At 34.7% G+C, this 115,343-nt stretch carries 97 protein-coding genes, 1 other RNA gene and 1 pseudogene (2 of these 99 only partly in view); 47 read left to right on the forward strand and 52 right to left on the reverse strand.

The features are described 5' to 3' along the window. Positions 1-810: the 5' portion of a carbohydrate-binding family 9-like protein gene (locus tag ACO05S_RS00920; RefSeq protein WP_421919667.1), read on the reverse strand. 222 nt of this gene lie to the left of the window's left edge; the window shows 810 of its 1,032 coding nt (coding positions 1-810); the start codon lies at positions 808-810; the stop codon falls past the left edge of the window. Between the two features lie 386 nt (positions 811-1,196). Between ACO05S_RS00920 and ACO05S_RS00925 the strand changes: the two genes are divergently transcribed. Further along, positions 1,197-2,840, forward strand: a complete 1,644-nt coding sequence (locus ACO05S_RS00925; protein ID WP_421919668.1) for an ATP-binding protein — start codon at positions 1,197-1,199, stop codon at positions 2,838-2,840. Between the two features lie 44 nt (positions 2,841-2,884). On the opposite strand, the gene hisIE is transcribed toward ACO05S_RS00925, so the two are convergent. From hisIE to hisG, 8 genes are all read right to left on the reverse strand, one after another. Next, positions 2,885-3,505 carry a bifunctional phosphoribosyl-AMP cyclohydrolase/phosphoribosyl-ATP diphosphatase HisIE gene (gene hisIE, locus ACO05S_RS00930; RefSeq protein WP_421919669.1) on the reverse strand — a complete coding sequence of 207 codons (621 nt, stop codon included), beginning with the start codon at positions 3,503-3,505 and terminating at the stop codon, positions 2,885-2,887. Positions 3,506-3,570: 65 nt separating this feature from the next. Next, entirely contained in the window at positions 3,571-4,326 is a 756-nt protein-coding gene (gene hisF / locus ACO05S_RS00935) for an imidazole glycerol phosphate synthase subunit HisF (protein ID WP_421919670.1), read from the reverse strand. 3 nt (positions 4,327-4,329) lie between these two features. Further along, a complete protein-coding gene (hisA, locus tag ACO05S_RS00940; protein WP_421919671.1) occupies positions 4,330-5,061 on the reverse strand; it encodes a 1-(5-phosphoribosyl)-5-[(5-phosphoribosylamino)methylideneamino]imidazole-4-carboxamide isomerase in 732 nt (243 codons plus the stop codon). Between the two features lie 6 nt (positions 5,062-5,067). Then, positions 5,068-5,658 carry an imidazole glycerol phosphate synthase subunit HisH gene (hisH, locus tag ACO05S_RS00945; protein WP_421919672.1) on the reverse strand — a complete coding sequence of 197 codons (591 nt, stop codon included), beginning with the start codon at positions 5,656-5,658 and terminating at the stop codon, positions 5,068-5,070. A gap of 3 nt (positions 5,659-5,661) precedes the next feature. Further along, positions 5,662-6,807, reverse strand: a complete 1,146-nt coding sequence (gene hisB, locus ACO05S_RS00950) for a bifunctional histidinol-phosphatase/imidazoleglycerol-phosphate dehydratase HisB (RefSeq protein WP_421919673.1) — start codon at positions 6,805-6,807, stop codon at positions 5,662-5,664. Between the two features lie 3 nt (positions 6,808-6,810). After that, positions 6,811-7,863 carry a histidinol-phosphate transaminase gene (hisC, locus tag ACO05S_RS00955; protein WP_421919674.1) on the reverse strand — a complete coding sequence of 351 codons (1,053 nt, stop codon included), beginning with the start codon at positions 7,861-7,863 and terminating at the stop codon, positions 6,811-6,813. Next, the gene (hisD, locus tag ACO05S_RS00960) at positions 7,860-9,158 is read right to left on the reverse strand and encodes a histidinol dehydrogenase (protein ID WP_421919675.1); all 1,299 of its coding nucleotides are present in this window, start codon (positions 9,156-9,158) and stop codon (positions 7,860-7,862) included. Before hisD ends, hisC begins: the two co-directional genes overlap by 4 nt. 40 nt (positions 9,159-9,198) lie before the next feature. Next, positions 9,199-10,059 carry an ATP phosphoribosyltransferase gene (gene hisG, locus ACO05S_RS00965; RefSeq protein WP_421919676.1) on the reverse strand — a complete coding sequence of 287 codons (861 nt, stop codon included), beginning with the start codon at positions 10,057-10,059 and terminating at the stop codon, positions 9,199-9,201. Positions 10,060-10,956: 897 nt separating this feature from the next. Here hisG and ACO05S_RS00970 point away from each other — a divergent pair. The 4 genes from ACO05S_RS00970 (at position 10,957) to ACO05S_RS00985 (ending at position 16,472) form a co-directional block, all read left to right on the forward strand. Beyond that, positions 10,957-11,304 (forward strand): P-II family nitrogen regulator, encoded by a 348-nt coding sequence (locus tag ACO05S_RS00970; protein ID WP_421919677.1) that lies wholly within the window; start codon positions 10,957-10,959, stop codon positions 11,302-11,304. A 38-nt stretch (positions 11,305-11,342) separates the two neighbouring features. Then, a complete protein-coding gene (locus ACO05S_RS00975; protein WP_421919678.1) occupies positions 11,343-12,584 on the forward strand; it encodes an ammonium transporter in 1,242 nt (413 codons plus the stop codon). Between the two features lie 197 nt (positions 12,585-12,781). Next, a complete protein-coding gene (locus ACO05S_RS00980; protein WP_421919679.1) occupies positions 12,782-13,363 on the forward strand; it encodes a DUF3332 domain-containing protein in 582 nt (193 codons plus the stop codon). 103 nt (positions 13,364-13,466) lie between these two features. Further along, on the forward strand, positions 13,467-16,472 hold the full coding sequence (locus ACO05S_RS00985; RefSeq protein ID WP_421919680.1) for an ABC transporter substrate-binding protein: 3,006 nt from the start codon (positions 13,467-13,469) through the stop codon (positions 16,470-16,472). On the opposite strand, the gene ACO05S_RS00990 is transcribed toward ACO05S_RS00985, so the two are convergent. From ACO05S_RS00990 to ACO05S_RS01005, 4 genes are all read right to left on the reverse strand, one after another. Continuing rightward, positions 16,448-17,914, reverse strand: a complete 1,467-nt coding sequence (locus ACO05S_RS00990) for a glycosyltransferase family 2 protein (protein ID WP_421919681.1) — start codon at positions 17,912-17,914, stop codon at positions 16,448-16,450. The genes ACO05S_RS00985 and ACO05S_RS00990 overlap by 25 nt on opposite strands. Next, entirely contained in the window at positions 17,911-19,104 is a 1,194-nt protein-coding gene (locus ACO05S_RS00995; RefSeq protein WP_421919682.1) for a HEAT repeat domain-containing protein, read from the reverse strand. The genes ACO05S_RS00990 and ACO05S_RS00995 overlap by 4 nt, the downstream gene beginning before the upstream one ends. Positions 19,105-19,383: 279 nt before the next feature. Beyond that, on the reverse strand, positions 19,384-20,682 hold the full coding sequence (locus tag ACO05S_RS01000) for a YaiO family outer membrane beta-barrel protein (protein ID WP_421919683.1): 1,299 nt from the start codon (positions 20,680-20,682) through the stop codon (positions 19,384-19,386). 33 nt (positions 20,683-20,715) lie between these two features. Then, complete coding sequence (locus ACO05S_RS01005) at positions 20,716-21,888, reverse strand: hypothetical protein (RefSeq protein ID WP_421919684.1); 1,173 nt, start codon at positions 21,886-21,888, stop codon at positions 20,716-20,718. A 201-nt stretch (positions 21,889-22,089) separates the two neighbouring features. Between ACO05S_RS01005 and ACO05S_RS01010 the strand changes: the two genes are divergently transcribed. From ACO05S_RS01010 to ACO05S_RS01040, 7 genes and pseudogenes are all read left to right on the forward strand, one after another. Further along, positions 22,090-22,539 (forward strand): DsrE family protein, encoded by a 450-nt coding sequence (locus tag ACO05S_RS01010; protein ID WP_421919685.1) that lies wholly within the window; start codon positions 22,090-22,092, stop codon positions 22,537-22,539. Between the two features lie 11 nt (positions 22,540-22,550). Further along, positions 22,551-23,213 carry a DUF2461 domain-containing protein gene (locus ACO05S_RS01015; protein WP_421919686.1) on the forward strand — a complete coding sequence of 221 codons (663 nt, stop codon included), beginning with the start codon at positions 22,551-22,553 and terminating at the stop codon, positions 23,211-23,213. A gap of 92 nt (positions 23,214-23,305) precedes the next feature. Continuing rightward, complete coding sequence (locus tag ACO05S_RS01020) at positions 23,306-23,908, forward strand: HD domain-containing protein (protein ID WP_421919687.1); 603 nt, start codon at positions 23,306-23,308, stop codon at positions 23,906-23,908. Between the two features lie 140 nt (positions 23,909-24,048). After that, complete coding sequence (locus ACO05S_RS01025) at positions 24,049-24,306, forward strand: hypothetical protein (protein WP_421919688.1); 258 nt, start codon at positions 24,049-24,051, stop codon at positions 24,304-24,306. A gap of 15 nt (positions 24,307-24,321) precedes the next feature. Continuing rightward, positions 24,322-24,852, forward strand: coding sequence for a DUF3857 domain-containing protein (locus ACO05S_RS01030; RefSeq protein ID WP_421921267.1), 531 nt, complete (start codon positions 24,322-24,324; stop codon positions 24,850-24,852). Between the two features lie 83 nt (positions 24,853-24,935). After that, the gene (locus tag ACO05S_RS01035; RefSeq protein ID WP_421919689.1) at positions 24,936-26,060 is read left to right on the forward strand and encodes a transglutaminase domain-containing protein; all 1,125 of its coding nucleotides are present in this window, start codon (positions 24,936-24,938) and stop codon (positions 26,058-26,060) included. 136 nt (positions 26,061-26,196) lie between these two features. Further along, positions 26,197-26,508: pseudogene (locus ACO05S_RS01040) on the forward strand (four helix bundle protein); the annotation flags it as partial. Between the two features lie 60 nt (positions 26,509-26,568). Here ACO05S_RS01040 and ACO05S_RS01045 read toward each other — a convergent pair. After that, entirely contained in the window at positions 26,569-27,738 is a 1,170-nt protein-coding gene (locus ACO05S_RS01045; RefSeq protein ID WP_421919690.1) for a hybrid sensor histidine kinase/response regulator, read from the reverse strand. A gap of 560 nt (positions 27,739-28,298) precedes the next feature. After that, positions 28,299-29,717 (reverse strand): capsule assembly Wzi family protein, encoded by a 1,419-nt coding sequence (locus ACO05S_RS01050; RefSeq protein WP_421919691.1) that lies wholly within the window; start codon positions 29,715-29,717, stop codon positions 28,299-28,301. Between the two features lie 820 nt (positions 29,718-30,537). Here ACO05S_RS01050 and ACO05S_RS01055 point away from each other — a divergent pair. The 3 genes from ACO05S_RS01055 to ACO05S_RS01065 all read left to right on the forward strand — a co-directional run bounded on the left by ACO05S_RS01055 (position 30,538) and on the right by ACO05S_RS01065 (position 32,705). After that, on the forward strand, positions 30,538-30,798 hold the full coding sequence (locus tag ACO05S_RS01055) for a hypothetical protein (protein WP_421919692.1): 261 nt from the start codon (positions 30,538-30,540) through the stop codon (positions 30,796-30,798). A gap of 231 nt (positions 30,799-31,029) precedes the next feature. After that, a complete protein-coding gene (locus ACO05S_RS01060) occupies positions 31,030-31,941 on the forward strand; it encodes a carboxypeptidase-like regulatory domain-containing protein (RefSeq protein WP_421919693.1) in 912 nt (303 codons plus the stop codon). Between the two features lie 626 nt (positions 31,942-32,567). Next, on the forward strand, positions 32,568-32,705 hold the full coding sequence (locus ACO05S_RS01065) for a hypothetical protein (RefSeq protein WP_421919694.1): 138 nt from the start codon (positions 32,568-32,570) through the stop codon (positions 32,703-32,705). Between the two features lie 216 nt (positions 32,706-32,921). Here ACO05S_RS01065 and ACO05S_RS01070 read toward each other — a convergent pair whose 3' ends face one another. From ACO05S_RS01070 to ACO05S_RS01155, 18 genes are all read right to left on the reverse strand, one after another. Then, positions 32,922-34,088, reverse strand: coding sequence for a mannose-1-phosphate guanylyltransferase (locus ACO05S_RS01070; protein WP_421919695.1), 1,167 nt, complete (start codon positions 34,086-34,088; stop codon positions 32,922-32,924). Continuing rightward, a complete protein-coding gene (locus tag ACO05S_RS01075; protein ID WP_421919696.1) occupies positions 34,088-34,573 on the reverse strand; it encodes a D-glycero-alpha-D-manno-heptose-1,7-bisphosphate 7-phosphatase in 486 nt (161 codons plus the stop codon). Before ACO05S_RS01075 ends, ACO05S_RS01070 begins: the two co-directional genes overlap by 1 nt. Next, on the reverse strand, positions 34,570-35,268 hold the full coding sequence (locus tag ACO05S_RS01080) for a nucleotidyltransferase family protein (RefSeq protein WP_421919697.1): 699 nt from the start codon (positions 35,266-35,268) through the stop codon (positions 34,570-34,572). Before ACO05S_RS01080 ends, ACO05S_RS01075 begins: the two co-directional genes overlap by 4 nt. Positions 35,269-35,270: 2 nt before the next feature. Further along, entirely contained in the window at positions 35,271-35,858 is a 588-nt protein-coding gene (locus tag ACO05S_RS01085; RefSeq protein ID WP_421919698.1) for a D-sedoheptulose-7-phosphate isomerase, read from the reverse strand. A gap of 5 nt (positions 35,859-35,863) precedes the next feature. Beyond that, entirely contained in the window at positions 35,864-36,952 is a 1,089-nt protein-coding gene (locus ACO05S_RS01090; protein ID WP_421919699.1) for a hypothetical protein, read from the reverse strand. Further along, a complete protein-coding gene (locus ACO05S_RS01095) occupies positions 36,952-38,133 on the reverse strand; it encodes a glycosyltransferase (RefSeq protein ID WP_421919700.1) in 1,182 nt (393 codons plus the stop codon). Before ACO05S_RS01095 ends, ACO05S_RS01090 begins: the two co-directional genes overlap by 1 nt. Next, on the reverse strand, positions 38,117-39,244 hold the full coding sequence (locus ACO05S_RS01100; protein WP_421919701.1) for a glycosyltransferase: 1,128 nt from the start codon (positions 39,242-39,244) through the stop codon (positions 38,117-38,119). The genes ACO05S_RS01095 and ACO05S_RS01100 overlap by 17 nt, the downstream gene beginning before the upstream one ends. After that, positions 39,192-40,664: a hypothetical protein gene (locus ACO05S_RS01105; protein WP_421919702.1), complete on the reverse strand. Its 1,473-nt coding sequence runs from the start codon at positions 40,662-40,664 to the stop codon at positions 39,192-39,194. Before ACO05S_RS01105 ends, ACO05S_RS01100 begins: the two co-directional genes overlap by 53 nt. Continuing rightward, complete coding sequence (locus tag ACO05S_RS01110) at positions 40,651-41,478, reverse strand: glycosyltransferase (protein ID WP_421919703.1); 828 nt, start codon at positions 41,476-41,478, stop codon at positions 40,651-40,653. The genes ACO05S_RS01105 and ACO05S_RS01110 overlap by 14 nt, the downstream gene beginning before the upstream one ends. An 8-nt stretch (positions 41,479-41,486) precedes the next feature. After that, on the reverse strand, positions 41,487-42,494 hold the full coding sequence (locus ACO05S_RS01115; protein ID WP_421919704.1) for a polysaccharide pyruvyl transferase family protein: 1,008 nt from the start codon (positions 42,492-42,494) through the stop codon (positions 41,487-41,489). Positions 42,495-42,498: 4 nt separating this feature from the next. Beyond that, positions 42,499-43,713 (reverse strand): oligosaccharide flippase family protein, encoded by a 1,215-nt coding sequence (locus ACO05S_RS01120; RefSeq protein ID WP_421919705.1) that lies wholly within the window; start codon positions 43,711-43,713, stop codon positions 42,499-42,501. Continuing rightward, positions 43,706-44,491 (reverse strand): hypothetical protein, encoded by a 786-nt coding sequence (locus ACO05S_RS01125; protein ID WP_421919706.1) that lies wholly within the window; start codon positions 44,489-44,491, stop codon positions 43,706-43,708. The genes ACO05S_RS01120 and ACO05S_RS01125 overlap by 8 nt, the downstream gene beginning before the upstream one ends. Positions 44,492-44,493: 2 nt before the next feature. Beyond that, positions 44,494-45,735: a non-hydrolyzing UDP-N-acetylglucosamine 2-epimerase gene (gene wecB / locus ACO05S_RS01130; RefSeq protein ID WP_421919707.1), complete on the reverse strand. Its 1,242-nt coding sequence runs from the start codon at positions 45,733-45,735 to the stop codon at positions 44,494-44,496. Then, on the reverse strand, positions 45,732-46,670 hold the full coding sequence (locus tag ACO05S_RS01135; RefSeq protein ID WP_421919708.1) for a UDP-glucuronic acid decarboxylase family protein: 939 nt from the start codon (positions 46,668-46,670) through the stop codon (positions 45,732-45,734). The genes wecB and ACO05S_RS01135 overlap by 4 nt, the downstream gene beginning before the upstream one ends. A 3-nt stretch (positions 46,671-46,673) precedes the next feature. After that, positions 46,674-48,143, reverse strand: a complete 1,470-nt coding sequence (locus tag ACO05S_RS01140) for a UDP-glucose 6-dehydrogenase (RefSeq protein ID WP_421919709.1) — start codon at positions 48,141-48,143, stop codon at positions 46,674-46,676. A gap of 94 nt (positions 48,144-48,237) precedes the next feature. Then, entirely contained in the window at positions 48,238-49,368 is a 1,131-nt protein-coding gene (locus ACO05S_RS01145; RefSeq protein WP_421919710.1) for a Wzz/FepE/Etk N-terminal domain-containing protein, read from the reverse strand. An 88-nt stretch (positions 49,369-49,456) separates the two neighbouring features. After that, positions 49,457-49,843 carry a GxxExxY protein gene (locus tag ACO05S_RS01150; protein WP_421919711.1) on the reverse strand — a complete coding sequence of 129 codons (387 nt, stop codon included), beginning with the start codon at positions 49,841-49,843 and terminating at the stop codon, positions 49,457-49,459. A gap of 90 nt (positions 49,844-49,933) precedes the next feature. Then, positions 49,934-52,363: an SLBB domain-containing protein gene (locus tag ACO05S_RS01155; RefSeq protein ID WP_421919712.1), complete on the reverse strand. Its 2,430-nt coding sequence runs from the start codon at positions 52,361-52,363 to the stop codon at positions 49,934-49,936. An 879-nt stretch (positions 52,364-53,242) separates the two neighbouring features. On the opposite strand from ACO05S_RS01155, the gene ACO05S_RS01160 reads away from it, so the two are divergent. Then, positions 53,243-54,331 (forward strand): MraY family glycosyltransferase, encoded by a 1,089-nt coding sequence (locus tag ACO05S_RS01160; RefSeq protein WP_421919713.1) that lies wholly within the window; start codon positions 53,243-53,245, stop codon positions 54,329-54,331. A gap of 196 nt (positions 54,332-54,527) precedes the next feature. Continuing rightward, positions 54,528-54,884, forward strand: an RNA gene (gene rnpB, locus ACO05S_RS01165) — RNase P RNA component class A. Between the two features lie 432 nt (positions 54,885-55,316). Here rnpB and ACO05S_RS01170 read toward each other — a convergent pair. From ACO05S_RS01170 to ACO05S_RS01185, 4 genes are all read right to left on the reverse strand, one after another. Continuing rightward, complete coding sequence (locus ACO05S_RS01170; protein WP_421919714.1) at positions 55,317-55,562, reverse strand: four helix bundle protein; 246 nt, start codon at positions 55,560-55,562, stop codon at positions 55,317-55,319. 48 nt (positions 55,563-55,610) lie between these two features. Continuing rightward, positions 55,611-56,735: a hypothetical protein gene (locus tag ACO05S_RS01175; protein WP_421919715.1), complete on the reverse strand. Its 1,125-nt coding sequence runs from the start codon at positions 56,733-56,735 to the stop codon at positions 55,611-55,613. A gap of 299 nt (positions 56,736-57,034) precedes the next feature. Then, a complete protein-coding gene (locus tag ACO05S_RS01180; RefSeq protein ID WP_421919716.1) occupies positions 57,035-58,918 on the reverse strand; it encodes an OmpA family protein in 1,884 nt (627 codons plus the stop codon). A gap of 149 nt (positions 58,919-59,067) precedes the next feature. Beyond that, complete coding sequence (locus ACO05S_RS01185; RefSeq protein ID WP_421919717.1) at positions 59,068-60,327, reverse strand: S-adenosylmethionine:tRNA ribosyltransferase-isomerase; 1,260 nt, start codon at positions 60,325-60,327, stop codon at positions 59,068-59,070. Between the two features lie 95 nt (positions 60,328-60,422). Between ACO05S_RS01185 and ACO05S_RS01190 the strand changes: the two genes are divergently transcribed. Next, positions 60,423-61,451 (forward strand): DUF2027 domain-containing protein, encoded by a 1,029-nt coding sequence (locus ACO05S_RS01190; protein ID WP_421919718.1) that lies wholly within the window; start codon positions 60,423-60,425, stop codon positions 61,449-61,451. Positions 61,452-61,752: 301 nt separating this feature from the next. On the opposite strand, the gene ACO05S_RS01195 is transcribed toward ACO05S_RS01190, so the two are convergent. From ACO05S_RS01195 to ACO05S_RS01205, 3 genes are all read right to left on the reverse strand, one after another. Then, on the reverse strand, positions 61,753-62,403 hold the full coding sequence (locus ACO05S_RS01195; protein WP_421919719.1) for a LysE family translocator: 651 nt from the start codon (positions 62,401-62,403) through the stop codon (positions 61,753-61,755). A gap of 52 nt (positions 62,404-62,455) precedes the next feature. Next, positions 62,456-64,261, reverse strand: coding sequence for a lysophospholipid acyltransferase family protein (locus ACO05S_RS01200; RefSeq protein WP_421919720.1), 1,806 nt, complete (start codon positions 64,259-64,261; stop codon positions 62,456-62,458). 202 nt (positions 64,262-64,463) lie between these two features. After that, on the reverse strand, positions 64,464-65,303 hold the full coding sequence (locus ACO05S_RS01205) for a histidinol-phosphatase (RefSeq protein ID WP_421919721.1): 840 nt from the start codon (positions 65,301-65,303) through the stop codon (positions 64,464-64,466). 184 nt (positions 65,304-65,487) lie between these two features. Between ACO05S_RS01205 and ACO05S_RS01210 the strand changes: the two genes are divergently transcribed. Together ACO05S_RS01210 and ACO05S_RS01215 are read left to right on the forward strand one after the other, a co-directional pair. Next, positions 65,488-67,323 carry a YgiQ family radical SAM protein gene (locus ACO05S_RS01210; protein WP_421919722.1) on the forward strand — a complete coding sequence of 612 codons (1,836 nt, stop codon included), beginning with the start codon at positions 65,488-65,490 and terminating at the stop codon, positions 67,321-67,323. Between the two features lie 100 nt (positions 67,324-67,423). Next, on the forward strand, positions 67,424-68,167 hold the full coding sequence (locus tag ACO05S_RS01215; RefSeq protein WP_421919723.1) for a tetratricopeptide repeat protein: 744 nt from the start codon (positions 67,424-67,426) through the stop codon (positions 68,165-68,167). A gap of 1 nt (position 68,168) precedes the next feature. Here the strand turns inward: ACO05S_RS01215 and ACO05S_RS01220 are convergent, their stop codons facing one another. Continuing rightward, positions 68,169-69,116 (reverse strand): TIGR01212 family radical SAM protein, encoded by a 948-nt coding sequence (locus tag ACO05S_RS01220; protein ID WP_421919724.1) that lies wholly within the window; start codon positions 69,114-69,116, stop codon positions 68,169-68,171. A gap of 219 nt (positions 69,117-69,335) precedes the next feature. On the opposite strand from ACO05S_RS01220, the gene ACO05S_RS01225 reads away from it, so the two are divergent. The 6 genes from ACO05S_RS01225 (at position 69,336) to ACO05S_RS01250 (ending at position 76,124) form a co-directional block, all read left to right on the forward strand. Further along, positions 69,336-70,892 carry a DUF4301 family protein gene (locus tag ACO05S_RS01225; protein WP_421919725.1) on the forward strand — a complete coding sequence of 519 codons (1,557 nt, stop codon included), beginning with the start codon at positions 69,336-69,338 and terminating at the stop codon, positions 70,890-70,892. 174 nt (positions 70,893-71,066) lie between these two features. After that, complete coding sequence (locus tag ACO05S_RS01230) at positions 71,067-72,470, forward strand: tetratricopeptide repeat protein (protein WP_421919726.1); 1,404 nt, start codon at positions 71,067-71,069, stop codon at positions 72,468-72,470. Positions 72,471-72,503: 33 nt separating this feature from the next. Next, positions 72,504-73,436 (forward strand): DUF368 domain-containing protein, encoded by a 933-nt coding sequence (locus tag ACO05S_RS01235; protein WP_421919727.1) that lies wholly within the window; start codon positions 72,504-72,506, stop codon positions 73,434-73,436. A 167-nt stretch (positions 73,437-73,603) separates the two neighbouring features. Continuing rightward, positions 73,604-74,347, forward strand: coding sequence for a shikimate dehydrogenase family protein (locus tag ACO05S_RS01240; protein WP_421919728.1), 744 nt, complete (start codon positions 73,604-73,606; stop codon positions 74,345-74,347). 175 nt (positions 74,348-74,522) lie between these two features. Further along, entirely contained in the window at positions 74,523-75,128 is a 606-nt protein-coding gene (locus ACO05S_RS01245; protein WP_421919729.1) for a hypothetical protein, read from the forward strand. 45 nt (positions 75,129-75,173) lie between these two features. Beyond that, a complete protein-coding gene (locus ACO05S_RS01250) occupies positions 75,174-76,124 on the forward strand; it encodes a TRM11 family SAM-dependent methyltransferase (protein ID WP_421919730.1) in 951 nt (316 codons plus the stop codon). A gap of 424 nt (positions 76,125-76,548) precedes the next feature. Here ACO05S_RS01250 and truA read toward each other — a convergent pair whose 3' ends face one another. The 6 genes from truA to ACO05S_RS01280 form a co-directional block, all read right to left on the reverse strand. Next, positions 76,549-77,304 (reverse strand): tRNA pseudouridine(38-40) synthase TruA, encoded by a 756-nt coding sequence (gene truA / locus ACO05S_RS01255; RefSeq protein WP_421919731.1) that lies wholly within the window; start codon positions 77,302-77,304, stop codon positions 76,549-76,551. A gap of 556 nt (positions 77,305-77,860) precedes the next feature. Then, positions 77,861-79,843 carry a DUF3857 domain-containing protein gene (locus tag ACO05S_RS01260; RefSeq protein WP_421919732.1) on the reverse strand — a complete coding sequence of 661 codons (1,983 nt, stop codon included), beginning with the start codon at positions 79,841-79,843 and terminating at the stop codon, positions 77,861-77,863. Next, a complete protein-coding gene (locus ACO05S_RS01265) occupies positions 79,840-81,693 on the reverse strand; it encodes a DUF3857 domain-containing protein (protein ID WP_421919733.1) in 1,854 nt (617 codons plus the stop codon). Before ACO05S_RS01265 ends, ACO05S_RS01260 begins: the two co-directional genes overlap by 4 nt. A gap of 158 nt (positions 81,694-81,851) precedes the next feature. After that, positions 81,852-82,310, reverse strand: coding sequence for a ferritin-like domain-containing protein (locus ACO05S_RS01270; RefSeq protein WP_421919734.1), 459 nt, complete (start codon positions 82,308-82,310; stop codon positions 81,852-81,854). A gap of 12 nt (positions 82,311-82,322) precedes the next feature. Further along, on the reverse strand, positions 82,323-83,825 hold the full coding sequence (gene gltA, locus ACO05S_RS01275) for an NADPH-dependent glutamate synthase (protein WP_421919735.1): 1,503 nt from the start codon (positions 83,823-83,825) through the stop codon (positions 82,323-82,325). Between the two features lie 33 nt (positions 83,826-83,858). Further along, a complete protein-coding gene (locus tag ACO05S_RS01280; protein ID WP_421919736.1) occupies positions 83,859-84,677 on the reverse strand; it encodes a sulfide/dihydroorotate dehydrogenase-like FAD/NAD-binding protein in 819 nt (272 codons plus the stop codon). Between the two features lie 414 nt (positions 84,678-85,091). On the opposite strand from ACO05S_RS01280, the gene ACO05S_RS01285 reads away from it, so the two are divergent. Then, complete coding sequence (locus ACO05S_RS01285; RefSeq protein ID WP_421919737.1) at positions 85,092-85,295, forward strand: PLDc N-terminal domain-containing protein; 204 nt, start codon at positions 85,092-85,094, stop codon at positions 85,293-85,295. A gap of 79 nt (positions 85,296-85,374) precedes the next feature. Next, a complete protein-coding gene (locus tag ACO05S_RS01290) occupies positions 85,375-85,710 on the forward strand; it encodes a translation initiation factor (protein WP_421919738.1) in 336 nt (111 codons plus the stop codon). Positions 85,711-85,822: 112 nt separating this feature from the next. Here the strand turns inward: ACO05S_RS01290 and ACO05S_RS01295 are convergent, their stop codons facing one another. Both ACO05S_RS01295 and ACO05S_RS01300 read right to left on the reverse strand, forming a co-directional pair. Continuing rightward, the gene (locus tag ACO05S_RS01295; RefSeq protein ID WP_421919739.1) at positions 85,823-86,770 is read right to left on the reverse strand and encodes a phosphoribosylaminoimidazolesuccinocarboxamide synthase; all 948 of its coding nucleotides are present in this window, start codon (positions 86,768-86,770) and stop codon (positions 85,823-85,825) included. Between the two features lie 571 nt (positions 86,771-87,341). Beyond that, a complete protein-coding gene (locus ACO05S_RS01300) occupies positions 87,342-88,328 on the reverse strand; it encodes a PhoH family protein (RefSeq protein WP_421919740.1) in 987 nt (328 codons plus the stop codon). A gap of 184 nt (positions 88,329-88,512) precedes the next feature. On the opposite strand from ACO05S_RS01300, the gene ACO05S_RS01305 reads away from it, so the two are divergent. The 7 genes from ACO05S_RS01305 (at position 88,513) to ACO05S_RS01335 (ending at position 96,465) form a co-directional block, all read left to right on the forward strand. Then, positions 88,513-88,827, forward strand: a complete 315-nt coding sequence (locus ACO05S_RS01305; RefSeq protein WP_421919741.1) for a putative quinol monooxygenase — start codon at positions 88,513-88,515, stop codon at positions 88,825-88,827. Positions 88,828-89,000: 173 nt separating this feature from the next. Then, a complete protein-coding gene (locus ACO05S_RS01310) occupies positions 89,001-89,723 on the forward strand; it encodes a phosphatase PAP2 family protein (protein WP_421919742.1) in 723 nt (240 codons plus the stop codon). Beyond that, entirely contained in the window at positions 89,720-91,321 is a 1,602-nt protein-coding gene (locus ACO05S_RS01315) for an ArnT family glycosyltransferase (protein ID WP_421919743.1), read from the forward strand. Before ACO05S_RS01310 ends, ACO05S_RS01315 begins: the two co-directional genes overlap by 4 nt. Further along, positions 91,318-92,283 carry a glycosyltransferase family 2 protein gene (locus ACO05S_RS01320; RefSeq protein ID WP_421919744.1) on the forward strand — a complete coding sequence of 322 codons (966 nt, stop codon included), beginning with the start codon at positions 91,318-91,320 and terminating at the stop codon, positions 92,281-92,283. The genes ACO05S_RS01315 and ACO05S_RS01320 overlap by 4 nt, the downstream gene beginning before the upstream one ends. Positions 92,284-92,343: 60 nt before the next feature. Further along, positions 92,344-93,141 carry a lysylphosphatidylglycerol synthase transmembrane domain-containing protein gene (locus ACO05S_RS01325; RefSeq protein ID WP_421919745.1) on the forward strand — a complete coding sequence of 266 codons (798 nt, stop codon included), beginning with the start codon at positions 92,344-92,346 and terminating at the stop codon, positions 93,139-93,141. Next, complete coding sequence (locus tag ACO05S_RS01330) at positions 93,138-94,835, forward strand: ArnT family glycosyltransferase (protein ID WP_421919746.1); 1,698 nt, start codon at positions 93,138-93,140, stop codon at positions 94,833-94,835. The genes ACO05S_RS01325 and ACO05S_RS01330 overlap by 4 nt, the downstream gene beginning before the upstream one ends. A gap of 10 nt (positions 94,836-94,845) precedes the next feature. Beyond that, positions 94,846-96,465, forward strand: a complete 1,620-nt coding sequence (locus ACO05S_RS01335) for an ArnT family glycosyltransferase (protein WP_421919747.1) — start codon at positions 94,846-94,848, stop codon at positions 96,463-96,465. Between the two features lie 325 nt (positions 96,466-96,790). Here ACO05S_RS01335 and ACO05S_RS01340 read toward each other — a convergent pair whose 3' ends face one another. After that, positions 96,791-98,179 (reverse strand): fibronectin type III domain-containing protein, encoded by a 1,389-nt coding sequence (locus ACO05S_RS01340; protein ID WP_421919748.1) that lies wholly within the window; start codon positions 98,177-98,179, stop codon positions 96,791-96,793. 291 nt (positions 98,180-98,470) lie between these two features. On the opposite strand from ACO05S_RS01340, the gene ACO05S_RS01345 reads away from it, so the two are divergent. The 8 genes from ACO05S_RS01345 (at position 98,471) to ACO05S_RS01380 (ending at position 107,134) form a co-directional block, all read left to right on the forward strand. Beyond that, complete coding sequence (locus ACO05S_RS01345; protein WP_421919749.1) at positions 98,471-100,033, forward strand: ATP-binding protein; 1,563 nt, start codon at positions 98,471-98,473, stop codon at positions 100,031-100,033. A gap of 569 nt (positions 100,034-100,602) precedes the next feature. Then, positions 100,603-101,340 carry a DUF6261 family protein gene (locus ACO05S_RS01350; RefSeq protein WP_421919750.1) on the forward strand — a complete coding sequence of 246 codons (738 nt, stop codon included), beginning with the start codon at positions 100,603-100,605 and terminating at the stop codon, positions 101,338-101,340. Between the two features lie 347 nt (positions 101,341-101,687). Then, complete coding sequence (locus ACO05S_RS01355) at positions 101,688-102,596, forward strand: hypothetical protein (RefSeq protein ID WP_421919751.1); 909 nt, start codon at positions 101,688-101,690, stop codon at positions 102,594-102,596. A gap of 268 nt (positions 102,597-102,864) precedes the next feature. Then, the gene (locus tag ACO05S_RS01360) at positions 102,865-103,395 is read left to right on the forward strand and encodes a hypothetical protein (RefSeq protein WP_421919752.1); all 531 of its coding nucleotides are present in this window, start codon (positions 102,865-102,867) and stop codon (positions 103,393-103,395) included. A 220-nt stretch (positions 103,396-103,615) separates the two neighbouring features. After that, positions 103,616-104,071, forward strand: a complete 456-nt coding sequence (locus ACO05S_RS01365) for a hypothetical protein (RefSeq protein WP_421919753.1) — start codon at positions 103,616-103,618, stop codon at positions 104,069-104,071. Positions 104,072-104,307: 236 nt separating this feature from the next. After that, positions 104,308-105,084: a nucleoside triphosphate pyrophosphohydrolase gene (gene mazG / locus ACO05S_RS01370; protein WP_421919754.1), complete on the forward strand. Its 777-nt coding sequence runs from the start codon at positions 104,308-104,310 to the stop codon at positions 105,082-105,084. A gap of 87 nt (positions 105,085-105,171) precedes the next feature. Then, the gene (locus ACO05S_RS01375) at positions 105,172-106,473 is read left to right on the forward strand and encodes a glycosyltransferase family 4 protein (RefSeq protein WP_421919755.1); all 1,302 of its coding nucleotides are present in this window, start codon (positions 105,172-105,174) and stop codon (positions 106,471-106,473) included. Positions 106,474-106,561: 88 nt separating this feature from the next. After that, positions 106,562-107,134 carry a hypothetical protein gene (locus ACO05S_RS01380; protein WP_421919756.1) on the forward strand — a complete coding sequence of 191 codons (573 nt, stop codon included), beginning with the start codon at positions 106,562-106,564 and terminating at the stop codon, positions 107,132-107,134. Positions 107,135-107,407: 273 nt separating this feature from the next. On the opposite strand, the gene ACO05S_RS01385 is transcribed toward ACO05S_RS01380, so the two are convergent. Beyond that, entirely contained in the window at positions 107,408-109,048 is a 1,641-nt protein-coding gene (locus ACO05S_RS01385) for an AMP-binding protein (RefSeq protein WP_421919757.1), read from the reverse strand. A 350-nt stretch (positions 109,049-109,398) separates the two neighbouring features. Between ACO05S_RS01385 and ACO05S_RS01390 the strand changes: the two genes are divergently transcribed. Continuing rightward, entirely contained in the window at positions 109,399-111,012 is a 1,614-nt protein-coding gene (locus tag ACO05S_RS01390; RefSeq protein ID WP_421919758.1) for an amidase, read from the forward strand. A gap of 6 nt (positions 111,013-111,018) precedes the next feature. On the opposite strand, the gene ACO05S_RS01395 is transcribed toward ACO05S_RS01390, so the two are convergent. Further along, a complete protein-coding gene (locus tag ACO05S_RS01395) occupies positions 111,019-112,986 on the reverse strand; it encodes a tetratricopeptide repeat-containing sensor histidine kinase (protein WP_421919759.1) in 1,968 nt (655 codons plus the stop codon). Between the two features lie 289 nt (positions 112,987-113,275). Between ACO05S_RS01395 and ACO05S_RS01400 the strand changes: the two genes are divergently transcribed. The 3 genes from ACO05S_RS01400 to ACO05S_RS01410 all read left to right on the forward strand — a co-directional run. Beyond that, a complete protein-coding gene (locus ACO05S_RS01400) occupies positions 113,276-113,578 on the forward strand; it encodes a cupin domain-containing protein (protein WP_421919760.1) in 303 nt (100 codons plus the stop codon). Between the two features lie 656 nt (positions 113,579-114,234). After that, positions 114,235-114,609 (forward strand): response regulator, encoded by a 375-nt coding sequence (locus ACO05S_RS01405; protein ID WP_421919761.1) that lies wholly within the window; start codon positions 114,235-114,237, stop codon positions 114,607-114,609. A gap of 98 nt (positions 114,610-114,707) precedes the next feature. Beyond that, positions 114,708-115,343, forward strand: partial view of an alpha/beta fold hydrolase gene (locus ACO05S_RS01410; protein ID WP_421919762.1) — the 5' portion only. It continues 234 nt past the right edge of the window; the window shows 636 of its 870 coding nt (coding positions 1-636); it begins with the start codon at positions 114,708-114,710; the stop codon falls past the right edge of the window.

Below are 115,343 nucleotides of genomic sequence, written 5' to 3' on the forward strand. Positions count from 1 at the left end.
CATTTCACTTTCTCCTAAGGTACGATCGGAAAATTCGACATAACCCCAAGTTTCGGGCTGATGCATTGCAATTGCTCCCTGTGGCGACCACACCCAGTTGTGCTCTGGATAAGCTTCACCCGTTTGGGGATTTATTTTTTTTCTGTATTTGCCATCAACAATTTCAACATCCCAGTTTACTCGTGAGAAATTAACTCTCCATTGTTCTCCCGATTTCGGTTTTCTACCTTCCGGTGCACATTCCTTTAAAATATTCCAAGGAAAAGCTACTTCTAAGGTCCACTTTTTATCTTTATCGCTCGGATCGTTGAGGGTTCCATATATCTCCACAGCAGATTTTAATCCTTGAATGTCCCACGCACTTATTGCCGGAGCACCATCGCGATATGGCTTGGCAAGCATCAAATCCCAAACTGTATTTATTGCATTTATCTGAAACTCGTAATACAAATGATTATCACCCTGCGGATCGATAAAAACCTCAAAGTCGTTATCGTAGTACACAATTGTATCTCGTTGTTTTAATTTTGCCCAGATGTGCGGCTCCTTTAGCTCGGCTGCAATGTAAAAATACTCTTTGTCCCAAAGCATTTTAACTCTGGTTTTGTGTTTGGGTTTTGAGCCAGCTCTTCCTTCAATATCAACAAAATAATTTGTCCATCGGACATCTTTCCATTCATTATCTGTAAGTACTCCATCAACTTGTATGGGAGCCTTCCTTTTAAAGCACATATATGATTCGGGATACTCTTGCGCCAATAAGGGTTTATACATAAAAAGAATAAGCACCAGAGGAAATAAATATTTCATATCAATAGTTTTTAGGATTAGAAATCCTAAGCTAAATATTTTTTTCATCAAGCTCAAAAAAAACTGGTATTAGTCCCTTATAAGCTTTTGTTCTTTTTGAGTTGATTCATGCATAAAAAATATCGCCACAGCAAAGACTATGATTCTATTTCTTGCCTTGAATAGATTCAAAAAACAATTTAAGGATCATCTTAATTACAGTAAATTGGGTGAAAAAGAAAACCAGTACTTTTTGTGAAGAACTTAGGTAGAATATTGGAGGCTAGTTGTTTTTCGTGTTTAAACAAAAAAAAAGCTGAGTAGAATTAAAACAATTAATTTCATGCATACTTCACAAGTTTTTTGTCGAAATTCCTTAATTTGAGCAACAAACTTAGATAAGTAACATGAGGCCAAAAATAAAATATCTTACTCTTATTCTTCTGGCAAGCTTTGTAGTTTTATCCTGCTCCAGAAAAAAATATGATATTTTAACAAATAAAGAAAGACAATGGCTGAATGAAAATCCTAATCTATCGATTGCTGTTGCATCTATCTTCCCTCCCTTTCAATACATCGACGAAACGGGGAAATCTGTAGGGATATCTGTTGACATTCTTGAATTGTTGGAAGAAAAGTTGGATTATCGATTCGAAAAAGAGGTTTTCTCTAATTGGAAGGACATTCTGCAAGCTGGCGTAAACAAGCAAGTTGATGTAATTCTGGAAATTCAGGATACACCAGAAAGGCGCAAGCACTTTTTCTTTACTCAGCCTTTTATTTCAATTCCTCACGTTATTTTCACCCGGAAGGATTCACCCGAAAGAATCAAAATTGAAGATCTTGAAAATCGCAAAGTTGGTGTGGTTGATCATTATGCGATTCATGAATATTTAGAAAGCATGTATCCCGAAATCAATTTAATTCCTTTAAAAAACGACCTGGAATGTTTTCTTCAACTTTCGAATAAAAAAGTAGAAGCAGCTATCGTTCAGCAGGGGTACGGGGCTTACATTATTCACAACAAGATGTTTCAGAATATAAAAATATCAGGCAATTCGGGCTACGATAACAAATTGGGTTTTGCCGTTAGAAATGATAAACCAATACTAACAAGAATTATTTCGAAAGGTTTAAAACAGATAACGCCTAAGGAAAAAGATGAGATCTACAATTATTATATTCATGTAGCATCGCGACCTTTTTGGCAAAGCACCGTATTCTGGCTAACTCTTTCGATTATTATTTTTGTATTGGGTTTAATCATTCTTTTTATGTGGGCATGGAATAAAACCCTTCGGTTGAGGGTTGCACAAAAAACCCGGGAATTATACGATGCAAAGAAAAAGGCTGAGGAAAGCAACAGATTAAAAAGCTCTTTTTTGGCGAATATGTCTCACGAGATAAGAACACCCCTGAATGCGATTCAAGGCTTTAGCCAATTGCTCATTGCCAAAGATTTAAAACCAGGTAAAACAGAATTATTCGCCAACATTATTAAAGCCAATTGCAATGACCTAAGCAATTTGATTGACGAAATTCTGGACTTATCGAAAATAGAATCAGGACAGATTCATCTGATCAATCAAAAATTTGATATCATTCATCTGATAGAGCAAATTCTAGAAACTCAAAGTCATAATATTCCTAAACAAAAAGATTTAAAAATACGATTTGTAAACCAACTAAATTCAAAAGTATATGTAATTGTATCAGATCCGTTCAGGATAAAACAGGTCTTTAACAACCTGATAGAAAATGCCATTAAATTTACCAACAATGGCAGCATTACAATCTATGCCAATTACAATAGCAAAAGCGAATTGATTTTTTGTGTAGAGGATACCGGGATCGGCATTGAGGAAAGCTCTCTGAAATATATTTTCGATCGATTTAGAAAAGTTGAGATTGACAAGAAGGTTTTGTATCGTGGTTCGGGCTTGGGACTAAATATCTGTAAAAAAATTCTTGAGATTATGGGTGGTGAGATATGGGTAGAATCAAAATATGGAGAAGGATCATCATTCTATTTCACCCTCCCCATTTCTTAAAATTAGTAAAAGCAAGTACTATTTTTACTCTGACCCATAAGAGTTTATTTAGAATGCCTTGATTTGAGTAAAGCCACAACCTGCTCAAGACTGTATCCTTTTGCCGACAGAAGCACCAAATAGTGGAACATTAAATCTGCTGCTTCGCCTATGAACAGATCTTGATTATCGTCTTTTGCTTCGATAACCAACTCTACCGCTTCCTCGCCCACTTTCTGAGCAATTTTGTTGATTCCTTTTTGAAACAGGCTTGCGGTATATGATTTCTCGGATTGGTTCTTTTTACGCTCACTAATTACTTGTTGCAATTGCAATAAAAAATCAATAGAACTTTCCTGATTTGTTTCGTCCCAACAAGTATCTGAACCCGTATGGCAAACAGGACCAACAGGGTCTACTTTTATCAGCAAGGTATCATTATCACAATCCAGGCTTAGGTCTTTTAATAAAAGAAAATTGCCACTCTCCTCTCCTTTTGTCCATAATCGTTGTTTGCTTCTGCTATAAAAACATACATTACCCGTTTCTATTGTTTTTTCGTACGATTCTTTATTCATATAACCCAACATGAGTACTTTTTGGGTTTTTACATCCTGAATAATAGCAGGAATCAAACCATTGCCTTTGTTAAAATTAATTTGGTTTGTTAGCTCTTTAAAATTCATTGCTTATCAGTTTTTTTAGTTCAGATATGAGATGTAATCATCCACATATCATTAATCCTATATTTTTAAATTCTTACGGGGATATTTTTAGTCTTTAGATATTTTTTCAAGTCTGGTATTTCGATTTCTTTAAAATGAAATACACTTGCTGCTAACGCCGCATCCGCTTTTCCATCTATAAATGTATCTGCGAAGTGTTCCATATTTCCAGCTCCACCCGATGCTATTACCGGAATATTTACCATTTCAGAAACCTTAGCTAGCGTATCGTTCGCAAAACCATTTTTTGTACCATCATGATTCATTGATGTGAAAAGAATTTCACCTGCGCCAAGTTTCTCGGCTTCAATTATCCATTCAAAAAGATCAATTCCAGTTGATAAACGTCCACCATTCAAGTACACTTCCCAATTGCCATCAATACATTTTGCATCAACAGCTAAAACAACACACTGACTTCCAAATCTTTTTGCAAGATGAGATATCAATTGTGGATTTCGGACAGCAGCCGAATTAATGGATACTTTATCAGCTCCTGCGTTTAATAAAACTCCTACATCTTCTGGTGTGGAGATTCCACCACCAACTGTAAAAGGAATATTTAACTCTTTCGCAACTTTCTGAACAAGATCAACCAAGGTTTTTCTTTTTTCGTGGGTTGCAGTAATGTCCAAAAAAACCAATTCGTCAGCACCTTGTTCTGCGTAATAAGCAGCCAATTCAACTGCATCACCTGCATCTCTCAAGTCTACAAAATTGACTCCTTTTACCGTTCTGCCATCCTTAACATCCAGGCATGGTATTATTCTTTTCGATAGCATAAATTACAATATAAATTCATTTACCAATTCATTTAGATCTATTCGCTCCTCATAAATTGCCTTACCAATTATAACACCCCAACATCCAATTTCATTCAGAATACGAACATCTTCAATTTTACTTACTCCTCCACTGGCAATCAGTTCCAATTCTGGGAATTCTCTCATAATTCCTTGATATAATTCTACAGCTGGACCTTGCAACATTCCATCCTTCGAAATATCAGTACAAATAACACTTTTTACACCTTTGTTCTGATATTTTTCCAGAAACTTAAACAAGTGATAATCTGAATCTTTTTGCCATCCTGATATGGAAACCATTTTGTTTCTCACGTCAGCTCCCAAAATAATTTTATCTGCTCCATACTTATCCAGCCAGTTGTTCATTAAATCAGGGTTCGAGACCGCAATGCTTCCTCCGGTAACTTGGTTTGCTCCAGAATTAAAAGCAAGTTCAATATCCTCATTTGATTTTACTCCTCCTCCAAAATCAATTTTTAGTTTGGTCCCTTTAGCTACTCTTTTTAACACATTTGCATTGCAGATATGTCCAGATTTAGCGCCTTCAAGATCCACTAAATGCAATCTAGTTATTCCAAGTTTTTCAAATTTTAGCGCCATTTCCAGAGGATCTTCACAATACACTTTTTCAGTACTGTAATCACCTTTGGTTAAACGAACACATTTACCATTAATGGTGTCTATAGCTGGTATTATTTTAATTTTCGACATTTCTTTTTATAAATTGATAAAGTTCTCCAGAATTTTAACCCCTAACTCACCAGATTTCTCAGGATGAAACTGACAAGCATAAAAGTTGTCTTTTTGCAGTGCAGCACTAAAGGGTAAAATATAATCACAAGCAGCAATGGTTTCATCTATTACAGGAACATAAAAGGAATGAACAAAATAGGCAAAGTTACCCGTTTCAATGCCATTTAATAAACCTCCTTTTAAATTCTCAAGCTGATTCCATCCCATGTGCGGTACTTTTTGATCATTCGTAAAACGCTTTACCGATACCGGAAAAATACCTAGTGCATTGGTGTTTCCTTCTTCCGTATTTTCACACATCAATTGCATTCCAAGGCAAATTCCTAAAACGGGCTGTTTTAACTCAGGAATAAGATCAATTAAATCATTATCTTTCAAAGAGTTCATTGCCCAAGACGCTTCTCCAACACCGGGAAAAATCACCTTATCAGCCTTACGAATCACCTCTTTGTCGTTAGAAACAACTGGCTCGATTCCCAAACGCTCAAATGCATATTTTACCGACTGAATATTTCCAGCATCATAATCAATAATCACAATATTTTGATTTTTCATTCTTTATAATTTTCCTTTGGTTGATGGCAATTGTAAACAGTTTACATCTCTCTTAATAGCCATTCGAATTGCTCGTGCCATTGCTTTGAAGATTCCCTCTATTTTATGATGCTCATTCTGTCCTTCGGCCTTGATATTTAGGTTGCATGCTGCTCCGTCAGAGAATGATTTAAAGAAGTGAAAAAACATCTCGGTAGGCATACCACCAATCATTTCACGTTTAAATTCAGCATCCCATACCAACCAATTTCGCCCTCCAAAATCAAGCGATATCTGAGCCAAACAATCATCCATTGGCAAAGAAAAGCCATATCTATCCAAGCCTAATTTAGAACCTAAAGCTTTATTGAATGCTTCACCTAAAGCAATCGCAGTATCTTCAATGGTATGATGCTCATCAACTTCCAAATCTCCCTTCACCTTTACCTGCAAATCTACTCCAGCATGCTTCGCAATTTGATCCAACATGTGATCAAAAAATCCAATTCCGGTATCGAAATCACCTTTTCCGCTTCCATCTAAATCAAGATTAATTTCTATTTTAGTTTCTTTGGTATTTCGGATAATGTTTACTGTTCGTTGTTCCAATCTTAAATACTCATAAATATTGAACCAATCACTTGTTTCAAGAGAGATAAATCTTTGTAGATCCTTTTTCGATTCACTCAACTCATCATCTCCAATATTCCCACTTGTCGTGATAAAAATCGCCTTCGATCCCAAATTTTTCGCCAATTCAACATCGGTCCACCTGTCGCCAATTACATAGGAATTTTCCAAATCGTATTCATCAGAAAAATATCTTGTAAGTAATGCTGTTCCTGGCTTTCGTGTTGGAGCATTTTCTTCAGGAAATGTTTTATCAATACATACATCGGCAAATTCAATTCCTTCTGCGGAAAAAGTGTTAATCATTTTCTTCTGAGCTGGCCAAAAAGTTTCTTCAGGAAATGAATTAGTACCCAATCCATCTTGATTAGTCACCATTACCAGTTCATAATCCAATTGATCAACGATTCTTGTTAAGCCACGAAAAACCCCGGGATAAAACTCTAATTTCTCCAAACTATCAACCTGATAATCAACAGGCGGCTCCAATATCAAGGTGCCATCACGATCAATAAAAAGTACCTTTTTTTTTGAATTCATAGCTTAAAATTTAGAGTTATATTCCAATAATGCTTTTGTTAAAAGTTCATTTTCCTGTTTGGTACCAACACTTATCCTCACACAATTATCCAAACCTTCAATTTTAGATCGATCTCTGATAATTATTCCTTTGTTTAATAAAAATTGATAGGCTTGTTTTGCATTCTTAAACTGAACCAGAATGAAATTTGAATCCGTCTGATAAATTCGATCCACTACAAAAAGACCACTTAGAAACTCACATAACTGATCTCTTTCTCGCAAGATTTCATTCACCTGATTCAAATATTTTGCTTCTTCCTCCAACAATTCCAAAGCCTTTTCTTGAGTTAAACAGTTTACATTGTACGGAGGTTTTATTCGGTTTAACACCTCAACAATTTCTTTAGATGCAAATCCGATTCCCAAACGTATTCCAGCCATTCCCCATGCTTTAGAAAGTGTCTGCAGAATAACCAAATTTGGATATGTATCTAATTTATCAAGCAAAGATTTTCCAGGCGCAAAATCAATATAAGCCTCATCAACAATGACTATGCCGGGGAATGATTGTAACAACTCAACAATCCTATCTTCATCATATAAATTTGCCGTTGGATTATTCGGTGAACACAAAAATAACATTTTCGAATTTTCATCGATTAGTTTTTCTACCAAACTTACATTTGGCTGAAAGCTCTCTTCCAAAGGAGCTTCTTTTATAGCAATTGCATTTACACCTGCAGCAACCTCATACATTCCATAAGTTGGAGTACAAATTACTACATTATCCTCTCCTGGTTCGCAAAATGCCCGAAACAAAAGATCGATAATTTCATCACTACCATTCCCCAAAATCATTCTTGTGGGCGCTATTCCCTTAATCTGCGTTATTCTTTTTTTTAATCGATTTTGTAAAGGATCAGGATAACGATTCACTCCATTATCAAATGGATTTTCGTTGGCATCAAGAAAAACCGATGCACTGCCCGAAAATTCATCTCGGGCAGAAGAGTATGGTACTAATTTTTTTACATTCTCACGAATTAAAGTATCTAGTGTAAATATTGAATTCATACCTTACACCCCTTTCTAATTTTTTTTAATCTGATGCTCACTGCATTTTTATGAGCATCCAACTGTTCTGCCTGTGCCATCAATTCTATCACTGGACCTAATTCCAACAAGCCTTTTTCACTAATTCTCTGAAACGTTATCTTTTTCATAAACGACTCCAGACTAACACCCGAATAAGATTTTGCATAACCATTTGTTGGCAATGTATGATTCGTTCCAGAAGCATAATCACCCGCACTTTCAGGAGTATAGTTACCTATAAATACCGAACCTGCATTTACAATATTTGTCAAACACTTTTCCTCTTCTTTTACATATATGATAAGGTGTTCAGGACCATATTCATTACTAAGCTCCAAAGCTTCTTCAAGAGAAGAGACAAGAATAATTTTTGAGTTTTTTAGCGCTGAATCTGCTATATCCTTACGGGATAACAATTGCAATTGTTTATCAACTGCTATTTGGACATCTTGTACAATAGTCTCGTCCCATGTCACAAATATTACCTGACTATCAGCGCCATGCTCAGCCTGCGACAATAAATCAGAGGCAATAAAATCTGGATCTGCGCTAGCATCAGCCAAAACCAATACTTCCGAAGGTCCAGCAGGCATATCAATTGCAACTCCAAGCTTACTTATTCTTTGTTTAGCGGCAGTCACGAATTGATTTCCTGGTCCAAAAATTTTATAAACATTAGGTATACTTTCGGTTCCAAAAGCCATTCCGCCAATCGCCTGAATTCCACCAACTCTAAATATTTTATCAATTCCAACCAATTTACAAGCGTAAAGAATGGCAGGATCTATTTTTCCATTATTGCCTGGAGGAGTACACAAAACTATCTCTTTGCAATTAGCAATTTTTGCCGGAATTGCCAGCATCAGAACTGTAGAAAACAGAGGTGCGCTCCCTCCCGGAATATAAAGTCCTACTCTTTCTATTGCAGTAGACTTTCTCCAACACTCTACACCTTTAGTGGTTTCAATTATTTCAGTTTCCTGATATTGAGCTGCATGAAATTTTTCAATGTTTTTAGCAGCAACTGCCAAAGCATTTTTTAAACTGTCGTTCAGTAATTCTTCAGCCTCATCAATCTCCTGCCGAGAAACAAGCAAATCATCTACTTTAATTTTATCATACATCCATGTGTATTTTTTCAAAGCCTTGTCTCCATCGAGTTTAATTTCTTCAAACACCTGATTCACGATACCCTCTAACTCGTCAACATCAAATACAGGACGAGAAAGAATATTCTTCCAATCTTGTTTTTCGGGGTATTTTATTACTTGCATGATTCTGTATTATACGATTAAAAGTATGCTTCCAATATAATTAGAGTACCATTTTCTGAATTGGAATAATCAAAATACCTTCTGCTCCATTTAGTTTCAGTTGATCAATTACTCCCCAAAAATCATTTTCATTGATAACCGAGTGTAATGAACTCCACCCTTTCTTAGCCAATGGCATAATGGTAGGACTTTTCATTCCCGGTAAGACTTCAATAATGTCATTGATGTTCTCGTTTGGGGCATTTAGCAAGATGTATTTGTTGTTTTTAGCTGCCAAAACTGATTTTAGTCGAAACATTAATCGATCTAAAATTGCTTGTTTAATGCCTGATATATTCTTATTCGCTACTAGGCAAGCCTCAGACTTAAGAATCTGCTCTACTTCCTGAAGTCCATTTTTAAACAAGGTGCTTCCAGAGCTCACAAGGTCGCAAATACCATCAGCTAAACCAATATTAGGAGCAATTTCAACCGAACCTGAGATAACGTGTATGTCGCAACTCAAATTATTCTCATCCAAGAATTGCTGAAGTGAATTTGGATAAGAGGTTGCTATTTTTTTTCCATTGAAATACTCTAATCCGCTATATTCAGCATCCTTTGGCAAAGCCATTGACAAACGACACTTTGAAAAACCCAGCTTCTGTAATATCTCGAGCTCTTTTTGTTTTTCAATAACTACATTCTCACCTACTATGGCAATATCTGCAACCCCATCTTCCACATACTGAGGAATATCTGAATTTCTAAGATACAAAACTTCTAACGGAAAGTTAAAAGCACTCGCTTTTAATTGGTCTTTTCCATTATCAATTGAAATACCACACTCTTTTAGAATTTTAAGAGAATCTTCTTTAAGTCGTCCTGATTTTTGAACTGCAATTTTTAATTTTTCACCCATGGTTTTAATTTTTTAGACCACCTAATCCAGGAAGGGTAAAAAAAAGCCCACCTGAATCAGGCGGGCATATTTTAATGTTAGTTAATTATCTCTTTTCGGAATAGTGCATAACATCGTCAGCTCACCTGTTGGTAAGTAAAATGATGATGATGATGTAATGCAATAAAATTCATTTTTTTCTTGTTTTGACGCAGCAAAGATTAATATTATTTTTTGTCCAAGCAAATCTTTTTTCTCAATCTACAAAATTTAATAATTTGGAAACATAGCGTTCAATTAATGTGCCTGATTTAATAATTCACCTTCTATTTTTATTCCTCCTCTTTTTTTCATGTCAGAAATTACAAAAGAAATGATTTTTTATCTCCCCCCCTTTCGAAAACGTTTCAATTAGAAAAAAACATTACTTTTCTCAAATATACCCCCTTTTTTATTGCCTGTGTAAATATTTTTAATACTTTTGAGAAAGAAACCCACACTTAAAATGGGGCATATGTTTTCTAAACGTGTTTTTTTTGACAGCTACCCCCTTCAAAAACGCACTCACTCTAATTAAAAACCATTTTTTATTAAAGCAATATTAAGAACCAAAATTAAACCAAATGACAGTCAATTTTTTTACTCAACTCATAAAGCCATCAAGCTTATTATTTCTGCAAAAGAACAATTTATTTCTTCAATTTTTCGACAATAGTTGAATTTATGCTTGGTCAAAACTAAACCTGGGGCTCCTTAATCCGGGGAGTCCCGGTTTAAAAGACAAAAGAAATAACCAGATAATCACAACATATTATTCTATGAAACGAGCATGATTAAAATAATTATTTAACCTAACACGGTAGTGATTATTTTGATCTTGTGGCTTCCATCTGACAAATGGAAAAAAATTATAAACAGATGAAAAAGATCGAAGCAATTATTCGCAAAACAAAATTTGAAGACGTTAAGAAAGGGCTGCACGAAATAGGCATTGACTATCTTACATTTTGGGATGTAAGAGGTGTAGGAAAATCGGTAGAAGAAAGAGTATATCGTGGCGTAAAATATGATACCAGTAGTATCGAAAGAACTCTTATCTCTTTTATTGTAAGAGATAAATTTGTAGACAGCTGTATTGTAAGCATTCGTGAAAACGCATTTACAGGAGAAATAGGTGATGGAAGAATCTTCATCTACGAAGTTTTAGATGCATACAGAATTAGAACCGGTGATTCCGGAGATCGCTCATTATACGACGCAGAGTAGATCTAATAATAATTATTCGCGACTTAAAATTTATTACCATGGAAGAAACACTAAATTTAAATTCAATACAGACAGCAGTTACATCCACCAGTCACTCTTTAGATGTGATATGGGTTTTAATATCAGCAGCATTGGTAATGTTTATGCAGCCAGGTTTTGCAATGGCTGAAGCTGGTTTTACCAGAGCTAAAAATACGGCCAATATTTTAATGAAGAACTTGTTAGATTTTGGGGTAGGATCAATTTCCTTCTTTCTTATTGGTTATGCCTTGATGTTTGGCTCCGATATAGGCGGTTTTATTGGTAAATTGCCTTTTATTGAAGAAACAGCCGTTAAAATAGATTACTCCTTCTTGATGTTTCAAACCGTTTTTGCTGCTACAGCCGCTACAATAGTTTCCGGAGCGGTGGCCGAAAGAACAGAATTCAAAACCTATTTATTCTTTAGTATTATTACAACAGCTATTATTTATCCAATTTCAGGTCATTGGGTTTGGGGTGGAGGCTGGCTGAGCGATTTAGGTTTCCATGATTTTGCCGGATCAACCGTTGTACACTCCGTTGGTGCCTGGATGGGATTAGTTGGCGCAGCTTTAATTGGACCACGTATAGGAAAATACAACGAGAAGGCAAATGCAATACCAGGACATAACTTAACCTTTGCTGCTCTTGGAGTATTTATCCTGTGGTTCGGCTGGTTTGGATTTAATGCTGGTTCTCAGCTTGCTGCAGCAGGCACAGAAAACACCATTGCTATTTCACACATATTTTTAACCACAAACCTGTCAGCAGCTGGTGGAACTCTTGCTGCTTTAGCAACAAGTTGGTTCAGATACAAGCGTCCCACACTTTCTTTAAGTTTGAATGGAGCACTAGCAGGTCTTGTAGCCATTACCGCTGGCTGCAATATTGTTAGCCCACAGGCTGCCATTATTATTGGTATTCTTGCTGGCATTAGCTTGGTTTATTCTGTTGAGTTTATTGATAAAAAATTAAGAATTGATGATCCCGTTGGTGCGATTACTGTTCATGGCGTAAACGGAGCATTAGGAACTATTTTGGTAGGAGTTTTCGCTACAGAAGGTGGCTTATTATACGGCGGAGGATTTAAACTATTAGGAATTCAGGTATTAGGAGTAGTCGCAGTTGCTGCATGGGCTCTGAGCACCGCTTTTATTCTATTCAAATTATTAGATAAAACCATTGGATTAAGAGTTCCGGCAATTGTTGAAGAAGAAGGTTTGGATATATACGAACACGGAGAAAAAGCATACCACTAATCACTAACTAAACACTCGTTTCTCAATTAAGATGATGTGAAGATCTTTCTTCCATCATCTTTTTTGATTAAGAAATACTTTGTATTTTAACAATTATAATAATTGCGGTTAACACAATAATTAATTCAAGCTTACGTTTTTCGATTTTGAACTGTGTATTAATAAAGATCAAGTTATATTTATTTAAATTTATGAGCATGAAAAAAATTAATGTTTTTCTTTTAGCCTGCCTATTTTTTACCCTTAGTATCGGACAAACTGGTTGTTATGGACCATTCAGACTCACAAAAAACCTTCATGAGTGGAATAGTACGGTTGGAGATAAGTTTACCAACGCCTTAGTGTTTTTTGCTTTTATAGTTATTCCTGTTTACGAAGTTGCTGTACTAGTGGATGGTCTGGTTTTAAATACAATTGAATTCTGGACTGGTGATAATCCAGTTACCATGAAAGATGGCGACAAAGATGTTCAAATTGTGAAAAAAGACGGCAAAAAATATCGTATTATCGCCACAAAAAACAAATTCCACATTGAACAGTTAAAAGGCCCAAACAAAGGTAATTATGCCGAGCTGATTTACGATCCTACCACTTCGAGCTGGAACCTCAAAGATGGAGACAAAGAATTACAAAAACTCGTTAGCATCAGCGAAGAAGCCGAATTAATTCAAATCTATACTCCAAATGGCGATATCATTCAGCTTAATCCAAACCATTATAATTTAACTGAACTGAAACAAAAAATAAACTCCACAACTATCAATTTGGCTTCGAAATAATATCTTTCCCTGGTTATTTAAACCGGGGATTTTTTTTCTATAATTTTTTGCTCTTAAATACTTATGATGTACCTTTAATTGCAGTGTTTAAAATGCTGTTAAAATGACCCAAACTCCTATTAACTCCACCTTATATTTTTTGATTTTAATCTTAGCATTTCAATTGGCATTCGTGCCTTCTTTTGCTAGAACTTCAAACAGCCTAAACAAAAATGATAAAGTCCGTGTTCAATTGAAACACTATCACCAGTTTCAGTTTGCAGGATACTATGCAGCACTGCACAAAGGGTTTTATAAAAATGAGGGTCTGGATGTTAAAATAATTGAAGGAGGAACCTTTAATGTAGTTGATATTGTGCTAAATGGTGATGCTGATTATGGAATTAGTTCAATCGACATTCTAATCGAAAGAATTAACAATAAACCTGTCGTATTATTAGCTTCTATATTTCAAAGTTCACCATCCATTTTTTTGAGCTTAAAAGAATCAAAAATCAACACTGCACACGATCTTATTAACAAGAAGGTTATGCTACTCAAGGAGTTTAGAAATCCTGAATTACTAGCAATATTTTACAAGGAGGGTATACGATTTGATGACCTATTACGTTTATCTACCACTTATGACATAAATGATTTAATTAATGGCAAGACTGATGTAATAAACGCTTATTTAACAAATGAACCTTATTTTCTAAAAGAAAAAAATATTCCCTACTCGATTATAAGCCCTAAGAATTATGGAATTGATTTCTATGGAGATGGAATTTTTACAACTGAAGAGGAAATCAACAAGAATCCTGAAAGAGTTGACGCATTTATTCGTGCAAGTAAATTGGGCTGGGAATACGCTCTTAGTAATCCAGACGAAATTATCGACATACTCATTAACATTTATGGTGTTAAAAAAAGCAAAGAACACCTTAAATTCGAATCGGAACAAATCAAAAAACTTATTTTAAATGACTATATAGAAATTGGTCACATTAATCCTGGTAGACTTGATAATATAGCAAAAATATGTGCACAAATGGGTATGATATCTCCAAACTACAATTTAGATGGTTTCATTTATCAACCCGAACAATTCAAAACACCAAGAACATTGAAATTGGCGATAATCATTTTAGTCATTATCATATCTATTGCTGCAATAATTTTACTTTATCTTTTCATATTTACCAAACAACTTAAAAAGGCCGTTGCATCGCAAACTACTGATATCAGTAGAAAAAATCAAGAACTAATCAAATCCGAAAAAAGATTTAGAGAAGTAATAGAAAATCTGCCTTTGGGTGCAATTCTTGTCGAAGGCGAACAACTATTTACCAACAAAAAGGTATTGGAAATCACCGAATATACGAACAGCGAAATTCCTAATATCGAAAAGTGGTTCAGCATTTTATACAAAAAGGATAAGGATGTAAATTACCAGATCTATAAAAGTCATATACAAGCAAGTTTAAACAAATCTCTTATATCAACAATAACTACTAAATTTGGACTCACTAAACAGGTGGAATTTCATGCCTACAGTTTCGACAATAAAGAAATTTGGCTAATGAATGACATTACACAAAGAATTAGAACGGAACATGACTTAATAGCAAGCGAATACAAGTTAAGAACCTATATCGAAGAATCTCCAATGGGATTGGTAATTTTTAGCAGTAATACGAAAGTTACATTTACAAATCCCGCTTTTTTAAAATTGCTAGATATAGACTCTGAGACCAAAGTTGACTATTTCATAAGAGATTTCTTCTCACCATTGCAACTAGCAAAGAATATAGAGTTAATGAACCAACTCATAAGTAATGGAAAAGTACAAGGTGAGGTGTTGTTGAGATCAATAAAAAATAAGAATTTTCCCGTCTTTATTAGTGCCGTTAAGCTAAGCGAAAATGAATTCCTTGGATTTGTAATGGACATTTCTCCTCTAAAAACCGTTGAAAATGAACTGAAGATTGCTCTTAAAAAGGCCGAAGAAAGTGATCGCCTAAAATCAGCATTTTTAGCAAATATGAGCCATGAGATCCGAACACCCATGAATGGAATTTTAGGTTTCAGCAAGTTATTATTAAAGGATAATTTGCCCAAATCAAAAAAAGAGCAATACATTGATATTTTAAATCAAAACGGAAAACAATTACTAGAGATTATTAATAACATCATTGACATTTCTTATTTGGAAGTTAAACAATTAAAAATCACTAATACCTCCTTCTCAATTTCCAAACTGTTTAACGATTTAAACACTTTCTTTAAAGTGGAGAAACTGAAATACCATAAAGAGAATATTAACATCTCTTTTAACAATCAGGTGCCACAAGAGCTTGATATGATTGAGTCAGACATTGGTAAAATAAAGCAAGTTTTAATTAATTTAATTAACAATGCTCTAAAATTCACAAAAGAAGGATTTGTTAAAGTTGGCGTTACATTAACAAATTCTGAGCTTTGTTTTGTGGTTGAAGATTCCGGCATTGGAATTCCAAAACAAAAGCAGGATATAATTTTTGAACGTTTTGGTCAAATAGAAAACATCTACACTCGGCAATTTGGAGGAGCAGGCCTTGGGCTTCCTATATCAAAAGGTATCATTGAACTTATGGGAGGAAAACTTGTACTTAGCTCTACCGAAAATAAGGGCTCAACATTTTGTTTTAATATCCCTGTAAAGAAAATTGAAGAAGAATTGCCCCCAATCACCAATGACTCTAACAAGTACCTCTGGAATGACAAAAGCATACTAATTGTTGAAGATGTTGACATAAACATTAGCTTTTTAGAAGAACTCTTTGAAAATACCAAAGCTAGTATTACAGTTAGAAAAAATGGTAAAGAAGCAGTGGATTTGTGCAAATCAGGCTTTATTCCGGATTTAATTTTAATGGACATACAAATGCCCGAAATGAATGGAATTGAAGCAACTAAAAAAATTCGAAAGCTCCTTCCATCTATTCCTATCATTGCGCAAACTGCCTATGCTTCGGAAAATGACAAAGAATTAGCTCTAGCAGCGGGATGTAATGATTTTTTCCCGAAACCTTTGAATTTTGATAAACTAATGAATAGGATTCATCACCTTTTATTTGCAACAAATTGATTTTTTGATTTTTCCACATTTCTGTGAATGAAACCTCGGCGTTCCATCTTACCCCATTTACGATTGCCTCTGGCATATTGAATATTTCCTTTAATAGAGAAAAATAGCGAAAGTGGGTGTAGTATAAATGGCTCTAAAACGGCTGCTATCCATAACTTGAATACATCCCCTTTTCTCTCATATCTGTGAAAAGTTAATTCCTCATATAAAATGGCCCAAGTGGTAAAGAACAAGGCAAATGTGTACACAAAAAGGAAAGTAATTAATATAAAATTCAAACTTAAATTTCCTGATGCATAAAGTAGAATTGCATAAATTATCCCTGTAAATTCAACAAGTGGTGCCAACCATTCAAAAAGAAACCAAAAAGGATAACCAAGCATCCCCATTGCACCATAACGAGGCGAAAAGAATATTTTTGAATGATCTGTTAAAGTTTCGATTGTACCTCTTGTCCACCTGCTTCTTTGGCGTCCAAAAGTAAAAATATTGCTTGGAGCTTCGGTCCAGCATAAAGGGTCAGGTACATATTCGATTTTATATTTTTCCCTTTGCTCAGACATGTATCTACGAATGCGCACAACCAACTCCATATCTTCTCCTATGGTATGAGCATAACCTCCACTTTGAACTACAACTTCACGTTCGAACATTCCCATTGCACCAGAAATGATAATTAAGCCGTCTAATTTTGCCCACGCCATTCTACCCATTAAGAATGACCTTGTATACTCCAGTACTTGCATTCTAGCCAGCAGGTTCTTAGGAACGCTAACCTCTGCTATCCTTCCATTCTCAACAACACATGAATTGGCTATCCGAACTACTCCCCCAGCAGCAATCACTCTTTTATCAGTTCTTTCCAAAAATGGCTTTACTAATTTTAAAACAGCATCTGGTTCCAAAATAGAATCAGCATCAATTGCCATAAATAAATCTTTATCGGATACATTTATAGCCGCATTTAATGCATCTGCTTTGCCCCCATTCTCTTTATCAACAACAATTAAATTTGAGTAAGTTTCAATTTTAGATTTATAAATTCCACGAACCTCTTTCGTTTCAATTTCCTGATTTAATGCAAAATCAACTCGCTCTAAATTAAATGCTTCCTCTAATTCTTCGAAAGTATTATCAGTACTCCCATCATTTACAACTATTACATCAAAATTATTGTAATGGATAGTATATATGGATTCAACATTATCAACAATGGTTTTTGCCTCATTAAAAGCAGGAACCAATACAGAAACAGAAGGTGCTAAAGGTGAGTCAAGAATTACACTATAATCAACAAAACTATTCTTTTTAAGGTAATGATTTAAAGCAATACCAGAGACAATACTTAGAGCTGTATAACTAAATATCAACAGGAATGCATATGATATAAATATCTTATCCAGAAAATAGCTTATAAAGCTTATTAATTCGTCGTAATTCATATTCTAGGATCTAATACATGGTTGATAATCCCTTTCAACTGCTCATCAGCATCAATTGTTAATGCGTTTAATCTATTCTGTCCCGTTTCTCCTAATTTTAAAATTGATTTACAAGATTCCATTCTAATTTTAAACTCATCGCTTTTTAGCTTATCTTCCAAGAAATTAAGCTCTGTTTCCATTCTTAATTGTCCTATAGACCTTAGAATATTTAATTGATTCGGTAATTCTTCCAAATGATAAACCTCCTTTAGCTTTGCTATCGCTTCATAACTTTCTAGATCAACTAAGGTCTTTATTACTTTTCCTTTAACGAAGTCATTGTCGTGATTTATTAATTCCAACACTTTGGAAACTGCTTCTTTTTGCTTCAGAATTCTTATCATGTCTAAACTAAACATGACAACTGAATCATTCCAATGATTAAGCCATAAATGAAATTCCGGAATCTCAATTCGATTCTTTCTTATTAAATCAAATACATTTATCTGCTCCCAAACAGTAAAAACTTTTTCTTGGCTATCCAAAAATGCAAAAGGAACAAATGGAAGCAACTTTATTAATCCCATTTGCGCCTCAATTCGCAATATATCATTACTTTTTTGTTGATACGAAATGATTTTTTGGTTCTCGGACTTAACCCTCATATGGCTTAGCTCACGAATCCCAAAAATCTTTTTATTCCACGAAAGCATATTTAGTTTTCGTATTGATTCCTTGTTTAATTCCAAATCTATATACAAATTCCTTATTTTATCGCTAACCTCCTTATTTTCTGCTTTATCAATATCAACCAAAACATCAATCATCACATTACGATGAAAACGACTGGTATTCAATTTGTCTATATCTGCGACCTCATCTTTCTCTTTACTTCCTATCAAAAATCCTATTACTAATTGCGAATATTTTATATGCAATTGGTTGTATTTGGTTTTTTTATAGGATAAATACAATTTAGATATAAGTATCGTGGGCAAAAGTACAATTAACGATACAAAAAAAATCATAATCATATAAATAATCATACGATTCAAGGCATTGTAAGGCAATCTCTCGAATATATAATCAAGAACAGATTGTATCGTTCTAACAAAATCGTTTACAAAATCCAATACAATAAAAAATTGATCAAAAACAGTTTTGAACCACTCAAGCAATTCAAATTGGATAATATATTCATTAAACATCTTAATCGTTTCTAATATTCAACTCTTTTTTTACTTCATAAATTCTTCTATGAGTAAATTTTTTTAGTCTGGGAATAAAAACTCCCGGATCAAAGTTCAGTTCCGACTGCACTCTTTCCATTATCCTGCTGATTAGATGCAACTAAAGCAGGCAGTTGTATCATGCAACATAGCAAAATGAGTACAAGTTTTTCATTTGTCAGATGGAAGCTGCAAGATCTAAATAATCATTATCCTGTGTGTTTCATAATCATTTTAATCTTGCTCGTTTCATATAAATTATAATTGATATGATAGCTTCACTGAGAATGTTAGGATTCCTCTTTTTTCATCTACCTCATATTCTTCCTTTTCATAGCCAGTGCGCAACAAATAAGTTAGTCGCTTATCAATCAATTGATCCTGATAAGCTAAACGAACAGTCCAACTTTCATACTTATAGGTTTCAAAGTTTGAAACATTACCTCTTGCCTCATCAGGAGAAGTACCAGTTCCTAGTTCCAATCCAATGTACTGCTTCGCATCCCTTAAATACCTTCTGGTTATAAAAAATACCGACCTTGATACTTCACTATCTTTTGGAGTGAAATATCCTCTTAGCGAAAACCAGTAATTGCGATAGTATTTTCCCACTGAACCAGTATAGATATAAACATTTTTGTAATCTGAACTTCTATCAAATCTCAAAAAACGCATACCCATAGAAAGTTCAATATTTGAAGGTAACTTTTGATAAAATTCAGCTCCAGCTCTATGCTCTGGAAACAAATTATCGGGTGAATATCCATAATTCAGATACAAATAATTTGTTGAGGAAACCCTCGGATAGGCTACAATTTCATATTGTTTGGAAATATCCTTAGACCACAAAGATTCACCCTGCCCTACTAAATCACCAAAATTAAGCTTACCTGTTATACTTCCCCACAAATTTCTTCGCATTAATTGAAATGAAGTAACATGCCATCTTCGTACATAGGGTTCTTCGAAATGCTCAAAGTCGTGCTTTACTATTAATGAATATTTTCTTCTTCCAGATTTATATGCCTTAAACAGTTGAATACCTTCTTCACTACCTGGGTTAATTTCCAATAATTCATTTATAGTCTGTAAAGACTTTGCTTCCAATCCTTTTTCTTTCTGTAATATAATTTTCTTTAGAAGAATATCTTCTTCTCTTGGATAAAATGATTGACCATATTCACAATAAAACAAAGCTTGTGATATATCACCTGCCCATTTCTCAAGATCAATCAGAGCCAAGATAGCATCTTTATTATCGTAATCTTTATCTAAAACAGTTTGTAATTCTTTTCTTCCTTTATCGTAAGATTTATCCCAAGCAAAAGTTCTTCCAATTAGGATTCTGGCATCATAATAATCAGGATTTCCCTTAAGAATTTCATAGCAAATCTTCCTTGCTTCTTGCCTGTTTCCATTAAATGCCAGCTGCCTGGCTTTTCCATATTTAACCGTTACAGATCCCGATTTTAAGCTATCAATTTCCTGTGCACTTATTAGACTAGAGTACACTACAAGAATACAGGTGATAATACTAAGGGGTAAAAATTTTGCCATACTAATCCTTACTAGATTTATTTTAAATAATTATTAATCAAGATATCTTTTCTTTCGTTCTTTCTTGGCACTAATACTGTCCATCACAGTTTCCATAAATGGTCTATAATACCTCCAGAAAAACATCTTTCGATCAATAACTTGATCTGAACTATAAAATGCTTCACTTATTTTTTCAACACCCTTAAAATATGAGGAGTAAATTCCAATTTGATTATCGGAGAAATCAAAAGAAAAATAGAGAAATCTGTAATCTTTATCATGCTCAATTATTGCTGGAAACTGTATTGGCACTTGTAATGAATCCATCAACTCTTTCCCTTTATCATTGACATCAATTTTAAAATTAGCCAGTACATGATTCCTATTATCTATTTGATTAATATCAAACCAATATGGATAGTAAATTTGCTTAGGCACATTATACTCCAACTGGGTACTTAATTCTGATATTAGAATTGGAAACCTTTCTTTTAAATGTGTTTTCTCTTCTAAAATTACTATTCTTTCTTTATTATCAACCAATACAATTCCTCCTTTACTAAAATTGTATTCCGTTTTGTAGTTTTTTTTATAGAGTTCAGGTATCCATTTGGGAATTTCAGGAGTTTTCGCCGTGTCAAGTGTTGGATAATATTTACCAATCCAACCACTCCACTTAACACCAAGCAGTTCTTCTGTTTGTCTTCTAATTACAGAAGAAGTTGGAGAAGCAAACAAGTTAAACTCAGCGATAATGGTTTTGCCTTTTCTCTTTAATTCTCTTAATAAATTAAACTCTTCGGCTTGCAAACCTCCATAAAAGAATGAGATTGTATCTTTTCCATGGTCAGGATGATCTTCCCAATTTGAACTGTAAATTCCATAAGTATCTGCAAAAAACACAACATCCATAGAATCAGCTAGCCTAGGACTACATCTTTCACCATATATTCCCAAATCTTTAATTACATACTTTCCATTCTCTCCCGGATGAAAGCCTAAAAAATCCTCGGCAAAGTCATACTCATCTCCTGTACTTTTAACCCATTTATTTTGATTAACAAGCCAAAAAAATGACAAATGCTCAGAAAAGCTCTTTTCCGGAGTTGTCTTATCTATAACGAGCAAATTTATTGGGATGTCTTTCTCAACTTTCCATAAGATCCACGATATTACCGGAACAACTAAAATGAGTAAAACCAATATCCTCACTAACTTCCACATTTGCTTTTTTTTACTTTAAATTACTTATTATTCACAGTTATAACGGAAATATCACCAAATAAGTTATCCTTTTTTTTATAAGTATTTTTAATTAATCTATATAATGAGTATTTTCCTATTCGATATTAATATGTATTTTCTATAAATCCCAATATTTAATTTATTATTATTTTTTAGTTTATCAATTAAAATTAATCAACCATGAAAAAGTTATTAAGTATTTTTTTTATCACAAGCTTTATCTGTGCATCTTCATTCTTAAATTGTAGTGCAAAGCAAATTTTAGATTCAAAGCCTACTGAGAAGATGACAGAAAGCAAAAAACTTGCAGTAGTTTGGACGAGTGGTGACAAAGATGTTGCAGAAAAAATGGTTTTTATGTACACATTTAATGCAGCCAAGCACAAATGGTGGGATCAAATCAATTTTATCATTTGGGGACCATCATCTAAACTTTTAAGTGAAGATAAAGATCTCCAAGAATACATTTCTAAAATGATGAAAGTGGGAATTAATGTTTATGCGTGTAAAGCTTGTGCAGACTTATATGGTGTGTCAGAATCATTAGAAAAAATTGGGGTGGATGTAAAATACATGGGTAAACCATTAACCGAATATCTTCAATCAGACTTTAAAGTAATGACATTTTAAAAAAAAAATCCATGCTTAATCAAGCAATACTTGTCTTTTTAAAGGAACTTCGAGATAATAACAATCGAGAATGGTTTCATATTAACAAGAAGAAATACGAAGAGGCAAAAAAGGGTTTTGAGCTTTTTATAGAATTGAGCATTGAGCAAATTAAAGCTTTCGATCCAAATATATCTGGTTTACGAGCTAAAGATTGTTTATTTCGGATTTATCGAGATGTTCGATTCTCGGAAGATAAACGACCATACAAAACGAATTTTGGAGCTTTTGTGTCAAAAAATGGCAGAAAAAGTAGCTATGGTGGATATTATATTCATATCGAACCCGGACAGTGCTTTCTTGGCGGTGGATGTTACATGCCTGCTTCGAATGTTCTTAAAGCAATACGAACAGAAATATTTCACCATCCTGAAGAATTTAGAGGTATAATTGAAAATTCTGAATTCAAAAGTCATTTCACAGAAATGTATGGAGAGAAACTTAAAACTGCGCCACGAGGATTTCCAAAAGACTTCGAGCATATAGATTTACTAAATTACAAGCACTATGCAGTTAGTAAAATGATTGATGATAAAACTGTTATTTCCGATCAATTTGTTCAGGAAATCGACAATTCATTTAAAGCATTGCAACCTCTAAACAGGTTTTTAAACGAAATTGTACAAGATTTATAAAACAAAATACCAAAAATGCCGTTTCATTTACTGAACGGCATTTTTTGAATAGTCTTATGCTTCAAATTATTTAGCGGTCGTAATACTAATAAATGAACAATACTAAGAATTACATATTACAAGTTGAAGAGTATGTTACCGATTTATTATGTGACTTGCCTGTTAATTTGTGCTACCACAACCTAAAACACACAAAAGAAGTGGTTGAAGCTTGTAAAATCTTAGCCAGAAAATCCCAACTTTCACCCAGTAATACCGAGCTTGTAATTATAGCAGCATGGTTTCATGATGCAGGACATGCGGTTACCTACTTTGGTCACGAAAAGGCTGGAACAGAAATTGCTGTAGACTTTTTAAGCAGAATTCATTACCCTAAATCCAAAATTAATAAGGTTGTAAATTGTATTTTAGCGACTCATTACCCTCCACGCCCACAAAATGAGCTTGAAAAGGTTCTTTGCGATGCTGATATGTATCACCTAAGCTTGGATGACTACGAATCAAGAAGCTTTTCTTTGAGAAAGGAATTGGAAACAGTAACCTCAACAGAAATTCCTAAACAGCATTGGTGCAATAAAAACATAGAATTCTTAAACGACCACTGTTATTTCACCAACTACGGCAAAAAAGTATTGCAGTTTCTTAAGGAAAAAAATATCAAAAAGTACTTCACCTCACATTGCAAAAACTCCTAAAGGAAAAGTTGAGTTACTAAAATAGAACATCATTGAATACCTCCAATCTCAATCTTCATACATAAGAGTTATTTATCTAAATTGATTCTTAAATGATACTTTACTACATTAAATGCTTTATAATTTTAATCCCTAATTCTATGAAACTTTTAACTGTACTCAGAGTGTTTATTGCTACTCTTTTGATTCTTTTTGCAAGTAAACAATGCGTTGCTGCAAAAGCCCCAATAAAATTTGGAAAGGTGACAAAAGACGAATTACTAATGAATAGGTATGATAAGGATACATCTGCAATTGCTGTTTATTTATGTGACTATGGTGTTAGTGAAATGCTATTTATGAATACTACAGGAAACTTTCAATACAATTTTACACTAGTACCCTCTTTAATATTTTAGTCGGTTACTAGTGATATTAAATATAAATACGAAAAAGCAATTACCATACTCAACGAATCAGGAGATAGGTATGCCGATGTTCATGTATATTACTCTAAAAATATGCCTGTAAGCAACTTACAAATCTCACTATATGACACTAATGGAATTCTAATAGAAAAGGTGAAATCATCTGAGATTAATGATTACAGTGCATCTGGGGAAAACATGTTTACCGATTCAAGAATCAAACATTACGAACCCATTCAAAAAAATTATCCATACACAGTTGTTTGTTCGTATAACTTAAGCACCAATGAATTCTTTAATATCAATGATTGGCACCCATACAATGGCTCGAGGTGTTCCATAAATGAAAGTATATTTACAATATCTACAAACAATCCTGATAGCTTTAAGTATAAGATGCTTAATTCATCGTTGAAACCAATTATTACTGAAGACAGAGGAAGAAGTACCTACCTTTGGAAGATTTCAAATTTAAAAGCATACAAACCTGAATCTTACTCATCCCCTATGGTTACTCTGACAGAGGTCCATATTTAAAATGTTCTCCAACCAAATTCCAATATGATAAAATACATGGCTCCACAAATTCTTGGAATGATCTTGCAAGTTGGTTCTCAAAATTGAACTATGGACGTGATGATCTTGATGAGAACACCAAAGCTGAAATCAAAAATTTGGTGAAAGACTGTAAAACCGATTTTGATAAAGTAAAGAAACTTTATGAATATCTTCAAAACAAGACTCGTTACGTTAGTATTCAAGTAGGTATTGGTGGGCAGCAACCATTTCCTGCCCAATATGTTCAAGATAAATCCTATGGTGATTGCAAGGCTTTATCAAATTATATGAAAGCATTGTTAAAAACAGTTGATTTAACTTCCTACTATACGCTTATATACGCCGGAGACAAAACAAGAGAAATTGATACAAATTTTGTGAGTACTTTCGCCAATCATGCCATTTTAATGGTTCCATTGCAACAAGATACTATTTGGTTAGAATGCACAGACAAATTTAGTCCTTGTGGTTATTTGGGAAGTTTTACCGATGACAGAACTGTTCTTGCTATTAATGAGAATGGTGGAGAACTGGTAAGAACTCCTTCGTACCAAATGTCTGATAATACTCAGAATAAAACCGGAGATATTAAAATCAATGCTGATGGCACTGCTAAAGCAAAAATCACTGAAAAATGCAGAGGATTACAATATGAATATATCGCAGGATTAACACATATAGGGCCAGAAGATCAGAAAAAGAAACTGTACAAGGACATTGATCTTCCTGACTTTAAAATTAACAGTTTCGAAGCAAGCAAAGAGCTTACCAGAATTCCAAGCTCTAAACTAGAACTTGATCTGGACATTAGGAATTATTCTTCAAAATCGGGTGACAGATTGTTTGTGCCTCTTAATTTGATTACGAGAAGTACCAGCGTTCCCAAGAAAATTAAAAATCGTAAAACCAACATTTATTTCAAACGAGAATATTGCGATATCGATACAATACAATTTACTTTACCAGAAGGTTATGAAATGGAAAGTATTCCTGAAAAGAAGCTTATTGAATCAGATTTTGGAAACTACATGAGTGAAGCAATTCAAGAAGGGAACACAGTAAGCTATATCCGTAAAGTAGAATACAAAAAATTCGAATTCCCAGCCGAGAGATATGATGAATTGCGAAATTACAAAAAGGCAGTAGCACGGGCTGATAAGGCAAGGATGGTGCTTAGAAAATTGTAAGTCTGTAAAATTTGAAGTGTCTGGAAGTGTTAATGAAAATAATAAGAATATGGCAACAGTTAAGCATTTTGAAGAATTATTTATTTGGCAAGAAGGCAGAAAATAAACCAATCAAGTTTACTTTCATTGCAATAACCTAAAAGATTTCGCATTTACAGATCAAATACAAAAAGCTTCATTTTCTGTAATGAACAATATTGCAGAAGGATTTGAACGATATGTTGATATCGAATTCAAACGATTTTTAGATATTTCGAAAGCATCTTGTGAAGAAGTTAGAAGCATGCTTTATCTTGCCAATGATTTGAAATACATAGATTCTTCAACTGTAGATACTTTACAGGAAAGCTGTCGTCTTTTATCGGCAGGAATTCAAAAACCAATAATTTCGATCAATAAAAAAATCGCAATAGCCAAACAAGCATTGCGATTCTTATATTTCTTATAAATCTTTTAACTTTTTCAAGACTCTTCGAGACTTTCTTGACTTTCCCAGACTGTTTGACTATTAATACTCCGGAAGTAAAAACGAAACACTAACGCCCCCTTCTTCCAAATTCTCAACATCTACTTTTGCCTTGTGCAAGTCCATCACTAGTTTTACCACAACCAAACCAGGTGTAAATCGTTTAAAATCATCTGTGCGCTCGTTTTTTTCTAAATCGAAGAATCGGAAAGTATAGTTTACCTCACCTTCGGCAAAGTGAGTCCCTGCATCCTTAACAAAAACTTTTATTTTTTGTCCCATTAATTCAGCACCTACATAAACTTCGGAGCGAGATGGTGTATTGGCTATTGCATTTTCTAAGATCTTTTCCATACAGATCTCCAGCAACCTTTCATCTCCGCGCACAATGTAGTTTTTAGGAATATCCATTTTTAGCTTGACCTTGCGTTCTGAAAGCAAACCTCTTAGCTTATCAACACTTACCTTTACAACTTCATGAACCGGTAAACCAACCACCTTCATTTTGTATCTATCAAACCTTAAAGCAGAAAGCAATAATGCGATATCCGAAACACCGATTAACTTTTCACATGCTTGTTTAATAAAACGAACATATTTCAAATTTGTCTTGTTCTTGATCGAGAATTCCAACATATCTGCAAAACCAACTATTCCGTTTAAAGGTTCACGCAGTTCTGTTGACATTAATGAAAGAAAATCATTTTTCGCATCTTCTAATTTCGACAACTGGAGATTGGCCTCTTTTAAACTCGTATTAGCTTCTTGCAATTCCATTGTGCGAGCTGCCACCTTTTCTTCCAATTGCAAATTCATGAATTTTAATGATTCATTTTTATGCTTTAATTCAAGATGAGTATTCACTCTTGCAATTAACTCTTGGGAATTAAATGGTTTGGTTACATAGTCCTGAGCACCTGTTTCGAAACCCTTAATAATGTCATCACTATCAATCTTAGCTGTTAAATAAATAACAGGTATATCTCTAGTTTTATCTTTTGATTTTAAATATTTACAAACTTCATATCCATCCATTTCGGGCATCATGATGTCCAATAATATCAAATCGAAACTATCTGCAACACAAAGCATCAAAGCATCTTTGCCGTTCATTGCATATTGAATCTCGTAAGATGGATCGGAAAGAATTGCCTTTAAAACTTTAATATTTTCAGGAATGTCATCAACGATAAGAATACGATGTTTCTTCATTGCAAAATTAGTTGTTAGAAGGGTTGTTTTGTTGTAATAATTGAATTGATTAAATAATACATAATCATTTTCGAATCTAATCAAAGCATAAATATAACATATTAAAGCCAAGATCAGATAAAAAAAAGCGAAAAAAGTCAAGAAAAATCACGCAGGCGAAGCTTGGCACGATGTCAAAGTCAAATAATCACATCATACAAGAGTAGAATTAAAAAGCTGTAATAGAAAAATTACAGCATTGCAAATGACGAATCTGGAATTAGCTTGTAGGAGGATTTAACCTCGAGAGTTCTATTTATACGTTCATTCAGGCTGGAGAAATCAAATGACAGAGCTTCGACTTGCCTCTTAAACTTAAACAGAATTGGTTCAAGTTTGTTAGGCTATTTTACTATTGATACCCTCAACTGAAAGTGAGAGCTTCAAAACCGAAGATTCAAAAACAGAGAAAAGAACAACTTTGTGTTTTAAGACAGAGGAAAGGCGCAAGAAGCGCCTCCTAATTTTTTGAATCAATCACAGCCAGAGAAATGCAAGCTGCGATTGAGATGAATGGGAAATTAAAAAATTCCGTTTTTATACACCCTCAAGAAACATCCCACATTGTCTTTATACAATTCGCCTTGATCGATGGAGATGGAAAAACTAACTTCTACAGGCAAGGTTTTCTCTGGCAAATGAAGTTCTAGAAGTGCTGAAACCTGTTCTTTCATTCCTCCTTCAAAGGGAACTGAGTATCTTCCCCAGTTTTGAGAATAAGTTAGTAAAGTGCGATAAGGAATTTTATTGAATAAATATCCATTTACTCCAAAATGATGTGCCACGATACGATTGTTAATCACGCCCAGAGTGTGTCCATTTTCATCCTCCTGAGCTGGCGCAAAAAAAGGCAGCCCCAATGTACGACCGTAATGTGTCCAGCCCGATTTGTAAATGTAGTTGTTAAAGTAATTATCCCGACCTGTGTAAAGAGCACCATCGCTGCCAGGTATTGGTGTACCTCCTGGTGTACTACCTGACTGATAACGAGTGTAATAATTCTCGTACATGGCAGATGTAACCCAATTCTTTTCTCCTTTAAATTCGGCATACAATCCTGTTACCCCATCTGGACGATGAAAATAGGTGCCCGATTTGTCTTCGAACATGGTTTGGCGATACAACTCCCAGTTCACCTTTTCACCTTTTAGGTAAACATGAAAATCCCATCCCCCAAGATGGTTTCCATAGGCATTTTCCCATTCTCCCCAGACTTCTTCTCCTTCGGTTCCTTTACCAACAATCATACGCGTATAATTGGTGAAATCGGTAGGCAATTTTCCTACATTAGGATCGAAAGAGCTTCCTCCCCATTGTGAGTAATGCTGGAATCCCACTTCTAAATTGAACTTTCGATCTCCACCCAAGCGGATGTATACATTCTTATAATGTACTCTTGTATTGTCAACATATCGATCATCAAGCATGATGCCTTCGGAATACATTCCTTTTACTGCCAACCAATCTTCTGCAAAAGGAATTTTCCAATACCCCTGTGTACCAATTGATATTCTTGGAATGGGACGTGCATTGTTCGATAAAAACAAGTTGCCATTGGTAGCAGAAAGCTTGCCAAATTGAATGTCCTCATAGCGCGATCCTACCGACAATAATAACTTCTTCCAGGCTAAACGCGCATAAGCTTGAGTGAGGATTGCATCTGTTTGATCGGCAATTGATCCACTGGCGCTCCACCCAAACTCATAATCCAATTGATTGGTACCTTTGTTCATGAAAGTGCTGTACATAGATAAGTCGGTGACCAATGCATTTTCATTTGGCACTCTTCCGTTTTGATTACTCACCAACCAGAATGGTAAATTTTCTTCGCTTGACAGATAAGATGATGCTCCAATCTGGTAGTTGATTTTCTGCCCCTTAGAAATTCCTGTCAGCGCAAGAATACTTATCAGTAAGCCTATTCTCTTCATTTTATTCATTTGATTTCGCTATTAACGCATTGCACATCCCTTTTCGTATAGAGATCAGACAATTTATTTTAAGTGCACAAATTTAATAGGAATTATGAATTATGAATGATAAATGATGAGGAAAGTGGAAAAGAAGAGTTGAAGGGTTGTCGGTTATCGGTTGTCGGTTATCGGTTGTCGGTTGTTAGTTGTCGGTTGTCATTATCCTTCTTCCTTTATAATTTCCACTTCTTCCTTTATACTTTATACTTCTCTCTTTCTACTTTCTACCTCTTCCTTACTACTTGTCCCCCTGTGCTCATTGAGGATGAGCAAAAGATTTAACAGCAAATATTCCAGATTAAGATTTTTTAACACAATCATTTTAAGATTCTGCATTTTCAATTGCATATGTAATATTATTTTATTTACCTTTGACATTGTCAACAAAATTATCGGGAAACCGATTCCACATGTAAAAGGATCTATTCCTTGATCCACTAGTTATCACTAAAGCAAATTTTTCCTGCTTGTATTATTGTATCATACCATAATAGCTTTGATATCTACATCATTGCATTTTATTGTATACTCATAAAATATGCAGACAGGTATCGTGAAATAAAATCATCAGTTTAATGAATAATAATCCGGTGGCTTATCATTTCATGGTAACTATTAACAGTTACATGTTGGAATATTTGTTGACACAAGATAAGTCTCCGGATTAAAACTAAAACTCAGTACATGAACAAATCAATCAATTAGAATGCAATCCTAAATGGGTGAATGATGGCTTGTTTGTCAATCATCAACATCAAAAGCTGATAAGTATAACATCACGCAAGATGTGAAGGGAATTGATGCAGTCGTGTGTGAAAGGAAAAGGATTGCTGATGGAAGCAAACAAGATGGAATTGATACAAAGGCAACTGCGGACACAATCAAGGCAAGTGGGGATAAGATCGAGGCAGCTGCTGAAGATATCAAGGCAAGTGGGGGTAGAATGGAAGCAAGCTTAAACGCAATCAAGTCTGTTGAAATAAGAAGAGAAGGCAAGTGCGGATGCCATCGAAGCTGTTGGGAATACAAGCAAGGCAAGTGCGAATAGCACAAAAGCTCTGTGAATAGTGATGAAAAGAGCAAAAAATGAAGATTATCTTATACTATATAAAAATAAATTTTAACCCTGAGTATCCTGCTATACCGATTCGTTAATGATATTAGTACTAAATCTGCTACACATTTAGCACTCTCATTCATCTGTCGGCATTATACCAAGTGCTATTTTCATAGTTAAAAGGTATAAAATCAGCATGTTTACTCGTAAAAACAAAGTATTATGAACAAGTTTTTAGTTGCTTACCGTGAAATGAAAAGAAGATTAGAGGATTTCTATCATGAGAACCAGGTAAAAATTGATGCCATTCCGATTTTAAAGGAAATTTTTGATGCGCTTTTGGCAGAATTTACCAAGTTCGAACAAGCCTGGGAGATCACGACCCAAGATTACTCAGGTTCTACCTTAAGTAAGAAAAATGTAAAGAATCAACTGGCAAATAAGGTATCGAATTGCAATATGCTACTGTACAATTACTGCATTAAAAATGAGCTCAGTGATGAACTTCCTAATTTTAAAGGAAGTGAGGGAATGTTATCTAAATTATCAGATGAAAAATTACTTAGCCGATGTGAATATTCTATCGGTTATTTGGAAGGACTTGGTGAGAAATTGAGCGAAACGGCTCTTACAGCTGAAGATCTGGAAGATTTAAAAACGCTTTATGCCAATTACGAAAATCTGGCTCCACGACCTAAGGTCTTACAAGGAAAGCAAAAAATTGCCCTGGAAGACTTATCTGCCAGTCGATCTGCCGGTATTAACATCATCAATGAAAGGTTGGATAAAGTTATGGAATCGATGTTTGAGGATAGCGAGCCTGAATTCTACAAGACCTATGTTGAAGCTTCGGAGATGGAAAATCCGGGATCTAGTAAGCTGGCCGTTAAAGGAAGTATTCTTGATAAAAACACCAAATTACCTGTTCCCCAAGCTCACTTGATTATCGAATCTATCGATTTTGATCATGAAGTTAAAGGCACAAAAGGAGGTTTCCGTATTAGCAAACTGGAGCCTGGTACTTATACCCTAAAAATTGAAGCGGTCACCTACAAAACCATCACCATGGATTTGATCCATCGATATGGAGAAACGAATGAGCTGGAGATTGAAATGGAGTCAATTAATGTTTAATGATTAAGGATAAATGTTTAATGAAGAGGTGCAAGGGGTTGTGCCTCTTTTTCTTTTTGAAAGTCCAATAGTAGAAGAGTCTGACAGTAGAAGGGTCTTGAAGAGTTGAAAGGTTGTTGGTTATCGGTTGTCAGTTGTCGGTTATCGGTTATCGGTTGTCGGTTGTCGGTTATGGTTGTCGGTTATCAATTTCTACTTGATACTTGATACTAGGTACCCACTCACAATTGGATTTAACCACAGGCAGGGATTCGAATCGCTAACTGGGTAGTTCTGATCACTCAAAAGTAGGGCAAAACAAAGTTTAAGCGTTTTAAATGTATACATCACTAAAAATAAAGCTATGGCAAATCTACTTTTTTACTTTTCAAGACTTTTCGACTCTTTGACTGTTGGAATGTTGAAATGTTGGACTGTTCCTCACGCTCACCCCTTAATCCCCTGAAAGGGAAAACCTAGGCACAAGTGGACTGTTCGAGTTCTATAGATGAATCAAACGTTTTCGACAATAAATTAAAGTTCTTTTAACACAAACTAAGAAATCTAGCAAATATTTAGGATTGACAGAATAAATTATTTTCATACATTTGTTAGGCGATATAACACTACTATTACAATGTTTTAAAATGGAAAAATTACCAAAGGAAATAGCAGAAGCTATAAAAAATGGAGTGGCAGACAATCAATTGATTAAAATGGCCCAGGATCTTTTAGAAAATGGTGACCAGGAAAATGCTGCCAAAGTTTTGGATTTTTGTTTTTAATTGCAAACTATTATTCAAAAGTAAAGCCTCAAAGATTGAATCTTTGAGGCTTTGTTTTTTACTCGTCATCTATTGTCATTGCGAAGGAACCTCCAATTATCTGTCATTGCGAGGAACGAAGCAATCTGTTGATCGTTGTAGTGTCTTTTCTTTTAACGCACTACTGCGATTGGAAAGATCACTAAGCTTCGCTCGTGATGAGAGACCTTTTTTAGCTTAGCTGTTCATAACCGCTGCACGGAATTCCTTAATGCGTTGTTCTTCCTCTTTTTTACAGATCAACAGTACATCATTGTCTTCTACAACAATATAGTCCTGTAAACCTTGAATCACCACATTCTTATCTTTAGGCATATTTACAATGCAATTGTCTGCTTCGAACAAGTGAACTTGCTCACCAACAACTGTATTTCCCTGCTCGCATCTTTCACGTTTTTCCCAAAGTGATCCCCAGGTACCTAAATCAGACCAGCCAAAATCCGCTGGCTGAACAAAAATGTTATCTGCCTTTTCCATTACGGCATAATCAATGGAAATATTGGTACAGGTTGGGAACATTTCATCAATAAATGCTTGCTCCTTTTCTGTATTGTAAAACTCCTCGCCTTTTTGAAAAATGGCAGCAACCTCAGGTACGTAGCTTTCAAATGCTGAAAGAATGCTTTTCAATGACCACAAGAAGATACCGGAATTCCAGTAATAATTGCCAGCTGCAAGATACTCTTTGGCAGTTTGTAAGTTTGGTTTTTCTTTGAAAGCGGCAACGTTTAATGGGTTCTCAGTTATCGGTTGTCGGTTATCTGTTTGCTCTTCATTTGGCATGGTTTCATAAGACTCGCCTTCCGATCCAATATTTGAATTTTTACTATTTACTGATAAGTGATTACTGATTACTGAATCTGCCTGAATATAACCGTATCCCGTCTCAGAACGATGTGGCTGGATTCCCAAAGTTAGTAAAGCATCATTATTAGCCGTGAATTCCAATCCATTTTCAATGATTCGAATAAATTCTGCCTCATTGGTAATCAAATGATCAGATGGCGCAACAACAATATTGGCATCAGGATTTAAGCCTTTGATTTTATAGGCTGCATAGGCAATACAAGGTGCAGTGTTACGCATGCAAGGTTCCAACAAAATGTTACTTTCCAACAATTCAGGACATTGCTCAGCGACCAATTGTTTGTATTTTGCCGAGGTTACAATTAAGATGTTCTCAGCTGGTGATACGGTTTTAAAGCGATCTACAGTCTGCTGTAGCAAACTTTTGCCAATTCCTAAAACATCTAAAAACTGTTTTGGTTTTTCTTCGGTACTCATGGGCCAGAATCGAGATCCTACTCCCCCAGCCATGATGATGATGTAGTTATTCTCTTGCATTACACAATATCATTTATAATATAATTAAAGTCGCCATTAAATAAATAACAGTTATTAACTCTAATTCCAGCATTTATCCCAGATTCAATATCGCTTATTTTATCACCAATTAATATCGAATTTTCTATATCTATATCAAATTCTGATTTAGCTTCTAATATCATGCCTGGGTTTGGTTTTCGACATTTACAATCACCTGTATAATCTGGATGGTGGGGACAGTGATATACTTTTGCAATGTTAACTCCTTCTCTTCCAAATTCCCCTAACATCCAATTTGTTAACGAATTAAAATCATTAACGCTATAATACTTTCTAGCAATACCAGCTTGGTTGGTTATAATTATAATGATATAATCCCTTTCTAGAAATAGCTTACAAAAATCAAATATGCCAGGAATGAAATCAAAATCCTCTATTCGGTGTACATAGTTATATTCTTTATTAATAACACCATCTCGATCTAAAAACAAGGCTCTTTTCATAATCTAAAAGGTAATTGTTGAATAGCCTTAAAATAATCCTCAGGTATACCAATATCTATAAAATAACCATCTGATACCAAAGCTCCAAAAGCTAAATCACACACATATCTTTCCATAAATGAATTTTCAAATGAAAACTTGTCCTTTTTAGGCAGTAATTGAAGGCAAGATTGATTCATTAAATATATTCCTCCATTAATGAATCCAACCTCTTTAAATGTCTTCTCCTTGAATTTAGAAATTTTATTATCCTCAATTTCAACAGATCCGTATCTATCAAAATTGAACATTTTTTTAACTACAATGGAAAACTGACTCTTATTTTGATGGTGAAAATCGTAGAATTGTTTTAAATCAACATCAAAAAAAGTATCTCCATTTACTATAAAAGCAGGCTTATTTCTGTTTTTTAGCTTAATAAAAGCTTTTTTTATAGCCCCACCTGTTCCTAAAGGTTCAAACTCATGAGAATAGTTTAGTTTCATTCCCATAAATTCATTTCCAAAATGTTTTTCTATGGTATCGGCCTTATAACCAACTGCAAGAATTGTATGATCGACACCATTTCTTGATAACCAAGTTAACAAGTACTCTAAAAATGGTTTCCCATTAATATCAGCCATTGGTTTTGGTAAATCATTAACTAACTCTTTTAATCTCGTACCAAAACCTCCAGCCAGAACAATTGCTTCCATACTTATTTCTTTAGGTTACCAAAAATATTTTCTTCCACTATAGAACAAATAATATGACCTATAAGTATATGAGCTTCTTGGATTCTCGGTGTTTCTTTTGATGGAACCTTTATGCAAAAATCACATATATCCACCATTTGACCTCCTGTTTCACCAGTTAAACCAACGGTAATGATATTATTTCCTTTTGCTTCCTTTATGGCTTCAATTAAATTCTTAGAATTTCCTGATGTAGAAATTGCAAAAAACATATCTCCTCCATTACCTTGAGCCTGAATTTGACGACTAAATAATTTCTCGTATCCATAATCATTCCCTATGGCTGTTAATATTGATGTATCTGTAGTCAAAGCTATAGATGGAATTCCTGGCCGATCAAAGTAAAATCGACTTACAAATTCTCCTGCAATATGTTGTGCATCTGCTGCACTACCACCATTACCTGCCAATAAGGTCTTCCCACCCTTTTTATATACTTCTGTACAAATACTAGCTATTTTATCAATCAGTACTATCAATTGCTCATTATCCAAGATTCTCTGCTTGATATCCAATGATTCTGATATCTGTTTTCTTATGAACTCTCTCATTTTACTTAGTTATTATAAGATCTAATCAAGTTGTTATTAATTTCGGCTTTTTTCACATTTTCGTTTTTAAATATTTTCCAGCCGTGACACCCTCCTTCAGAAAAATGAAAATTCATAACCCTTCCGTCAAAATCATTCAATGTTTCAACCACTTCCAATTTGTTTACAGGATCAACGACAAATATCATAAACCCACCACCTCCTGCGCCAGAAACTTTACCTGCTAATGCACCAGCATTTATAGCGGAATCATAAATATTCTCAATCATAGGATTTGAAATCGATTTAGCTGTTTTTTTCTTCTCGATCCATGATCTTCCAAGAATGTTCGCGAATTCATTAACATCACCTTTCAAAATTGCCTCTTTCATCTCGACTGAGCTCTTTTTTAGCTCATGCATAGCATCAATTGTTTTTTCAATTTTTGTGGTGGTATTCTTTTTTTGTTCGTCAATAATAGCTGCTGAGGATCTTGATGCTCCTGTATAAAATAATACCATTGAACTCTCAAGTTCATCTTTAATCCAATTTTTTATTCTTAATGGATTAACGATAACCTTCTTGTCATTGTAAAACTCCATATAGTTAAAGCCTCCAAAGGTCGCCGCATATTGATCTTGCTTTCCTCCACTTAAACCAACATCCTCCCTTTCTATTTCATAAGCTAACATCGCAATTTCATATTCTCCTAATGGTAAATTTAACCATTCGACAAATGCTTTCACCATCGCAACTACCAAGGTTGAGGAAGAGCCTAAACCACTTCCTGCAGGTGCATCCGAATATGTAATCATTTTTAATCCTAATGGTATACCTCCATTATAATCCTTTATGATTCTATTGTAGACACCCTTGTGTAAATCTAGGTTTCCATCTAATTGAAGGCAATCTTTTATTTCAAAGCTATTGAACTCTTTTCTGTCTTTTGTTTCAAAAATAATTTTATCCTCACATCCTGTATCAATTGTACAGTAAGCATACATATCAATGGTAACATTTAGAATCGCTCCTCCGTATTCATCACTATATGGGCTTACATCTGTTCCTCCACCTGCTAGACCTAGTCTCAATGGAGCCTTTGCTCTAATAATCATTAAATATCTATAAGTTTAAATAATTGTTTCTTAATCATATTTTCCGAAAAATTATTCTCAATATATAATTTAGCATTACTTCCAATTGAATCTCTGTAATTTCTATCGTTCAGACACAATTCTATTTTATCTAAATAGTCATTCTTGGTTTTGCAAATTATCAGTTCTTTTTCAGTTTGCACTTTTAAACCTTCAGCGCCAATTTTGCTAGTTATGACACACTTACCTAACATCATAGATTCTAGTATTTTATTCTGGATGCCGGATCCAGAAATCATTGGAGCTATTACAACGTCAGATTCCTTTATTAAATTATATGGATTATCAACAAATCCTGTAATATGAACTCCATCTTGATCTGCAAGATCCATTATTTCCTGAGTAGGGTGTGCCCCAACAACTTTTAGTATCAAATTCTTATTTCTTAACTTTAATGTTGGGAATATTTCTGACACAAAAAACTTAACTGCATCGATGTTAGGCTTATAATTCATTTTCCCAAAAAAACAGATACTATTACTACTCTCCTGTACCGTATTAGAGGTAATTATTTCCGGTACGTAATTACCTACAATCTCTATTTTTTTAAAATCAACATTACGGGTATAAATACTTCTATCAACTTCGGAAATAATTGCTACTTTATTGAACTCTTTAATAATTTCATTTTCATATCGCAGACATTTTCTATATTCCATTTTATACAATTGCTTACTAAACCCATTCGATGTTTTTATGGAATTTAAACAATTCATTGATATTGCATCAACAAAATCTACAACTCTAAATAAATTTTTATGTTTTTCTAGGTATTTTGTTGTTCTAATATGATAGCAAAAAACGCCAGAATATCTTTCTACATTAGCATCTACCCAACATTGTAATTGTTTAGAGTAATAATAATTAACCTGAAGAGGTTGTTTATTAAATAAGCCTATGAAAGTTTTTAAAAAGGACATTTTTTTAGAAAGGCTAAATACTTTTACCTGTTTACAGTATTTTTCCATTTCTACAATATTTTCCTGTCGAATACTTTCATCGGATAATGAAACTAAATCAATTTCATATTTTTGAGATAATAGTTTTATAAAATTATAAACCCTTACCTTGTCTCCACCAATGTGTGGGTATGGAAATCTAGAAGTTAAAATTAATAATCTCTTTTTATTTGATAATTTCATGAATTACTTTTTTAGAATTTTCCCATGAATACTCAGCATACGCTTTACTAGCATTATCTGCTAACTCTTTAATATCATATGATTCTATATTCTTTAAAAGATTTCGAACTTCATTTAAATCATAATTTACAACAAAACCACACTCTTTCTGCTCAACTATCTTGTCAATACTGGTATTATTAGCAACGATAATTGGTCGTCCAATCATAAATGCTTCGAACATTTTATTTGGAGATGCTATTTGATTATGTTCGAAACTAGGATCATAAACTATATAGGAAAGATCTACCTTTTCCAAAAGTCCCAAAGCTTGATTTTGTGTTAATTTTCCTATAAAGTGAACATTATCATATTTTCCTGCAATTTGCTCAATTTTAGGCTGTAATTGTCCCCATCCAGCAAAATAAAAATCTATTCTATCTCCAAATTCCACAGCTAAATCTAATAGATAATCAATTCCTCGCTCTTCACTAAAGCCTCCATAATATGCAATATTAGTTTTATCTTTATTAATATCAATATCCAGATATTCAATGTCAGAAAGAGAAATATTAGGTGCATTATTAATATACTTAACTTTATTATGGAATTTCTTTGGGATATTATTTAATCTATTTATATCCGGAAGAACAATGTATGAAGCAGCATCATATATCTTTAAATATAATTTTTTTATGATTTTTCTTAAAAAACTTGGTATCGGACTTTTAAAAGTTTCGATGTAATCTGCAATATCAAAATAACTTATTCCTTTAAAATTTTTCATTAGGTTTCTTATCGGAAAACCTGAATCAAAATCACAAACATAAAGTAAATCAATATTGTTAATATTTGACTTAATAAGTTTTTTCAAACCTCTCGAATATTTAATTCTATTACCCAAAGAAAAAATACCTTTTCCATAAGGGGCATATCCTGTTTTAATTGAGATTAGGTTAAACTGATTACCAAATTTCTTTATGCTATCCTCCAATCCTTGACCGCTGAATTCTCGATCCCAATATACTATAGTTACTTCGAATTTATTCTTATCTAATTCTTCTGCAATTTTTGTTAGTCTAGGTGTATTTAGGGCTGCCGTCCATACAAACCATATGCTTTTTTTCTTCATAATTATAAAATATCGATAATAAAATAATTCCTGTTAAAAACATTAATTCTACTCTCCAATTACTATTTAATAATCCCAATGGTGCGTATAAGAAACAGTACGGAAACATTAAAAAATCTTTTGTTAGACTTCTTTTTTTAAACGAAATAATTACTACTACTAAAAAAATAAAACAATAGCATAATAACCCAAGTATTCCACTTTTTAAGTAAAAATAATTTAAAAATGTATGAGGCCTTAAATACTTTCCTATAGATAATTCCATTGGTGAATAATCCGATTCATTTAAAACTAAATCTATTGGGTGATTCTTATATGTAAAAAAACCACCAGGTCCTTTCCCAAGCAATATTCCTAAAAATCCATTATCCTCATTCTCGGAATGTATGTTATAAAATTCGTAAACACGAACTTTAGGTGATGCGGATATTTCACCAGAGCCAATATTTTGAAAAAATGATAACTTAAAATTAATAAAGTTGTATAATGGCTCATTAATCTTTGGTAAAATTAAATGAAATGATAAACTAAGAATAAATAATGCTATTATAGAATTATACAATGGGGACAATTTCTTTTGAACGAATATTTTAATAATAGCATAAACAAAGAAACATATTATGAACGAAATTATTGGACCTCTACCGTTCGGTATCATTGCCAATATGAATAATAGTAATTCCCAATAACTAATTTTGTAATTTTTAATAAGAATTAATGAGAATAAAACAGGGGCAATTAATACTACATCGGTATTCCAACCTAACTTAGGAATTCCTAAGATTAAATCAATTATAATGAACACAATGGTTCGAATACCATAAATATAACACACCAAAATTAGAAGGTTTGTTAGTCTATTATTAAAATCCTCACTTGATTTAAAGTAATTCCTATAAACATACGCTACAATAATGGATCCGAACAAAACAATTGGAAACTTAAAATCAGATAATATATGTCTTATCTCAACATATTCACCAATGCTAATCCCAAAAACAAGTCCAAAAATTAAAATAAAAACTAAAAATAGGGGAAAAAGGATCGGTAGAAAAAGAACTTTTTTTACTCGGAAATTTGAACTTCTTAGAAAAGAAATTATTAATATAAAAAACAAATTATATAAAAGAAGTGCGAAACCTGAAAAAGTAACTGACAAAGGTGTATAATAAAGAGATATATCATCAACGGTATAAGTGCTTATAATATCCCGATCAAAAGCTGGAATTATTAAAAAAGAAATAAATAGAATTTCGAATCCTTTTTTTAAATTCCAAAAAGATATTAATCCTAAAACAATTGTATAAGCATATGAAATCCATAACCCAATCATTGAAGTTGCTAGAAAATCTAAATAAACAGCAACTATCAAAGAGATTACGCAAGCAACTTTTAATAATCTACCTTTAGGAACGTCCATAAAGTAATCCTTTAATATACCCTATTTGATAGAAGAACATATGAAAATAAGCTATCTTAAAACCACCTGAGAAAATTCCCTTTTTAAAGAGTAAATTAACAGGCAAAATCATGAGAGGAATTCTAATAATGAATTTCAAAAGATCAATTCGATTAAATCCATCACCCCTACCATAACCTATTTGCTTTTGTTTTAGTTCCAATAGATCCTTCGGTCCTTCCCATTTTATAATGGCATTAGAATTAAAATAAAACTTAGCATTAGCCTTTTTCAAATTTATATTGAATAACGTATCTTCAGCGGTTAAGGAAGTTTCAGGATAACCATTAACTTGCTTCCATATACTTCTTTTAAAAGCTAAATTCCTTGATGAAGGTTGATAAACATTTTCATGTAATGCATAAGGCTCATATTTTTTTTGAAAATCATTTTTAATAAAAAATTTATTCTTACCCATTACTACATCAATATCTTTATCAATGGTAAAAGGTTTAACAATCTCTTCTAACCAATTATCAGTTAATACACATCCTGCATCAGTAACTGCTATAATATCATAATTGGCATTCTTTATAGCCACATTTCTCCCTTTAGCTACCGGACTTACCGAGTATTTCTTACTGCATGTCTCATCAACGATCAATTTAATATTGAGGTCTTTATTTTCTTCACTAAATTTTTTTATAAGATCAATTGTTCCATCATTTGAACCTCCATCCACAATAATAAACTCATCTGGAAGTTTTGTTAATAATCCATACGACTTTAGAAATGCAAGAATATTTTCACCTTCATTATATAAGGTAGTAATCATTGAAATCTTCATAAAATATTTGCTAGAGTTTTATTTATAATTTCTTTCTGTTTCTTAATATAACTTTCTGGTCTCTGATAATTTTTAAATACAGATGTTATCATTGAAAAATTGATCAATTCATAAACATCCTTTAATCTTTCATCCTGTCCACAGGATTTTAAGTAATACTTTATTTTTGGAGAGTAATTAATAGCAATATTAGGAATGTTGTATAAGTCTGAAAAAACAGCTAAATGCAACCTCATCCCAAAATGGAAATCCATTTTAGTTAAATAATCTAAAACATCTTCAGGTTGTTGAGGATTTAATAACTTAACTCTAGGAGAATTTAATTTTCGTTTTATAACATTTAGAAACATATATTCGCCATTACTTCCAGTTTGAGCAGGTAGCAAATTAATTATTAAATCCTTATCATCATGTAAAATCGATTTTATTTGTGCCACATAAAAATCGATTAACTTATTATTATTAATATCTCCAAGCAGGTTAACCGAAATCTTAGTTATAGATGTTCTTTTCTGAATATCATTTTCAAAATCCAATAAATAAACAGGATCAGCTGTTAATCTCATCGACCTATTATTTTTACCTGCTGCATGCAATGAATATTTATCCCGAAAATAAATTCCATTTGACAGTTTTAAAATAAGTTTATAACATATCTTATGAAGCCATGACTTAAAATTTCCTTGGCCTACGCCAATAAAATAAAATTCTTTTCTTAGGATTAAACGTATAAAGATGAAATTAAAGAAGAGACTAAGAAAGCCCGGGTTTGAATAGAAACAAGTTCCACCTCCCCAAATAACTTTATCTACATTTCTTAACTCGAAAATTCTATTTCTTCTAGTTGGTTTGTAGTATTTCACCCTTCCGTCATGATCATCCAGTAACTCTGTGTTGGAAAAAACTACAACTTTATTGGCTTTTATGTTCTCAGAGAATGCTTTACACATTAGTTCATCTCCAAAATTCCCAAATCCATAATATCCTATTAAAGCAACTTTCATTGTACTATTTCTTAATCTTATTATACAGTTTATTAATTAGGAAAACAACAATCCCCCATCCGAAAAATCTGGCCACAAAAGCTCCTAAAGCAATTGAGTATAGTCCTAAATAATCTTTTAAAGCATAAGTAACAATAAATTGTAATGGCACCTGAATAAAACGTAAAATGACAATCTGTTTTTCAGCTTTTGCAAGTAATAAACTTTCAAGCGGTAAAATAAAAATACTACCGCTAAAAGCAACTATTAGTATTTTGAATATAGGTATCGCTTGATTGTATTTTTCTCCAAAGAAAAATGGGAGTATAAAATCAACGGAAAAAACAGCAATTAGAACCAAAATAATAACAATAGGCACCAATTTTTTTAAATGTCGAAACATTTGTCTGAAATATGTTATATTTTCAGAGTTCTCAGCACTAAATTTTAAAAGCACAGACATTAAGGCGTTGGAAAATACAGGAAAAATTAAAGCTAGTGTATTGGCTGCTGCATAAATTCCAATCTCATGTTCCGTAAAGAAAAATTTTGTAAATATAATATCCAATCGAACACCCAAAATAGTTATACTATTTAGGAGAGCGAATGGTATTAATGTTGTTTTTAATTTGCTCCACTGAAGTTTTTGCCTACTGATAGCTTTATCCTTAAATTTCCAACTAATTAATAGTAGAATGGCCGACGAGATTACATAAATATAAACTACACTAGAATACTCTATATTACTACCCCAAAAAAGATAAAATAGAATAAATAAACCTATTTTGGATAGATTGTTAAATATATTCAGTAGATTATACTTACCCCATTGTCCAGCACCTTGTTGATAAGAAGTATTTATTCTATATACTAAAAATAATACAGTACCAGTAAAAAGTAAAAAACTTATTTCTAAGGTTATACCTATTAAGTTTCGAAACCCAATCAATAATATTAACAAGAGTGGTGCTATAAATATCAAATACCGATTAAAAAAAACTATTATAGAATGCATAGTCTCCTTAATTTGTCCATTCCCAACTTTATTGGGATAGACTACGATGGTATTAGCAAATCCAAGATCTAACACCGTTACGAATACTATAAGTAATGTATAAAAATACATAACCTCACCATAGTCTGCAACACTGCAACTCCGTGCCAACATTAAATTAAATAAAAAACCTAACCCTGCACCAAGAGCATTGCTACTAAATACTCCTGCAATCTTTTTAATCATTACTTGATTTTATTGTATAATTTGCATTAAACACTTTAAGGTTATTAATTACAATATTTGAAACAAGAAGCTTTTGTTTGGTCTTTTTATAGTTTAAATAATTAAAAGACGAATAATGGTCACAAGAATCTTTTACAACGGGAATCGATCCTAATTGTATAGCCTCAAAAAACCTGTAAGTCCATACATAAACTCCCTTTGGGCAATATATTAATTTAAATCTTCTCATTTCTTCGAAGTATTCATCATCTAGAAACTTGAAATCTTTATTTCTACCACGAGCTGTAAAGCAAAAATACACCTTTGAAGTTTGTATAATAAACTCTCTTTTTCTTCTTAGTACTGAAATTACAAGTTTAATAACTGCCTTAAAATCTGATATAACAATAAAACACCTTAGACAATCCCATAATCTATCTTTCGTTAATAGACCTCTAAAGTATAGTTGATCCAATTTGTCCTCAACTGATTTAAAATACGTATTTTGAATATACTTTGGGTATATCAATGGAGCCTTAAATTTCCCCACTATATTTGTTGATGGACTTTTATGGTCAATTTTAATTAGCACCTTCTCACTAATCTTATCTTCATCTACACCAGCGATATATTCAGTTTTAAACTTAATTATATTTTCAATTTCTTTATAAAACCATCCATTTTCGCTATCCACAATAAATATAGAATTTGATTGATTAGCTTCAACAAAACTCAACCCAGCTAAAAAGCATTGTATTCTATCATCATCAAATTTTAGCAGAACTCGCCTATCCTTCATTATTAAACTACATTTAAGTATTCAATTATTTTTACCGAAGCTGTTCCATCTCCATAAGGATTATTCGCTTCAGACATCAAAGAATATGCCGTTTTATTGTTTAATAAATCCGACACTTCATTTATTATGCTTTCTTTATTTGTACCAACCAATTTAACCGTTCCAGCAGAAACTCCTTCTGGTCTTTCTGTAGTATTTCGCATTACCAAAACTGGTTTACCTAATCCTGGTGCCTCTTCCTGAATACCCCCAGAATCTGTTAAAACTAAATATGATTGAGACATTAAATATACAAAAGGTAAGTATTCAAGAGGTTCAATGAAATGGACATTATTTATAGAATCTTGTTGATTATCGTTAGAGTCAAATACCTCTTGGATTGGTTTACGAACATTCGGATTCAAGTGCATAGGATAAATAAAATCCACCTCAGGATGACACTTCGCTAACTCCTTAATTGCATTACAGATATTTAGAAAACCTTCACCAAAATTTTCCCTACGATGTCCAGTAATTAAAACAAGCTTACGTTGTTCATGATAAACATCCAAAATACTATTATTAATAGAAGTAAAATCAATCATTGGTGTTAATTGATTACTCATATAGAAATTAACAATTTCCCTATTTAGTCCACTTGCTAATAACTTTGCCTCAACTTGTACTTTTAGATCAGATCTTTCTTCAATTTGATTCAAAACCATAAATAAGGCATCAATCACTGTATTACCCGTCACAAAGATTTTATTTTCTGAAACTCCTTCTCTAATTAAGTTCTTTTTACTGGTTTCCGTTGGTGCGAAATGATAATTAGCTAAACGTCCTGTTAATTGACGATTTGCCTCTTCGGGCCATGGAGAATATAAATTATGAGTTCTCAATCCAGCTTCGACATGTCCAACAGGAATTTGTTGATAAAAAGCGGCTAATGCAGATGCCGTTGAAGTAGTCGTATCTCCATGCACTAAAACCAGATCAGGTTTTGCTTCGGATAAAACATCACGCATTCCAAGTAACACACGAGAAGTAACATCATATAAATCTTGACCCGGTTTCATTAAATTTAAATCATAATCTGGAACTACTTCAAATAATTCCAGAACTTGATCTAACATTTCTCTATGCTGAGCTGTTACACAAATTACAGGCTCAAGATTAAAATTATTTTTTTGGATATATTTAATTATAGGAACCATTTTAATAGCTTCTGGTCTGGTACCAAATACAAACATTACCTTCTTCATCTCAATTTTTCTTTAAAGTATTCAATAGTTTTTTCTAAACCATTATCTAATTTTATTCTTGGTTCCCAAGCATCTAATTTTTCTTTTGCTAAGCTGATTATTGGTTTTCTTTGCAATGGATCATCTTTAGGTAATTCTTGGAAAACCAATTTCGAATTGGATTGAGTTTGTTTAATAATTTTCTCCGCCAACTCAATCATAGTAAATTCACCAGGATTTCCAATATTCACTGGACCTACAAACGTATCTTCACTTGCCATCATTCTAATCATACCTTCCACCAAATCATCAACATACTGAAAACTTCTTGTTTGTTTTCCATCGCCATAAATAGTTATATCATCACCCTCTAAAGCTTGCACTATAAAATTTGAAACTACACGTCCATCATTTGGATTCATTCTAGGACCATAAGTATTGAAAATTCTAATGATTTTTATTTTTACATCATTTTGATTGTGATAATCCATGAATAAAGTTTCAGCACAACGTTTTCCTTCATCATAGCATGAACGAATACCAATTGGATTCACATTTCCCCAATAAGATTCTGGTTGTGGGTGCACTTTAGGATCGCCATAAACTTCACTAGTAGATGCCTGTAAAATTTTAGCATTGACTCTTTTGGCCAATCCTAGCATATTGATGGCTCCCATTACAGAAGTTTTAATGGTTTTAATCGGATTGTATTGGTAGTGAGGAGGAGAAGCTGGACATGCCAAATTATATATTTCATCAACTTCGGCAAAATATGGTTCTGTAACATCATGACGCACCAATTCAAAATATGGATTATCCATTAAATGAACAATATTCTCTTTACTTCCCGTAAAGTAATTATCCAAGCATATTACCTCATTTCCTTCCTTCAATAATCTTTCACAAAGATGGGAGCCGATAAATCCAGCTCCCCCCGTCACTAATATCTTCTTCATCTACTAGTTGCCTTTACCTATATTATAAATTTCAAAACCAATTACATCCAATTGGTCTTTATCAACAATGTTTCTACCATCAAAAACAAATGCAGGTTTTAACATTTCATTGTATACTTTTCCCCAGTCGTAAGTTTTGAACTCATCCCATTCAGTTAGTACTGCAATGGCATGTGCAGATTCCATAGCGGTATAAGGATCTTTGTGAACCGTTACCAATGAACGAATTTCTTCCATGGACAATGTAGAATATTCAACAGATTGCTTCGTTTCACTCGCAATGACAGTTTGCGGGCGACGATTTGTTTGTAAATATTCCAAGTCTGCATATATTTGTTCTTCTGATACCTTAGGATCGTAGACATGAATTTCTGCACGGTCCTGTAGCAGTTCATCGGCAACATAGATAGCTGCTGATTCACGGGTGTCATTGGTATCCTTTTTGAAAGCCCAACCTAGGAAAGCAATCTTCTTGCCTGAAACGGTATTGAATAATGTATCAATAATATTCTTTGAAAAACGGTGCTTTTGGTAATCATTCATTTTGATCACCTGCTCCCAATAGTCTGCTACTTCAGGTAAATTGAAATGACGACACAGGTATACCAGGTTCAAGATGTCTTTCTGGAAACATGATCCCCCAAAACCAACTGATGACTTTAAGAATTTTGCCCCAATTCGAGAATCTTTTCCAATAGCATGAGCAATTTCGTCAACATCAGCACCAGTTTTTTCACACAAAGCAGATATTGCATTGATGGATGACACTCGTTGTGCTAAGAAAGCATTGGCAGTCAGTTTTGACAATTCAGATGACCAAACACGAGTGGTTACAATATTTTCGCGAGGTACCCAGTTTAGATATACATCCACCAAGGCCTGAACAGCAGCTTCTCCTGATTCTGTAGGAGCTCCCCCGATTAAGAATCGGTCAGGATTGTGCAAATCCTGGATAGCTGTTCCTTCAGCCAAGAATTCTGGACTTGATAAAATTTCAAATTTCACACCATTTCCTGTAGAATGCAAGATGGTGCGTAATGCTTCTGCCGTACGAACAGGAAGAGTGGATTTTTCCACAATGATTTTATCGTCTTTTGCCACTTTGGCAATCTGGCGAGCACACAATTCAATAAACTTCAAATCTGCAGCCATCCCTTTCCCAACACCATAGGTTTTGGTTGGGGTATTCACGGAAATAAAAATCAACTCTGCTTCATCAATGGCTTTTTCCACATCTGTAGAAAATTTCAGGTTACGACCACGAGCTTCAGCCACTACTTCAGCCAATCCTGGTTCGTAAATTGGCAATTTATCTAAATCAGCATCGTTCCAGTCTGCAATACGTTGTTCGTTTAAGTCTACCACATGCACATTAATGTGTGGACATTTTTGCGCAATGACAGCCATGGTTGGACCACCTACGTAGCCTGCGCCAATACAGCAGATGTTTTTGATTGATTTTACTTTGTTCATTTTATGCTTTTGTTATTTTGTTCTTTGTTTGTTGTTATTTTCTTATTGTGTGAGATTCCTCGACAAGCTCGGGATGACTGCATATTCGAGTTAACTACGACTCATTACTCCATTGCTCTTGAATAGAACCCAAGAATTCACGTCCAAACACCATTCCAACACCAACAATTCCACCTAGGAAAGTCCAGATCACCAAAATTATGGCACGTTTCGGTTTTGATTTTAATAATGGAACTGATACAGGTTCAATTACTGTGAATACCGGCGTATCTTCCTTTACTTGTATTTTTTGAGTTTCCAATTGTTTGGCCAATTCTGAAAACACATCGTATACCAAATTGTATTCGGCAGTTAGGCGTTCTTGTTCTGTTTGTGCCAAAGCCGTTGTGACATTTTTATTTCTGTCACGAAAGTTAGCCAATCTTTGTTGAGCTTCTTTAGCTTCTTTTTCTTTCTCTGAATATCGTTCCTCCACAAAAGCCAATTGATCCTTTGCTTTCTGTATTTTAAAGTCGGTAATAGCATCCTGTAGAAGCATTTGAGCTTTTTGTACCATTTGTGCAGCTGGTTTAGCCTGAGGCATTCTGGCAGATAGTGAGATGTAACCGTCTTTCTCGTTGAATTCTATTGAAAGCTGGGCTGAAAGGATTTCGATTAGTTCTTTTTCATCTTCCGTGATTGATAACAAGTTGTCGGTTGTCGGTTGTTGGTTTTCGGTTGTGGCTTCGCCACGGATGGCACCAAGAATTAGGCCGGGTAAGCCAATCGTATACTTCTTAATATATCCAAACAAACCTGGACTGTGGATTTCTTCGTAGTAGTGAGCGAATGTTACCTGTTCTGTTTGTCCTTCGATAGAAAGAGGGGTTTTCATCAATTCCTTTTGGAAAGGGATGCTGTTAACAATTTTAGGATAAAGTGTTGGAGGGATTTCTGAACCTCCCATTGAACCTAGATTGATACCTGCCATAGCTGCCAGTCCTCCTAAGCTACCACCTAGTTTGCTTCCGCCTTCCGCGGATTGGGGTACCATGGTACATGATGCGGTGTATTCTTTTTGCGAGAAAATGGCGATGAATAAACCTAGCACCATAAATATCAATGTAGTTTTGATTACGGTGCGTCGCCCTTCCCATAGGGTTTTGGCTAATTGGATTAGGTCGATTTCGTCTTCGTGCTCGGAACGAATTGCATCGGTTTGTTTTGTGTCTTTTATATTGGTCATACTGCGTATTCTATGATTTCGCGGATTAAGGCGGATTTCGCGGATATTGGCGTTTTCACATTTAATCAGCGTCCTTTGTTATTTTTTATTACTTATTTACTGTATTAATGAATCGTTTGTATTTCAGCGATTGCTCTCCAAAGTTGATTAAAAATCCTAATTGATATCTGGTTGCTTTTAAATAATTAATTGTTTGTTGTTCATCAATCTTCAATAAACAAGATTTACTTTTTATTTCTACTATAATCGAATCAAAGCAGACAAAATCCGCTTTAAAATATTTGTTCATTTTTTGACCGTCATAAAAGAGCTCTATCTTTTTCTCTTTGACAAACGGAATTTTTCTTTTTTCTAATTCTTTTGCCAATGCTTCAGAATACACACTCTCCAAGAAGCCAGCACCTAAATTCCTATGAACCGTCATGCACGCCCCAATGATACTGTAGGTTTTATCTGCTTCAATCAATTTCGACATCCGTGAAATCCGTTTTAATCCGTGTAATCTATCTTTAAGAGATCCCTCGACAAACTCGGGATGACTGCAAAAGCTCAAGGCCACTACAAACTATCTTGTAGCTACTGCTATTGCCGTAACCAAACTTGCCAATGTTGAAGCAATAGCCAACCACCTGCTTGCGTTAGCAGCCTTATCTACTTCCGGTTTTTCTGGAACAATGATTTCGCAGCCGGGCTCGATTCTTGGGAAACGTCTTCCCAACAATCCTCCTTTTGTGGCTGCCGTTGTTCCATTGGCATATAACACGTAAACTTTTCCTTTCTTGGCTCTTTGCGCAAAACCACCAGAACCTAAAATGTAATCTTTCGCTTTTTTCTTGTTTATATAGGTATGAGCTACAGGATTCAATACTGAACCTGACACCATAACCGTTTCCAATTTTGATGGAACCATTAACTGATCACCATTTAAAACGTGTAAATCTTCCACACATCCGGGTTGGGACATGATTTTTGGCAAATCTATTCCTACAATTTGATATTTTACTTTTTCAACATCACCAGGATTCATGGTTGTATCTTGCATGGCGATGGCCAATTTGGCTTGGTACTCTGCATCAGTCAACTCAATCCTTCTGCGCAATGACGCTCCTTTTACATAGGCTTCTGGCGTAATACCACCTGCTCTTCTTATTACATCTGATACCTTTTCATCCTTACGGGTAATTCCATAATCCCCGGCATACATCACTTCTCCTCGAACATTTACATTTGATTGAGGACGATATCCCGGTGCACGGCGAATGTATACCTTGTCGAAAGCGTTTAATGTAAAGGCAGCACCTTCTGCATCCAGCTTTAAATTGCGATCCAGTCCATACTGGAAAGTATGTAATAAGGATTTGCTTAGCTCTTTGGTTTCGTTATAGTCCAAAACCCTACTTACCTCTACAGAACTCACCTCTGCATTTTCAAGGAAACCACCAGCTTGGAATATCAGGTCGGCGATTTTCATGTTCTCGGCCCAGGCATATGTTCCTGGAAACTGAACCTCTCCAACAATTTCAACTGTGCGAGCTTCACGTAAATCGAAAATGGAAGAAATTTGCACCCTGTCTTCTCGTTGTAATTCGATATCTGCCTTTCCGCTTACTACATCGCGAACCGAGAAAGAGATGGCTTCCAGACTTAAATCATCTTTCTTGCGGGTAATTACGGCACGTTCCAAAAAGGCTTCCTCTTTTAATCCTTCTGCCTTTGCAATCAATTCAGAAAGTTTCATTCCTTCAGTCAGCTGATAATCACCAGGGCGATATACTGCACCAGAAATGTTGATACGGTTTTCGTAACGTTCTGTAATGGCACCTGCTTTAATGAAATCTCCATTCATCAATGTAATTTCGGCATATTGATCAGCTGATACATCTACAAAACTCAAGGTACGCGTATTATTTCGGTACAAATCCAAACGGTGCGTATAAGCTTTATGGGTAAATCCACCTGCGTAACGCAAAATATCTGCTACAAATTCGCCATCTTTTGCTTCGAACAGTCCCGTGCGCTTGAACTCACCAGCTACTTTAATGCGATTCACGTATGGACGAACCATTACTACATCCTGATCGCGCAACTGTACGTTGTTTTGTGTCTGTCCATCCACAAGGTAAGCATACACATCAACCGAATTGATTACTTTTCCATCACGAATCAAATCGATCACACGGAAAGATCCATTTTCGTTTGGACCACCCGCCAAATACAAAGCATTAAAAACTGATGCAGTAGCAGGTAATGAATATGTACCAGGCAAATTCACCTCTCCAATAACATTTACCTTCACTCCTTTTAAAGCGCCAAGGCTAACATCGGCAAAAGTATTTGGCTGATCGCCTTTCATTCCATTGTAAATGGATATTAATCTTGATTTTATTTTTTTGCTTGCATCAGCAAAGCTCAATCCATAAATATTTACAGGTCCTAAATCAGGAATAACAATTGATCCATTCTTCTGTACTGATAAAACATATGTTTGCTGAGAGGCTCCGTAAACAGAAATGTTTACTTCATCGCCAATACCTAAGGCATAGGAATCAGAAACCGGCACATCAACATTTGGCGCAAAACTTAAATTCTCTGAATTGAAAAACTGGAAACCAAAAATTTCCTTGTTCTTTTTCGTTGCTTTAAATGTCTTTTTTGGACTCACCTCAACAATCGTAGTTGATCCATTTGATGATTTCCTAACACTTCCGACTCCTTCTGCACCTGATTGCTTATTCAGCTTATAATCCCTTATGCGCTGAGCCATTTGATCAATTTGCATTTGAGATGCACCGCGTGCACGAGCCAAAGCCATGGCTTCTTCCAGACTCATCCCATTCTTTTCCATTTCGGAAATAATTTTCTCAATTTGCTGTTCGCTTAAGGCGTTCACATTTACTGTGGCAGGATTGATATTGGTGTTTTGAGCTTCTACTCCTAGTAGACAAGTAGAAAAAGCCAATATCATTAATAAACTTTTTCGAAATAATCGAATCATAATTCAATACTATTATAATATGCTTAGGTTATACCTCATTATTTAATCAAACCGTATGAGCTTGATAAAACCCCACTTTAAGATGATCAAAGTTTTTTACGGTTGCGCAAAAATAAAAAACTGTTCCTCAATTCCCTAATTTTCACTCTGTTTTTGTGTTATATTTTTATAACATATTTTTAACAATGAAGTAAAATCTCAAAATCCAGGATCCCAAACTCAAACCTCAATGATCTAGCCCCAGTTTGAATTGATCAAAGGTCGGGTTTAGATGATAAAAAATACACTTATCTATTTTTAATCATTCTTTTTAGATCAATCGGAATAAGCATTAAATTTTTCCACTGTTCGACCATTTGTCCATTTGACTTTTCAACTATTAATCTTTTGCGTGCAATAGTAGTAAGAATATTCCAATAAAAAAGCTGCCAAAAGTGTCAAGTTAGATCGACCCATAAAACAACACTCATAATCAGACTCTAAGGCTTAACAAAATCAATTTCCTTTTTTTTCATATCTCTTACTTGGCTCTCATCTTATTTGTAAATATGACTTCTATAGAGACCTCATATTGTTAGGGTTTGCAATCGTTTTAAATCCTTAGTATTATCGGATTATTATTTTTTGAGTAGTGATAAGCAATTGTTTTTTTTAGATTAACAGAAAAAACACACAAAAAATATGTAAGAAATTATATTCATTGGAACTAATTTCTTACTTTCGCGTAGGGTAAAGATGATTCAATTCGGTTAGGCTATGTATATTTAACATTGAATTCATCTAAATTGACACATTTGACAGGCGAAAAATGCATTTTAATTTAATACATTTGCGCACACAATTGGTAGGTTAAACTAACACACTCAAAACAAAATTTATATGTACCCGTTCACACACTACTTCTACATTGCGGCCAGTTTTGTTTTTTCCTTGCTATTATGCTATAAGGTAATTCCTTCTGTAATTCAATTGGCAAAAAAGAAAAAACTATACGATGAACCAAACCATCGATCTTCTCACACCACAGTAATTCCATCGCTTGGAGGCGCAGCCATCTTTCTTGGTTTTTCTTTATCCATTCTTATTTTCAGCAATGGTTTCATGATTCATGAATTGAAATACATTGTAGCTGCTACAATTATCATGTTTGGGCTGGGAATTAAAGACGACATCATGGAGATTGCTCCAAAAACCAAGTTAATTGGACAAATTTTTGCCGCACTTGTCGTTATCATTATGGGTGATATACGGTTTACCAATTTCCATGGAATATTTGGAATTCACGAAATCAACTATTTCTTGAGCGTCCTGTTTACTGTATTTGTAATCATTGTAGTTACCAATGGATTTAATCTGATTGATGGCATTGATGGACTGGCTTCTGGGATCAGTGGCCTATGTGTTGCCAGCTTTGGTGTTTGGTTTTTTATCACAGGTAACTATGAGTACGTTGTATTATCAGCAGCGCTTCTTGGTGCTTTAATATCTTTCTTCCGATTTAATGTTTTCGGGAAGCACAACAAAATATTTATGGGTGATACAGGTTCCTTAATATTGGGATTATTGATTTCCATATTAATGATCAGATTTAACGAGTTAAATGTTTATCCTGATTTTGCTTACGCAATTCAGTCAGCTCCGGCAGTTTCCATCGGAATTTTAGCAGTGCCTTTATTCGATACCGCCCGCGTGATGATCATTCGTATCAAAAATAAGAAATCACCCTTTCACCCAGACAAGAACCACGTGCATCATCGCATGATTAACTTAGGTTTCAAACATGCGGCTGCAAGTGTTCGAATCATGGCCGTTAATATTCTTTTTATTGTGGTAGCTTTTTCCTTAAGTAATATTGGGAACGAAGCATTACTTACAATAATTATCGCTATGGGAGTTTTCTTCTCCTGGCTGCCTTCCTACCTTCTAAAAAGAAGAGACAAAAAACAAGCTGAAATTCAAACTGCATAAAATTTTATTAAGAGGATTATAAAACGCTCTCATCTTTTGAGGGCGTTTCTTCGTTTAAAGTCTTGAAGAGTCTAGAAGAGTCGAATAGTCAAAAAATGTAGGTTTTCATTTACAGTTAATCCTTTTTTTTACTTCCTTCTTACTTTCTCCTTTACACTTATAATTTGGGTTTTGAATCTTTCTTCTTACCTTCGCATCGGCAGACCATTCTATCGCTGTTTCGCAAGAAAGAGAGGAAAGTCCGGGCAACGCAGAGTAACATACTTCTTAACTGGAAGAAGGTTGAAAAACTTTAGAAGTAGAGCAGAAAATAACCGCTCCTATTTTTTGGAGTAAGGGTGAAAAGGTGAGGTAAAAGCTCACCGGTATCTGTGGCGACATGGGTAGCCGTGTACCTTATGTGTTGCAAGATCAAGTATACCGACAGCTGTAGGCTTACTCGGCCGATGTCGGGGGGTAGATTGCTAGAGGCATTTGGCAACAAATGTCCAAGATAAATGATAGAAACTCTTTTCGAAGAGGACAGGACCCGGCTTATCGGTTTGCCTTTTTTTTATTAATACTAAACAATTAGTAATTAATAGTGCCATCTCACGTATCTGGGGTGGCTTTTGTTTCTTTGCACAAAATCTCAAACTCCAAAAACGAAACTCCAATACCGATAGCTATCGGAACTAAAATACAAATCACTCCAAATTTAAATAACAAGGTAGAGTTATTTCTTTATTACAGTTTTATTGTAAATGCTAGCTAATATCTTAATGATTTCTTTGGATTCCTTGTCCAGTTTACTCCATTCATTCCTACTATTGTAAATTGCAATAATTATCCGAATCCAACAATTAGACTCTCTAGTGTAAAGAATGCTAATTCCCCGAACTAATTTTTTGACCTATTTTCCTTTCTACTGCGTTAAGCTTTTTCGCCGTAGCTACGGCTATGCCTGTAAACCTTACCTTGTAAAAAGAAAAATAGGTCAAAAACTTTAATTCGTTTTATTAACACTCTTCACACTAGCTTCTTTTAATGATATAGCAACTTTGTTGGTAAAATCAGCTTTTGAAACAGCTGCTTGCGCCTCTTCAAAATTAGCACCTATAGAAGTAGCAGACTTAAGAACTTGATATGAAATTACCCTATACTCATTTGAAACTGGCAACTTTCGCACTTCATTCACAACAGATATGAAAAATTCAAACAAGCACTCTTGCAAATCAATTTTATAAGTCATTAAAATGAATCTTTGTTATTCTTTGGGATTTGTAGAATTGTAATTTGATTACAATTTTACAATAAAGGCATCCCTAAAACCCTGTTTGCGCACCTCGCGCAATTGACGACGGCAAATCCAATAATTATCGTAGTCTCCAACAAAATAGCGATACAATTTATCATGCTGATCGTAAGACTGGTTAACGCCTTCGATATTGAATCGAGCTGTTTTCACTTTGTTTCTGCCGGCAAAGATTTGGATGGTATAATGATCATCGGCAGCAATATCTCTTTTGCTAACAGATCGGGTCTCCTTAGTTGGATCTTTTATTCCAGCCTTTGTAAAACCAAGATCATGAAGCTTTTGAACCGCCTGATCTACTTTAGCTTTATCATTGTATGGTCCTACTTCAATGTAATAAACAGGAGTCTTTACAAAAGTAACACTTGGTAGTTCATAATAGTAGTCAACATATTCTTTTCCGCGCATTTTGCGACCCATATTGTAAGAACCTGAACTTGCTTTTGCTGACTTGGCTTTTGATACTTGCATTAGAGTGCCTTTATTCAAAACCACAAGCTTTGCCAATGCAAAATCTTTAATCACTTTATCCTTAAGATACTTTTGCGCACTCCCAACATCTTCGAATTTTCCAAACAAAAAATAAAACTTTTCTCCCTGCTTGAAGGCTTTGGGTTTTAATGGCGAGAATTTATCAGCAGTTAGAATTTCATCTGACTCTTTCAGTAATATTGAATAAAAATAAGAATTTTCAATATCGCTTAGCTTTGAAATAGCTTGTTCTGCACTCTCCGTTTTCTGCTTCTTCTTTTGCGGTTCAAGCTCTATCAGTCCCTCTAATTCGTCAGCAGAAAATTCCTCTAACAAATCAATTACTTTGGCTTCTTCGTATCCCATCTCCTTAATCTTTGCACTTAAAACTTCGGCCTCCTTGCGCGATTTTGTAATCCCGGCCACATAATGGAATACACCTCCTTCGCTCCTTAACTCGGTAACATCCTTAAGATTCTCAAAATAATCTGTGTAAACGGGATATTTAAATTGTGCAATCTCGACAGCATAAGATGTATTTCCTGATGAAGAAGTGAAATTTAAATCTAAAAAAGGTGAGAAGTAACCGATTGTCCCGACTGACAAAACAAAGCAAATAATGAAATAAATGTTTCTCATAGTTTAAATTAGAATAGAGTACAGAGATGAATTGGATTTTATCCGTAGTAAATATAATAAAATCCCTGTGATTATCAATCAAATTTCCCATTATCAGAGAATAATTAGATACAAATTATACTGCTTTTGATGAATGTACCCCATTGGGAAGCAAAAACAACAATTAATGAGATCCTTCACCTTTTTGAGAGTGACAAATAGCCTTAGCTGTAAGTAAACATTGAATAATCTACTCCAATTAAAAGAAATTGCCAGTAGCCTGGAATGACTTTTAACTAAGCCACAAGTTCGATTAAAAACTATTTGATCACAAACAATAGCTCAAGCCTTCGATTCTCACGATGCTGCTCTTCTGAACAATCAACACCATCAACACAGCCATTTATTACGAATTGCTCGCCATAAGCATTGTATACTATTTTTGAATGTTCTACACCTTGAGCCAGCAAATATTCCACAGCCTTTTTGGCTCTTTTAATGGATAAAATCATATTTGATTCATCGCTACCTCTGGAATCACTATGGGCATTTATTACGATGTCTAAATCAGGATAGATTTTCCAGAAATCCGCAAACTTTTTTAATTGTTGCTTGGCTTTTGAATTTAAATATGGAATTCCCGAATCGAAATGAATTGTGCGAAAGATCAACCTTTTATCAGGATAATGGATCGGTTTCAACTCTTGTGCAAATGCATCCTCAAGACCTTTCTCCAACCTCATCAACAATATTTCCACATTTAGATTTGATTCCATAGGATAATACTTCATTTCCAAAGCTTCGTATCCCTCTTTTTCTGCCTCTATTTCGTACAATATTCCCCTACCCAGCTCATAATACGAAACATCAAACTCATAAGTCCCGCTTGCGTTTTGTTCAAGAGGTATTTGCTGATCATTGATGACTCTCTTTACTGTTATGCTTGGAGTGGAAATCGGATTTTGATTGTGTTTATCTCTCACCACCAGCTCAACCTTTACCAACCGATCGGCTCCCAAAGAATATATTCTGTCTACATATCCTTTCTCTTTTCTATCTGAAACAAACAACAATTGACCCTTCGCCGGGCTATCCTGTATACTAAAATCATTGAATGAGGAATTGAATTCGCTGCCTGCATTTGCAATATTGCCCCATTTTCCTTCCTGTGTTTTCTCGGCATAAAACAAATCCTGTCTTCCATAACCCACATGACCGTTAGATGCAAACCACAATTTTCCATCCTTTAATATGCATGGGTAAATTTCGTTTAAGCTTGTGTTAACATCTTCACCTAAGTTAATCGGCATCCCCCATGAATTCCCTATTTTGTGGCTAACATACAAATCCATTCCGCCAAATCCTCCCGGCATATCTGATGCAAAATAAATCTCCTTACCATCCTTGCTTATAAAAGGATGGGCACAGGAATACTTTCGGCTATTAAATGGTAAAATTGAACTTGCTTTCCATTGAGCATTTTTCATCCGAGCCTCAACAATCTCCATAAATTGTCTTCCTCTTTTGGTATACCAACGAGTATAGTACATCAAACTACCATCTGCCGAAAATGAAATAGAGCCAATATCTACTGATTTATCTAATTCGGCCGCAAACTCTTTTGCTTTTGTAAATTCCTGATCTATAAATTCACTCGAAAACAATTGGTAAGTCTTTTCTCCTTTGGTATTGATATTACCAAAATTTGAAAATACAATCTTATCTGATAAGACAGCCAAGCCCAGGCTTTTTGATAGCGGCTGCTCAGAAATTGGACGCAAACGCATGTTCGATTTAGTTCTTACTTGATTTAGATTCCGGATGGATTTAATTCTACTTTCGATTACAGATTTATCCATTCCTGCCTTTGCAGCTTGTTCGCTAAATAATATTGATGCTTTGCGATTACCATAGTTTAAATAAATGTGAGACAGAGATAATAGATCACCTGCAGATTTTTCACTATCATTAATTTTCTGATAATAACTCTCCGCTTCCTTGTAGCTTCCCAGAAAGAAATAAGATTGGGCGATTTTTCTGTCGATTTCCGGATTTTTTCCCTTTATGTGCTTAAAATTGGCTATTGCTTCCGAGTAATGCCTTTTATTAAATGCTTTTTCTCCTCGCCGAAGAAATCGATTTTGAGCTTGCAGAACAAATGCGAAAAACACCAATAATATGGAGAGCTGAATTTTGGCAGTCATATGATAGATCTGTTTGGAAAGAACACAAATAAAAATAGTACTTTTTTATCAGAAAATACAGTCATCAATTTCCAAGCTTCAAAAAATATCCACTCAATAGTTTAATAGCTTTAGTAAAGCTACAAAAGCAAATATGAGATGTTTACGAATCATTTGGAGTTTTTATTGACATCAGATCTCTTCATCAATAGTGAGCTATCGCCATAACTCAGAAAACGAAAATCATTATCTAAGGCATATTGGTAGATTTTTCTCCAATCATCGCCAACCAATGCTGATATTAGGAGTAACAATGTGCTTTGAGGTTGATGAAAGTTGGTTACCAAAGCTTTTATCACTTTAAAGTCGTAACCAGGAGCAATAATAATCTGAGTAGCAGCATTAAAAAGACTAATTTCATTCTCTTCCATATAAACACAAATGGCCTGAAATGACTCTTTTACTGAGTAATGTTGGGGTAGTTGATATGCCTCCCACTGTTTTAACAGCCTTGGTTCCTCATTATTTGTCAAGATCTTTACTCCCATCCAATACAAACTTTCTAAAGTACGCACCGATGTTGTTCCTACAGCAATCACACCATTTTCTGTAGCCGAAATGCTCTTTAAACTGTCTGCCCTTACCTGAATGTGCTCAGTATGCATTTCATGATCACCAATCTGTTCCGATTTTACTGGTTTAAAAGTTCCTGCTCCCACATGCAAGGTTAATTCCTCTCGTTCGATTCCCTTTGAATCCAAGTCAGCAAATACTTTATCCGTAAAATGCAAACCTGCCGTTGGTGCAGCCACCGATCCTTCAAATTTTGAATAAACCGTTTGATAGCGAATTAAATCATCATCTTCGGTATCTCTATTTAAATAAGGCGGAATAGGAATTTTTCCTGTCTGTTCAAGCACCTCACTAAAACTTAAGTCGATATGATTCCAACTAAACCGAATCTCTTGAGCTCCATCTAACAACTGCACTCTTTCTGCTTGTAATATAAATTCCTCATCACCCACAAAAAAAGGCATCCTTAAAGTTCCGGATTTCCATTTTTTAGCGTTTCCAACAATACACTTCCAAGTAGATTTTTCTTTTGTTTGAAATGCTAAATTGTAATCAGCCGGATGCAATGGTTCAAGACAAAAAATCTCAACCCGAGCACCTGTTTCTTTATAAAAGATCAATCTTGCCTGAATTACTTTGGTATTATTATATACCATCTTTGTACCAGGCTCAATTTCGTTTGGAAGTTGATTAAAAACCCTTTCGGTGATTTCATTGTTCCGATACACCAACAGTTTAGAAAAATCTCTATCCTCCAATGGGTGTTTGGCAATTCTATGATCAGGTAAATCATAAGTAAAATCAGCTATTTTTATCTGCTGCGCTTCGAATGATTTGTTTTCTGTATTAATCTCCATCTTCCTTTATCTATCAGCCGCACATAATCAAGCAGCAATTCATTCTGATCGGCAAAAATAGCTAACTTTGTCGTGAATTAAAAAAATCAAATCAAATGCAAATCAATATAGGCGATAAAGTCCGTTTTCTAAACGATATAGGTGGAGGAATTGTAACAAAAATAATCGATGCAAATACAGTAATGGTATTAAATGATGAAGATGAGTTCGAGATTCCGAGTTTAAAGAAAAATCTTGTAGTGATAGAGTATGCAGGTGGTGAGAAAACCAATCAGCAACAAACAAAAAACATTGCTTCCGAAAGTAAACGTTTCAAACAGTCTGAAAGTACTTTGCCTGTCGAAAAGGAAGATATATATATTGCCTTTGCACCTCGTGAGGGATATAATCCTACCGAAAGTCCACTCGAATTGTACCTAATTAACGATACAAATCGCATTCTTTTGTACGGATTTTACGATAAGAAAGGAAATAAGATGGAAGGACAAACGGCTGGAAATCTGGATCCTAAATCTAAAATATTATTAAATGAATATGATTTAAAGGAGTTAAACGAACTATCGAATTGCTTCTTCCAAATTCTTTTCTACAAACAAGGTGAATCGGATATCAAGAAACCACTTGAAAGGAATATTAAAATACATCCCGTTAAATTTTACAAGACAAGCAGTTACAAAGAAAATCAATATTTTCATCAAGCTGTGATGCTTCACAAACTCACAGGGGAAGACATAGAACACAAACTTGACGAGCTTAGCCAGAAGGAATTCAAAAAGCTTGTACACGAAAAAGAAGCAATCAACAAAGTACAAAGCAAACAATCCTCTGTTAAAGCGAAAGATGATATTCTTGAAATTGACCTGCACATCAATGCCTTGATTGATTCTGTTACTGGCCTTTCGAATGCTGATATTTTGGAATTTCAATTGAATAAATTTCATGAAATAATGCGTGAATATCAAAACACAAAAGGGAAACGCATCGTTTTTATTCACGGTATTGGTAATGGTACCCTCAAGAAAAAAGTACATGATGAATTAAGACGCAAGTATAAAAAACACTATCAACAAGATGCATCATTTAAAGAGTATGGATGGGGAGCTACAATGGTAACGATTCGATAAAGATTGAAAAGCAGAATAGTATTATTATGAAGTGAATCCTCAATTGTTTTTGGATTTATTGATTTGCATTAAAATTTAAGTGTTAAAATCATTATCATTTAATGAAGAAAAATTGCTCTTTTGGTCTTTCATCATTTAATGAAAGATCAAAAGTTTGTCCTTTTCTGCCTTCATAATTTAATGAAAGACCAAATCGGAATATTCCCATTCATAATGATTTAATAAGCCGTCCTAAATTATGGGCGAGATTCCGATAATAAAATAGTTTATCAGTCGTTTTGATTCCTAGTGGGACTTTGATCTACGAATGTATAAACGATTTAATTGGCTCGAAACAGGCCAAAAAAGCAAGAAATCCGAGAATAGCAATAATGATTCCTGATATCTTGTTGATCCAGAACAATTGCTTTAGTCTAAATCGGCTTCGAAATGCATTGATTATGGTGGAAAGAGTATACCACCAAAGTGCACCTCCCAGTAGCACACCAAGAATCAGAAACAATTCGATCCTTAATGTTGGATTCGATCCAAAAATTGATGCTCCCGCGAATACTGCAACAAAAACAAAAACTGCAATTGGATTAGATGCGGTGAGGAAAAATATGGAAAGAAAATCTCCTAACATTCCTTTTTTTCCTGATTTGTGGGCGCCACGAATTTGCTTTACAGGATTTGTCAGAAAAATCCTCATCCCAACATACACCAAAAAAATACTACCTATTAATTGTAGGTAGAATTCCTGTGCTTTTATAAAGTTGATTACAATACCCAAGCCAAAAGCTGCAACAGTAGCATAAAACATATCAGCTACAGCTGCACCCATACCAGAAACAAATCCGGCAAGCTTTCCTTTCTGAATTGTTTTTTGAATGATTAGTACACCAATTGGGCCTAGAGGTATAGATACCATTAAGCCCACAACAATCCCTTTAAATATGTATTGAAAGTCCAACTGTTTTCTTTTTCAGTTAACAAAATTGAGTCGCAAAGTTCGCATAAATCTCTTAAAAATCTATATCATCCGAAGAAAATCTTTGAAGAATTGTATCGTCATTAATTTCTTTCGACAAAGATTCAATTACCTTCATTGGCACATCAAACAAGTCAATTACAATTAATCCATCTAAACAGTCATTAAAATTAGGATCGATATTAAAACCAATAATTTTAGCATTCAAGGATATATACTTTTTAAGCAAAACTGGCAATTTGTCGTTTGTAATCTCAAAATCACCAATGAGCTTATCCAGTTTATTGATATCATTTTTTGCTGTTTCAAGCAGAATATCAATATCTACATCTGTAGTTTTTACTTTAAACTGTTTTCTTGGTTTAATAAATTGACCCAATTCATAATCGAAATAGTTGGCCATTATAAATTTAATAATCAAGTCTTTCGACAAATTCGAATATTTATTGCTAATGCTAACCGGACCAATCAGATATCGCGATTCGGGATTTTTCAATAAGAAATAAAGTATCCCTTTCCAAAGCAGAAACAAAGGCATTGGCTTGCGCTGATATTCTTTTACAATGAACGAACGCCCCAATTCCAAGGATTGATTCAAAATGGGCTGGAATTTCTTGCTCATCCTGAAAAGACTTTGAAGGTAAAAACCTTTTAGCCCGTAACCTGGTAGGATCTCATGACCTTTTCCAACACGGTAGGCACCTACAATCTTATGGTTTTCGTTATCCCAGATAAAAAGCTGATGATAGTACAAATCGAATTCATCGATATCGATGCTCTGATTGGTGCCCTCTCCTACCTCTCGAAAGGTGATTTCGCGTAATCGGCCAATTTCATTCAGAATGTTGGGCAGTTTTGAAGATGGGGCACAATAAACACCATAAGAACGACTTTTAAACAGCAAGTACTCCTCTTCGAGGCATTCTACCTCATTTCGGATTACCATTGGATCAACTGCGGAAATAATATCCTCGGCCTTCACCTGTTGAGTTTTTCGTTTAAATCGATAAAATTTCTTTACCTCAATTGGAGTTCCCAACATATAGGTCTTTGCACGAAGAAATCTGCCATATTGATTGATATCGGTAAAACCTTTCTGATCCTTTACCGATATTGGGTTACCAATTCTAATCCGAACTATCTTGTTCTTCTTGTTTAATAATTCTGAAGGTAGCTTAACTGTTCTAAGGGTTGGATGAATCATTCCCAATAGATGAAAAATCAAACTGTTATTTCCTTGAAAATAAATTGGGATAACAGGAACATCGGCTTTCTTAATAAATTTAAGAATCGAAGGCATCCATTGTTTATCGGTAACATTATGGGTTGCCGTTTGATAAGTTGACACTTCTCCGGCTGGAAAAATTCCCAAAGGCATTCCATCACTCAAGTGGCGCAATGCCTCTTTTAATCCTCCTGTGCTCGAAGCGGCACCTTTTCTATCTTCAAATGGGTTAACTCCCAAAAAGAAATCCTGAATTGGCTCTACTTTCTTAAGTAGAAAATTAGCCATAGCCTTAAAATCAGGACGAACCAAACTTAATAACTTGATGAGGATGATTCCATCAATTCCTCCAAACGGGTGGTTGGATATGGTAATAAAAGCTCCTTCTTTGGGAATTCGTTTTAACTCTTCTTCATCAAATTCAAACTTAATTCCCAGCTCATCAATTAAAGCATCAATAAACTCGATTCCATCCTTACAACAATTCTCGGAATAAAGCTTATTCAGTTTATTTAATTTCAGGATGTACATTAAGAATTTGGCAAAACTTTCTCCGCCAAACCAATTCAAACTTTCACTAGCCTTTAGTAAATCTTTAGAATCGACTAATTTCATATATCAATATTTTCCGAAAGTACACTCCAGAGTAAAATATCTCCAAATCAATGGGGTATAACTTTCTTACTTAGTTTTGTATTAGCTTTCATCAATAATCGAAAATTAATTCGATCATCATTTTCTTAAACTGAGTAAAAATAGCATTTATTCTGATACCTAAGTGTGATTACTCATTCAAATCGCCTCTCTTGCTGCTATTTTAAATGTTTTCAATAATCCATTCTCCTTTATGAAAAACAGTAACACTCTCAAAACCTATCAGTTTCAAATAATTTCTTGTTTCTTCGAAATAACACAATAATTCTTTTGGATGGTGTGCATCCGAACTAATTGTAACATCAATATTTCTTTTATGACATTGCTTTAAAAAATAATCGTCCGGAAATAACTTGTCTGATTTCTTTTTGTAGATGCCCCGAGTATTCACCTCAACAATGCTACCAGCTTTTTCGATCACATCTAAGCTTTTATCCAACAAATGAATGTACCATTCATCCGTTTCGGAAAAATACCTTCCCTTATTATTCATCTTTACCTTATCCACATGTCCAACCACATCCGGACTTTGTGTCTCAATCATTTCTATCACTTGCTTAAAGTATGCTGTGACTGCTTTCTTAATATCGCCCTTAAATAGTTTCTGTAATCCTATGGTGTAATTAGTATCAGGACCATCTAAAAACCATAGCTCTTCTTCTGATTCCGCCTTTACCAGATGAACAGATCCAATGGTATAATCAAGTCCATAATTCTTCTTCCATTCAGAAAAGGATTTGCTTACACCAGGAATATAATCAAGCTCCAAGGACAAATAAACTTCAATTTCATTTTTATATTTCTCTTTAAGTTGATTAATTTCTTGAATGTATGAGTCAATATTTGAGGTCTTCATCGCCCAAGCGGTTGCAACAGGGATAGGGGCATGTGAAGAAAAACCTATTGCTCTCAGGCCTTGTAAAATCCCTTGTTTGATGTAGTCTTCCGGATTTTCTTTCCCATCGCAGTAGGATGAGTGCGTGTGATATGAAAAATATGTCATTTTGAAGTTTTTGTATCGTGCAAATATAAAATGATTGCAGACAATAACCTGACTTTCTAAAGCGGATATTTCTAATCGTACTTGGGTTTATTTTGAAATAGGCAACAAGCCCATATTGCCATTAGGCATTTCTTCTTTAAAATGTTTTTAAATAATCCTATCTTTACGGCAATTTCAGTACTTTATGGCAAAAAAAGAAACTACAAAACACCTTAAATGGCTCCCAACATCAGCCAAAGAGGTTAAGGAGAGAGGATGGGAAGAGTTGGATGTAATTCTTTTTAGTGGAGATGCTTATGTAGATCATCCATCATTTGGAGCAGCAGTTATAGGTAGAATAATTGAGCACGAAGGCTTAAAGGTGGCGATTGTGCCTCAGCCAAATTGGCGTGATGACTTACGTGATTTTAAAAAGCTAGGTGAACCCAAATTGTTTTTTGGAGTAACTGCAGGCAATATGGATTCCATGGTAAACCATTATACTGCGAATCGCAGACTCCGTCATGATGATGCATATACTCCCGCCGGAAAGCATGGTTTTCGCCCCGATAAGCCCACTGTGGTTTACACACAAATTCTTAAAAAACTATACCCCGAAACACCGGTTGTTATTGGAGGTATTGAAGCGTCGTTACGAAGGTTAACCCATTACGATTATTGGGAAGATCGATTAAAGCCAAGCATATTGATTGATAGTAAGGCCGACTTGTTGGTTTATGGTATGGGAGAAAAACCCTTAAAAGAAGTTATTCGTTTGTTGAAGCGAGGCGTTCCTTTTTATTCTCTTACCAATATTCCACAAACCTCATTCATTGTAAATCAGGACGAAAAATATGCTACGAAAAAGCAGTGGCAAATTCAGGACTTGTTTTCCCATGAAGATTGCGTGACTGACAAAAAAAAATTTGCAAGCAACTTTCGCTATATCGAAATGGAATCGAATGCCATGATGGCAAAAAAGCTTACTCAAAACCATAAAGATCAACATATCGTTGTAAATCCGCCATATCCTGTAATGAATGAGAAGGAAATGGATGAGGTTTTTGATTTGCCATACACACGACTTCCACATCCTCGTTACAAAGGAAAGAGTATTCCTTCCTTCGAGATGATCAAATTCTCTGTAAATATGCACCGTGGGTGTTTTGGTGGATGCTCCTTTTGTACCATTTCAGCTCACCAAGGAAAATTTATTGCCAATCGCTCAGAGCAATCCATTTTAAAAGAAGTTGAGCATATCACAAAAATGCCTGATTTTAAAGGATATCTATCAGATTTGGGTGGCCCATCTGCCAATATGTATCAAATGAAAGGGATTTTTGAGTCAATTTGCAAAACCTGTCGACGGCCTTCCTGCATTCATCCCCATGTTTGTCCTAATTTGAATACAAATCATCAGCCTATGCTTGATATTTACAAAAAGGTTGATAAAATGCCCGGGGTGAAAAAGTCCTTTATTGGTAGTGGTGTGCGATACGATTTAATGCTTCACCAGGCCAAGGATGCTTCAGCCAACAAATCGAATAAAGAATATGCAGTTGAGCTGATTAAGAATCATGTATCAGGCAGGCTAAAGGTTGCACCTGAACACACTTCTGATGAAGTTTTGGATATGATGAGAAAGCCCTCCTTCAAATTATTTTATGAGCTTAAATCCTTATTCGATGATATTAATAAAAAGGAAGGCATGAACCAACAACTTATTCCTTATTTTATTTCGAGTCACCCAGGTAGCCAGGGAGCCGACATGGCTGATTTGGCAATAAAAACTAAAGAGCTGGATTTTAAACTGGAACAAGTACAGGATTTTACACCAACTCCTATGACTGTAGCCACTGTAATTTATTATTCAGGATATCATCCGTACACCTTGAAAAAAGTTTATACGGCAAAAACCAAAAAGGAGAAATTATCGCAAAGAAAATTTTTATTTTGGTACAAGAAGGAGTACCGGGATGCCATCAAACAAGAGCTAATTAAAATGGGAAAAAAAGATTTGCTCACCAAATTATTTAAGTAGCTTAACTAACAATCAATAAATTTGTTGACATTAATTTGGGATTGCTTTATTATTATTCTTTATAATTGTACTTTAGAAGTTCAAACTCTAAGCTCAGTCTATGAAACCATTCTACCACAAATCATTTTATTTTATTTTGTTATTAGGGTTTGTTGTCTTATTTGCCAATTGTGAGACATCAAAACAGGATCGACAAAACGAAAAAGGAATTGAAATGCTTGCAGAAAATCAATACGAATCTGCAGTTAAACATTTTAGTTTAATTATAAAAGAAGATAAAAACTACCTGCCTGCTTATTTTAATCGTGCAATTGCTTATTCATATTTAAATAATAACCGAGTTGCAATTGAGGATCTAAATTTTGTGATTGGCAAACAAATATACGAAGAAGAAGCTTATTTAAATCGTGCCATCTTATACGAGAATCAAAAGAACTACAAGCAGGCAATAGAAGATTACTCCAAGGTTTTAACCATTAATCCAAGAAACATTAAAGCTTACCATTACAGAGGCATTTGCAAGTACTATTTAGAAGATTACAAAGGTGCAATTACTGATTATAACCGTTCAATAAAAATTGGACTTAACTCATCAGGGGTTTATTACAACAAAGCAGTTTCCTTAGATTGCACCGGTAATTTTAACGAAGCCATAAAATTCTACAGCAAAGCAATTAACATCGATAAAAAACTCGATAGAGCTTATTACGCAAGAGGAATTGCAAAATTAAAGACTGGAGATAAAAACGGAGCTGTAAAAGACATCAAAACATCCATTAAAATGGGATTTAAAAATGGTTCCAGGGTATTAAAGCAGATCGAGTTAATGTCTAAAAGTATTTAATCTAGACCTCAAACAACCTACCCTGCCAGGTACCTCTTTCTTTTAATAAATTATTCAGTTTGTTTACAAACTGATAATTTTTAAGTCCCCATTTTGGAGCAATTAGCCAACCTGGAGGAGTCTGATTTGTAAATCGCTCCAACATCACATCCGGACTAATCCTTTCAATTACATCCACAATAAAATCCAAATACTCTTCTAATTCAAACAAGTAGAATCGTTCAGGAGCCTCTTGATACTCCTTTGCCATTTGTGTGTCGTTTAAAATCTGTAGCTGATGTAGCTTTAAGCTTTCAATAGGTAATTTTGACAAGCGAATAGCATGATTCAACATATCTTTCTTGCTGTCGTAGGGAAGGCCATTGACCAAATGAGCTCCTATGTGAATGCCACGATTTGCAGTCCTTAATATGGTTTGCTCCGCTACTTTATAATCATGTCCTCGATTGATTGCGAGCAAAGCTTGATCATTAGCTGACTCCACACCATATTCTACTCCGATATAGTATTCTTTTGCCAAATTCTCTAAGTAATCCAAAACATCATTACTCACACAGTCTGGTCGGGTTCCTATTACCAATCCCACCACTCTCTCATGCGACAAAGCCTCGTTATATAAACGTTTTATTTGATCGATATGACCATAAGTATTTGAATATGCCTGAAAATATGCTAGGTATTTTTGTGCATGGTATTTAGCATTAAAGAAACTGATTCCCTCCTCTATTTGGTTGGTAATTGACTTTTTAGGGCTGCAATACTCTGGGTTAAAGCTGTTGTTATTACAGTAGGTACAACCGCCTACCCCCTTACTTCCATCACGATTAGGACAGGTGAATCCTGCATCAATGGAAACCTTTTGAATTCGTTCTGAAAATTTGCTTTTAAAATAGGAAGGAAAGTCATTGTATCGTCCTTTATGCCCCCATGGAAATGTATTATCAGTCATTTAATATCTTATTTTCTATTAAAAATACAAATAGTAATTGAATTGAAAACGAAACAATTCTCTCTAAAAATTCAAGTTTTCAATTTTTGTTTCAATTCCGTTGCTAATATATCAAATTTCTGTAATGCATAATTTTTTTCCTTATTAAAGCTCAATGTTTTTTCTTTTATTGAAAGTATTCTTTATCTTGCTTGGCACACTTAAATTAAAACTTTTACCATGTTTTCAGAACAAGATCTATTACAATTTGAATCTAAGGGAATATGTAAAGAAAAAATTGAAGAACAAATTAAGAACTTCAACAATGGATTTCCTAAAATGAAATTAAAAAAACCGGCTACAATAGAAGACGGTATTACAAAAATTCAAGATGAAGAACTTGAGGTTTACGAAGAAGTATACAATGCGCATTCTAAAAATCTCTCGCTTTTAAAATTTGTTCCTGCATCAGGCGCTGCTTCAAGAATGTTTAAATGCTTGTACGATTTTCTTAACACTTATCAGGACACCGAAGATGAGTATTTAAAATTCCTTTGTAATAAAGGTCCTGAAACCATGTTCAATTTCTTTGACAGATTAGAAGATTTCGCTTTTTATGGCGACCTGAGAAATGCAATAACAGAAGAAGGTTTGGATATGGATAAAATGGCTGATAAGAATCAGTTCAAAGAGATTTTATCTATGCTTTTGAACAGCAAGGGGCTTAACTATGGCAACCTACCTAAAGGTTTATTAAAGTTCCATAGATACAAACAATACTCAAGAACGGCTTTTGAAGAGCATCTGGTTGAAGCATTGAATTATGCCAAAGATGAAGCAGGGAATTCAAATATCCATTTAACTGTTTCAGAAGATCACAAGGTACTTTTTGAAGAACGTTTTAATAAAACTTGTGACACATTCGAAGAAAAATATGAAGGAAAATTAAACATTTCATATTCAGTTCAAAAATCTTCTACCGATACCATAGCAGTTGACATTAATAATGAACCTTTCCGCAACGAAGATGGATCAATTTTATTCCGTCCAGGTGGACATGGTGCATTAATTGAAAATCTTGATGAGCTTGATGCTGATGTTATTTTCGTTAAAAACATCGATAATGTAGTTCCTGATCGTTTGAAAGAGACAACCTACAAATATAAGAAAGTACTTGCTGGTGTGTTATTAGAGAATCAATCAATTATTTTTAACTACATCAAGATTTTAAAAGCAGACAAAGACATTACTGAGGAAACGCTTAATGAGATGGTTACTTTCCTTGAAAACAAACTGTGTACGATTCCTCCTTCAAGTTTGAAGAAAGATAATCCCGATAAGCTTAAGAAGTATTTATTCGACAAACTAAATAGACCAATTCGAGTATGTGGAATGGTTAAAAATGAAGGCGAACCTGGTGGGGGTCCTTTCTGGGCTAGAAATTGGGATGGTTCAGTTTCTTTGCAGATTGTTGAAGGTTCTCAAATTGATAAATCAGACGTAAGACAAAAGAATATTCTTGAAAAAGCAACTCACTTTAATCCAGTTGATTTGGTTTGTGGTACCAAGGATTACGAAGGAAATAGTTTTGATTTAAATCAATTTATAGACCCTCAAACAGGCTTTATCTCTGAAAAATCAAGTAATGGTCGAGATTTGAAAGCGATGGAACTTCCTGGTCTTTGGAATGGTGCCATGTCCGATTGGAACACCATATTTGTTGAGGTACCAATTATCACATTCAATCCGGTAAAAACAGTTTTCGATCTTCTTAGAATAGAACACAGAAATTTATAATTAAAGAATAATTAACAAACGGTCTTGCATTGCGAGACCGTTTGTTTTTTTGCGATTAAATCAACATTTCAAGACAAATGAATATGAATTGTTAATAATCCGCGTTCGATTGTAGCTTGATAATTTTAAAATAAATTCTACTTTTGCAATGCAGAAATCATTTTAATTTGATAAATGATAGATAATACAGAAAACTATCTTGATGGCGATGTACTTACCGTTGTAAGCCGATACGAAGAAATGATTAAAGCGAATGAGCTTTATTACTTTGATGTACATGAATTTGAAAGCATCATAGATCATTACATCGAAAAAAACAAGTATAGCGATGCGGTTAAAGTTACCAACATTGCAAGCAAGCAGCACCCTTCGGCAATATCTATACAAATTAAAAAAGCTCAGGTTTTAATCAATCGTGGGCAACATCTCGAAGCACTCGCTATCTTAAACAAAGTACAGGGAATAGAATCGTCGAACAAAGAAATTTGGCTTTTAAAAGGTAATGTCTATAACCTAATGGGTAAGCACAAAAGTGCGAAAAAGCAATTCGACGAAGCTCTTAAAAAAGAGCATGAAAACCGGGAAGATTTGCTTTTCAGAATTGCGATGGCATTTGAACAATTGAATCAGTTTGATATAGCCATTGACTACCTTGAGGAGGCTTTACGATTAAACGAAGAAGATACAGAAGTTCTTTTCGAATTGGCCTATTGTTATGAAAAACTAGGTCTTAATGAGCAAAGTATCGAAACCTACAGCAGATTTTTAGAGGTTAACCCCTTTTCGGATAATGCATGGTACAACATTGGAATAGTATACAATCGCATATCTAAGTTTACAAAAGCCCTGGAAGCATACGAATTTGCTCTTGCCGTTAACCCCCAACATAGCAAAGCCTATTTTAACAAGGCCAATGCTTTAGCAAACTCAGGAAAATTTGAAGAGGCGATCAAACACTACATTGAGTATTTGGAGTTCGAAGATGATCATGCCTCAACTTACTCCTATATTGGTGAATGTTTTGAAAAATTAAATGAATACGATCAGGCTCTTAATTATTACGAAACTGCCATTAAAACCAATGAAAAACTTCCCGATCCATGGTTTGGGATGGGATTGATTTTGATGTATCAAGATAAAATAGATGAAAGTTTGGTTTATCTGGAGAAAGCAAAAAAATTAGACGATGAAAATCCGGACTATTGGTTTGCATTGGCTTCAGCTTACTCAAGGTCTCAATCACCGCAAAAAGCGGTAAAAGCATTTCGAGAGGCCATTGATTTAGACCCTTACGATCCTACATTCTCAATCACATTAGCCGAATTTTATCATCAAAATGAAAAAAAGGAAACGGCAATAGATGTTCTCTTGGAAAGTTTGGGATACAATCCTGATTCCACGCAAATCCTGAACAACCTTGCTGCATATTACATGTTATTGGATGATGTAAGCACAGCAGAACACTATATCAAAAAATCTACCGACTTTGAATCCCATAACATACAGGATATATTTATTCAATTTCCGGAGCTAGAAGACAATGAGGATTTTAATAATATGATCCTATTATATTCCTAATCCTATCATATCCATTTCACGCACAAAACAATTATGTCTAGAAAAATTAAAGATTATGTTCTTATTGCCCTAAAAGGAATGGGAATGGGAGCTGCCGATGTTGTGCCCGGAGTTTCGGGGGGTACCATAGCATTTATAACTGGTATTTACGAAGAGTTAATCAACACCATTAAATCGGTAAACCTAAGTTCTATCAAGCTGCTTTTACAATTTAAGTTGAAAGATTTTTGGAAAGCCGTTAATGGTAACTTCCTATTGGCCTTAATTTCAGGAATAGTAATTAGTTTTCTTTCGTTGGCAAAGCTGATTAAATACCTATTGGAAACACAACCCATCCTGATTTGGTCATTCTTTTTCGGGCTTATTGTAGCCTCGGCAATTGTAATTGCAAAGAAAATAAGCGAATGGAAAGCAAGAACCATTATCGCAATGATTGTTGGAACCGCTATCGCCTATATGATTACCGAGATCACACCAGCCGAAAGCCCTACAAGCTATTGGTTCTTATTTATTTCGGGAGCTTTAGCCATTTGTGCCATGATTCTGCCAGGTATCTCCGGAGCATTTATCCTGGTTTTGTTAGGATCATACAATCATATTTTAAGTGCATTGAGTAGTTTTAAAATTGATGTTATTGCCATAGTGGCAGCAGGTGCTGGTGTGGGCATCCTAAGTTTCTCTCACCTATTAAGTTGGTTGCTAAAAAAGTATCACAACATGACCATTGGTTTGCTTGCAGGATTCATGATTGGATCATTAAACAAAGTTTGGCCTTGGAAAGAAACCATTACTACAAGAATTGATAGACATGGAGAGCTTATTCCTGTACTTCAAAAGAACATTCTACCCGGAAAATTCGAAACGCTATTCAATCAAGACTCTCAGATATACTTTGCTTTAATTTTAGCTCTTGCAGGATTCTTGCTAATTTGGATTATGGAAAAATATTCTCCCGAAGAATCCTAATAAGTTGCAATTACACAAAGCTTAAAATGCTTAAGGTATTTTAGACTCAGAAACATCTGATTCAGACTTGCAGAGATGCTTCTTTTTCAACCGAATCACATTAACACTGCACTTGGCAGACAGTCTTCAGTTGGTATAGCAAGATAGAATTATTACATAAAGATAATATGAACACCTACGGCATTCTTGGATTTCCTTTGGGACATTCCTTTTCTAAAAAATATTTTGAGGAGAAATTTGAAGCTTTAAACATCGAAGCTGAATTTCTGAACTTCGAGCTTCCCTCTATTCAAAATTTACCGCAAGCCTTGAAAGAAGCATCAAATCTTAAAGGCTTTTGTGTAACCATCCCTTACAAAGAAAAGGTAATTCCCTTTTTAGATGAAATAGATCCTTTAGCTGAAAAGTTAGGTGCGGTAAATTCTGTTCAGATCATACAGAACAGGGAACGAACCAAATTAAAAGGATTCAATACTGATATTTATGGATTCCAGGAATCCTTAAAGGAATTTATTGGCGAAAAACGACCAAAGGCTCTGATTTTAGGCACTGGTGGTGCATCGAAAGCTATAGCCGGTGGACTGGAAGATTTAGGAATTGAATACCAATATGTGAGTCGATCGGCCAAAGCCAACCAGTTTAACTACGAACACCTTACTAAAAAAATCATAGATCATTTCAAATTAATTGTAAACTGTACCCCCCTGGGTACATTCCCGAAAGAAGATACCTGTCCGGATATCCCATATCAGAGCATAGGCAAGGAACACTTTCTTTACGATTTGGTTTACAACCCTGCCAAAACTCTATTCATGAAAAAAGGAGCTGAGCAAGGAGCAAAAACTCACAATGGTTTAAAAATGCTTCACTTGCAAGCTGAGAAGAATTGGGAAATATGGAACGCAGAGTAGTTAGGAATTCAAACTCGGATAAGACTAAAGTTGTATCCACAAAGAAGAAAGATAAAACACTTTAAGCTAGTAAACCTCTCTGGAGAGCCCCTTCGGCATGCTGGAAAATTGCTTGGTTAATTATATTTATTTTGATAGTTTTGGAGATTGATTATTAAACAACAAAACCCTGATTATGGAAATAATTAACTTCAAAAAAGGAATACTAACAAGCATCTGTGCAATTCTATTATTTGCCTGCGATAACAGCGAAGAATTTCAAGACAATCCAGATTATTTAAGAGATAAATTTAATGGCAAATATGAGTTGATCTCTTCTGCTTCTAAAAAGGCTGTTGACTTAAATAATGATGGAAATGCTTCGACAAACCTCCTTGATGAAAATTCCATGATTTTATTATCCACGATTGAAATTAGAATACCCCGTGTAAATGAGATTTTCATTGAAAATAATGAATTTGTTTTTAACGAAATTTGGCCTACAGAGAATGAACATAGATTGAAAAACAAGGATCTTATTGCATTATCCAAAACTTACAATGGTGAATACGACCTTTACGGTAACACCTCAATTGGTAAGTTTAAGGATGATTTGAAATCAGGAACTTTCAGAAATGAAATCAATAATGATGAAAAAAACACATTAGTTGAGCTGAAGTCAATAGATTTCTTAAATAATGATAAAGTTGAAGTTACTCTTATAAGAAAGCTTTATACAATAAATGGGTGGGTCAAAACTCAAATAAAATCAGAATACAAGCGTTTTTCCAGCAATACATAAGCGATTTTCTCACATAGCAACAGCATTCCGTTTCCCCATAAAAACATGCAAGCAAACCAATACATCTACACCTACATTTACGACCATACCGAAAGTGAGCTGTGCAAACTCGAATCGAAATATCTTTTTGGTAAGGAAGACAAAAACAAACAACTTTTATCTGATATTAAAGTTGATCCTTCGTGCAGCGCTTATATTAGGAAAAGAGTTGATATTAAACTACAGTCTGAGATTTATTTGGAGTTGATAGAGAAGATCAAAAATGAAAAGATCTTTGTAGATGATTTTAAAGTTGAGTATGTGGTTTTAGATGGGGATAAAACCAGATATAACGACAGGTTAGACAAGTTAAGAGATGTTGGCTACAAGATTGATGGAAACCCCGAATATTACAAACCTACAACTACTTTTGCTATCTGCTGTTACGAAGACACTTGGTATTTTGGCACATTGCTTAAGAATGATTTCGACTGGGAAAAGCACAACAAAAAGCCATTTTCTTACAGCAACTCAATCAATATAAACATTGCCAAAGCGCTTGTAAATATTGCTGCCCAGAACAAGAAAGAAACAAAACTGCTGGATGCCTGTTGTGGCGTTGGCACAATCATGTTGGAAGCCTTTTTTGCTGGCAATAATATCGAAGGCTGCGATATCAACTGGAAAGTTTGCAGGCAAGCAAGAGCAAACCTGGCTCATTTTAATTATAAAGCTACTGTTTATCGGTCCGACATTAAAGACATTGATAACAGATACGATGCTGCCATTATCGATTTGCCATACAATTTGTTTAGCTGTGCCAACGATGATACTTTTTTACACATTCTCGAATCGGCAGCACAAATTGCCGATCGACTTGTTGTTGTATCTACAACTGATATCGAGCACATAATCGACAAAATAGACAGGAAAGTAATAGATGTTTGCACTACAACTAAAAGAGCCAATGCAAATTTCGCCAGAAAGATATGGGTTTGTGAGCAGATTAGCATCTGATTTAGGTTTGCCCTGATTAAAGTAACAGATTTCCCCTTTTAAGTAAATAATATACTTGTCAAAACAGTTGGTATGATCTATTGAATTAAGTCAGATAATCATATTGTCAACTCGCCCTGCAATACCCTCAACTCAAACGGTAATATCATTAACTCGGATGGGTATTTTGCTTACTATTATGCCATTATGGCTGACTCGGATGGGTCTGTATTTGACTCGGATGCCAATTTGGCTGACTCGGATGGGGTTGCAGGTGACTCAGATAAGTATGTTGTTGATTCGCATCGGTAAATACTGGGCTGTAGCGATATTTTATTTACTTAATATTAAAAAGCGCAGCTGAATATCCGACAGGCATTATTTTTTACTTGCTTTTTAATTACACGAATAAGTATGAAGCCCTATGACTTCGGAACAATCGTAATTACAAATTCTTAATTGTATCCGGGTATTCTATCTCAGCTAAAAACAATCCGTGTCCAGGTACCGATGAACCCGCATTAGAGCGATTTTTACTTTCGATTACTTTTCGGAAATCATCCAGATTCATTTTGCCACGGCCAACTTCTACCAAAGTACCAACAATGGCACGAACCATATTGCGCAGAAAACGATCGGCCTTAACGGTAAACATCAATTCATCGCCATTCTCTTTCCATTCTGCTTGGTAAATTTTGCAATTGTTGGTTTTAACATCGGTGTGAAGCTTGCTAAAGCTGGTAAAATCTTCGAACTCAAAAAGAATCTTAGCCGCCTGGTTCATTTTCTGTACATCCAAATCGTAAGGAACTTTCCAATGCGACTCCAAGCGAAAAGGGTTCTTCTCTTTGGTAATAAAATAATGGTAGGTTCTGGCTTTGGCATCAAAGCGTGTATGAGCCTCTTCCTTCACCCTAAAAGTTTGTTTAATGGCAATATCGCTAGGCAGAAAGCGATTCAAACGAAAGCTCAGCATGTCGCAATCAAGGGTTACTTGTTCATCCACATCAAAATGGGCATAAAAATCGCTGGCATGAACGCCGGTATCTGTCCTGCCGCACCCCACCACATTAATTTCGCAATTTAAAATGGTACACAAAGCCTTGTTCAAAACCTCCTGCACCGTAATTGCATTGGGTTGTATCTGCCAACCATGATAATTGGTTCCTTTATAGCTTAACCTGATAAAATATCGTTTCAAATTGTAGTTTTTTTATTATTGACAGAGTCCTAAATTAATCTGAGAATTTTGAGTTTTGTTATAACTAAAAACAAGGCATAAGCTTAGCTAGTGTAAAGAATGCTAATTCCCCGAACTAATTTTTTGACCTATTTTCCTTTCTACTGCGTTAAGCTTTTTCGCCGTAGCTACGGCTATGCCTGTAAACCTTGCCTTGTAAAAAGAAAAATATTTTCAAAAACTTTAATTCGTTTTATTAACACTCTTCACACTAGGCCGATATTATTTAAGGAAGAAAAAACTCAAAAGAACAAAAGAAGGAAACTTATTTCATGCTAATACTTGTATTAATTCGCAACAAAAATAGCAAAAAGTTAAAGAGGGAAAATATTCAGGAACAATCGAAGTTTATAACTCACCCATTATTTCTTTCACCTCTCTCCTCCTTGCAAGCGATCCGGTTTTAGTCAAAGAAAACAGTAATCCATCAAAAGTTCATTTTTAGAACCTTGCTTTGTAACACAAAAAAGAAGTTGAATCTCAATAGAGATTTCTTTAATTAGATATTTTTAAAGCTCTATAAGGATTTGTTCCGTTTTAAAATTATTCTCTCATTCAATTTACTCACAACCGAATCGTAAAATGCCTTTAAATTGTTATAATTTTCCGGTTTATACTTTAACTGATTTCTCTTTACAACAGCTTTTACCTGTAAAAAGTTTGATACAGGCAATATAGAGTAATGATATTCGAGCCCCAGCTCCTCATCAACAATTGTTTCTTTTTCGGGAAGAAATTCAACTTGACATTGATCAGGTAATTTAATTGTGGTAAATAATTGTTCATCTTCCAGATACCCATAATCTACCGGATATACACGACTCGCTTTATTCAGTAAATTTTCTTGATACGAATTGATTGGAAATGGATTAATAAGGATCTTATCCCCAACTTTATCCAGATTAGATCTTGAATTATAATTCACAACCAAAGGCTGTGCATTATTTTTTATATCTTTTGCAACCAAATTGGAAAGTTCAACAGGTGAGTCTCCAATAATATCGTATTGAATAGCACTGGTTCCTTTTTGGGAGATTTTGCTTCTAAATTTTTCAGCTTTGTACCCATCTACCTTAAGTTGATTTTTACCTTTAATCTGTTCTTTCTCCAAGTCAATTTCGATTGACTGGTTCAGTATTACCCGATTCTCTTTTGATGGATTCAAGGGCATAAATTCTGCTTTTTCATCCTTTTCGAGATTCTTTACAATTAGTCCATAGCCATTAATACATTCTTGGGGCAATAATCCGATTGGAAGAAATGGATGTGTTGCATCCATAAAAAGAAACTCATTTTGATCCTTTACAAGCAATACCACATAATTGAATAAATTTAAGAATGGATATTTGTAATATACTTTACCATGATCACGTGTACTAAGAATAACAGGAAACGATTCTATTCCTGCTTCTTTAAGCAAAGAATGCAGGAACAAATTAACATCTGCTACATTACCTGTTTTACTTTCTAAAAAGCTCTTCTTTAATTGGGAACTAAACAATCCAAAATAACCATTCCACAAGTAATGTTTTAATACGTACTCATTTATTGCTTCTATTTTTTCTTTATCAGATTTATTCTCCAGCTTTAGATTTTCAAGAATTTTTCTAAGCTCTCTCTTATTGGCATTAATATATCCTCCGAAAAAGTCTGTTCTCTCTAACAGTTCTTCGTTTAACATCTCCCAGCTTGTCATCAATTCAAACTTTCCACCACGGTATCCAAAATAAGATTCAAGCTGAAAATCAATCATCATACGATTATCATCTTCACATGTAATCATGTTTTCCTCCTTAAATGCCGGAACATCTAGTGTTTCCCATTCATAAACACGGGTTTTATATTTTTTAGATAAAAATGTGAATCCAAACGGTTCAGTATAAACCGTATCTTTATGGTATTCTAAAAAACCTTTTTTTAAAACAATGTAGTTGTAGTACGGACAAAGACTTATTTTAAATTTACTTTGTCGAACAGGAATGTCATATTGAAAATACCATTCTCTTAAATCGCTCATGAATGGCGAAACAATCTTATAAGAATAATCGATAATACTACCTTCCTTCACGTTCGTAAAAGCATATTTTTTCTGATTCCACCATCTATTGATATTATCATCTAACAATACCTTTTTTTCTATAGTATTCTTTTTAATAACACCATTTTCCAGAGAATAACTTGTGGCTTTAAACTTTTTTATCTTTTCTTTTCCGTTTGCTCCCTGGTAATATGGTATTGTAATCTTTGCATAATCATACCCACTCTTATCGAGAACTTGTATGCGAGTTTTTTTCTCAAAAACAAACATGATCTGATAATCTTCTTCTATAAAGTAAACATTACCAACATCAAGAATGATTTGTGCAGCAGCATTTGAATCGATAGGACAAGCTCTTGCTTGCAAATCTTTAACACTTACCTCGGGAAACTTTCTCGAATTGATTTGAGAATATGATAATATTGAGATAAAAAACGCAATTACTACAATTAATTTTTTCACAATTTTCTAAGTAAGATTTTTTGATTTTCTATTTTATTGATGGCGTTAATAAATCTTTTAAACTCCTCATAATCCTCTTTCTGATAGATTCCTTTATCTAAACAAATTCTTTTATTCACCGATAAAACAGAGTCTTTATAAGTATAAGTTAATTGAATACTGCCAAAGCTTGAAGTTAGTTGATCATCCTCCGGAATATCATCCAGTTTATAGCCTTCTGGTATGCAATAATTAACAGAATCAGTACTCGTTACATTATTCCGAATTGATATGGGATGGTTTCGATTTGCCGGAAGCGAATTGGGTATGAATCTGCTACAATTAAATGGTTTAATCAGTAAATTTGAACCAAACTTTTGAATGTGTTGCTCTAATGTAATTTCTGAATCCTCAACATACCAATTAATAAAATCCTGCTTCTGAAAACTATAATTTATCGAGTTAATTTTATAATGATCAAACGGCAGTTTAAAATTTTCAACTCCCCTTCTATCTATCGTAGTATCTTTCGCTAGCAAATTGGTATATTTCTCGAAGGCCACACCACTTAAACTCCTTCTTAAACTTCCCTGTAGTTTAGTGTCCTTAATTACAAGTTCTGCAAGTAGGTGATTTGAATTATTCTTATGTGAAAATGAAGGTGTTTTGATAACAAAACTATTCTCACCATCACAAACCAAAGCATGTTTACCGCATGTAAAACTTCCCCAATAACCAAAAGGTATGTTTTGATTGGTGCATTCTAACCAAACATCACCGCTTTTTAATGGAACATACAAAACTGCATGATTAAAATACTGCCCTACAAAACAAGTATCTATGTCTGCTTTTTCATCTCCAGCTCTAATTAGCGAATAGTATGATTTAATTCCAATCACTTTCAACATGGCTTTCATGTAATTGGTTAAAGCTTTGCAATCGCCATATTTATTATTGCACACATATTTTGCATCAAAGGGTTTCCAACCACCAATACCTATAAAAACACCTATATACCTGGTTTCATTTTGCAAATATTCATAAAGGATTCGTACCTTCTCTAAATCAGTTTGTGCATTTTTTACGAGTTCTTTTATTTTGGCAATCTCATTATCTGGTAATTCATTCAATCCTTTAATCAAATTAGAGTACCAAGAGCCTAACTTACTCCAGGAAATCAACTCGCCTTGCAATTCTCCAAATGTAAATTTGTCGGGACTAAAGCGAGCATAAGGATAAAAAGCTTCACTTGGTGATTGAAAAAACTCATCCTCATAAATCGGCCTTACATTGGATACTTGCCATGAGTAATGATGATAAGCATCTTTTTTTAACAGAACAGTATCAGCTTTAAAGTGATAGAATTTATAATGAAATGGATAATCTTCGGGTATTTTGAGATGGTAACTTGATTTCCGAACAGGAATATTCAAGAAGGCTTGAGGAGACCAATCAGGAAAAGAAATAAATTCTTTAGATTTTTGTGAGTAAGCCAGCTCAATTACATATGGATAACTATCGTAATGGGCGTTAATCTCTTTGTATCTATAATCGTGATGAAAGTAATTACTTAAGGCCGAATAATCCCCAATCTCTTTCTTTTTAATATTTTTTACCAATTTGCCATTACTGTCAAATATCGATACCGATAAATTTTCGGGCAAGGCTCTATTGGTATAGTAGATTTGCATATTGGCAAATCTTCGTCCTTCCGGCGAATTAATTTTTAATACTTTGCGATAAGTGGTAAATAGTTGAGCGGTTTTATTCACCTCACAGGATATGCTATAATCCAATAATTCTGCATGAATCGATTGTGCCCATAAAGGGACCTCGAGCAATATAAAAAAGATCAATAAGCGATAAACCATTGAATAAAATAATTTTACACACTAAAATAACTATTTAACAAACATCTATTAAATAAGCCACATTATTATTCTGTGTAAAAAGATTAATTTTTTGTTACAAATCAAGCAAAAAAAAAGCCGTAACATCTGCCACGGCTTTTAAATTTTTTTAACTACTTCTAATTCTCAGTCAGAATGTTATTATCATACTCCACTTCGAAACGAAGCTTGTGTTTCGCTTCTTCCTGAGCCAACATTAAGAACATATTACGTGAGATATCGTCTTTAGCGGCAGCAGCTAAATCGTTGTACAGCTTAAAAGCAGCTTTCTCCTTTTTCATTGCAATTGTTAATGCTTCCTGATAACTAATATTTGTTTTCTCAGTATCCACTTCAATCAGGTAATCTGCAATTTTTAAATCTACAACTTTCTCTTCTGAAACGGCATATTCTTTGCCATTCTTTATAGCCTCCAACTTTGCACGATGCCCAAGCTCTTCCAAGGCATATTGCTCAAAAGTATGTTTCATCTCTTGGTGTTCCATTTTTGCAGCTAAGGCAGTATAAAAATCAGCAGCCATCTGTTCTTCGTTAATGGCAAAATCTAAGATATCGTCCAATGAATTAAATTCTTTCATAATGATATGTTATTATTGTTCCACTTTCTGAGAAATATACTTCTCTTTCAAATAAATATCCATATTGGCGGCAGCTTTACGGCCATCACCCATTGCAAGAATTACAGTAGCACCACCACGAACGATATCGCCACCTGCAAACACTTCCGGGATAGATGATTGCATCTTATCTTTTACCACTTCAATGGTTCCCCATTTCGAAACGTCAAGTCCTTCGACCGAGTTAGGAATTAATGGGTTAGGCGAAACACCAACTGCAACCACTACTACCGTTGCGTCGATATTATATTCCGATCCTTCCATAGGAATCGGTCTTCTGCGTCCCGAAGCATCAGGCTCTCCCAATTCCATTTTCTGAACTTTAACTTGCTTTACACGACCGTTTCCGTCGGCAATGTACTCAATAGGATTTGTTAGGGTCAAGAACTCAACACCTTCTTGTTTGGCATGATGAACCTCTTCAACACGTGCCGGCATTTCTTCTTCGGAACGACGATAAACAATCATGGCTTTTTCAGCTCCCAAACGTTTGGCAGTTCGAACCGAGTCCATGGCAGTATTACCACCACCAACTACTACTACATTTTTACCGCGAAGTACCGGAGTATCGGAGTTTAAATCATCAGCTCCCATTAAGTTAACACGAGTCAAATATTCATTTGATGATAAAATACCATTGGAATTCTCTCCCGGAATATTCATGAATCTTGGTAAACCAGCTCCTGATCCTACATAAAAAGCTTTGTAACCTTCTTCTTTAAGATCTTCTAAACTTGCAGTTTGTCCTACAATATAATTGGTAATAAACTTAACCCCCATTTTGCTAAGGTTGTCGATTTCCACATCAACAACGGCATTTGGCAAACGGAATTCAGGAATACCATACTTTAATACACCACCAATTTCGTGAAGTGCTTCGAATACGGTAACATCATAACCCATTTTTGCCATATCGCCAGCAAAAGACAAACCCGAAGGGCCAGAACCAATAACCGCTACTTTAACCCCATTAGATTCTGCACATTCGGGAACTGCAATTTCGCCCGATTCTCTTTCCCAATCGGCAGCAAAACGTTCCAAATGACCAATAGCTACCGATGGTTGGTTTAGTTTTTCCACATAGAAACACTTCTGTTCACACTGTACTTCCTGTGGACAAACGCGACCACAAACTGCAGGCAATGCACTGGTTTCTTTCAATACAGAAGCAGCTTTTCCAAACTCACCTCTCTCGATATTCTTAATAAACTTAGGAATGTTGATACTTACCGGACATCCCTCCATGCAGGTTGGATTTACACAGTCCATACAACGAGTAGCCTCAAGAACAGCCTGCTCTTTGCTAAGTCCGTTATTTACCTCGATTCTTTGTGATTTAATACGCTCACTAGGGGCTTGTTCCGACATTTCAACCCTTTCAATAGCCATTCTTTCTTTGGCTTTTGTTTTCTTTTGGAGTTCGACTCTCCACTCTTTTTTGCGCTCGTTTTTTATATACTCTTCAGACCTTTCCATTGTCCTGATTTTGTTGTTGTTCTTGTTTGTTGATTATTCCTGAAAGTGATCCATTTTGTCCTGTTCTTCCGATTTGTATCCGCCCAATCTCGACATCATTTCATCAAAGTCGATTTTATGAGCATCGAATTCAGGTCCATCTACGCAAGTAAATTTGGTTTTACCATCAACGGTAACGCGGCATGCGCCACACATTCCTGTACCGTCAACCATAATACTGTTCAAACTTGCCATGGTTGGAATTTCAAACTTCTTGGTCAGCAGAGAACAGAATTTCATCATAATAGCAGGACCAATTGTAATACACTCATCAATTTTCTCACGCTGTATTACTTCTTCCATACCTTCTGTAATCAAACCTTTCTTTCCGTAGGATCCATCATCAGTCATAATGATTACCTCATCGGAATATTTACGCATTTCATCTTCAAGAATTAGAAGATCTTTGTTTCGCGCAGCAAGAACAGTAATTACCTTATTTCCTGCTTTCTTATATCCTTCAACAATTGGTAACAGAGGTGCAACACCTACACCACCACCGCAACAAAGCACCGTACCTACATTATGTATTTCGGTTGGTTTTCCAAGTGGACCAACTAAATCTGTTACGTAATCACCTGCCTCAAGGGCACATAATTTCTGAGAAGAAACCCCCATTTTCTGTACAATCATGGTAATGGTTCCTTGCTTTACATCTGCACCAGCAATGGTCAGAGGAATTCGTTCTCCTTTTTCGCCAACTCTCACAATAACGAAGTTACCTGGTTTGCGTGCTTTTGCAATCAAAGGAGCTTCAACTACAAGTTTTACTACTTTTTCTGAAAAATCTTCTTTTTCAACAATCTTGTTCATTACGCTTTCTAATAAATGAATGAAAAAACTGAATCATTCATGACTGGAACTTGCTAATTCGCAATCGTTTCCATGTCTGAACCTCAGTATTTATTTCTATTCCAAATGTATAAAGAAGTGACATACTGACCTACAGCGGAAAAAGTATTTTTAAACAGTTTTTTAGTTTAGGATTAATCTAAATAGATTCTGATCTGGCAAACTCATCTGTTTATAATTTTTTTCCATTTATAAGTTGTAAGCTGCAAGATCAAAATAATCATGTTCGTTTCATAATTACTTCAATTTCATTGATATGCACACCTAGCATTTTGAACAAACAAATCTGGGTTTTAATCGTTTTACTATTCCCTTTTTTTTGATCCAGTTCTTTATTTTATATTTGAGCTGAAACAAAAGATTAGAAAACAAAACATGATTACTTCGGTACTATTTAATATCTGGCTGCTACTTAAAATAGTTGCCATTCTCATACCAATAATTGCAATAGTAGATATCTTCAAAAGAAAATTATTGGGAATAGATAAATTAATTTGGATACTACTGGTAATCTTTCTTCCAATTATTGGCTCCATTATCTATTTTTACGACCGCATTAAGCATCGAAACGGAAAATAGGCATCTTAGCTGTTACATAGTTCGAAAAATTAACAGCATACAACTGGCTTTTTTTACTTTAAACTTTATCCTTTTTGAAATGGCTAAAAAGAAAAAAAATATCGTGTACTCCACGAATCCGGATTACAATTACGAATACGAAGAAGATTTTATTGAAGAAACACTTCCTCCCAATCAGCAGAATTTAAAAGTGTTGCTTGACAAAAAACAGCGCAAAGGTAAGGTGGTTACATTAATTGAAGGTTTTGTAGGCAGTCCGGATGATTTAAAAGATTTGGAAAAAATGCTTAAGTCGAAATGTGGCGGCGGCGGATCTGCCAAGGATGGGGAAATCCTGATTCAAGGAGATCATCGTGATAAGATTATGGATCTTCTTAAAGCGGAAGGCTATAAAGTTAAAAGAGTTGGCGGTTAATTTTAATATTTACACCGTACAGACTCGCAGCCGTGCGTCTCTGAACCATACAAATACAATAAACCCCGAAATCCGATAGATTCCGGGGTTTCTAGTATCTGGAAATCATATTTTAGATTTCTTGCAAACAAGCTTCGATATTCTTTTCGATTCTTTCCTTAACACTGGTTGCTTCAGCTTTAACGAATTTCTCGCCAATAATTTGCTCGTACAATTCGATATAGCGTTCAGAAATCTGATTAATTCTTGCTTCATCCATTTCAGGAATCTCTTGTCCTTCTTTACCTTGGAAACCATTTTCCATTAACCACTCACGTACAAACTCTTTTGAAAGCTGTTTTTGAGCTTCACCGTTTGCCAGGCGCTCTTGGTAACCTTCAGTGTAGAAATAACGCGACGAATCAGGAGTATGAATCTCGTCAATCAGGTAAATTTTGCCATCTTTCTTACCGAACTCATATTTGGTATCAACCAAAATCAGTCCTTTTTCAGCAGCAATCTCAGTTCCTCTTTGGAATAAAGCCTTTGTATACTCTTCCAACTTTGTATAATCCTCCTCCGAAACCAATCCCTGAGCTAATATTTCTTCTCTTGAGATATCTTCATCGTGACCTTCCAATGCCTTGGTAGTTGGAGTAATAATTGGCTTTTCGAACTTTTGGTTTTCAACCATTCCTTCGGGAAGTGGCACCCCGCACAAAGTTCTTTTTCCAGCCTTGTACTCTCTCCAGGCATGTCCTGTAAGGTATCCGCGAATTACCATTTCAACCATGAAAGGCTCCGCAAGATGACCAACAGTTACCATTGGATCGGGAGTAGCAATCTTCCAATTTGGAACAATATCCGCAGTTGCGTCTAAGAAGCGTGCTGCTATTTGATTCAAAACCTGTCCTTTAAAAGGAATTCCCTTTGGCAATACAACATCAAATGCTGAAATACGATCCGAAACAACCATTGCAAGATATTCGTCTTTGATATTATAAACGTCTCTTACCTTACCTTTGTAAACATTCTTTTGATTCGGAAAATTAAAATCTGTTTTTACAATAGCTTCTTTCATTGCTCCAAAAATTCAATAGTTTATAAAACGGTTTAAAATTATACCAGTATTACCTTAAAACAAGTCTCTTTCTTTTGTCCTTTTTTTTTATTCTTCTTTAAATGATATCGGCCTGGCTACGCTACACCTCTATTTTCAGCTTGAATAATCTCAAAAGAATTTTAACCACCCATTTCATAATAAAACCGGAATTAAGCCAAAAGCCATTAGCTGTTAGCCATTTTCAATTAATTGCGAATATAGATAAAAGTAAAATTGTAGGAAAGAACAAATGTCGAATTTGTTACAGAAAATTCACCTTTGATTTATCCAATAGGGAAAACCCTAGTGTGAAGAGTGTTAATAAAACGAATTAAAGTTTTTGAAAATATTTTTCTTTTTACAAGGCAAGGTTTACAGGCATAGCCGTAGCTACGGCGAAAAAGCTTAACGCAGTAGAAAGGAAAATAGGTCAAAAAATTAGTTCGGGGAATTAGCATTCTTTACACTAATTATTCAAAAAGTCAGTAAATACTTAAAGTATCAAATTACATAAAGCAGCTCATTACTAATCACTGTCACCGTCATTTTTCTATTTCTCTTCCAGCTTTTTTTCTTTGACCTTTTGCTCTGCCCTTTCATCTTCCTTCTCGTAAGCTGCAACAATTTCTTTTACCAATCGGTGACGAATAATATCTGAACTATCGAACTCAACCATAGCTATTCCTTTGATCTTCCTTAGAATCCGAAATGCTTGTATTAAACCGGATTGCTGTTTTCTTGGCAAGTCGATTTGAGTGATATCACCTGTAATCATGAATTTGCCACTGGTTCCCATACGAGTTAGGAACATCTTTAACTGTTTGGTGGTTGTATTTTGTGCCTCATCCAGTATTACAAATGCATCGTTTAAAGTTCTGCCTCGCATGTAAGCCAATGGTGCAATCTGGATTACTTCAGCTTCCAAGTAATCTGCTAATTTTCGTGGAGGAATCATATCCAATAAGGCATCGTAAAGCGGTTGCAAATAAGGATCGATCTTCTCTTTTAGATCACCCGGAAGAAAACCAAGATTCTCTCCCGCTTCTACTGCCGGCCGACTTAAAATGATTCGTTTTACTTCCTGATTTCGCAGCGCTTTAACCGCTAGAGCGATGGCTGTGTAAGTTTTTCCTGAACCGGCTGGCCCCACCGCAAACACCATATCGTTTTTAGCAGATCTTTCTACCAGCTTGTGCTGATTCGTTGTTTTTGCACGAATAATCTTTCCATTATTCCCAAAAATGATTACACTTTCCGGATCATCGGGATCTTGAATACCTGGTGTATTTTCCAGAATAATTCGCTTGATGTTGGAAAGAGTAATAACATTGTATTGATTGTAGTGTTGAATTATCAGATTTATTTTATCCTCGAATATCTCAAGTGTTTTTTTCTCTCCGCTGGCAATGATTTCATTTCCTCGGCCAACAATTTTAAGTTTCGGAAAGAATTCCTTGATAAGGTCAAATTTTGAATTGTTAATCCCATAAAATTCAAGTGGATCAATTACTCCTAAAGATATACTCTTTTCTATCATATAATTCTATCAGTATTCATTACATTTGAGCTCACAAATTAGTTATTAATTCTGATTTGTGAACTTGTAGTTTGCAAGAAACTGTTAAAAATTTTTTACTTCAGCTTTTCATACACAAAAAAACAGGCATGATTATTATGATCTTGCAATTTCCATCTGACAAATGACAAAAAATTATAACCAGATGAAATATTCAAATAAAAATCCAATGATTACACGCTTTGTAAAACTTGAAATTCTATCGGAACATATTGAAGATTTCAAAATCCTGACAAGCAATGAAAAAGCAAACATCTTAGCTTTCGAAGGTTGTTCTCATTTAAAGGTTTTACAGGATCAAAACCATCCAAATATCTTCTTTACCGTAAGTCATTGGGAATCGGTAATGGCTTTGAATAAATACCGAGAATCAGCTTTTTTTCGTAACAATTGGGAACAAGTAAAGAAATGGTTCTTAAACAAACCTGAGGCTTGGAGTCTTTCAGAATCAATTCGCTGACACACAAGTGAAATATATATGTTTTAAATAAATAATAGAAAAAAAACACAGGATTAACAATGGTCACAATCTTAATATTTTTGCCAAAATAAATCAATTATTTCTTAAATCTAAGTTGATCCTAAAGATGAATTGAAACTTCATATTTGTGTCGAACCACATATCGCACAATTATGAAATTACGACATTCAAATCCACACATACAATACGCAATTCAATTATTTGCGGGGTTTTTAGTTGTTGGTGCCATTCTATTGGCTTTATACAGCAAGACAGAATTTTCTATTCTTGTAAATCAGTATTCAAGTTCATTCACCGATCCAATTTTTAATGGAATCACTCAGCTAGGACTTGGAGGCTTGTTGGCTGTATTAGCAGTTGTATTGTTATTTATAAGATACTATTACGCCATATTGTGTACAGGTATTTTAGCTGTATCCGGAATTGTAACATTTATATTTAAAAGGGTATTATTTTCTGATGCCATGCGACCTTTATATTACTTGGGCGATTTACAATTGCGTTTTCCCGCAGGAATGGAAGAACACTTTAAGCGTTCATTCCCTAGCGGTCACACAATGACCATTTTTGCTGCTGCTTTTATCCTATTTTGGGTATATCGCAATTCTCGCGTAGCAACAATCAACTTTACTATTGCTGTTTTAGTTGGTTTTTCAAGAATATATTTATTCCAACATTTCCTTGTTGATGTTTATGTGGGAGCCATTTTAGGAGTTGCCGAATCTGTTTTGGTTGTATTAATATTTGAAAAAGTATTCAAGCTACATAAAGTCCCAGCTCTTAGCGGATCGCTGCTTTCCAAGAAAAGAATTCCACAATTGGCATTCAAGAAAAACCGATTGGCCAATAAGAATCAATCTCCACAAAGCGCATGATTCGAGGATTATCAAATCGGTCAATACAAATTTGGATACCCGTTGCCATAAGTGTTCTTGCATTGCTTTCTCTTTCGAGAGGAATTACAGGTGAAATATTTATTGTAGATGAAGCAAGAAATGCAGAATGTGCAAGAGAAATGCTTGAAAGCGATAATTACATTGTGCCGACTTATAATTATGAATTAAGGACCGACAAGCCTCCTTTACATTATTATTTCATGATGTTGTCCTATTCCATTTTTGGAGTGTCGGAATGGGCGGCTCGTTTCTTTTCAGTGATTTTTGGTTGTCTTACCATATTAATCAGTTATTTCTTTACGAAAAGATGGATTGGATTAAAAGCTGCTATATGGACTAGTATTGTATTGCTCGCCTCTGTTCATTTTAGCATACAATTCCACATGTCGGTACCCGACCCTTACCTGATTTTCTTTTTTACGTCCAGTATCTTTTTATTCTTCGATGCTGTAAAATCCAAACGCCATGTATCAGCTTATTTAATGTATGTATGCATGGGTTTAGGTGCATTAACCAAAGGGCCTGTTGCTATTGCTCTGCCGGGGTTAATCATGCTACTGTTTCTGATTTTCACAAAACAATTATCCCTAAAAACCATATGGCAATTGCGACCTATCGAAGGAATATTCATTGTTCTTCTCGTTGCCCTGCCTTGGTATTGGGCTGTACATGAACAAACCAATGGAGCATGGACTCAAGGTTTCTTTTTCGAGCACAATATCGAACGTTTTTCTTCGACAAAAGAGGGACATGGCGGAACATTTCTGGCAGCTCCACTATTTGTATTGGTGGGAATGCTACCCTTCTCTGCATTCTTTATTAGAGCCATAAAAAAAGCCATAAAAAACAAAGAAAACCATGCATTATTCATAGCCTTAATTGCATTCTTAAGCATAGTTGGATTCTTCATGACATCCTCAACTCGATTGCCTAATTATACGGCTCCATCCTATCCGTTTTTCGCTATCGTTCTGGCTAGTTATCTATCTAAAGTAAAGAAAAGCAAATTTAAACCTGAGATCATATCCATTCTGGTTTTTGCCATTTTATTGATACCAGGTGCTTACTTTGGTTTTCAGGCAGAATCGGCATTAAAACCGCTAAGTTTATTGGCATTCCTAATTATTCCGGCAGCTATTGGAAGCTTTATAGCTTACTCTTTTTACCGAAAGCATAAAGCTCAATTTGCTTTGCAGTCTATTGCCATAGGATTTATTGTAACCTCAATGGTTTTATCGCAGCTAATGTATTCAAATGTGGCAGCTCAAAATCCTGTTGACAAGACCATCGCGCTAACCGGGCATAACACTCCATTGGCTTATTACAAAAAGTTTAATCAGTCTTTCCCGTTCTATCTGCGCAAGAGGGTTTCCCATTTAAAAACGCCAGATGAATTAAAAGATTTTCTGAGCAAGAATACAAATGCTATTGTAATCACACAACGAAAACGACTAAGAGATATTGAATACAGTACTTACGCAAAAAAAATATTTGAACAAAAAGACCTTTTCGAAGGACGCACAACAGTGGTTTTACAATCGCTGATAAAAACAGAAAAACAAACAAGTAAATTATGAAAAAATTAAGTCTCGTTATTTGCGTTTACAACGAGGAAGAGAACATTATTCCTTTAAGCGAACAAATCGTAGATAGTTTAAACGATTACGATTTTGAAGCCATATTCGTAGATGACGGCTCAACCGACCAAACACGTAAAAGAATTTTATCAATTCCTGATGATAGATTTATCATGGTTCAGTTGAGGAAAAATTACGGACAAAGCTCTGCTTTAGCCGCTGGTATTGCACAAGCTGAAGGTGAATATGTAGTAACCTTGGATGGAGATCTTCAAAACGATCCATCCGACATTCCCGCAATGTTAAAGCTTGCTGAAGATGAAGATTGGGATTTGGTTGCCGGTATTCGTGCCAAAAGGCAAGATGGGATGTTTCTGCGATTGATCCCAAGTAAAATCGCTAACTTTTTTATTAGAAAGTACACAGGCGTTAAAATGAAAGACTATGGATGTACTTTAAAAGTTTACAAACAAGAAATTGCGAAAGATTTAGGTCTTTATGGTGAGCTACACCGCTTTATTCCTGTATTGGCAAGTCTTGAAGGAGCTACCATTACTCAAATGCCCGTAAAACACCATGCACGTCAATTTGGTAAATCCAAATACAACTTAAATCGTACCTTTAAGGTGGTAAGCGATTTAATGCTTATGGTTTTCATGAAAAAATACATGCAAAAGCCAATGCATATTTTCGGTGGTTATGGTATTGCCATGATGATTATTGGTGGTTTAATTAATGTATACCTGTTGGTTTTAAAGCTAATGGGACAGGATATCTGGGGAAAACCACTTTTGATTTTGGGTTTGCTATTAATGGTAGCCGGTATTCAAATCATCACCATAGGTATTGTATCGGAAATACAAGTAAGAACCTATTTCGAATCGCAAAACAAAACACCATTTAAAGTTAGAAGAGTTGTTAAAACAAGTGATAAATACGAATTTTCTAAAGGCGCTTGTTAAGATTATAATATCTGCACTAGCCCTTTATTTTGTTTTTACCAAAATACCTTTTGCCGAGGTATGGAACAAATCAAAGACGTTAACCTTGCCATAATTCTTGCAGCTGCTGTATTGTTTATTCTTTCGAAAACAGTAGCTGCATATCGTCTGTTAATCTATTTCAGATCAATAGACGTGAAGTTGGATCATATCTCAAACCTAAAATTGTACCTACTGGGGATGTTTTACAATTTATTTCTTCCCGGAGGTATTGGTGGCGACGGTTACAAAATATACTTGCTTAAAAAACAAGGGTTCAATAATGTGAAAAGATTAATCGGTTCATCATTGGTGGATCGCTTAAGTGGATTGCATGCCTTGTTTTGCTTACTGGTAATCATTTTTGTACTATGTCCGTTTCAAATCGACTACAAGTATGCAGTTTTACTTTTAATTCCTGTTTCTTATGCAGTTTATTACCTGTTCGTTGCTAAGCTTTTTCCATACTTAAAAGGAACTACAAAGAAAACTTTTCTATACTCTTTGATCGTTCAAAGCTTGCAGTTGATTACGGCCTTTCTGCTACTTACGGCTTTAGGGCAAAGCTCAAATCTACCCGGATACTTGTTCTTATTTTTAAGCTCTTCGGTAGTAGCAGCTCTTCCTTTAACCATTGGCGGAATAGGAGGTAGAGAATTTACCGCCTATATTGGTGCCGATTTGTTGCACTTAAATGTAGACATTGCCATTGCTGTAAGCTTGTATTTTTACATCATTACAGCCATTGTATCCTTTGCGGGGATTTATTACATGATTAGTCCTTTTGAGAAACAATTCCACTCCAAAGAACTATCCATTGAACAAACTACAAACTCATGACTCAAAATAAATACATATACTACACCCTTTATGCACTAATTGGTCTAACTTACTTTTTTGGATTATTTGTGCATCAAACTGCCGATGCGGGTAAATACGCAGCCATTAGCCGCACACTATTGGAAAGCGGAGATTGGATTAACCTAAAATCTCATGGAATGCCATACGACCAAAAACCACCGCTTTTGTTTTGGTTGGGAGCCATTTCCTTTAAACTGTTTGGTTACTACAACTGGGCTTTTAAACTACCCACTTTATTATTCTCGGCGCTAGGTATTTATTCCATTTTTCGTTTAGGTAAACTACTGTACAACGAAGCAACTGGAAAGTTAGCTGCTTTGGTTTTTGTAACAACCGAAATGTGCTTTCTCTATAATATGGATATCCATACTGATGCACTACTAACCGCCAATGTAATTTTTGGGATATGGCAAGTAATGGAATATTTAAAAAATAAAAAATGGCATCATTTTGTTCTTGGATTTGTGGGTATTGGTCTAGCTATGATGTCGAAAGGACCAATTGGCTTGGCCGTACCTGTTTTTGCCATAGGAACACACCTCCTACTACATCGCGATTTCAAAAACATATTCAACTGGCGTTGGATATTGGCAGCCTTTATACTCTTACTGGTAATATCTCCTGCTTTGGCTGGATTATATGGTCAGCTAGGTATTGAAGGAGTTAAGTTTTATTTCTGGACAAATATGGCAGGCCGTATTGATGGTTCTTATGCAGGTGGAAATACCGATTATTTCTTCTACATACACACCATGGCCTACATCCTTCTGCCTTGGTCGATTTTTGCATTGATTGCATTGTTTATGGAGTTTAGAGAGCATTCGTTAAAAAAATGGAAAGCTTTACCAAACGATGAATTTGTAACTTTAGGAGGTAGTGTTTTATTTTTAATTGTACTATCAATGGCCAAAGGGAAAGCACCTCATTACATGATGATTGTTACCCCCTTAATATCCATCTACACTGCTAAATGGATACTTAAAATTCAGGAATCCGATAATTATCCAAGACTAAAGAAAATTCTTAATCCGATTCATTTTGGATCATTGCTAATTCTTTGGGCAATTGCCTTTTTTATTCCCACTTACATTTGGCCAACTACTACATGGTATGTATGGCTTCCGGTAGCTCTGGCATTCGTAATGTTTTGCTATTATTTCTTTAGGAAAAAGAATTTTCATCATCTAAAAGTTACCACCATTCTATCGGTAACTGCTTTAAACATTGTACTGTTCACGGTAATGCTACCATCCATGTTCGATTATATGGCATCGGTTCAGATGTGCAAAACCTACAATGCCGAGGCTAAGGATTCGGATATCTTATACAGCTATAAATGTGAGCACGATGAAGTTTACTTTTATGCCAAAAGCGAAAGTCATTACGTGCACAACAGCAATCAGTTGAATGCTATTCTTAATCAAAACACCTCTTGGGTTTATACCAATAAGGAAGGCTTAGAAGAGATTCAAAGCAGCAATGTAAAGCTTGAAAAACTATATACGTACGATCATAAAAAAGTATCGAAACCAAAATTTAAATTTATTTGGCCTGCTACTCGTCAAGCATCTTTACAACAAAGATATTTGGTGAAAGTTGGTAATGCATCAACGGCACAAACCATTAAAAGGCATTATAGTCGAGGAAATCGAGATCTAAAAAACATTCAGTAAATAGAGTTCTATGTCTACTTTCTTTATACGCAAGCTTATTGCTTCAAAAAACGGATCTGCATTAAGCATTTCCGTTTTATTTTTTGTTCTTATTGCGCCATTCGCTTTAAGCTACCTGTTTCATCATCCCGATGAAAAGCATTACACCAATGCAGTAATTGCAATGTTGGGGAACGGAGATTACCTCACTCCTACCTATCCCGATGGAAGCCTTCGGTTTCTAAAACCGATTTTTACATATTGGACTTTATTGGCTGGCTATTTCACTTTTGGAGTATCCGAATTTAGTTCTCGTATACCTTCTTTGCTGGGCGCTTCTGTATTTTTATTTTTCTTTTTTAAGCAGTTAAAATTGATATTCAACAGCGAACGAACAGCCATCTTGTCAACATTGATATTGGCTTCCAATCCCTTGTATATCATGTGTTCCTCACGAAATATCCCTGATATTTGGCTTTGCATTTTTCTATCGCTGATGGGAATAGCATCCATCCGATTATTAAAAGGCAAAGGAAAAACATCCCATTCCATTGCCTTATTTTATTTGGGTGCATCTTTGGCAACTGCAACAAAAGGGCTACCCGCATTAGCCTACTCATCAGTAAGTTTAGCATTCCTACTTTTCAATCCATGGAACAGAATTGCAATCAAACACTTTATATCGCCTTACTGGATCCCCATAGCGGCATTCATTGCGAGCTTTTGGTATGTGGCTATGTATCTTCAGCACGGGCAATTGGCAGTAGATGCGTTCCTTAACGACCAGGTAAACGAACGTGTTGGCAGTAGCTCATTATCTTACCTTAAAGGCTTTGGTTTAAGCATCGTTTTTCTTCTGGCATATCCATTGGCGTGGCTATTTCAGACCAATGACTTATTTACAATTAAAATAAGGCAGAAGGCAAAAAGCGAAGAGCTATTTATACTATTATGGATTTCGCTTACCATTCTGTTTTGCACTGCTGTATCGCCAATGTACGACAGGTACATTTTACCTGTAGTTCCATTGCTTTCGGTACTAATTGCATTAAAAATTAATCCTGAAAAAGTAAGAGCACTTACAATTGGCACGCTCGTATTTCGCATACTATTCATCATAGCTGCAATTGCTGCACTTTTCTCGATTTGGCTATTTCAGGCCGAATATTATATCATATTGATTTTGGCAGTTATCCTTTTTATTAATGTTTATACTTACATCTATCAATCAAAAGAGTTTCAAATATTTGTTCAAACAAGCAGCTTGTTTGGTTTGATGTTTGTAATGCTCTCTCCCTATATTTTCCCTCATCAGGCCAATCAAATTATCAGCTATTTTGAAAAGAAAGGCCAACACAACCTTTCCATTTACGATAACAAAAAAGTAGCAGCCAAACTAAGGGTAAATGGCAATTCACACTTCCATGTCAACGAACTGTTCTCCGATAATACAACTGAAAGCTACATTATTAAGGACAAGGATTATTTTATGCAATCCGTACAAGGCCATATAACTGATACAATATCCTACAACTGGAGAGGATTTCCCATCGAAAAAATGATTGAATACCGATTAAATGGCAAGCTTAAAGACCTAAAGAAAGAATCATCTGAGAAATACTTCTTGATACAAAATAGCATTAAGAAATAGTTCAATCCTTATGATGATCCTAACCGGGGAGGAACAAAGTGAAGTTTTGCTTAGTTTAATGGCAGAACTCTTCCCTTTTAGGAGATATTGCGACAGCCAAAGGGATACTTTTATTCCGATTTGTTACGAAAAAGAAGGCGACTTATTTCATGCTAGTAGTATAAAAATGGTGTTCAAATCTTTTTTACCTTTTCAGCCTTTTGCCTGTTGGCAGTATCCCTTACAAGAAAATCGCATTTAATAAACACGATGGCAAATCGCTGTAAAAGCCAAAAAAAGGGCCTCGCCCACGCAAGCCCCTTATTGGTTAATAGTTAATTACAGTCTAAGTATTCGCCTGTAAATTGTTTTTTCTATTGTCTAATTTAATCTGATATTCTTGCAATTCTTTTTCCGATCGATTCTCTTTGTAAGCTCGTGGTAAATTCAATCTTTCGTCTTGTCCTTCCGGTATCAACTCAATTAATTCTTTATTTCCTTTTTCATCTTTTTGCAAGATAAACTGGTCGTACAGATTGCCGTTCACAGTATAAGTCGAAAACAGAATCGAGTTCTCTTTCACATCTACTTTTTGATACAATTGAGTGCTTGATGCCATGCGTTGCATCTCTTCTTTTGGCTCTGCCACATACATTTTAGAACCTGCCACCGAAGTTACATATACTGGTCCTTTATTTTCTGTTTCGGTAAGAAAACCAGTACGTCCGTAAGTATGATCATGTCCCTGCAACACCAAATCAACATCATATTTATCGAAAACAGGTTTAACCAAATTTTTCAACTCATCATTATTTCGCCCTTTTCGGTTCGACAAAAATGGATGATGCAAAGTAACAACACTCCATTTGTATGGGTTATTTGCCAAGGTCTCTTCCAGCCAATCACGCTGTTTCTCGTACGATCCCATAATGCCATCGCTCATTCCTTCGGTATCAAGCACCACAAAACGCACTCCCTGGTAATCGAAATAATAAACCGAAGCTTGCAAGCCTTCCGGACCGTTTGTAGGAAAGTTAAACTGATATTTCCAATGCTCGCCCAAACCGCCAATCAGCTGTCGTTTGTATTCATGATTACCAGCTGCAGCCATTACAGGAACCGAAGCATAAATCCAATCGCCCGATTCGAACCATTCACCCCATTGGTTATCTTCCGGATCGTTTACCAAATCTCCTCCAAACAACATAAATGCAGCATCTGTACATGATGTGTAAGCATTACGGATTACTCTTGAGCAGTGTTGCTTAATACCGTTTTGCAAATCGCCAAAATATAAAAAGGAGAAATCGTCGGCCTCGCTCTTGGCAGTCGTAAACTGAAACCACTCACTCCAATTCTTGCCATCGCCAACACGATACATGTAATTGGTTTCAGGCAGTAAATCAGTCATGGTAGCGCAATGGTAATTGGCCTCGTTAACATCCGATTTAAATGTTTTAGTTATCGCTTTCTTTTGAGTAGGATCTAAAATCTCATCGGCTGAATTAACTGCTTTCACCCATTGTACCATTCCCGATTTTACATCAACACTAGTACGCCATGTTACAGCTTGCGAATTGTGAACCGCATTGTTCCAGGTTAATACAATTCTTTCCGGATTTACATGGGGGGGATACTTCTCAACCTTCGATTCTGTACTGTAACTGCCTGCAAAAAACAGCACCACTGCTATAACAGCTACAATCAGAATGTTTAACTTATTCAATCTTTTCATGATAGTGGGATAATTGGTTTATACAAAAATATCATCCATCTGCCATTATTAGATTAATTCAATCAGAACGAAATTTCATTAAAATATTAGCAGAAATCCCCCTCTTTAAACTTATTCTAAAATTTCTGTTACAATTTTGTAGGGTAATCATTTCAAATAAATTAAGCGACTGGTAATAACTTTTTTTACCCTTCGACGTATATTTTCTGCATAAATATTAAGCTTGTATTCATTACTGCAAAAAATACTACTACCAATCATTACAATCTTAAACTACCATTTACATTGCTTATGAAAAAAAATGTCAAAAAAGTTCAACATTTTTTTATTTTATCGGGTCTATCATTTCTTTCTTTGGTCATTCTATCCTTAATATGGAATATCGAGGAACAAAAATCAATCACACACCAACTGGCAAAAGTTGAAGCTCTGGGAAATTATAACAATGATCTCACTTTTCGTCGGTGGGCTTCGATGCACGGCGGAGTTTATGTTCCTGTTAACAAAAATACAAAGCCCAACAAGCATTTAGACTTTGTTCCCAAAAGAGACGTTGTAACTTCCGATGGCGATACGCTTACGCTGATTAATCCGGCTTATATGACAAGGCTAGCCTTTGAGCTGGAATTGGCACATCACGGAAGTTTAAGCCACATTACCAGCTTAAACCCAATTAACCAAGAAAACAAAGCTGATAAATGGGAACAAAAGGCTCTTAAGCAGTTTAAAAAGGGGGTAAAAGAATATTCAGGTATTTTTACTATTGATAACAAAGAATACATGCGATACATGCGCCCCATTTTTGTCGAAAAATCTTGTTTAAAGTGTCATGCCCAACAAGGCTATCAAATAAACGAAATCAGGGGAGGAATTAGTGTTTCAATCCCAATGGAAAGATACAATGCCATTCTCGATTCCGAAATAATAAAAATACTACAGTTTCACGCTTTCATGTGTTTTTTACTACTCCTGCTAGGTTGGTTGGCATACCGAAGAACAATTAAATCGGTAAAAGCACAATACAAATCGCAGGACAAAGTTCTTGCCAACGAAAAGCTACTCATAAAGCAAAACAAAGAACTTGTATCGGCCAAAAACAAAGCAGAAGAAAGCGACCGCTTAAAAACCATCTTCCTGCAGAACATGAGTCACGAAATAAGGACTCCTATGAATGCCATTTTGGGGTTTGCATCTCTCATTCCCGACGAATTTGATAATAAAAATAAGCTGGTTGAATACACTTCTATTATTAACCAAAGAGGTAACGACCTATTGTGTATTTTAAATGATTTGTTGGATGTATCGAGAATAGAATCGCAAAAACTTGAAATACATCCCGAAAAATTTTTACTTAAGGATTTACTAATGGAATTATGCACTATTTGTCAGGCCAATCAAGAAAAATACAACAAGTATCATATCCAAACAGTAAATCCATTCGATAGCTGTTCTAATAAAATTATGCTATATACCGACCAAGGAAAACTGAAACAGATATTTTCGAACCTAATTAATAATGCCTTTAAATTTACCAGCGAAGGGGTAATCGAAATAGGCTTTAGAATAAGAGAAAAAGAGATAGAATTTTGGGTTTCGGATACTGGAATTGGCATTCCATCAAACCAATTAAAAAACATTTTTCAACGATTCACACAAATCGATCTGAATTCAACCAGATTAAACGAAGGTACAGGTCTGGGATTATCCATTGTAAAAGGCTTAATTTTACTGCTAAAAGGCGAAATCAGGGTTGAATCGACACCTGGAAAAGGAAGTAGATTTACCTTTAGTCTGCCTTTAAGCTCTCTTGAAATAGAACAAGAAATACAGCAAACACTTGAATTCAAAGAGTAGATTCGTGTATTTAATGGCTGCAATAGTAAAGCATCCATTAAAACACCAAATGATTCAAATGGGATAAGCCACTGCTTTTCCCCAACTTGGGGAAGGCATGTTTTTTTCAAGAACTGATCCCCCATGTTGGGGAAACTCCATTTTAATTTACAAGCCCCTTCCCCAAGTTGGGAAAGCATCTCTTTTTTTCATTTCGAGTTTTCCTAACTTGGGAAAGGCTTCTTTTTTTCATTTCGAGTTTTCCCAACTTGGGGAAGGCTCCTTTTTTTTATTTCGAGTTTTCCCAACTTGGGGAAGGCACTTTTTTTTTAAGTGAGCCCAAAAAATCATTCTTCTTATTTTAAATTAATTATAATACTTTAATTGCAGAAAATAAGCATTTTAAACTCTTTTGGACTTAATTATTAATTTCTAATTAAAAGGCACATTTAAGCTTAGTAAAGGTGTTTTTTTCATGATTAAAGTGTTTTTTGTGTGATTTTTTTATTGAATCCTTCGTTTTGTAAAAAAATAATTCATACATTCGTTTTGACATAAAAGAATATAACACAATTAATAATCTAGTTTTTATGTATTCAAATATTAATATGCACAATCTCCAAAATCTGGAGTTTATTCAATTCATCAAATCATTTCTTGAAATTATTTCCAAAGGCGATCCCGAGCTGCTAAAAGTAAAAGCACAATATGATGCTTTGCTATCCTTTTATAGCGAAATGGACACATTCTACAATCCCGAACTGGCTAATAAGCTAACCAAATCTGTGCAAGAAACAGACAGCAAAAGAGATCAGGCTTTAGGTGGAATTATTGATGTTATTAGAGCTTATCGCAAACATTACGATCCTGCAACCAGCCTAGCTGCTGACAACTTACTTGATTCCATCGACAATTTTGGCGATCAGATTGATAACTACAATTACATTAAAGAAACAAGTACCATAAGAAAGGTATGTACCAAATGGAAGACTGACCAAGAGCTTGTTCAGGCGCTTGAAAAACTTAACCTAAGCAGTTGGGCCAATAAGTTGGAGGATTTTAACACCCAATTCGAAAAACAATATATGGAACGAATGGAAATAGATGCCAAGTCGCCCGAAATTACCATGGTTGAATATCGCAAACAAAACTACAGTGCTTACAAAAAAGTATTACAATACATGGAAGCAAATGCCTTATTAAACGGCGAAGAGCCTTACATCGAAGTAAATAAGAGCATTAATCAAATGATAGAAAAGTACAACTTGGTAGTAAAATCCAGAAAAAGCAAAAAAGAAGAAACAGAAGAACACACTCAAGTGGATTAACCACTATTTCATACATACAATTACAAAACTACCCCGAAAGGGGTAGTTTTTTCTAAAGCAAAAATAACAGATCCCAATCAGATTTAAATTAGAAACAATCGTTTATTAAACCGAGTTAGAACCAAGCCTGACTTTTAAATATCAATCACAGAATTAGCCCTTTTATTTAGAGCTTAAAGTACCAGGACTCAAGCATCAAGATCATTTAAGTGTGTTTTTTATTTCTTGCTGATTTACACTCTTTAAATCGAATACATGATAATAAAACTCGATAATCCAAATAAATTCTCTTTATCGAACTCTGGTTATTACTTAATTCTTAAACATTATCACTAAAAAACTTAATTATGCCTTGTAAAAGCCCTTCGTTAGAAAAAGTCGTTCAGAAATCGGAAAATGCGAAAAAGCAAATCGAACAACTCAACAAACAACTGATCAGTTTGGAAGCTTCAAACCGACAAAAATTTGAGGCCAAAATGGCTGAACATGCACAAAAAGCAAAAATTCAGGATTTTCGTCAGCTGATCTTTAACTCTGCAATTAAAACTGAATATTCTCATGAGTTCAGTTTAGATAAAATTGCACCGGTTATAGCAGCAACTCTCGAAGCAGTTGCGCAATCATTAACAGGTTCTGTTTTAGAGATTCTCACATCAGCAGATGCAGTGAGCAGTTACTCCGATTTGGTTGTTTCAATTTCAGAAGCCGCTAAATCAAAATCTTCAGCCTCTAACAATCTGGCATTTAGTGCAAATAGAATCGCACCCGGTATTTATGCATTTTTGTCGGCAAACTCGGTTTCCATAAAAGATGAACAAACTTTCGGAGAAGAGTCGGTAACATCTACTTCCCTTATTTATAATCTAAGCAATAGCATTGATGATTTAAAGAATGCCGTTGAATTTGAGACTGCATATTTAGATGCCGAACTACTGGTAAAATTTAAGCACATACAAATTGGATACGCTGATGAATTGGCACACGGAACCATGACACTTGCTGTATGGCAAGAAAAAAACTTACTCATCGAAAATATTATCAAAGGCATACAAGCCAGAATCGATTCAGCTAAATTCAAAAGTATTATCGCTAAAACAAATGATATCAATCCTATCAGCACCGAATTATTAAATCCTGTTGCAAGCAGAAGAATTCTTGAGCATTCGGTAATGCAATTCGAAAATAGAGGTTCGCTATACAAGGATGCCTTAGAAAATGCGAAAGGACTGTTGAACAAGCCTATTTTTTCTCTGTAAAAAAAAGATAAAAATGAGGGTGTATAAAAAGTAAAATTCTGCGTCTGATCTTAAAATAAGTTAGCCCTAAGGCAAACAAAATCAAATTTTAATGAATCCTTTTGGTGTAGAGAATTGAAGCATCTTAAACCATAAAAAAATTTTAAGGTTAAAAACCATTGAATGCTGTAAAAGCTTACTTTTTAAACACCCTTGTACAAACAAATTGCGATAATCTTATCCCAAATCTTTACAAGCAAAACTTCCCCTTTATTAAAAAAATATAAGAATGAAGATTATTAAAAAAATAAAACCTCTGCTATTATTAGAAAAGAACAAGAAAATGCTTCATTACAACAACCTGCAAGGTGGAGAAAAAATAAAAGTGGATGGGAAAGAATATGTAAAAGTACAGTTTAAATTGGTTGATTCTTTGGATAAAAACTCCGCTGGCATGATGGATAATCTGGAAACGGAAAACGAGCTTTTGAACAAGCAAAACAAAGAATTAAGTGCTAAAGTTGAAGAACTCAACACAAAAGTAGAATTATACCAGCAGTTAAATCACAACCTGATTGATATTGCCAAACAAAAACCTCGTAAGTTTACAACCTCCTCAAGCTTAATGGATAGCTACAAGAATGAACTTCGCAGACTAAATAAAAAAGCCAAGTCACGTATCAAACAGATTCGTCAACTTGTTCAGAAAGTAGAAAAATTGAAGCAAAATCTGGATAAAGAAAGATATCAGAGTCATTTGTTAAGGCAAAGAATAAGAAATATGGAAAAAGAAAAGCAGCCCCTTGAAGATGTGAGCTAATGGCTCATATTCTTGCCCTCGATGAGCTTGCCAAAAAGCAAGTTCAATATAAGTTGCGATCTGCTTATAATTTTCTTCCATTTGTCAGATGCAAGTCACAAGATCAAGACAATCATAAGCCTTTGTGTTTTATCAGAATGACATTTAATATTGAACTTTTTGGACAGTCTCTTTTTATTGAAATTTCCTATCTTGGTTTCTCAAACCAATACCTGATGCAATGATACTTTCCTACAAAACCGAACGCCTTCCCTTAAACTTTTTTATGCTAGGTGTTACCTTATTAATAACAGGTGTTGCTCTAATTATTAGCGATGTATACCCTGGAGTTGTTGCCATTGTTATTGCTATTCCTTTTTTGTTTACACATTCGGGTTTACTAATAGATGCGAAAAACAAAGGCTATAAAAAATACACAGGCATATTTGGTTTGCGTTTGGGTTCATGGACCGATTTATCGAAAGCCACCCACTTGCAAATTATCCACACTCGCGAAACCAAAGGAATGGCAGTACTTTCGATCGCTCGAAACGAAACCAACAAGGTTTATAAACTTTTATTAATGTTTCCGCACCAAAGAATTCTTCTTATCTCAAATTCTCAGCAAAAAGTAGAAGCCGTAGCAAAGGAAATAGCAGAAGCCTTAAGCTTGGAATTGAAGCATGCAAAAAGTTAAGCACAAAGGAAAACAATGCGATTCTGCTAAGGAAAACATCCCCATATTCTTTCATTTTTATAATTAACGTGAGTTCGAGGTAAAATTCTAACGAATTTTACCTCGAACTCACGTTAATTAAAGATTGAGTAACGATAAGTTTAAGTAGCGGATATTTTTAACCGAATGCAGCTTGGCATATCCTATAAGTACTCATAAAATCGTACATTTGATTTTCGATCATCAAATACAAAAGTATGGACAGAAAATTAAAAGCCTTTGAGCGATTACTGGATATAATGGATCAACTTCGCGAAGGTTGTCCGTGGGATAGAAAACAAACATTCGAAAGCCTAAGAACCCTTACCATTGAGGAGACCTACGAATTGGCCGATTCAATTCTGAAAGGAAACAAACAAGAAATAAAGAAAGAACTGGGTGATATTCTTTTACACATTGTTTTTTACGCCAAAATTGGCTCGGAAACCAATGATTTTGATATTGCTGATGTTTGCGACAGCATTAGCGAAAAGCTAATCTACCGTCATCCGCACATTTTTAGCGACACCAAAGTTGCCGATGCCAAAGAGGTGGAAGAAAATTGGGAGCAGTTAAAGCTAAAGGAAAAAGGAGGAAATAAATCTGTACTGCAAGGCGTACCACAATCGCTGCCTGCACTGGTAAAAGCCAATCGCATTCAGGATAAAGTTCGCGGTGTTGGGTTCGACTGGGATGAGAAAGAGCAAGTTTGGGAAAAGGTTAAAGAAGAAATGTACGAAGTGGAGAATGAAATCCGAAAAGGAGATCAGGACAAAATTGAACAAGAATTCGGGGATTTGTTCTTTTCATTAATTAATGCAGCTCGACTATATGGAGTAAATCCTGAAAATGCCCTTGAACGAACCAACCAAAAATTCATGAAACGCTTTAATTACCTTGAAAGCAAAACCTTAAAACAAGGAATAAACCTTAAGGATATGAATTTAGAGGAAATGGACATAATCTGGGAAGAGGCGAAGCAGTTTGATAAATAAGAGTCAAGTTACAAGTACTTAAAATGCCTTAAGCAAAAAGTTATATCTTTAAGTACTTATAGATTAAGGTGCTTTAAAATTCAAATCATGAATATTCTTCAAATTATACCAGGATCAGGCGGTAGCTTTTACTGCGGAAACTGCTTGCGCGACGACAAATTTTATTTGGCACTTAAAAAGCAAGGACACCAGGTAACCAAACTACCAATGTATCTTCCTTTGTTTTCTGATGAACATGATTTGAATGAGGTTCCCGTTTTTTACGGAGCCATAAGTATTTATTTGAAACAGCTCTACCCTATTTTTCAGAAAGCGCCAAGGTGGGTAGATAAAATCCTTAACTCAAAGCCAATGTTAAAAATGGCAGCTAGCATGGCCGGATCTACCAATGCCGAAGGCTTGGAAGAAATGACTATCTCTATGCTAATGGGAGAAGAAGGAAAACAAAAAGACGAGCTTCATCGAATGGTTAGTTGGATGGCAGAACACCTGCAACCAGATGTAATTCATCTGTCCAATGCCCTTCTGTTAGGTTTGGCTCCAAAACTAAGAGAAGAGTTTCCTAAAGCTGCAATTGTTTGTTCTTTGCAGGATGAGGATGTTTGGGTGGATGCCATGAGTGATTCGTTCAGGAATAAAATCTGGAATCTGATGAGCGAAAAATCTAAATCGGTTGATGGTTTTATTGCTGTTTCTGATTTTTATGCAAAGGTTTCTTTGCATAAAATGAATATTCCTAAAAGCAAATTGTTCATTAATCATTTGGGCGTTGAACCAAATGATTACAGAGTAAAAGCTTTTGATGAAAAACAAAGGAACATTGGGTACATCTCAAGAATGTGTGAAGAAAATGGTTTCGATATCATTATAGATGCTTTTATTCTTCTAAAGCAAGATCAGGAGTTCGAGGATGTTAAACTCGTTCTTACCGGAGGTTCAACAGGTGATGATAAGAAAGTATTAAAAGAAACTGAGAAAAAACTGAAAAAAGCTAATTTATGGAAGGAAGTTGAATTCCATGATGATTTTGACGGTATAGGTCGTCATGAATTCTTTGACAAAGTTCAGATGATTTCAGTTCCGGTTAGAAATGGTGAGGCTTTCGGTCTGTATCTTCTGGAAAGCATGGCTTCGGGTGTTCCTGTTGTACAACCAAAACTTGGCGCTTTTCCTGAAATTGTTGCGAAATCGAAAGGTGGAATTGTTTATGAAAACAACAGCAAAGAAGAACTTTGTAGTGCATTAAAAAGCCTTCTTAGCGACCGAAAAACCATGAAACAATTATCGACTCTTTGTCGCATGGGTGTTGAAAATGAATTCAATATCTTAAATCAAACAGAAAATCTTTTAAGCATATACAAGCAAATAAATAACAATAGTTCAAGCTAAACTCCCATTCATAAAATATTACTTTGCTGCATTACATTTAGTATCTTTATTAAAGATTATTAATTCAATAAATTTAAAATCCTATACTATGAGCAGAGTAAGACTTGAAATTGATGGAATTCGAATCTATCGTCCAAAAAAGAGATGGAAATTATACTTTGTGGTAGTTGCAGATCATCCAACAGAAACAGATAAAATGATTGTAAGTACCATTCCACAGGAGCCATTCAAATTAAGTAAACGACATGAAAACGAATATTTTTTTGATACCGATGAAGAAGGATCAGAAGGATTATACATTCTGAGCAGAGAAATGCCTGAGGATAGAGAATTAAACGTACATATTTATTTGCGCCATACTCGAAAATCGCAAAGAGATTTGGGAGAAATATTATCAGATATTGAAAATGGTATTGCAGGTGAAGCTTTTGGTATTGTTACGGATATTGTTGGAGCAGCAACGGTGCCTTGGTTGGTAATATCAAAAAAAGCAGTTTCCTTGGTCGGAAAAATACTTCAAAATGTTCCGGATAGAGATTTTGGTTTTGTAAGTGCCTTTGAGCGATTCGGAGATGAATTTGAAACACAAACCGAGATAGACCGAGAAAAGGAATTTACAGGTGATGCATCGCTAATTTATAGTTGGTCGATGGAGGAATAAGAAAAAGTTTGATGTAAAGCTAGTGTAAAGAATGCTAATTCCCCGAACTAATTTTTTGACCTATTTTCCTTTCTACTGCGTTAAGCTTTTTCGCCGTAGCTACGGCTATGCCTGTAAACCTTGCCTTGTAAAAAGAAAAATATTTTCAAAAACTTTAATTCGTTTTATTAACACTCTTCACACTAGCAAAGAACAATTGTAAAAAAAGAACGCAAAGTGGTTATACTTTGCGTTCTTTTTTTCAATTTCTTGATCCCCTTCGCGGGAAGTATATTAATGGTATAGAAACCTTTTAATTTTATGAGTAGCAGTTTTCTGGAAAGGATCTACATGTGCGACCACCATTTGAACCTGCGAAAATTTGTTTACTCGAGAGTTTACGTATGCTTGTAATTCGGCAGTTAGTTCATCAATAGTATGATCTACATAGTCTTCTACTTCTTTTTTTAAATGCTTATACTGTTGCTCCAGCTCTTCGTAGTTAAAATGAACCATGGCAACCAATTTTCCTTTTTTCTCCACTACAATGGATTCTACAACATGCTTAAAGTTATTAATCACCGATTCTATTTCTTCAGGATAAATGTTTTCACCACTTGCTCCAACAATCATGTTCTTCAATCTACCTTCAATGTACAGATAGTTATCCTTATCCATTTTAGCCAAATCACCGGTTTTAAACCAAGCATCATCACTTAATACTTCCCTGCTCTTCTCTGGTTCTTTGTAATAACCTAACATTACATTATCTCCTTTGACCCAAACTTCACCAATTTTAGTGATAGGATCAGGATTATGAATTTTTAGTTCAACTCCCTTTAATGCTGGTCCCGTTGATTGAAATTTTGTTTCAGAAGGTCCTATTCCAGCTATCAAAGGTGCGGTTTCGGTTAATCCATAACCAATTGCATATGGAAACTTTGCTTCGCGCAAAAATTTCTCAACATTCGAATTTAACTTAGCTCCACCAATGCCAAAGAAAGTAAGTTCCCCACCAAAAGTCTGCAAGAGCTTCTTACCTGCAATTGCATTTAATCTTTTTCTAAAGAAAGGTAACTTGTACAAGAATTTTGTAATTGCCTTTGCGTTAATTGAAGGAAGTACTTTTCCTTGGTAAATTTTTTCTATAATCAATGGCACAGCAAACATTACTGTAGGCTTAACCTCCTTTAAAGCAGAAATCAACAATGATGGAACAGGTGTTTTACCCAGATAGTAAATACAAGACCCGGCTATCATCGGAATTACATAACCTAAAGTATTTTCGTAAGTGTGCGATAAAGGAAGAATGGATAGAAATCGATCAGTTTCATCGATAGGATGAATCGTTTTTGCTCTAACCGCATTGGAACAAATGTTCTTGTGAGATAACATCACTCCTTTTGAGCTTCCTGTTGTTCCAGAGGTATAGATAATTGCTGCCAGATCATTTTCTTCCACCAAATAATTCATCTCTGATTGAACCGAAGTATCAAAACCAACATCTGCCCGCTCTCCAATTAATGAGTAATCTTCTATTGAGATTTTATATTGAAGTGATTCGGTATCTATACTTTCCAGTTTTGATAGCAATCCATTCGAAACCAATACAACTTTAGCTTCCGAATGATGTAGAATATTCTCAATTTCACCAACACTAAAATCAGGTAGCATCGGAACAACTACTGCTCCCATAAAAACAGTTGCATAGTATGCAATTCCCCAATTGGGCATATTTGTACTCAAAAGGGCAACCCTATCACCTGGCTTAATGCCCAATCTTTCGTAAAATGATATTAATGATTTGATTGTAGAATCAACTTCTTTGTATGATAATGGCTCTTCTCCCACTAATGCCATTGCATTGCAATCTCCAAACTTCTGAATCGTTCTTTCGAACAAAGAAGGAAATGTAAACTGACTAATGTTTTCCATTTTTTTGTCTTAAGATTTGAGCAATTACTAACACCTAACAGATAGGGTTATTTGCTTTTTACCCTTTCGCAAGATATAAAAAATAAAATTGCCTTAAAGAACTTAGTCTTAGTTTAATTTGCATAATTACTGGTTCTAAGCTCGCTTATCTAAAACACCCAATGGTATGAGATTAAGCGCATATTTACATTCAATTTAAAGTCTTAGAGATTTTTCCCCTGTTAATCTTGAAGTTATTCTTTTTTTAATACATTTATTGTCCTAATCAAATACATTAAACACTTTAAAGTGAATTCCGAAATTCTTTTCTGCAATATTTTTCCAAAACTAATAGTCTAAAAAGGAGTTATATGAAACGTCGCCATTTTTTATCGTTATCTGCTATTGCTGCAACTATGTTTTCAGGCTTGGGAATTTCTGCTTGCAACGTGAGAGAGTCAAATCTAGTAAAAGCAGAACATCCTAACTTTAACAACTTTCCTTTTAATGAGAAAACCATCTCTGAATTACAAAAAATGATGGAAAATGGCGAAGTAAGCTGTGAAGAACTCGTAATTGCATTTCTGGATAGAATTGAACAGATAGATAGAAATGGCCCCGGCTTAAGATCTGTGATGTCAATCAATCCTGATGCATTGCCACTTGCAAGACAACTTGATGAAGAAAGAAAAATTGGCAAATTAAGAGGTATTCTGCATGGTATTCCTATTATGATTAAAGATAACATCGATACATCAGATAAAATGATGACAACAGCTGGTTCTTTTGCTCTTGAAGGTAATTTTGCATCAGATGATGCTTTTATTGTAAAAAAACTTCGAAAATCAGGAGCACTAATTCTGGCTAAGACCAATTTAAGCGAATGGGCCAATTTTAGAAGTTCACGATCGTCAAGCGGTTGGAGTGGCAGAGGCGGTCAAACTCATAATCCATATGTTATTGATCGTTCTCCATGTGGATCGAGCTCAGGATCTGGAGTTGCCGTTGCTGCTAATTTATGTGTTGCTGCCATTGGAACGGAAACCGATGGTTCTATTGTTTGCCCCTCTGGCCATAATGGAATTGTAGGCATCAAACCAACACTGGGTTTGGTTAGCAGAACAGGAATTATTCCAATTGCGCATTCTCAGGACACAGCGGGCTCTATGGCTCGAACAGTTGCTGATGCAGCATTCTTATTGACTGCCATTACAGGACAAGATCGTGAAGATGTAATTACCCTTAATGATAACAATAAAGCTGTAAATTATGCATCTAACTTGAACAAGCATGCCTTAAAAGGGAAACGAATCGGAATTGTTAGAAAATTTATGGGATTCCATTCCGAAGTTGATAAAATTATGGAACAAGCTATTGATGATATTAAAAAAGCAGGTGCTGCAGTAATTGATGTTGAACTGGAAAACCATGACAAATACGGAAACGAAGAGTACCAGATTCTGTTGTATGAATTCAAAAACGATCTAAACAAATACCTAAAAAAATGTAAATTCCCAATTGTTAAAAGCCTAAACGACGTCATAAATTTTAATGAGCAATATAAAGGTTTGGAAATGCCTTGGTTTGGACAGGAAATTATGAAAATGGCGAATCAAAAAGGTGATTTAAATGAACAAGAATACAAAGACGCACTAGAAAAATGTAAAAGATTATCGGGCAAAGAAGGAATTGATTTCACATTGAAAAAATATAAAGTAGATGCTTTAATTGCTCCTACAAATGGTCCGGCTTGGAGTATTGATCTGGTTAATGGCGATAATTATGGAGGCGGAAGCAGTCAACCTGCAGCTGTGTCCGGCTATCCAAACATAAGCGTTCCTTCAGGCTTTATACATAGTTTACCGATTGGTATTTCATTCTTTGCTGAGGCTTTTTCCGAAGAAAAGTTAATACAGCTGGCTTACTCTTATGAGCAAAACACCTTGCACAGAAGACCACCTGAATTTTATTCTACAATTAAATAAATGTTTCTAGTTTGATGTCGCATTGCAAGGAAATTTTAATTCAAAAGTAGTACCACGTCCTTCACAACTTTCTACCTTAATGCTTCCTTTATGAATATGAACAAGCTCATGAACCACGCTCAATCCCAGTCCTGTGCCCTGCTCTCCTCTCAAACCCGTTTTGCTTTGGGTGAATGATTTTTCAGTAAACAATTCATTAACTAATGATTTAGACATACCAATTCCTGAATCTTGAATCTTAATTGTTACATTTTGGGAATTTTGTGAAGCATTTAAACTAATCAAACCATTCGATTCTGTATACTTTATCGCATTTGAAATTAAATTCATTAAAACAATTCTAATAATATTGGGATCGACTTGAACGCAACCTACACTATTCTTTATCTGTAATTCTATATTATATTGAGTTAATTCCGCATCGTAAAACTCATTCAATTCTGTAATGATATCATTAAACTCTATTTCCTGGGGATTAAACTGAATTTTACCAGATTGAGATAATGACCAATGCAAAAGACTAGTGAGCAATTTTAATCCCTCAACAGCAGCTTGATTCAAATACTTGGCAAATCGTTTAGATTTCTCAAAATCCTTCTTTTCAATTTCCGCAAGCAACAATTCACTAAAACCTATTAATGAATTAAACGGATTTTTTAAATCATGAGATATCACAGAAAACATCTTATCCTTGGTCTGATTCATTTCTTCAAGTTTCTTATTAAGACTTCTGTTTGTGCGATACCTCCAAATCATTACACCAATTATAGCGACCATGAAGAATATTACAATGACCAAATTTTGTTCTAATAACTTATTGGTTTTTAACTCTTGTTCCGCATGCAATAATTCATTTCGAGCTTCGAAACTCCGCTCCATTTCATTAATAATTTCAAACTGCTGTGCAGATAATAGCGAATCGTATAAGAAATGAAAATTCTCAGAACTTAAAGTGGCATTTTTATAGTCTCCTAATATTTTGTAAAAATCAATGTAAGACTTTGAAACTTCTATTATTTGCTTATTAACACCTAATTTGAGAGCTGTACTCATGGCCAAATCCAGATACTTTTCTCCTTCTTTTTTATTTCTTTTTTGAGCCTTAACCAGTGCAATACCAATATTATTGTGCACACTTCCAAAATCATGATTCTGTTTCCGGTTTTGATAAAGTGCCTTCAAATAATATTCCAGTGCTTTATCAAATGCTTTTCGCTTATAATAAATATTAGCTATTCCATTCAAACAGACCGATAAGTATCTAAATTTTCCGGGATTTAATCCATAAACATATGATTTCTGATAATAGTCCATGGCAACATCCAAATCTCCCAAGATCTCATAGGTTCGAGCAATTTCTGTATTTACCGCACCAATTCCAATGTCATTCCTGGAATCTTTCCATATATTCAAAGCCTTTCTAAAATACTCCAATGCAAGATCAAACTCCTTGTTTTCTCTATGAACCAGTCCAATATTAACATAAGAATACGATTTTCCAGGAGAGTGATTTAACTTTTCAAATAAATTTACAGAGCGCTGAGAATATCTTAGTGAAAGTGCTACATTTCCTGTCATTAAGTACAAATCACCCAAGTTATTGTATGCATAAGCTAGTTGGATAGAATCTTTTTGTTGCAAACTGAACTTTAGCGAATTTTTGAGATTAGGAATAGATTGCTTTGTTTGATACAAATAATGCAATTGAATTACTCCTATAAAGCCATATATTTTTGGAAGCTCTTTTTGAATATTGTATTGTAAAGCCAGATCTAAAGCTTTTTCCCCCAATAAAAGTGCAGAATCAGAATTAGAAACTCTTAGTCGCCAACATTCATTAGTTAATTTTTGTATCTCAGCCGCAATCTTCTTTTCAGAAAACAGCTGATTTACTGTTTTTCCATCCGACTGACTTTTTCCAATCAGTATAAGGAAAAAAAATAAAATGAAAAAGACAACAAGTCGTTTATTCATAGAGTAATTTATTGATCAGTAATACAAAATCAAAGAAAATTAGTTCTGCTATACAAAAATATGCTTTGAATAGAATTTGCATTCAAGTTTTAAGATATATCTTACGTATTTTTTATGAATAGAGTATATTTAAAGGCTAAAATAAGCATTATTAAATGATACTATTATTAGATAAATAATTTAAAAGAAGTAGTATTACTTTTCGTTCTTCCTTTTATATTTTAGTGTACTTTGAATTCCAATAAAGTAAAATACCTTTTTTCAAAAAAAGAAACTTAAATCAAACCAAATGTTACAAAAAAGAATATCCTCAAAAGTTGAAATCTCAAAACTTCAGAAAGATCAGGTTTATTCAAATTCAAAGTTTGAAAGCCTAATTGTTAGTGTTGAAAAAGGAATGAAAGTTCCTCCTCAACCTGCTCCTGCCAATGCCGGTCTCTATTTAATAAAAGGTAAACTAAAATTCGATATTGAAGATCGCATTTACACAGTCGAGAAAGATGATTTTTTTTCATTTGAACAAGGACAAATGCACGGACTGATAGCCGTAGAGGATACAAAGTTTTTAATCTCAAGAATCCTAACCAAGTAACATGAATTGTTAAGCCTGAGTGCAATTAAAAATATTGTCACAGTTTGCACTGATTTTGAATAGAAATTTCCTCAAATTACCGAAGGAATATCGGGATATTACCAGGGGATTTGAGGAAATTTATACCAAAAGCTGTTACATTCTTTGAAAAGGCAAATTCAACCAATCTTTACTTTAAAAATTCTTCAAAATATCCCGACATTCTTTCAGTTTTTTTAAGCCAATCTTGAGTAAAACTGAAATCTTTATTGCAACATCAATAAACACGATTTTTATAAGATCTCAATTCGTTAATCTCACGATAGCATTATCCATTTCTTTATTCTTTTGCCTTTTGGGGTTTGTTATTTCTTAAAAAAAATCGCAGTAGCAATAATGGCTATGCCACTATTTTGTACCTTGACTAAACTCAAAATTCTCCAAACAATTAAAACTCATTTTAGAATAAAACCTGTATCAGTATAAATATTCAGCTTCAAGTTAACACTTAAAGTGTGAACTCTCATCCATTGTATATCAACTCGCAATAATCATCAATAATGTAGCTTTTAGAGCATAAAAGTTGTTTCAGTTCAAAATATTATAGAAAATTTTAATATAATTTCATTTCGTCAAGCAAAAAACTTATTTTAGAAGTTGAATTAAGGGGATCTAAAATGAATAAAGTTAAAAATAAAACTATCCTAGTAGTAGAGGATGAGGAGTTTAATCGTATCTACTTTGAAGAATTACTGAACCAAATTAAATGCAAAGTAATTGTTGCTAATAATGGTGTTGAAGCTATTGAAATCTGTGAAAACAATCAAAAAATTGATTTGGTTTTAATGGATATTAAAATGCCACTGATGAACGGATACGAAGCAACGAAAGAAATCAAAAAAATAAGACCGAATTTACCTATCATTGCTCAAACTGCTTTTGCACTATTAGGAGACAAGAAAAAATCACTGGATAATGGCTGTGATGATTATATCGCCAAACCAGTTAAAAAAGATGTTTTAATTAAAATTATCAACAAGCATCTACAGTAATTTTTTTATAGCAATATTTTAAGATTTTATAACATTCTCGCTATTGCATTTCAGACCAAAAAGTATTTATTTAATTAGGTCTGATTTATAATGGGGAGATGAATAAAAATATTAAGAAAGTATTTGTTATTATGAGCTTAACTGTTGTACTAGTAGCTAGTACAACAGTTTTTCTTGTTCATAAAATGAGACCTGCCTTTAATTCTAGTAAAGCAGATGCTGAATTAAAAGCTAAAGGAATAAATGCTTGTACAGCTTTTATAAATTTTGGCGATTATCAAATACACAGTAAACATATAGGCAATCTGTCTTCTCCAAAAATTCTTTTTATACATGGATCTCCTGGTTATTGGTTTGATTTCAAAAATATTCTCTCTGATTCTGTACTCATTAATAATTTCTGCTTGATTTCATTCGATCGACCGGGTTATGGCAAAACAAGTGTACCTGCTATGAAAAATCTCTCTAATCAGGCAAGGTTAACAAACAAAATTTTGGATCATTACGCCAAACCTGGTGAAAGATTTATAATTATTGGCCATTCATTCGGAGGTGCAGTTTTGGAACAGTTACTGATTAACTATCCAGAAAAGGTAAAACATGCCATATATATAGCTCCATGTTTATCTCCGGAATTTCAGGAGCCCAAGTGGTATAACATTATCTCTACAGGAGGAATCCAACAAAGAGTAATACCTAACTTTCTAAAAAGCAGTAATAAGGAAATGTTATCT

This window comes from Marinifilum sp. (assembly GCF_965230805.1).
In the GTDB taxonomy this organism is placed as follows: Bacteria; Bacteroidota; Bacteroidia; order Bacteroidales; family Marinifilaceae; genus Marinifilum.

Bases quoted from the DNA above. Each gene is read 5' to 3' on its own strand.
- ACO05S_RS00925 (WP_421919668.1), top strand. From the start codon at position 1,197: ATGAGGCCAAAAATAAAATATCTTACTCTTATTCTTCTGGCAAGCTTT.
- hisIE (WP_421919669.1), bottom strand. From the start codon at position 3,505: ATGAATTTTAAAGAGCTAACAAACCAAATTAATTTTAACAAAGGCAAT.
- hisF (WP_421919670.1), bottom strand. From the start codon at position 4,326: ATGCTATCGAAAAGAATAATACCATGCCTGGATGTTAAGGATGGCAGA.
- hisA (WP_421919671.1), bottom strand. From the start codon at position 5,061: ATGTCGAAAATTAAAATAATACCAGCTATAGACACCATTAATGGTAAA.
- hisH (WP_421919672.1), bottom strand. From the start codon at position 5,658: ATGAAAAATCAAAATATTGTGATTATTGATTATGATGCTGGAAATATT.
- hisB (WP_421919673.1), bottom strand. From the start codon at position 6,807: ATGAATTCAAAAAAAAAGGTACTTTTTATTGATCGTGATGGCACCTTG.
- hisC (WP_421919674.1), bottom strand. From the start codon at position 7,863: ATGAATTCAATATTTACACTAGATACTTTAATTCGTGAGAATGTAAAA.
- hisD (WP_421919675.1), bottom strand. From the start codon at position 9,158: ATGCAAGTAATAAAATACCCCGAAAAACAAGATTGGAAGAATATTCTT.
- hisG (WP_421919676.1), bottom strand. From the start codon at position 10,059: ATGGGTGAAAAATTAAAAATTGCAGTTCAAAAATCAGGACGACTTAAA.
- ACO05S_RS00970 (WP_421919677.1), top strand. From the start codon at position 10,957: ATGAAAAAGATCGAAGCAATTATTCGCAAAACAAAATTTGAAGACGTT.
- ACO05S_RS00975 (WP_421919678.1), top strand. From the start codon at position 11,343: ATGGAAGAAACACTAAATTTAAATTCAATACAGACAGCAGTTACATCC.
- ACO05S_RS00980 (WP_421919679.1), top strand. From the start codon at position 12,782: ATGAAAAAAATTAATGTTTTTCTTTTAGCCTGCCTATTTTTTACCCTT.
- ACO05S_RS00985 (WP_421919680.1), top strand. From the start codon at position 13,467: ATGACCCAAACTCCTATTAACTCCACCTTATATTTTTTGATTTTAATC.
- ACO05S_RS00990 (WP_421919681.1), bottom strand. From the start codon at position 17,914: ATGAATTACGACGAATTAATAAGCTTTATAAGCTATTTTCTGGATAAG.
- ACO05S_RS00995 (WP_421919682.1), bottom strand. From the start codon at position 19,104: ATGTTTAATGAATATATTATCCAATTTGAATTGCTTGAGTGGTTCAAA.
- ACO05S_RS01000 (WP_421919683.1), bottom strand. From the start codon at position 20,682: ATGGCAAAATTTTTACCCCTTAGTATTATCACCTGTATTCTTGTAGTG.
- ACO05S_RS01005 (WP_421919684.1), bottom strand. From the start codon at position 21,888: ATGTGGAAGTTAGTGAGGATATTGGTTTTACTCATTTTAGTTGTTCCG.
- ACO05S_RS01010 (WP_421919685.1), top strand. From the start codon at position 22,090: ATGAAAAAGTTATTAAGTATTTTTTTTATCACAAGCTTTATCTGTGCA.
- ACO05S_RS01015 (WP_421919686.1), top strand. From the start codon at position 22,551: ATGCTTAATCAAGCAATACTTGTCTTTTTAAAGGAACTTCGAGATAAT.
- ACO05S_RS01020 (WP_421919687.1), top strand. From the start codon at position 23,306: ATGAACAATACTAAGAATTACATATTACAAGTTGAAGAGTATGTTACC.
- ACO05S_RS01025 (WP_421919688.1), top strand. From the start codon at position 24,049: ATGAAACTTTTAACTGTACTCAGAGTGTTTATTGCTACTCTTTTGATT.
- ACO05S_RS01045 (WP_421919690.1), bottom strand. From the start codon at position 27,738: ATGAAGAAACATCGTATTCTTATCGTTGATGACATTCCTGAAAATATT.
- ACO05S_RS01050 (WP_421919691.1), bottom strand. From the start codon at position 29,717: ATGAATAAAATGAAGAGAATAGGCTTACTGATAAGTATTCTTGCGCTG.
- ACO05S_RS01060 (WP_421919693.1), top strand. From the start codon at position 31,030: ATGAACAAGTTTTTAGTTGCTTACCGTGAAATGAAAAGAAGATTAGAG.
- ACO05S_RS01065 (WP_421919694.1), top strand. From the start codon at position 32,568: ATGGAAAAATTACCAAAGGAAATAGCAGAAGCTATAAAAAATGGAGTG.
- ACO05S_RS01070 (WP_421919695.1), bottom strand. From the start codon at position 34,088: ATGCAAGAGAATAACTACATCATCATCATGGCTGGGGGAGTAGGATCT.
- ACO05S_RS01075 (WP_421919696.1), bottom strand. From the start codon at position 34,573: ATGAAAAGAGCCTTGTTTTTAGATCGAGATGGTGTTATTAATAAAGAA.
- ACO05S_RS01080 (WP_421919697.1), bottom strand. From the start codon at position 35,268: ATGGAAGCAATTGTTCTGGCTGGAGGTTTTGGTACGAGATTAAAAGAG.
- ACO05S_RS01085 (WP_421919698.1), bottom strand. From the start codon at position 35,858: ATGAGAGAGTTCATAAGAAAACAGATATCAGAATCATTGGATATCAAG.
- ACO05S_RS01090 (WP_421919699.1), bottom strand. From the start codon at position 36,952: ATGATTATTAGAGCAAAGGCTCCATTGAGACTAGGTCTAGCAGGTGGA.
- ACO05S_RS01095 (WP_421919700.1), bottom strand. From the start codon at position 38,133: ATGAAATTATCAAATAAAAAGAGATTATTAATTTTAACTTCTAGATTT.
- ACO05S_RS01100 (WP_421919701.1), bottom strand. From the start codon at position 39,244: ATGAAGAAAAAAAGCATATGGTTTGTATGGACGGCAGCCCTAAATACA.
- ACO05S_RS01105 (WP_421919702.1), bottom strand. From the start codon at position 40,664: ATGGACGTTCCTAAAGGTAGATTATTAAAAGTTGCTTGCGTAATCTCT.
- ACO05S_RS01110 (WP_421919703.1), bottom strand. From the start codon at position 41,478: ATGATTACTACCTTATATAATGAAGGTGAAAATATTCTTGCATTTCTA.
- ACO05S_RS01115 (WP_421919704.1), bottom strand. From the start codon at position 42,494: ATGAAAGTTGCTTTAATAGGATATTATGGATTTGGGAATTTTGGAGAT.
- ACO05S_RS01120 (WP_421919705.1), bottom strand. From the start codon at position 43,713: ATGATTAAAAAGATTGCAGGAGTATTTAGTAGCAATGCTCTTGGTGCA.
- ACO05S_RS01125 (WP_421919706.1), bottom strand. From the start codon at position 44,491: ATGAAGGATAGGCGAGTTCTGCTAAAATTTGATGATGATAGAATACAA.
- wecB (WP_421919707.1), bottom strand. From the start codon at position 45,735: ATGAAGAAGGTAATGTTTGTATTTGGTACCAGACCAGAAGCTATTAAA.
- ACO05S_RS01135 (WP_421919708.1), bottom strand. From the start codon at position 46,670: ATGAAGAAGATATTAGTGACGGGGGGAGCTGGATTTATCGGCTCCCAT.
- ACO05S_RS01140 (WP_421919709.1), bottom strand. From the start codon at position 48,143: ATGAACAAAGTAAAATCAATCAAAAACATCTGCTGTATTGGCGCAGGC.
- ACO05S_RS01145 (WP_421919710.1), bottom strand. From the start codon at position 49,368: ATGACCAATATAAAAGACACAAAACAAACCGATGCAATTCGTTCCGAG.
- ACO05S_RS01150 (WP_421919711.1), bottom strand. From the start codon at position 49,843: ATGTCGAAATTGATTGAAGCAGATAAAACCTACAGTATCATTGGGGCG.
- ACO05S_RS01155 (WP_421919712.1), bottom strand. From the start codon at position 52,363: ATGATTCGATTATTTCGAAAAAGTTTATTAATGATATTGGCTTTTTCT.
- ACO05S_RS01160 (WP_421919713.1), top strand. From the start codon at position 53,243: ATGTACCCGTTCACACACTACTTCTACATTGCGGCCAGTTTTGTTTTT.
- ACO05S_RS01170 (WP_421919714.1), bottom strand. From the start codon at position 55,562: ATGACTTATAAAATTGATTTGCAAGAGTGCTTGTTTGAATTTTTCATA.
- ACO05S_RS01175 (WP_421919715.1), bottom strand. From the start codon at position 56,735: ATGAGAAACATTTATTTCATTATTTGCTTTGTTTTGTCAGTCGGGACA.
- ACO05S_RS01180 (WP_421919716.1), bottom strand. From the start codon at position 58,918: ATGACTGCCAAAATTCAGCTCTCCATATTATTGGTGTTTTTCGCATTT.
- ACO05S_RS01185 (WP_421919717.1), bottom strand. From the start codon at position 60,327: ATGGAGATTAATACAGAAAACAAATCATTCGAAGCGCAGCAGATAAAA.
- ACO05S_RS01190 (WP_421919718.1), top strand. From the start codon at position 60,423: ATGCAAATCAATATAGGCGATAAAGTCCGTTTTCTAAACGATATAGGT.
- ACO05S_RS01200 (WP_421919720.1), bottom strand. From the start codon at position 64,261: ATGAAATTAGTCGATTCTAAAGATTTACTAAAGGCTAGTGAAAGTTTG.
- ACO05S_RS01205 (WP_421919721.1), bottom strand. From the start codon at position 65,303: ATGACATATTTTTCATATCACACGCACTCATCCTACTGCGATGGGAAA.
- ACO05S_RS01210 (WP_421919722.1), top strand. From the start codon at position 65,488: ATGGCAAAAAAAGAAACTACAAAACACCTTAAATGGCTCCCAACATCA.
- ACO05S_RS01215 (WP_421919723.1), top strand. From the start codon at position 67,424: ATGAAACCATTCTACCACAAATCATTTTATTTTATTTTGTTATTAGGG.
- ACO05S_RS01220 (WP_421919724.1), bottom strand. From the start codon at position 69,116: ATGACTGATAATACATTTCCATGGGGGCATAAAGGACGATACAATGAC.
- ACO05S_RS01225 (WP_421919725.1), top strand. From the start codon at position 69,336: ATGTTTTCAGAACAAGATCTATTACAATTTGAATCTAAGGGAATATGT.
- ACO05S_RS01230 (WP_421919726.1), top strand. From the start codon at position 71,067: ATGATAGATAATACAGAAAACTATCTTGATGGCGATGTACTTACCGTT.
- ACO05S_RS01235 (WP_421919727.1), top strand. From the start codon at position 72,504: ATGTCTAGAAAAATTAAAGATTATGTTCTTATTGCCCTAAAAGGAATG.
- ACO05S_RS01240 (WP_421919728.1), top strand. From the start codon at position 73,604: ATGAACACCTACGGCATTCTTGGATTTCCTTTGGGACATTCCTTTTCT.
- ACO05S_RS01245 (WP_421919729.1), top strand. From the start codon at position 74,523: ATGGAAATAATTAACTTCAAAAAAGGAATACTAACAAGCATCTGTGCA.
- ACO05S_RS01250 (WP_421919730.1), top strand. From the start codon at position 75,174: ATGCAAGCAAACCAATACATCTACACCTACATTTACGACCATACCGAA.
- ACO05S_RS01265 (WP_421919733.1), bottom strand. From the start codon at position 81,693: ATGGTTTATCGCTTATTGATCTTTTTTATATTGCTCGAGGTCCCTTTA.
- ACO05S_RS01270 (WP_421919734.1), bottom strand. From the start codon at position 82,310: ATGAAAGAATTTAATTCATTGGACGATATCTTAGATTTTGCCATTAAC.
- gltA (WP_421919735.1), bottom strand. From the start codon at position 83,825: ATGGAAAGGTCTGAAGAGTATATAAAAAACGAGCGCAAAAAAGAGTGG.
- ACO05S_RS01280 (WP_421919736.1), bottom strand. From the start codon at position 84,677: ATGAACAAGATTGTTGAAAAAGAAGATTTTTCAGAAAAAGTAGTAAAA.
- ACO05S_RS01285 (WP_421919737.1), top strand. From the start codon at position 85,092: ATGATTACTTCGGTACTATTTAATATCTGGCTGCTACTTAAAATAGTT.
- ACO05S_RS01290 (WP_421919738.1), top strand. From the start codon at position 85,375: ATGGCTAAAAAGAAAAAAAATATCGTGTACTCCACGAATCCGGATTAC.
- ACO05S_RS01295 (WP_421919739.1), bottom strand. From the start codon at position 86,770: ATGAAAGAAGCTATTGTAAAAACAGATTTTAATTTTCCGAATCAAAAG.
- ACO05S_RS01300 (WP_421919740.1), bottom strand. From the start codon at position 88,328: ATGATAGAAAAGAGTATATCTTTAGGAGTAATTGATCCACTTGAATTT.
- ACO05S_RS01305 (WP_421919741.1), top strand. From the start codon at position 88,513: ATGAAATATTCAAATAAAAATCCAATGATTACACGCTTTGTAAAACTT.
- ACO05S_RS01310 (WP_421919742.1), top strand. From the start codon at position 89,001: ATGAAATTACGACATTCAAATCCACACATACAATACGCAATTCAATTA.
- ACO05S_RS01315 (WP_421919743.1), top strand. From the start codon at position 89,720: ATGATTCGAGGATTATCAAATCGGTCAATACAAATTTGGATACCCGTT.
- ACO05S_RS01320 (WP_421919744.1), top strand. From the start codon at position 91,318: ATGAAAAAATTAAGTCTCGTTATTTGCGTTTACAACGAGGAAGAGAAC.
- ACO05S_RS01325 (WP_421919745.1), top strand. From the start codon at position 92,344: ATGGAACAAATCAAAGACGTTAACCTTGCCATAATTCTTGCAGCTGCT.
- ACO05S_RS01330 (WP_421919746.1), top strand. From the start codon at position 93,138: ATGACTCAAAATAAATACATATACTACACCCTTTATGCACTAATTGGT.
- ACO05S_RS01335 (WP_421919747.1), top strand. From the start codon at position 94,846: ATGTCTACTTTCTTTATACGCAAGCTTATTGCTTCAAAAAACGGATCT.
- ACO05S_RS01340 (WP_421919748.1), bottom strand. From the start codon at position 98,179: ATGAAAAGATTGAATAAGTTAAACATTCTGATTGTAGCTGTTATAGCA.
- ACO05S_RS01345 (WP_421919749.1), top strand. From the start codon at position 98,471: ATGAAAAAAAATGTCAAAAAAGTTCAACATTTTTTTATTTTATCGGGT.
- ACO05S_RS01350 (WP_421919750.1), top strand. From the start codon at position 100,603: ATGTATTCAAATATTAATATGCACAATCTCCAAAATCTGGAGTTTATT.
- ACO05S_RS01355 (WP_421919751.1), top strand. From the start codon at position 101,688: ATGCCTTGTAAAAGCCCTTCGTTAGAAAAAGTCGTTCAGAAATCGGAA.
- ACO05S_RS01360 (WP_421919752.1), top strand. From the start codon at position 102,865: ATGAAGATTATTAAAAAAATAAAACCTCTGCTATTATTAGAAAAGAAC.
- ACO05S_RS01365 (WP_421919753.1), top strand. From the start codon at position 103,616: ATGATACTTTCCTACAAAACCGAACGCCTTCCCTTAAACTTTTTTATG.
- mazG (WP_421919754.1), top strand. From the start codon at position 104,308: ATGGACAGAAAATTAAAAGCCTTTGAGCGATTACTGGATATAATGGAT.
- ACO05S_RS01375 (WP_421919755.1), top strand. From the start codon at position 105,172: ATGAATATTCTTCAAATTATACCAGGATCAGGCGGTAGCTTTTACTGC.
- ACO05S_RS01380 (WP_421919756.1), top strand. From the start codon at position 106,562: ATGAGCAGAGTAAGACTTGAAATTGATGGAATTCGAATCTATCGTCCA.
- ACO05S_RS01385 (WP_421919757.1), bottom strand. From the start codon at position 109,048: ATGGAAAACATTAGTCAGTTTACATTTCCTTCTTTGTTCGAAAGAACG.
- ACO05S_RS01390 (WP_421919758.1), top strand. From the start codon at position 109,399: ATGAAACGTCGCCATTTTTTATCGTTATCTGCTATTGCTGCAACTATG.
- ACO05S_RS01395 (WP_421919759.1), bottom strand. From the start codon at position 112,986: ATGAATAAACGACTTGTTGTCTTTTTCATTTTATTTTTTTTCCTTATA.
- ACO05S_RS01400 (WP_421919760.1), top strand. From the start codon at position 113,276: ATGTTACAAAAAAGAATATCCTCAAAAGTTGAAATCTCAAAACTTCAG.
- ACO05S_RS01405 (WP_421919761.1), top strand. From the start codon at position 114,235: ATGAATAAAGTTAAAAATAAAACTATCCTAGTAGTAGAGGATGAGGAG.